This is a genomic window from Bradyrhizobium sp. AZCC 1678, assembly GCF_036924765.1.
GTDB classification, from domain to species: Bacteria; Pseudomonadota; Alphaproteobacteria; order Rhizobiales; family Xanthobacteraceae; genus Bradyrhizobium; species Bradyrhizobium algeriense.
The window spans coordinates 5,168,290-5,280,082 of sequence record NZ_JAZHSE010000001.1; the positions used below are offsets into that span (position 1 = coordinate 5,168,290).

Consider the following 111,793-nt stretch of genomic DNA (forward strand, 5'->3'; position numbering starts at 1 on the left):
CTCGTCGGTCCATTCCATGGCTGGAGTTTACAGGATTTCGTGGTTACGCGCAGCCGTTCCGCAACGCCGTCATTCCGGGGCGATGCGAAGCATCGAACTATGGTGCGCCCTTGCGCACCTGAGAATCTCGAGATTCCCCGATGCGCAATTGCGCATCAGAGGTTCGCTTCGCGCCCCGGAATGACAGCAAGAACGTCACGCGTTGAACCATCCCACCGCGTCGCCGGTGAAGGAGAAGTACAGCCCCGCCGCGGTTAGTGCGCAGGAAATCACCTCGATGCCGCTGTCGAACGCCAGGCCCTTTGCGCCGATCACCTGCACGAGCGAAATCACCGACAGCACCAGCGCTGCCGCCAGCACCCAGCGTGGCCAGTTCTTGCGGCGCTGGGCGGCGAGCCAGACGAAGTAGACCAGAAGCAGGATCAGGCCGGCCGCCATCAGGGTCGCCACGTTGACCATCTGCGCGGTCATGTCGGCCTTTGGCGTGCGGTCCTGAAACGCCACCGACACCGAGTCCAGCGTCAGCGACAAGTACAGCAGAGCCTCAAACCACACTACGTTCCGGGGTACGTTCATCGGGCTTGTTCTTCTTTATTGCTTGATCATTCCTTGGGGAATTCCAGCCCCATTTCCCGGTAGCGGTCGGGGTCGTCGCCCCAGTTCTCGCGCACCTTGACGAACAGGAACAGGTGCACGGGCACGCCCAGAATCTCGGCGATCTCCTTGCGCGAATCCGCACCGATCGACTTGATGGTGGCGCCGCCCTTGCCGAGCACGATCTTGCGCTGGCTCTCGCGCTCGACAAAGATGGTCTGCTCGATGCGAACCGACTTGTCGTTGCGCTCGGTCCAGCTATCGGTCTCGACGGTCGATTGATACGGCAGCTCCTGGTGGAGCTGGCGGTAGATCTTTTCGCGGGTGATTTCGGCTGCCAGATGCCGCAGCGGCGCATCCGACATCTGGTCTTCCGGGTAGTGGAAGGGTCCCGGCGGCACCATCTTCGCAAGCGTCTTGCGCAGGTCGTCGACGCCATCGCCCGACAGCGCCGAGATCATGAAGGTGCTTTCGAATTTCATGCGCTCATTGGCGGCCTGCGCCAGCGCCAAAAGCTTCTCGCGCGGGATCAGGTCGATCTTGTTCAGCACCAGGATTTTCGGGTGTTGAACCGACGCAAGCTTGTTCAGGATCGCGTCGGCCTCGTCGTCGATCCCGGCCTTGGCGTCGAGCAGCACGCAGACGAGGTCGGCATCATGGGCCCCGCTCCAGGCGGTGGACACCATGGCGCGGTCGAGCCTTCGTTTGGGCGAGAAGATGCCGGGCGTATCGACCAGGATGATCTGCGCATTGTCCTCGATCACGATGCCGCGGATCAGGGCGCGGGTCGTCTGCACCTTGCGCGAGACGATGGTGACCTTGGAGCCGACCAGCGCGTTGACCAGCGTGGACTTGCCGACATTGGGCGCGCCGATCAGCGCGACAAAGCCGCAAGCGGTCTCGGCGGGCGCGCCGGGTGTGGGTTCAACTGTCATTGCTGCCGCCGCCGACGCCTTCGCGTTCGATCATCACGGAGGCCGCGACCTTCTCGGCGGCGCGCTTGGAGCCGCCGACGCCTTCGGCGGGCACAAGGCCCGGCAGATCGACGGCGACGCGGAACTGCGGGTCGTGATGCGGCCCGGTGCGCTCGATCTCGCGATAGACCGGCGTCGGCAATCCCTTGCTCTGGGCCCATTCCTGCAACACCGTCTTGGGATCGCGCAGCGGCCGGCGCGGCTTGCGCATCCGCTCCAGCCAGTTGCGTTCGACGAATTGCGACGCCGCGGCATAGCCGCCGTCGAGATAGATCGCCCCGATCACGGCCTCGCAGATGTCGCCGAGCACGGATTTGCGCAGGCGCGCGCCCGCCCCTGCGCCTACCGCGCCGAGCTTGATGTCGTCGAGCAGCCCGAGCGATTTTGCGACGTCGGCGCAGCTTTCCTTGCGCACGAGATCGGCCAGCCGCTTCGACAATTCGCCCTCGTCGGCCCGCGGATAGGCGCGATACAGCATGTCGGAGATGATCAGCCCGAGCACATGATCGCCGAGGAATTCCAGCCGCTGATAGCTGTCGGCGCGATGGCGGGTCGCGGGCTTCAAGGCGGAGACGTGGGTAAAGGCGGTCGTCAGCAGCGCGGGATCGGAAAATTTGTAGCCGATGCGTCCCTCGATCGCGGCAGCGGCCGCCTTGGCCCCGGCCTTGCCGCGCCTCTTTTTCGGCGCAGCGACGCCGGCGGCTTCGGCCTGCTGGCCCGGCTCACCCGAGGTCGATGTGTCAGGAATGGTCGCTGTTTCGTCGATCATCGCACGATTGTGAATAGGCGATTCCAGCGCACGGCGGTCGGCCAGCGCCAGAACATCCAGGCATGTTCGCCCTCGGCAATGGAGAAGAAGATCATCTGCGCCCGGCCGACGATGTTCTCGAACGGCACATAACCCACCGCCGACAGCACGCGGCTGTCGGTCGAGTTGTCGCGGTTGTCGCCCATCATGAAGAAGTGGCCGGCGGGCACGGTGTAGACGTTGGTGTTGTCGTAGAAGCCGTTGTCGACGCAATCGAGCGATTCATAGCTGACGCCGTTCGGCAGCGTTTCCTTCCAGCGCTTGACGCGCGCGGTGGCATCCGAGCCGCAAGGGTCTTCGCCGATGAAATCGGACAAGCGCTCGCGCTTGATCGGCTTGTCGTTGATGTAGAGCAGGCCTTCCCGCATCTGTATGCGGTCACCCGGCAGGCCGATCACGCGCTTGATGTAATCGGTGGAGTCATCCTTCGGCAGGCGGAACACCACGATATCGCCACGGTTCGGCTCCGAGCCGAAGATGCGGCCCGAGAACAACGGCGGCGACAGGGGAATGGAGTAGTGGCTGTAGCCGTAGGAATATTTCGAGACGAACAGGTAATCGCCCACCAGCAGCGTCGCCTTCATCGATCCCGAGGGGATGTTGAACGGCTGGAACAGGAAGGTGCGGATCACGAGCGCGATCAGGAGAGCGTGGATGACGACGCGGATGGTTTCACCCAAGCCGCTTTCAGATTTTGTGCTGGAGGTCACGCTCATCGCTTTCCCAATTCCCGCGAGCCCTTGCCCGCACGGTGGCAGAACGTTTTCCGCACGCGAATCGCCTGATACGTTCGCGTCAGGAAAATGGTCTCGATACTGAAGTTGAGAGCCAATTCCGGCGCTAACCTGAATCGGCCCTGGCTCGAACACGTTGCTTGCCGCGTTTTAGACGGTTGTTCGTGGGCGCGCAATCAAGCGCCCCGTAAAAACTTCATAATCCATTGATAAATCAATGATTTTTAGTTTTATATTGAACCCCCGGCGCAAACGCCTGCGCGGTTCAAGATTTGCCGGGAACGACCGCCGAAATTATGACGAAGGCCTGCGCCAGCGGCCAGTCGTCGGTGATCGACAGATCGATCCGCGCCTCGAACCCCTCCGGCGTCAGCGCCTCGAGCCGGGCCAGCGCGCCGCCGGTCAGTTTCATGGTCGGACGGCCGCCCGGCAGGTTCACCACCCCCATGTCCCGCCACCAGACGCCGCGCCGGATCCCAGTGCCGAGCGCCTTGGAACAGGCCTCCTTGGCGGCGAATCGCTTGGCGTAGGTCGCGACCACCATCTTTTCGCTGTTGGCGCGCCGCGCCGCCTTGGCGCGCTCGGCGTCGGTGAAGATGCGGTCGAGGAAGCGGTCGCCATGGCGTTCGATCACCTTGGCAACCCTTGTGATGTCGATCAGGTCGGAGCCGATCCCGATGATCATGGCCGGCCTGCGATTTTCTGGCGGCCGCGGTCCATGGCGGCCCGCATCTGCCGCACGGTCTCGCCAAGGCCTATGAACAGCGCCTCCCCCATCATGAAATAGCCGATGTTGAGTTCGGCGATCTCGGGCAGTGCGGCGATCGTCTCGGCGGTCTGGTAGTCGAGGCCGTGGCCGGCATGGACCTCCAGCCCCGCCGCGCGCGCCAAGGCCGCGCCCGCCACGATCCGCTGCCATTCCGCCTCGGCCTTTGCGGTGTGGCCGTCGACCACGGCGTCGCACCAGCCGCCGGTATGGATCTCGATCACCGGCGCGTGCAACCTTGCCGCCATTTCGATCTGCTGCGGGTCGGCCGAGATGAACAGCGACACCCGGATGCCGGCATCGTTGAGCCGCGCGATGAAGGGGGCCAGCGCATTGTGCTGGCCGACTACGTCGAGCCCGCCCTCGGTGGTGAGTTCCTCGCGACGCTCCGGCACCAGGCACACGGCGTGGGGTTTTGTGGCGAGCGAGATCCGCAGCATGTCTTCGGTCGCCGCCATCTCGAAATTCAGCGGCTTCGATATCTCGGCCTTGAGCCGGGCCATGTCGCTGTCGCGGATGTGGCGGCGGTCCTCGCGCAGATGCGCGGTGATGCCGTCGGCGCCGGCCTCGATTGCAGCCAGCGCCGCGCGCACCGGATCCGGCCGCGCGCCGCCCCGCGCATTACGCAAGGTGGCGACGTGGTCGACATTGACGCCGAGGCGGAGCGGAGGAACGGGCATGACGGTCTCACAGACTGAATTGCAGCAGCAGAGATAGCACGGGTGTCATGCGCGGGCATAACCCGCGCGGCCGCAACGACGATACCGCCTATCCATTGACGCGCTCAACCTTGGCGACGACAGCTTTGGCGCGCAATTGAGCGATAATTGCACTGAGATGCTTGAGGTCGTAGACCTCGAGATCGATGGTCAGCTCGGTGAAGTCAGGCGAGCGGCGTGACATGCTGATATTGTCGATATTGCCGTCATGCTCGGCGATCACGGTGGCAACCTGGGCGAGGCTGCCGGGCTCATTGACGTTGTGGACCAGGATCCGCGCCGGGAAACGCTGCGGCATGGTCTCATCGATATCCCAGCGCACGTCGAGCCAGCGCTCCGGCTCCTCCTCGAAATCCTTCAGCGCCGGCGACTGGATGGGATAGATCGTGATCCCCTCGCCCGGTGTGACGATGCCGACGATGCGGTCGCCCGGCACCGCACCGCCGTTCGGCGCGAACTTCACCGGCAGATCGGAATTGATGCCGCGCACTGGAATGACGGAGGTGCTGCGCGCCGGATGCGGCGGCGATTTCAGCTTCAATTTCACCGCGAGGCTCTTCTTGGCCCCGTAGCGCACCATCCGCTCTTCCTTGTAGTCCGGATACATGGCGCGGGCGACGTCGGAGGCCTTGAGTTCGCCGCGCCCGACGGATGCCATCACATCCTCGATCGAGGCGCGCGCCAGCCGGGGCAGAGCGCCCTTCAGCTTGTCGTCGGCGTATTCGATCTTGGCGCGGGCAAACAGGCGATCGATGATGCGGCGGCCGAGGCCGGCATACTGGTCGCGCACCGCGGTGCGGGTCGCGCGGCGGATCGCGGCGCGGGCCTTGCCGGTGACCGCCAGCGATTCCCAGGCCGAGGGCGGCGCCGACTGAGCGACCGAGGTCAAAACCTCGACTTCGTCGCCGTTCTGCAGTTCCGACGACAAAGGCGCGAACTTGCCGTTGATCTTGCAACCGACGGCCGAGTTGCCGACATCGGTGTGCACGGCGTAGGCGAAGTCGATCACATTGGCCTGACGCGGCAGCGCGATCAGCTTGCCCTTCGGGGTGAAACAGAACACCTGGTCATGGAACAGCTCGAGCTTGGTGTGCTCCAGGAACTCTTCCGGATTGGCGCTCTCCGAGAGGATTCCGACGGTGTGGCGGAGCCAGGCAAAGGCGTTGGATTCGTGCTTGAGCCGCTCGGTCGGCGATCCCATGCCTTCCTTGTAGAACGCATGCGCTGCGATGCCGAATTCCGCGATCTGGTTCATTTCCTCAGTGCGGATCTGCAGTTCGACGCGCTGGTTGCCGGGACCGATCACGGTGGTGTGGAGCGAACGGTAGTCGTTCTGCTTCGGCGTGGAGATGTAATCCTTGAAGCGGCCGGGCACCACTGGCCAGGTGGTGTGCACGACGCCGAGCGCGCGGTAGCAGGCTTCGACATCCGGCATCACGACGCGGAAGCCGAAGATGTCGGACAGCTGTTCGAAGCCGACCGATTTACGCTCCATCTTGGTCCAGATCGAAAACGGCTGCTTGCGGCGGCCATAGACGCGCGCGGCGATGCCGTTCTTCTGCAGGTTCTTGGAAAGCTGGCTTTCGATCTCGCCGATCAAATTGCGGTTACGCTCGGCCAGCGCGTCCAGCCGCTGCATCACCACGGCATAGGCTTCCGGATCGAGCGTATGGAACGAGAGATCCTCGAGCTCCTCGCGCATCTCCTGCATGCCCATGCGGCCGGCGAGCGGCGCGTAGATGTCCAGCGTCTCCTCGGCGATGCGGCGGCGCGAGGCGTGCGGCACGAATTCCAGCGTGCGCATGTTGTGCAGGCGATCGGCGAGCTTGATCAGCAGCACACGAACGTCGTCGGCGATCGCCAGCAAAAGCTTGCGCAGGTTCTCGGCCTGCTTGGCTTCGCGCGAGACCAGCTCCAGCCGTTTCAGCTTGGTGAGCCCTTCGACCAACGCGCCGATCTCGTGGCCGAAGATGTTGTCGATCTCGGCGCGCGTCGCCTCGGTATCCTCGATGGTGTCGTGCAGCAGCGCGGCTACGATGGTGGCGTCATCGAGCTTGAGGTTGGTCAGGATCGCCGCGACCTCGAGCGGATGCGAGAAATAGGGATCGCCGGAAGCGCGGGTCTGCGTGCCGTGCGCTTTCATCGCGTAGACATAGGCCCGATTGAGCAGGTCTTCGTTGGTGTCCGGATTGTACGAGCGGACGCGCTCGACCAGATCGTATTGCCGCATCATGCGCGAGCGCGATTTCGGCTTCTCCGTCACAGGCGAGGTCGGCGCGACCGCGACCTGGCCGGTTGCGGCCTGCATTTGCCGGGAACTGCGGCGCCAATACGCCATCCAATTACTGCCCTCTTCCATCAGACCCGGACGGGTCCCGCTGGTTACGTATCTAATGCGTTTTCGAACGGCGATGCACGCCGCTCGGGCCGCGAAACGGTTCAATTTCGCTTGGGCCAGCGGCTATCCAACGCCCAACCCGGTGACCCGCCGGACAGGCTAAGTCAGCCGATTTCTGCCGCGCCGGCCAAGAACGCATTGTAACCGCAAAATTGTCAACAAAAGCAAAGGCCCGGATGGATGTCCGGGCCTTTGACAGATCGGGGAGTTTGGGACGGTCCGGGATGTTCCGGATCACTCGTCCTCTTCGGGCTGCTCTTCCGGCGGAGCCAGGCCTTCCAGGCCCTTGAGGAGCTCTTCCTCGGTCATGCGCTCGACCGCGACCTCGGTGTCGTCGGCATCGACGCTGGCGCCGGCCGAGCCGATCAAAGGCACGGTATCGGGCTCTGGCTCGTCGACCTCGACGAATTTCTGCAGGGAATGAACCAGTTCCTCGCGCAGGTCTTCCGGGGAAATAGTGGAATCGGCGATTTCCCGCAGCGAAACGACCGGGTTCTTGTCGTTATCCCGATCAACCGTTAGTTGTGACCCGGACGAGATCATACGGGCGCGATGTGCAGCCAGCAACACCAGGTCGAACCGGTTGTCGACCTTATCAATGCAATCTTCCACGGTGACGCGCGCCATAGACTGTCGCTCCGTTATTTGGGGCCAAATATGTCGGTATTGGGGGCTAGTTATAGTGGCGGAGGCCGTTTCGCAAGACTAAATTTGTGATTTGCCTTCCTAATGGGCTCTGATACCCCAGCTTCGGGGCCAGAATGGCCGGAGCGTCCAGACGCGGCGAGGTTGCCGTACAGGACAAGTAAATCTCTTCATTGCACTGTCAAAAGTCTAGGTTTTTCGCCCTCGCCTCACCATAATTGCAGTGGTGACTGTCGTGGGGCACGATTCACCGAACTTTAGGCAACAGACCTAGAAAGTGCGCGCGGTCGATAGCCGCTGCGCTAGAAAAGCTAACAACAACGTGAGAACCATTTGATGTCACCCGCTTCCAACAAGATTGCGCTCTTCATCGACGGCGCCAACCTTTATGCAACCGCCAAGACGCTCGGCTTCGACATCGATTACAAGCGCCTTCTCAAGGAATTTCAGAGCCGAGGGACGCTGTTGCGTGCGTTCTACTACACGGCGATCATCGAGGATCAGGAATACTCCTCGATCCGTCCGCTGATCGATTGGCTCGACTACAACGGCTACACCGTCGTCACCAAGGCGACCAAGGAATTCATCGACGCTTCCGGCCGGCGCAAGGTGAAGGGCAACATGGACATCGAACTCGCCGTCGATGCCATGGAACTCGCCGAGCATGTCGACCAGATCGTGCTGTTCTCGGGCGACGGCGATTTCCGTTCGCTGGTCGAAGCAGTGCAGCGTCGCGGTGTTCGCGTCACGGTCGTTTCGACCATTTCGAGCCAGCCACCGATGATCGCCGACGAACTGCGCCGCCAGGCCGACGTCTTCACCGACCTCGTCGAGCTGCAATCAAAACTGGGCCGCGATCCGTCCGAGCGCCCTGCCCCGCGCGAACCGCGTCATCACTCCCCGCAATTCCTGCAGCGCGCGACCACGGTGGCGCCGCGGGGCGGCGAGGACGAATTCGACGATTGAGAATGAGCCAGTACACTGCTAGAGCCTCGGTTCTGATTGAAACAGAACCGGGGCTTTTTGTTTTGATGCGCGTTCTTGACGCGAACCGGATCAGCTCCGGGGCCTGGTTTTCGCTCGAAGCGCTTTGAAACATGACTGGCCTACCAACTTCTGCCGAACCTGACCGCAACTGCCCGCTCTGCCCGCGGCTCGCCGAATTTCGCGCAGAGGCCCGCGCGAAGCAGCCGGATTGGCACAACTCACCGGTTGCTTCATTCGGCGATGCCAACGCGCAACTGTTGATTGTCGGACTGGCGCCGGGCCTGCAGGGCGCCAACCGCACCGGACGCCCGTTCACCGGTGACTACGCCGGCGACTTGCTGTATGCGACCTTGCTCGAATACGGCTTTGCCAAAGGCGTCTATCAGGCACGTCCGGATGACGGACTGAAGCTGGTCGGTTGCCGGATCAGCAACGCGGTGCGCTGCGTGCCGCCGCAGAACAAGCCGTTGCCTGCCGAGATCAACACCTGCCGGCAATTCCTGGTCGCGACGATCGCGACCATGCCGAAGCTTCGCGCGATCGTGGCGCTCGGGCGGATCGCCCATGAATCGACATTGAAGGCACTCGGCCTGCGCAATGGCGCCGCCCCCTTTGCGCATGGTGCCGTGCATGGCGTGGGCGCCGTCAGGCTCTACGACAGCTATCACTGCTCGCGCTACAACACCAACACGCGGGTGCTGACGCCGGAGATGTTTCGCAACGTATTTGCGAAAGTGCGGAAGGATCTGGATTCGTAGGGCGGGCAAAGCGCAGCGTGCCCACCATCGACGCCAACGATTTCGGAGAGGTGGTAGACACGCTTCGCTTTGCTAATCCGCCCTGCCGGCTATTGCCTTTGCCCCTGATAAAATCGAACCCGATAATCCTGCGGCAACACGTGTAGACGGCGGCGGAAAGCGCGCCGCAAGTGCTCTTCACTTTGAAATCCCGCGCGCGCCGCGATTTCCTTGATGCTGGCAACGGATTCTTCCAGCGCCCTGCGGGCGGCCTCGACGCGAAGCTCTTCCACCGCTTTGCCGGGCGTCCGGCCGGTCTTTTGCCGAAATACGCGCGCGAATGTGCGGGGGCTCATTCCTGCTCTTGCGGCCAGACTCTCCACGCGCAAATCACGGCCGAGATTATCCTGCATCCAGGTCGAGATATTTTCGAAAGCCCTGTCTTCGGACGACTGCAGTGACAGCGGCACGCTGAATTGGGCCTGCCCCCCGGGTCGCTTCAAAAACACCACCAAACGGCGCGCGATACGCATGGCTTCGCGGTGTCCGAGATCATCTTCCAGCAAGGTGAGCGCAAGATCGATACCTGCCGTCACCCCCGCAGACGTCCAAATTCCGCGGTCGTGAACGAAGACCGGATCGACCAACACCGAAACGTCGGGGTATTGGGCGCTGAGCAGCTCGCAGGAGCCCCAATGGGTGACAGCGCGTCGTCCATGCAGCAGGCCCGCTGCAGCCAAAACAAACGTACCGGTACAGACGGAGCAGACACGTCTTGTGTTCGGCGCAGCCAAGCGAAACCATTCGACAAGCGCGGCCTCCGCAGAAGCACGATGAACGCCGGGCCCGCCACCGACGATGAGCGTGTCGATGTTGACGCGGTCGCAGTCGGAGAGCGAGGTTGTCATCACCTCCAGGCCGGACGAGGTTCGAACCGGCCCGCCCTTCAACGAGCAGATCTGCCAGACATAGGGCGCACGGCCGGCCTCGGCGTTTTCGCAGGCAAGCTCAAATGCCTGCAGCGGCCCGGCGAAGTCGAGCAGCAGGCAATCCTCAAAGAGAACGAAGACCAGACGGCGGGCTTGGGAACGAGCCATGAGCGGGCTTTGTCAGAGCAAATCTTGGCAGGAAATGCGTGTATTATGACATTTCGGCAAACCCGCCGGCCTGTCAACCTGCCTTCGTTCAAAACGGAGGTGCACCATGTCCGGCAAGCCGATCGACATCGGAATTCTGTTCTTTCCGGGGATGACCCAACTGGATGTTACCGGACCTTTCGAAGTCTTTGCCCGCCTTCCGAACGTTCGCGTGCATTTGCTTTGGAAACGCATCGAACCTGTCATCAGCGACGTGGGCCTGCCGCTGCTGCCGACCACCATTTTCGCCGACTGCCCGGATCTGGACGTGTTCTGCATCGGCGGCGGCCCGGGGCTGGTCGACTTCCTGGGTGATGACGAGGTGATTGCGTTCGTTCGCGACAAGGGCGGATCGGCTCGCTACGTCACCTCGGTTTGTGCGGGCTGCCTGATCCTCGGCGCCGCCGGCCTGCTCGACGGATACAAGTCGGCCTGCCATTGGCTGATGAGTGAGCAGCTTGCCGCCTTTGGCGCCATCGCGGTCAACGAGCGCGTCGTGATCGACCGTAACCGCATTTCCGGGGGTGGTGTTACCGCCGGAATTGATTTTGGCTTTCAGCTCGCATCCAAGCTGTGCGGCGAAGACGTCGCGAAGAAACTCCAGCTTATGCTGGAATACCAACCGCAGCCGCCGTTCGATATCACGGTGCAGAATGCGCCGCCCGAACTGCTTTCCCAAATGCGCCTTGAGGCCGAACCCTGGCTTCGCAAGCGCGCCGCGGCGGTGCAGAAGGCTGCTCTAAAGCTCAAATCAAATGCGATGACGGTTGCTTGACCCGTTGGTTAGAGGGCCGGAAACGTGGCGCCACACCTGGAAAGATACCCGCATGATTTGGAACGGCCGCGCGCGAACCCGAGAAGGGCGATAATCAAGGTCGCTGCTCTTTTGATCTTTGGGGCACCAATCGGATCCTTCGCGGCCGCCTGCGCTGCCGAACTCTCCGGTGGCGTCGTCCGGATCGGCATCATCAATGACCAGACCGGGCCATTGTCCGACTTGAGCGGACCAGGGTCTATCGCTGCCGCCAGGATGGCGGCCGAGGATTTTCAGAAATTGGTGCCGTCGATCAAGGTCGAGATCGTCGCCGCGGACCATCAGAACAAACCGGATATCGGCGTAGGAATTGTCCGGAAATGGTTCGACGTCGATGGCGTCGACATGGTCGCCGACGTGTCCAACTCGGCCGTTGGCCTCGCCATCCAGTCACTGGCGCGCGACAAGAACAAGATTGCCGTCTATTCGGCCGTCGCGACCACCGAACTTAACGGCAAGCAATGCTCCCGAAACGGCCTGGCCTGGCTCCACGATTCCTACAATCTGGTGTCGGGACCGATCCGTACGCTGGTCTCGAAAGGCTACGATACGTGGTTCTTCATTGCGGCCGATTACGCGTTCGGGAAGAACATGGTGCTGGAGTCGCAGCGCGCGCTCGCGGCGACAGGAGGCAAGTCGCTCGGCGCCGTGTATCACCCGATCGGCACAGCGGATTATAGTTCGTTCATTCTGCAGGCCCAGGCGTCCGGCGCCAAGGCCATCGCCTTCGCCAATGCCGGCGAGCAGCTGGTGACCTTGATGAAACAATGGAACGAGTTCGGCATGAATACGGGCAGTCAAAAGCCTGTCGCCGAGCTGATGTTCATCACCGATGTTCATGCCATGGGCCCAAAAATTGCCAAGGGCCTGACGACCCTCACGGCGTGGTATTGGGCGTTGAACGACGAGACCAGGGCCTTCGCGCAGCGCTTCTACAAGCTTCGGGGCGCAATGCCCACGGCACCGCAAGCGGCGGTTTATTCGGGTGTCGGTCACTATCTGAAAGCCGTTGCAGAGGTTGGTACGGATGCAACGGATCCAGTGCTGGAAAAAATGCGTTCGATGCCCGTTGACGACTTCTACGCAAGGGGTGCGAAGGTCCGCGAGGATGGAAAGCTGGTGCACGACTTCTACCTTGTCCAGGTGAAGGATCCATCCGACGTCAAGGCCCCCTGGGAATACTATAACGTCCTCGAAAGAGTTCCGAGCGGCGACATTTACTCCGCGTTGGCTGATAGTGAATGCCCGTTGATCAAACGGGCCCATTGACACGCCTGGCGTAAAGCGGATCAGTTTGCCCGCCCACAAGACTAGGACACGCTTACGCCGGATTCTCCCTCAGCCACGCCAGCACATCGCCGGCATTCCGGTCCGGCGGAAACACCGGATAGAAGACGTGAGTGATACGGCCGTCGTCGACGATCAGCGCCAACCGCTTGATCAGCGTCAGTCCGGCCACCTGCATGGTCGGCAACTTCAGGGCGCGGCTCAGCACCAGCTTTTCGTCCGACAGGACCGGGAACGGCAGGTGCAGCCGTGACGCCATCTCGGTCTGGTAGACGTTGTCCTGCGTCGAGAGGCCGAACACGTGGTTCGCGCCGGCGGCCTTCAGCTCCGCAAACAGGTCACGGAACGAGCAGGTTTGCGGCGTGCAACCGCGTGCGCCGGGAACCATATCCCAGTCGTCGACGAGGCTGATCTTGCCGGGCTCGCCGGTGCGAGGATAGGCGAATACGACGGTGCGGCCGGCAAGCGCGGACAGCGTCACCGAACGGTCGTCGGTGGCGAGCAACGTGACCGGCGGAATCATCGTGCCGGCCAGATGCACCGCCGCGCCGTCGTCCTCCGGCGCCGGAATCTTGCTCCAGTCGACTTCAAGCAGGTTGGACTGTGCCATGCCTCTTCCCTCCAGTGGCGAACAGCGAATGGCGAACAGGGAGTAGCGAATGGATGGGCCCCCTATTCGCTACTCCTATTCGCTATTCGCCCGCTTCATCCTCTTGCCCGCATCAGGCGGCCTTTTTCCCGGCTCCAATCGCGTTTCTTTTCGGTCTCGCGCTTGTCGTGCAGCTTCTTGCCCTTGGCGATCGCCAGCAACAGCTTGGCGCGGCCGCGTTCGTTGAAATAGAGTTTGAGCGGAATAAGCGTCATGCCTTCGCGATCGACCGCGCCCATCAGCTTGTTGATCTGCTTTCGGTGCAGCAGCAGCTTGCGTGGCCGTTTCGGCTCATGGTTGAAGCGATTGGCCTGCAGATACTCCGGAATATTGGCGTTGATCAGCCAGATCTCGCCGTCCTTGGAATCCGCATAGGATTCGGCAATCGTTGTCTTGCCGTTGCGGATCGACTTCACTTCGGTGCCGGTCAGCGCGATGCCGGCCTCGATTGTGTCCTCGATCGCGTAGTTGAACCGGGCCTTGCGGTTTTCGGCGACAACCTTGATCGGGCGCTCGTTCTTCTCGGCCACGTTAGCCCTTCTTGAGGAGATCGCGGATCTCGGTCAGCAATTCTTCCTGCCTGGTCAGCTTCGGTGCGGGCACAGCTTCATCCTTGCGTTTAAGCTTGTTCATGGCGCGAATGACCACGAACAGCACGAACGCGATGATGAGGAAGTTCAGCGTCAGCGTGAGGAAACTGCCCCAAGCCAATACCGCGCCCTGCTTCTTAGCATCGGCAAGATTGTTGGCAGTCACCGCCTTCGACAGCGGCGTGAAATAGTTCGAGAAATCCAGACCGCCGGTGATCGCGCCGATGATCGGCATGATCACATCGCCGACCAAGGAGGTCACGATCGCGCCGAAGGCCGCGCCGATGATGACGCCGACGGCGAGGTCGACGACGTTACCCTTCATCGCGAATTCGCGGAATTCCTTCAGCATGTTGGCTTCCCCTCTTCGTTCACCGCGCGAGGTCAGCCGTTGGCCTAGTTGATCAGGCCGGCATGCACCATGGCGCTACGCACGGCGACCCGCGTCGGCTCGGACACCGGCACCATCGGCAGCCGCAGCTTCTCGTCGATCTTGCCGAGCAGCGACAGCGCGTATTTCACCGGCGCCGGATTGCTTTCGATGAAGAGGTTGTTGTGCAGCGGCATCAGCTTGTCATGCAGCTTGAGCGCGGTGGCGTGATCGCCCTTCTGCCATGCCGTGTGGAATTCAGAACAGAGCCGCGGCGCGACATTTGACGTGACCGAGATGCAGCCATGGCCGCCGTGCGCCATGTAGCCGAGGATGGTAGCGTCCTCGCCCGACAATTGGTTGAAGTCCTCGCCCATCGCCGCGCGCTGCTGCGACACCCGCACCATGCTGGCGGTGGCATCCTTTACGCCGGCGATGTTCTTCAGCTCGAACAGCCGCGTCATGGTGTCGACCGACATGTCGATCACCGAACGCCCGGGGATGTTGTAGATGATGATCGGAATCCCGATCGCATCGTTGATCGCCTTGAAGTGCTGGTACATGCCTTCCTGGGTCGGCTTGTTGTAATAGGGCGTCACCACCAGCACGGCATTCGCGCCTGCCTTCTCCGCGTGCTCGGCGAGCTCGACGGCCTCCTTGGTCGAATTGGAGCCCGCACCCGCGATGACGGGCGCCCGCCCCTTGGCCTCGTCGATGCACCATTCGACGACGCGCTTGTGCTCGTCATGGCTCAAGGTGGGGCTTTCGCCGGTCGTGCCGACGGGCACCAGGCCGTGGGTGCCCTCAGCGATCTGCCAGCTCACGAGGCCACGGAAGGCGGCCTCGTCGAGCGAGCCGTTCTTGAATGGCGTGACCAAGGCGGTGAACGAACCCCGGAATTTTGTCTTGGCTGCCATGGGCTTCCTCCAAACGCTTAAGAAACGGCACGACCGAAACTGGATTTCAATTCATATCGGGTCTGGCGATCAGGCGAAAGGGCTGTGCCGCACAGCGCTAGCGCTTTGTTTTGACGCCATTTCTCGACGCGGACCGGTGCCTGAATAGCTCGGAAGGCCTATAGCCGCGATTTTGCCGCGGTGATGGCGCAAACAGGACCGGTCGCGACGTTTTAGCATTTTTTCCACATATTCAATCAAATAGACCTGAGGCTGGAACGATTGAATGATTCGCCGCCGCAAAGGAACGCCGTGATCCCTTCCGCCCGCGCCGCCGCCGCCTTGCGATCGACCGCACTGGCCACGAGTGTGGTGCTGGCCGTCGGACTGGCTACGTTCCCGCTGGATGCCTGGGCCAAGCCCAAAGTTCCCCTGCCGAAGCCGCGGCCGATCGCCCGCAACGTTGTTCCCAAATCCACTGCACAGTCCGCGGCACAGACCAGCACGACCGCCGCCCACGCCCCGGCCGCGGCGGCCCCTGTGGCGGCACCGGCTGCGCCCGCTCCTGCGCCGCCTCTTCTCGCGCCTGCGACCCGCCAGCATGCCGCCTTGCCGCCCCCGCGCAAGCACGTGGCGCCGGCAGCGGTAGCTGCGACGTCCTCGACGTCGCAGGCCGACAAGGACGCTCTGGAAAGTGTCATCGAACTGGTGCGCAAGCAAAAGCCTGGGGACGCCACCCAGGCCCAGGCCGCGATATCGGATCCGGTCGCCCGCAAGCTCGCGGAATGGCTGATCCTGCGCAGCGACAACAATGGCGCCTCCGTGGAGCGCTATCGCGCCTTTGTCTCGGCCAATCCGAGCTGGCCGTCGCAAACCTTCCTGCGCCGGCGCATCGAGGCAGCGCTGTGGGACGACCGCCGCGACGACGCCGCGGTCTCGTCCTGGTTCGGAAACGAATCGCCGATCTCGGCCAAAGGCAAGTTCGCGCTGGCGAAGGCCATGCTCGCGCGCGGCGATCGCAGCAATGCGGAACGGCTGGTCCGCGAGGCCTGGCGCCATGATGGCATGTCGGAAGACACCGAGAGCGCGGCGCTCGATATGTTCGGCGCATTCCTGACGGCGGGCGACCACAAGACGCGGATGGACACGCTGCTTTACGGCACCGAGCAGGAAGCCGGCGGCATGCGCGCCGCCAAGCGGCTCGGTTCAGGCCATGTCGCGCTGGCCAAGGCGCGCATCGCGGCCAACAAGAAATCCTCCAACCTCAAGTCGCTGCTCGATGCGGTACCACAGGAGCTGCACAGCGATCCCGGCTATATGTTCGCCAGGATACAGTGGCTTCGCCGCGAAGAGAAATTCCACGAGGCCGCACGGCTCATGCTGGCGGTGCCGAAAGATCCGAACCGCCTGCACAATCTCAACGAATGGTGGATCGAGCGGCGCCTCCTGGCGCGCAAGATGCTGGACGTCGGCGAACATCGCACCGCCTATCTGATTGCGCGGGACGCCGCGCTTCCCTCCCGCGACATCTACAAGACCGAGCAGGAATTCACCGCCGGCTGGATTGCGCTGCGGTTTCTGAAAGATCCGGCAGTCGCCGCCCAGCATTTTGCGCGCATCGGTGTCGGCAGCGCGAACCCGACCGCACTGGCGCGCGCCGGCTACTGGCAGGGCCGCGCGGCGGAAGCGGCGGGCCGCGCACAGGAAGCCCGCGCCGCCTATGGCCGCGCCGCCGAGCAGTCGACCAGCTATTACGGCCAACTGGCGCGCGCCAAGCTCGGCCTGCCGCAGCTCCAGTTGAACGGCGTCCCGTCCGGTCGCGGCCGCGGGGTCGAGCGGCTGGAGATCGTCCGCGCCGTGCAATTGCTGTATGAGCTCGACGAGCGCGAGCTTGCGATCCCGATTTTCGCCGACGCGGGCGAGAATGCCGATCCCGATGCCCTGGTTGGCCTCGGCGAGCTCACCTCGCGCTACAGCGACGCCCGCGGCATGCTGCTGCTCGGCAAGGCTGCGCTCAACCGCGGCCTGCCGTTCGATCACTATGCCTACCCCGTCAACGGCATTCCGTCGTTCAAGCAGATCGGCCCCGAGGTGGAGCCCAGCGTCGTCTATTCGATCGCGCGGCAGGAAAGCGCCTTCAATCCGTCCGTGGTCTCGCCGGCCCAAGCCTACGGGCTGATGCAGGTGACGCCGGACGCCGGGCGTTATGTCTGCAAGCGGGCCGGCGTCAGCTTCGACCTCAACCGGATGAAGACCGACTCGGTCTACAACGCCACGCTTGGCGCCGCCGAGCTCGGCGGGTTGCTCGAGGACTACCGCGGCTCCTACATCCTGACCTTCGCCGGCTACAATGCCGGCCGCGGCAGCGTCAAAAAATGGATCGAGCGCTACGGCGATCCGCGCGATCCCAAGGTCGACGCGGTCGATTGGGTCGAACAGATCCCGTTCTCCGAGACGCGGAACTACGTGCAGCGGATCATGGAGAACCTGCAGGTCTATCGCGCGCGGTTCGGCGGCGGGACCAGGCTCCAGATCGAAGCCGACCTGCATCGCGGCGCCAGCGTCGAATAAGCGGGATCCCAAGGCTACGCTTCCGCCGGCCCTGACGGAGATTGCGGAGCGCGAACTCTCAAATGCTGGCCATATGCACGCTATGGGGAATTCGTCGCTCCAAGCGAATTCGCACGGACTGACGAACAGATTTCAAAGCTTCGGCGAGTATTCAGTTCAGGCCGCAACCAAATAAATTTGGGTGTTACCAATCCATCACGCCCCCCCGCCGGCTTGTGGCTTACTATCAAAGCCGTGACGAGTGATTCCGATTCCGAGATAGAAGCTGAATTGCGCATCCTGTTCGAGCAGAGAGCTGGGGACGTTGCATGGCCAAGATTCAATTCAACATCGGGAAATTCGGTTACGCAGCAGCGACTGCGGCGATCTTCCTTTGCCCTGTAGCCTCGTATGCCGATGAAGGCGGCATATCGTTTTGGGTGCCGGGTTTCTTTGGAAGCCTGGCAGCCACGCCGCTGCAGCCGGGTTGGTCGCTGGCGAATATCTACTACCATACCTCCGTATCCGCCGGCGCCGACGTCGCGCGTGCGCGCGAATTCACGCTCGGCAGGGTTCCGGCCAACCTTACAGTCAACGCAAATCTGAATTTGAATCTCAACGCCACCGGCAATCTGGGCTTTGTGATCCCGTCCTATACATTCGAGACGCCGGTGCTCGGCGGCCAAGCGTCGGTGCTGCTCATAGGAGCCTATGGCGTCGTCGGAACCAGCCTGGCGGGGACCTTGTCAGGCGTGCTCACGGGCCCGTTCGGCGGCACCGTCCCCTTCGCGCGGTCCGACACCATCAGCGACACGACATGGGGCTTTGGGGATCTGATACCGCAATTCAATTTGCGCTGGAATGCCGGCGTCCACAACTACATGACCTATGTCACGGGCGACATCCCGGTTGGCGCTTACCAATCCACGCGCCTGTCGAATATAGGCATCGGACACGGCGCGATCGACGCCGGCGGCGGTTACACCTATTTCAATCCCCAGACCGGCCATGAATTCTCCGGTGTGCTCGGCTTCACCTACAATTTCAAGAACACTGCGACGCAGTATCAGAACGGCGTCGACATGCACTTCGACTGGGGTGCATCGCAATTCCTGTCGAAGCAGGTCATGGTTGGCCTCGTGGGCTATGTCTACAAGGAGCTCGGCTGCGACAGCGGTTCAGGCGACCGTGTCGGCTGCTTCCAGTCCCAGGTGGTTGGCGTCGGTCCCCAGATCGGGTTCCTGTTTCCGGTTGGCGACATGCAGGGCTATCTCAATTTCAAGGCTTACGGAGAGTTCGCTGCGGAGAACCGGCCAGCCGGTTGGAATACCTGGGTGACCTTCTCTATCTCGCCGCCCGCGCCCGGAGCGCCTCCAACGACTAAACCCGTCGTCAGAAAATATTAGCATCGACCAGGCTGGCCAGTCGTCAGACGACACGCAAACCGCTCAGTCAACACCGGACCAAGGACGGATGTTGCGAATACGAGCACAAGCACGACATTGAGCATTCGATCGTCGAGCAGCCGTTGACCGGCCGCACCGAGCGTTTCATGCGCGACCAGCGTCGCGGCAAGCGTCGCGGCAAGCGTCGCGGCAACTTGTGGCAGCGTGAGCGACCAGACCGTGAGCTGTTCATTCCGGCTGTAGCCAAACGCGCGACCCACGCCCCAGGCGGCTATCCACTTGCCGATGAGCAGGGCACCGATGATGCTGGCAACGAGCAAGAAGTTGTCGAAAATCCCGTAAACAAAGGTGATCGGGTTGATCAGGAATCCGGTAACGACAAAGAAGATCGGAATGAACAGCGATTTAGCCAGAAACTCAAGTTTGACACTAGCAGGCGCGTGTTGTGCCGAGGCGTTGATGGCGAGTCCCGCAAGGAACGCACCCACGATGCCCGGCAGCTGGATCGCTTCCGCAAGCACGCCCGCGATGGCCATGATGCTTAGCATGAGCACAAAGTAAGCGTCCTCCTCGTCCTTGACGCGCTTGAGTACATAGGCGCCGAGGCGACTCAGGCCGAACAGGACCAGCAAGATATAGCCGGCGATCTCGGCCAACAGGAGCGCCAGACCAGACGGAGAAAAACCGGTCGTGTAAATCGAGACGCAAATAGCGAACACCACGAGCGACAGCGTGTCCGACATCACCGTGGCGCCAACCGCTACCGTCACCGGCTCCAGGCTGCCCAGACCGAGCCTGCTCACTATGCTTAGCCCCAGCAGTGTATGCGAAGCCAGCAGCGAACCGATCACGATCGCCGGAATCGCGGCGTAGCCGAATGAGAGCCCAACGATAGTGCCGAGCACCAGGGGAAACAGGGTCGTGGCGACGCCGAGGGCAATCGAGCGGTTTCGGGCGCGCCGAAACAGCTCAAGGTTGATTTCCAGGCCCGCAAAGAACATCAACAGCAGCTTGCCCAATTCCGCCAGGAAATCTGCGATAGGTCGGACCTTGCCAAAGATGTCCAGAACATACGGCCCAACTAAAACGCCGCTCAGCAGCAAACCTACAGGTACAGGAACATGCAATCGCCGGGAGAGTCGAGGGATGACGACAAGCATGACCATCCCCACCGCGAACTTCGCGAGCACCGGCATGGTGAAGAGGTGATCCCGGAGAAAGCTGATCGTGTCAGACAGCATATTCCGACAGTCCCTCCTCTCCCAGCGAGCACGTCCATGCGTGGAGCTCGGGTCAATCCACCATCACCTTGATCGAACTCGGACGTCAATCGAATGCAAAGATTCGTTTCCAGTCCTTCTTCATGTCGACCACGGTCCACTTGTTCACCGCCGCCGCGTCCAGCGCTACGTCGAGCTTGCCGAAATGCGAATGGCGATCGTAAGCATATTCGCGTTCCGCGTCGGTGTGGTGCACGATCAGGCCGAACCGCGCGCCACTGGCGCCGAGTGTCGCCCATTGCAGCATTTCGAGATCGCCGTCGGAGTTGCCGAAGGCCGCAATCGGACGGCGACCGATGTGTTCGTTGATACCGATCGGCTTTCCCGTCTTGTCGTCGATGAAGTTGATGTCGGGCAGCCGGAAGAGCGTTGGCGCGCCGTCCTTCATCTCAAATCGCGTCTTGATCGATGATCCGATTACCTGCTCCGGCGGAATTCCGTAGATCCGTTCGGTCCACGGCCGCATGAACTCGATGCCGCCACCCGACGCGATGAAGGTCTTGAAGCCGCTGGCGCGCAGGTAGGCCAGCAACTCCAGCATCGGCTGGTAGACCAGTTCAGTATAGGGACGCTTGAAGCGGTGATCACGCGCGGTCGCCAGCCAATCCGTGACGATCTTCTCGAACTCTGCCGTGGTCATGCCGGCATGCGTCACGGCGATGATTTCGACCAATCCTTTTTCGCCGGAAGCCATCACCGCCTTCAGGTCGCCGTCCAGCACCCCTGCGAAAGGCTGCTTGGTCTTCCAGTCCGGATGCATGGGCGCAAGCGCCTTCACCCGGTCAAGCGCAAAGGCCAATTGGATATACATCGGCTGCTCGATCCAGAGCGTACCGTCATTGTCGAAGGTCGCGATGCGCTGGTCGACCGGGACGAAGAAAGGCCCGCCTTGCGTCGTGACGCGGGCGACAAAGTCGAGGATCGAGGCCTTGGTCGCCCCCTCGTTCCAGGACGGAAGTGGATCGCGTGCCTGTGCCAGCGCGGAGGTAGAGCGGAACGAGGCAGAGAGCAAGGGGAGCATCGCCAGCGACGAGAGGAGGACGCGGCGGTCCACGAGCGGAAATCGCACGATCGGTTTCATGGTCGATCCCTTTTAGGTTCGTACACCAGCCAGTTTTCGATCATCAATGCTGCGCGCAAAGGCGCATGCATGGCTCGTGCAGTCCTCAGTAGCAGGGCGGATAGGGATAGTAGCCGCAGTAGGGATAGGCGGCATTTGCTGCCGCCGCACCCAGCGCGGCCCCACCCACCGCGGCGGCACCGACCGCTGCAGCACCGTAGCCTCCGCGATACCAGGCGCCGCGCGCGACGTAGGGACGACGCCAGGCGCCGGCTGCGCCGACACCCCCGACCCGCGCGTAGCCGCCGTGGAAGCCGGCAGCGTGGAAACCGCCCATGCCGCCCGCGTGGAAGCCGCCGCCGTGGAAGCCGCCGAAGCCGAAGCGGTCGATGAAGAGCGCCGCTGGCCCGTCGCCGCCGGAAAGATCGCCTTCGAGCACATCGACATCGAAGGTCAGCCGGTCGCCTTCGAGCTTCGCGGTCTTCAGCACCACGACGGCATCGCGGATTTTCGACCCGTCCGTGCTGAACACCGAGACGGTGGCGTTCGGCGGATCCTTGGTAAAGCTCTCATCGCTGGTATTGTTTGGCGACCATTCCTCCATCAGGTTGGTCGTGAGCGAATGCCCTGCCGCGCGCACCGGGCGATCCGCGAAAACGATCGAGTTGGGCGCTACGCCGGTGAGCGTCAATTTCCCGCCCTGCAGGCTGGCGCCGCGGGCGTTCATGACGATCAAGGACGGCACAATCTCCGGCTTGGCTTGGCCGATCGTCTTCTGCAGCGGCTCGTGCTGCGGCGTCGAAGGCGTGGTCTGGGCCAGCGCCGGTGTTGTCCCGCAGAGCAGGAGGGCGATGATCGTGCAGCCAACTCGACTCTTGGTGATCATGATAAAACTCCTTGCGTTTCGCTACTTGCGTTCAATCGGAGGCGTGCCGAATTCAATTGCTGGACGGCGGATTCCTTAGCTTTTCCATTGCCTGCTCGACGGAGAATGAACCCGGTCGTTGCCTCGGCGGAAATTGCTGGAAGCTCATGAGATGCTGCCCCACGACCGCCTGCGCGGGAACGAGCACAAAAGCATGCTCCACGAACCACCGGACGTAATCGCCGGCTTCATGCTGGGCTCGCTCGAACGGGTCGGATCGGAGGTTAAACAGCGACGGCAAACGAAGTTGAATCATCGGCTGCGCCCACACGTCAAACCCATGGGCCTTCTGTTCCATGAATACCGCCTTCCATTGGTCGTAACGAAGACCGGCAAGGTTGCCGTCGTCAGTCCAGTAGAAGAATTCGCGGCGCTTGTTGGCGCCCTTGCGGGCGAGAAGGTCACGCTGGTCGTACCCGTCGAGGTGAACCTTGAAGTTCTTGCCGGCGGCATCGTAGCCCACCAGCAGCTTTGTCTTGACGTCGGGCTCGCCCGCCGCCGCGACCAGCGTCGTCGCCCAGTCCTCCGCCGAAAAGACGTCGTTGATCTCGGTTCGCGGGGGCACCAGCCCGGGCCAGCGCACCATCGCCGGGACGCGATAGCCGCCCTCCCAGTTGGTGTTCTTCTCGCCCTTGAACGGCGTGGTTCCGCCGTCGGGCCATGAGAATGTCTCGGCGCCGTTATCGGTTGTGTAGATAACGATCGTGTTGTTGGCGATGCCGAGATCGTCGAGTTTTTTCAGTAATTGCCCGACTTGCCCGTCATGCTCCACCATGCCATCGGGATAGATACCAAGGCCGGTTTTTCCCTGGGACTCAGGCTTGAGGCGAGTCCAGATGTGCATGCGGCTCGAATTGAACCACACAAAGAAAGGCTTCTTGTCGCGATTCGCGCGGTCGATGAAGTCCACCGAGGCGTTGAGGAATTCCTCGTCGACTGTCTCCATGCGCTTCTTGGTGAGCGGTCCGGTATCCTCGCACTTCTGCTTGCCCCATGGGCCGAAGCGCGGATCGTCGCCCGGTGTGTCGACGGTGGTCGCCACGCATTTCATGACGCCACGCGGACCAAACTGCGCCCTGAATGCCGGATTTTTCGGATAGTCCGGGTGCTCCGGCTCGTCCTCCGCATTCAAATGATAGAGGTTGCCGAAGAACTCGTCGAAACCGTGCACCGTGGGCAGAAATTCGTTGCGGTCGCCGAGATGGTTCTTGCCGAACTGCCCGGTCGCATAGCCCTGCGGTTTGAGTAGATCGGCAATCGTCGGATCCTTTCCCGACAGGCCTTCCTTCGCGCCCGGCAGGCCCACCTTCAAGAGTCCCGTCCGCAATGGACTCTGGCCAGTGATGAACGCGGCGCGACCTGCGGTGCAGGATTGCTGTCCGTAATAGTCGGTGAAGATCGCGCCTTCGTTGGCGATGCGATCTATGTTGGGCGTGCGGTAGCCCATCATGCCGCGATTGTAGCCGCTGATGTTCCAGTAGCCGATGTCGTCGCCCATGATGACGAGGATGTTGGGCTTCTGTTGTTGTTGGGCGGAAAGGGGCGTGACCAGCGCCGTCGCGGCAGCGAGCGATGTGAGAAGACCGACACAAGCGTTCCTGACGATGCTCATGATAGGCAACCTCCCGATTCACTCAGCTCGTTTATCGCTAACCTGTCGTGTGCGGACGCCCGTGAGGGCGTCCGCCTAGTCGCATCATGCTCGTCTCACGCGGTTAGTCGCTGGCGTGGCGGCTGTTCTTGACCTGCTCGAGGACCTGACTGAGATTGTAGGTTTCCGGCGGCTGCAGCGGCGGGAACTTTTCGTAGGTCAACAAGTGCTCCAGCCACAGCCGCTGGCCGATTGGCAGCATGTTCCAGTCGTACTGGAAGGCGGTCGCCGGGGCGCCGAGTGCACCGCCCATGCTCATCGCCGACTTCTGGTCGATGCCGACGCTCTGCTCGAAGGGATCACGCTTGATGTTCTGAACCAAGGTGAAGTGGAAGGGGATCAGCGGCAGGATCCACCCGGCCGGCCCGGGCTGCGACATGGTGTAGTACATCTTCCAGTTCTTGTAGCGCACCGCCGACGGCGTTGAGCCTGAGAAATAGAAGAAGTAGTCCCGCGCCGAGTTGGCAGATTTGCCTTCCAGGAAGTCTCGCTGGTTGACGCCGTCCAGCGTCGTCTTGACGATGCCGGGATACCGGCCCGCCTCGATCTGCTGCTTCAGTTCGTCACCCTTGGGCCCGCCGCCGATGTCGGTCAGCGTGGGTACCCAGTCGAGAGCGGCGAACAACTGGTTGTGCACCGTGCCCGGTTTGATGACGCCCGGCCATTTGATCACCATCGGCGCGCGGTAGCCGCCTTCCCAGGCCTCGCCCTTCTGGCCCTTGAACGGGGTCACGCCGCCGTCCGGGAAGGAGATCGCCTCGGCACCATTGTCGGTGGTGAACACAACGATCGTGTTGTTGGCTTGGCCCATATCGTCCAGTTTCTTGAGGACGAGACCGATGTTGTCGTCCATCTGCTTCATGCCGGCTTCGTTGGTGCCCCAGTCCTTGCCGCCGCGCTCGCCCAGCATGGCCTCGTACTTCGGCGACAGAACGGTGACGACGTGCATGCGCGCCGGGTTGTACCAGACGAAGAATGGTTTGTTGGTCTTCTTCGGGTCGTTGCGGTCGAGGAACTCGATGACCTTCGTCGAGATCTCTTCGTCCACCGTCTTGGAGCGATCCAGCGTCAGCGGGCCCTCGTCAGCGCACATCTGGTTCTTGCTCGTGCCGTCCGAGGACTTGCACGACAGAACATTGCGAGGGGGCGTGAGGCACAGCGTGGTCTTGGGATCCACGGCACCGGGCACTTCCGGGATGCCGGGAATCGGCGTGTTCCGGCAAGGCGGCGCAACTGTCTGCTGGAGCGGCGTCTTGTTGATGTCGGGGAAGCTCACCCCCTGCATTGCGTCGAGGTGGTAGAGATAGCCCCAGTATTCCTGGAAGCCGTGCGCGGTCGGCAGGGAATCGGTGTGGTCGCCCAGATGGTTCTTGCCGAATTCGCCGGTGTTGTAGCCGAGATCGAGCATGAACTTTGCGATCGCCGGCGTGCCGGGCCGCAGGTAGGACGGGCTTCCGGGGAGCTGTGGCGGGATCATGCCCGTGCGCAGCGGATACATGCCGGTGAAGAAGGCGTTGCGGCCGGAGGTGCAGCTCTGCATGGCCACATAGTCCGTGAACATCGCACCTTCCTGCCCGATGCGATCGATGTTGGGCGTCTCGCCGACCATCAGGCCGCGATGGTAGATACTCGGCTGCATCCAGCCGATGTCATCGCCCATGATGAAAATGATGTTGGGTTTCTGCGCCGGTTGCTGAGCTGGCTGCGCCGGCTGCTGAGCCGGTTGCCGAGCCGGCTGCTGTGCGGTTGCCGGCGTGCCGGCCAGCGGCATCATCATCGTCGCGCTCAGCAGGACAGCGCATGAACGCTTAAGCAAACAACGCGTCTTGCGTGGCGGTGTTGCAATTAATGGTGGCTTGGCAGCGAATATGGTACTCAACATAGCTTCGCTCTCCCTTTTTTATGATGCATCAGAGGCTTCTCGCCTGATGCATCGAAAGCCAAGATGACTGGTGGAAGTATCGACCGGCTCTGCGTGTCGCGCAGCCGGCCGGTAGCGTCGGCAGTAGTTCGGCGCGCACAAATGCGAGCCGCCTTTGATGACCTTCTGTGGAATCTTCACGTTGGTCGTTCGGGGGTCGTAGCTGTTGTCCTCGCGCCCGCCGCGCGGGTTCTTTGGAATGCAGCAGGCCTTCGCCGCATCCGCCTGATGCTTTGGCGAATACCAGTCGGCAGTCCATTCCCAGACGTTGCCGATCATGTCGTGCAACCCATAGCCGTTGGGCGGGAATGCACTGACCGGCGAGGTGCGCTCGAAGCCATCGGCATTGGCATTCTGCCGAGGGAATTCTCCCTGCCAGGTGTTTGCCATGTGGCGGCCGGCCGGCGTGAATTCGTCGCCCCACGCGAATTCGGCGTCGTCGAGCCCACCGCGCGCTGCGAATTCCCATTCCGCTTCGGTTGGCAGATCCTTGCCAACCCATTTGGCGTAGGCGAGCGCATCGCTGAAGGCCACGTGCACGACCGGATGATCGTCCAGCCCACGGATGTTGCTTCCGGGTCCGTAGGGATGCCGCCATTGCGCGCCCTTGGCGAAGGTCCACCACTGGCTGAAGTCACGGAGGTTGACCGGGTGGTTGGGCGGCAAGAACATCAGCGAGCCCGCGTAGATCATATGCGGGAGCATTCCCGGATAATCCTTGGGGTCCGGTGTGATTTCGGCGACGGTGATGTGTTTGGTGGCCCTTACGAATTCCCTGAATTGCCGGTTCGTCACCGGATAGCGGTCCATCCAAAAACCGTCCACCGTGACACGGTGCGCTGGCGCTTCTTCGGGATAATGCTTGTCCGACCCCATGCGGAAAGTGCCACCGGGTATCCGGATCATCCCATCAGGCTGCGAGGAGAAGTCATCAACCGTGACATCAGCCTTAGCCGTGGAGGCAGAGAAGAGCGCCGTCATGTCACCCCCGGTGATCATCGCGGGATGCCGGCCAAGGGCTACTCCTGCGAGATGAGCGCTATTTCACCCGCTGGGAAACCGGCGATCTTGATCTAAATCAATACGTCTAATTGCGACCATCCTTTCAATGCGCAGCCGCCGCATAACGTTGGAGATCTGGCATCCCAATCTTCCGTACAATTACACCAGGTCCTGCTCAATCTCGTTATGAACGCGATGCATGCGATGACCCCTCAACGCGTGAAGCGTTGCGTAGCCTCTGTACCGGGGGGCGTCATTCCAGTTTTGTAGCGACCTCTGGCCGAACAACCACAGGCTTTAGACCTCGATACTGATTTGCTTGGCTTGGTGCTCGCGCGCTTTAGCGGACGACGCGTCTGCTACGCAGCCTGCGGCCGCTTCGCGCCGCGAGGCCATACGCCTCGCCAGCGCTCCGATCCATCGAGCTTGCGGCGGTCGCACCGCGCGGCGCGCATGCACGATCAACCGGCCGGTAGCAGACCAGCACGCGACAAAGAAAAACTCCCGGCAGTTGCCTGCCGGGAGTTCTCCGAGTGCTTCAAGTCTTTCGGGATCAGAAGTTACGCTGAGCGCGAAGCTGTAGCAGATACGTGTTCTGATCCTTGAACTCGTAGAGAGCCGTCGGCTTTGGAGCAGTCGCGGCGAACACGGAACTGCCCGACATCTTCTGGTCCAGGTGCAACCACTGCGCTTCGGCCGAGAACGTCAGGTTCTTGACCGGAGTCCAGCGCGTAAGAAGGCCAAGCTGCGAGACATTGAAATCGGGATTACAGGAATATGCGCCGGCGGCATTGCCGACCAACGCCTGGCCTGGATGGTTGGCCGCGAATGCCGCACAATAGGCGCCCTTGGCCGAGGTTGTTCCCGCACCCCCCAGGTTGTCGTTAGCTCCACCATCATATCGTACGCTGGAGTAGCCTCCAAACAAGCTGGTCGACCAGTATGGGTTCCAGTTGTGATTGAACGCACCACGGAAGCCCCAAGCCGTCGTGAGCTTGATGCCGTCCGTGCCGCCAGCGCCAGGAAGATAGACGCCGTCAGTGGTCGCACCGAATCCAACGCTCTGATAGGCGGATCCGCTGCTGCCGAACATCGCAAAGCTGGGCGAGGATCCGCTTACACCGAGCACATTCTTGGTGTCGCCCTTTGCATAGGACACATCGAACTTGATGTCGTCGCCAGCACCGGTCGGGAGGTTCTTGATCTGCAACGCGGCCATCACCGAACCGCCCCACTTTGATTCGGGGTGGCCAGAGATTTCCGAAAATTCGTTCGCCGCACCCAGGGTCAGCGAGTTGTACGAAGCGTTAACTTCATGCAGCGCGCCTGAAATCTGGAACAGACCCCAGGCCTGATCGACACGGATTCTGCCGACGACGTCGGGAGCATGCACGCCCGCATAGGCGTTGGTGCCGACTCCGTTCGCGTTAAGACTCGCGAGCGTAACAACGCCGGCAGCCGAGGTCGTGGCCAGGTTGAACACGTTGGTGCGGTTGAAGGAGAGCGGATCGTCCAGGCCGATGCTGGCCGACACGCCATTGCCGAACTCAGCGGTGTACTGGATGTTGTTCAGGCCGGTGTCGGTGTTGTTGCCGCCGAGCAGGCTCGCACTGAGGTTGCCCGGGTAACCGTTCCAAGGGGTCGAGTAGGCCGAAGAAGACTTACCGAAGGTGAATCCGGCGAATTGGATGAAGAGATATTCGGTGTTGATCTGCTGCCCGTTGCTTGTGGTTCCAACGTCCCTGACGCTGCCGCTCGGCGAGGTGAACGACCAATCCAACTGACCGAAGGTACGAACCACGCCATATTCGGTGGCGGTGCGGGTATCAACGGTGAACGCCATACGTGAACGGGAAGCGAAGGAGTCGCGATAGCGATTTCCCTGGCCCAGATCGCCATTCCAGGCCGGCTGGCCGTGCGGTCCGCCGTTGAACGTGGTGTCGACACGCAGGTAGCCACCCAGCTTGATGCAGGTATCCGTGCCGGGGATGTAGAAGAAACCAGCACCGTACAGCGAGCAGACCCTCACGTACTCGACCGCCTTTGCCTTGACCGGAAGATCGGCCGCCTGCGCCGTGCCGACGGCGAAAATACCAGCGACCGAGCCAAGGATAAGTTTTTTGAACGTTGTCACTTTGTTTGTTCTCCTTTTGCGTCTGCAGGCTTTTGGATGCAGCAGCATGTTTATATGGCCGAAGGAATACCGCCAAAATCTGAGTCGGAGCGTGACATGACCGTGAACAGCGCTGGTTTTTCCGTGGCTGTGCGTCTTGTGCAACACGTCGAGGCGTTCGGCGTGAGAATCCAATGCTGATGACGCGGATCACGCTGCGCAACGTCAAGCGCCGGGGCCCTCCGGTGCCGTGGCCATCGCTCTTTGCTCGCAAAGCCTCGTATTCCGCCCGGCGATCGGGGCGCTGCAACCGGAGCTCACGAATTCAGGGCCCCGGTGTCCTGGACGCGGTCGCACAACGAAAAATCCCCGGCAGTTTCCTGCCGGGGATTCTCCTAGAGAGTTGTCAGACGTTCGAGATCAGAAGTTACGCTGAGCGCGAATATTCAAGCTGACCGTATCCTGATCCTTGTACTGGTAGATGGCGGTCGGCTTCGGATTCGCCGGCGTCAGGATCTTGGAACCGGAGAACTTCTGGTCGAGGTGGAAATAGAGCACTTCGGCCGAGAACGTCAGGTTCTTGACGGGAGTCCAGCGGGTGATCAGACCAATCTGCGAGAGATTGAAGTCGGGGTTGCAGCTGAAATCCACAGACTGGGCGCCGGTGTTGCTCGCAGCGTAGGCTGCACAATAGCTGGCCTTCGCCGTGCCGTCATACCGAATGGCAGCGTAGCCGCCGAACAGGCTGGTCGACCAGTAAGGATCCCAGTTGTGGTTGAACGCACCACGGAAACCAAAACCTTCGGTCAGATGGATCGACCCGTCACCGCCGGCAGATGTCGGCAGATAGACGCCATCGGTTGCGTTAGCGAAGCCGATGCTCTGGTAAGTGCCAGCGGCGCCGTTGCTGTACATCTGGAAAGGCCGTACGCCTGCGCTGGTACCAACGATGTTCTTGATGTCGCCCTTGCCCCAGCTCACATCCATCTTGATGTCGTCGCCGGCACCGGTCGGGATGTTCTTGATCTGCAAGGCAGCCATCACCGAACCGCCCCATTTGCTCTCGGGGTGGCCGGAGATTTCCGACAGGTTGTTCGCTGCGCCCAACGTCAGGTTGTTGTACGAACCGTTAACCTCATGCAGTGCGCCTGAAATCTGGAACAGACCCCAAGCCTGGTCGACACGAATGTTACCGACGATGTCGGGAGTATGCACACCCGCATAAGCGTTAACGCCGGCTCCGTTGGCGTTAAGGGATGCGAGCGAAGCTCCGCCCGTAGCCAAGTTGTACACGCTGGTGCGGTTGAACGCGAGCGGGTCATCCAGACCGATGGTGCCCGACACGCCGTTGCCGAATTGCGCGGTGTACTGGATGTTGTTCGTGCCGGTGACGGTGTCATGACCGCCGACCAGGAACGAGGTGTTGTTGCCTGGATAACCATGCCAAGGCGTCGCATAGGCCGAAGCGGAGCGACCGAACGTGAATCCAGCGAACTGGATGAACAGCATTTCCGTCGCGATCTGCTGGCCGTTGTTCAGGCCGCCGGCCTGGCCTGCAAATCCCACTTCTCTGACGCTGCCGCTCGGCGAGGCGAACGACCAATCCAGCTGACCGAAGGTGCGAACCACACCGTATTCAGTGGCGGTACGGGTATCGACCGTCAGCGCCATACGGGAACGGGAAGCGAAGTAATCGCGATAGCGATTGCCTTGACCCTGATCACCGCTCCAAGCCGGCTCATCGTAGGGCGAGCCGTTGAACGTGGTGTCAACGCGCAGATAACCACCCAGCTTGATGCAGGTGTCGGTGCCCGGGATATAGAAGAAACCCGCGCCATACAGGGAGCAGATCCTCACGTACTCGACCGCTTTGGCCTTGACGGGAAGATCGGCCGCCTGAGCTCCGCTCATGGCGATCAGACCCGCCGCTGAGCCGAGAATAAGGCTCTTAACCATCTTCATGTTAAACCTCCAAGTTGCTCTGTAGGGAAGGTTCCGGATCCGCTGGGTGTAAACACCCTAAGGTTGGTTCCCTTGTCCCCTGAAACCCGCTTAGTCGCTTCGCGCCTTCGGACACTCCCGCATGAACGCGAGGGACTTAAGCGAACCACCTAAAACGGGACGACCTCGGGATGCCCCCCTCCGTCGCTCGATCACAATTACCGAGGACTTCTGCACACGCAACAAAGGAACCGCCTCGAACGGCCCGGCTCCGGCCCTTTTCCAAAGGGTGTTGCACAAATAACACGTGTTCGTGATCGAAGTTTCCCTGCAAGATGCTGTTTCTATTCGGTGTTTTCGAATAGTTCCAAATGACACCACGATTGTCGGTGTGGGCACTGCAACAGGCGGCTCGTGCCCGCCAGCGTGCCTCTCTCGCATCGAATCGAAGACGAGGTCGCCGAATCCGCAGCGGGCGATTTCGCACCTATTATAGAGTCAACGGACGAGGCTCATCGCATGCGGGCCTAGGCCGCGACGCGCGTCTCACGGTCGACGGGCCCTCAACCGGGGCAAAAACCGGCGGAAGACGATGGAAGCCTCGATATTTCTCGGGATCGGAAGGGATTTATATTTATAGAGTGCGGTAAAATCCGGCGCTTGCGCGCGGCGATCTGGAACCGGGATTGCGCGGAATCGAATCGGTCCGCCGGCGACATCGAATCAATTTCACGCGATTTCGACGCTGCGCGTGAGGCAAACAGACCGCGAAAACTCCCTGCGAAGGCCAGATCCCGCGTCGCGCACACCGTGCCGATAGCTGAGCCATCTGCGTGTCCCCGAGACCCACAGAGCCCGGAAACATGCGCCTAACCGCGCGATACGGGATATCGGCCGTTCGTGAGGAATGCGCGCGAAGCGCCGGCGCCTCTAAATGGCCTCGGCGTAATCTGAATCTGCCGCTTGCGGCTGGCCCTCGCCTCAGGCATATCCGCGCTGATGGAGCTGTGGCCGAGTGGCTGAAGGCGGCGGTTTGCTAAACCGTTATAGGGTTGTAAAGCCCTATCGAGGGTTCGAATCCCTCCGGCTCCGCCATCGCTCAGCCCCGGCGATATGGCCGCCGATGGCCGCATCATCACCAAGCAGCGTACACACCGTCGATCCCCGCCGTTTCTACGCTACAGCCTCCCCTTCGCTTCTGTTGGCGAATAGGCTTGAGCATGACCGAATTGGGGCCGTCTGGTTTCGGCCCCACCAATAGGATTGGCTGACAGGCGCGCAGTGAGACCGCGACATGCGCGGCCGCTTCTGTAGTGCGAGATGGAGTGCTTGTGCTCCACCGACGCACGCACACCCTCTCAAGCGTCGACTCGAACTGCGGGGCCGGGAGCCGCGCCCCGCAGCCACTTCAGTTCGTGACGAACTTCAGAAGGTCGCCGTTTAGCACGTCAGCATTCACCGTCAGCATCCCGTGCGAGAAACCAGGATAGGTCTTCAACGCGCCGTTCGGCAGCAGCTTGACCGCCTTCAAAGCCGAGGCGGCGATCGGAACGACCTGGTCGTCCTCACCGTGCAGCACCAGCGTCGGCACGGTGATCGCCTTGAGATCATCGGTCTGGTCGGTTTCCGAGAAGGCCTTGATGCCATCGTAGTGCGCCTTGGCGCTACCCATCATGCCCTGCCGCCACCAGTTCTGGATCACTCCTTCATGTACCGTCGCGCCCTCGCGGTTGAAGCCGTAGAACGGGCCTGACGGGACGTCGCGGAAGAACTGTGCACGATTACTGGCCAGTGCCGACCGAAAACCGTCGAAGACCTCCATGGGTGTTCCTTCGGGGTTGTCGTCGGTCTTCAGCATCAGCGGCGGAATGGCAGCGACGAGGACGGCCTTGGCCACCCGGCCAGCAGGTTCGCCATGTCGCGCCACGTACCGTGCCACTTCGCCACCACCGGTGGAATGGCCGATGTGAACCGCGTTTTTCAGATCCAGCGCCTTGGCGACGGCAAACGCGTCGGCCGCGTAGTGGTCAATGTCGTGACCATCGGCGACCTGCTCCGAGCGTCCATGGCCGCGCCGGTCATGCGCGACGACACGATAGCCCTTCGACAGGAAGAAAAGCATCTGCGCGTCCCAGTCGTCGGAGCTGAGCGGCCAGCCATGGTGAAAAACGATGGGCTGGGCGTCCTTGGGACCCCAATCCTTATAGAAAATCTGTACATCGTCGTCGGTCGTGACAAAGCCCATGGTGTGTTCTCCTTCTGGAACGTCGTGGGTGGCAGGCCCCGCAGCACGCGCGTTGCCCAGCGGAAAGGTGAAGCTTGCGGCGAGCGCCGAGGCCGAAATTAGGGCATCGCGCGGCAGACCGGCACGCCAAAGGCGGATGTGCGAGACATAGAAAAGCTCAGCGAGTTATTGGAAGGGACATCTAGTCGTTGTCGCCCCGTCAGCCATGATCTTATCCGGCACGGCTGGCACCTTCCTCGGGATCGAACATCGAGAGGCCGGCAACGCCTCCGCTTACCGACACCTCGTTCTGCAACACGTCCCAGTGTTCGACGAGTTTGCCACCCTCGACCCGGAAGATATCGACCACAACCTGAGGCTCGTCTGCCCAGCCGCGGATACGGCCGTGGATGGCGACCAGATCACCTTCGGCGATGATCAGGCCCGGCTCGTAGTGGACGGAAGGCGACAGGGTCTCGACGAGACCCTGCAACGCGTCCCGGCCTTGAGGAATGTTCGGATTGTGCTGGTCCGGATTAATCGAAATCAGGCATTCGCATCGGCAAGGGCGAGGCCCTCCCGGAAGCCCAAGAGAGGATGACGCTCATGAGTTGGAACCCGGCAATCGACCCCGGCTGCCCCGATGAGGTGGGCATCGACGCGATCGAAACTCTCATTGTTCCACGCGCTCGCGATCTCGGCGGCTTTGAGGTTCGGCGCGCCCTGCCGGCGCCGAAGCGGCAGATGGTCGGACCGTTCATCTTCTTCGATCAGGCTGGGCCGGCCGAACTCCTGATCGGACAGGGCGTTGACGTTCGGCCGCATCCGCATATCGGTCTCGGCACCGTTACCTATCTATATCGCGGCGACTTCCATCACCGGGACAGCACCGGGGCCGATCAGACGATCCGTCCGGGCGAGCTGAACTGGATGGTCGCCGGGCGCGGTGTCTCCCATTCCGAGCGCACATCAGCGGCTGCCCGAAGCGGTCCGAACAGCCTGTTCGGAATTCAGACCTGGCTGGCGCTGCCCGGGCGTCACGAGGATATGGCACCGATGTTCGAGCATCATGGCAAGGAGGCGCTGCCGGTTATCGAGGATAGCGGCGTCTCGGTCCGGCTCATCCTCGGGGACGCCTACGGCGAAAAGGCCCCTGCGACGATGTTCTCGGAAACATTCTACGCCGATGTGGCGCTCGAAGCAGGAAGCCGACTGCCGATGCCGGATGATCACGAAGACCGAGGCATCTACATCGTCGAAGGTTCGATCTCCATCGCCGGCCAGGAATACGAGGCATCTCAGATGATGGTCTTCCGCCCCGGCGACAGGATCACGGTGGCGGCTGGCGACAGAGGCGCGCGGCTGATGATCCTCGGCGGCGCGACCCTTTCGGGTCCCCGCTACATCTGGTGGAATTTCGTCGCCTCATCCAGGGAGCGCATCGAAGAGGCCAAGGCCGAATGGCGCGCTGAGAACTGGGGCAAGGGACGTTTCGATCTTCCCGTCAATGATCGGGATGAGCACATTCCACTTCCGGACTGACCGGTGCTGACGAGTCGATCGCCCATATGCTACCGGGCGATTGCAGAAGACACGAACGACTTCGCGTTCCGCGTGATAGCTGAAGGGAAGGCGCAGAAATGGCAAACTATTGGCCAAAGCTCGACTACCTCGGCTGGCGCGAAACCTGTTCCGCCCCGGTTGGGGGAGTTCCGATCAGCTTTGCAACACGCAGCGGAGCGCAACATGAAAAAGGAAGAACTCGAAGCGATCCTTGGCAGTGGCGAGAACACGCCTGATCTCGGCCCGATTGAAGACTACCTTCATGCCATCGCGACGGAACGGAAGCTGCCGGATTTAGCCGTCGGAATGTGCACGGCGAGAATCGAGGAGGCCGCGCCGAAATTGCGCGCCGTTCTGCTGCAGGCTGCGGACGGCGAGGTATTGTCGGACGACGAAAGCCTGCTGCTGTTCCGCGGCCTTCATATCCTGGGCGGTGCGCGTGACCGGGAAGCCTGCCAACCGCTCCTGCGCCTGCTGCGCCGGCCCCAAGAAGAACTCGACGACCTGCTCGGCGATGCCGTCACTGAAAGCCTGGCCAAAATCGTCACTGGCGTGTTCGATGATGATGCCGACGCCCTGTTCGCCTTGATCACCGATCGCTCGATTGATGGATACATCCGTGAAGCGTTGTTCGGCGCGGCGACTTTCCTGGCATGGGAGCGGCGCATCCAGCGCGATCAGTTTCGGGAATTTCTGGTCCGGTTCCATGAAGAGCGGCCGGCCGAAGATGGCGATCAGGCCTGGGCGGGCTGGCTGCAGGCAATCGCCTTGCTCGGTCTGCGCGACCTGGTGCCGCTCGTCGACGGTGCCTTTCGTGAAGACCGCATACCCGAAGAATGGATTGATCGTCCTCAGTTCGATGAGGACCTTGTCGCAGCCGAACACGCGCCCGACGACATCGATCGGTTCACGCAACTCAACCTCGGTTACATCGAGGACGTGCTGGTGTCGCTGGATTGGGCGCGGGACAGCGAAGACATCTTCGACGAGGACGGCGAGGAAGCCCCCTGGACCGATTTCGCGTACCCGAGCGAGCCGGTCAGGAATCCCTGGCGTCACGTCGGCCGTAACGATCCATGCCCCTGCGGGAGCGGCAAGAAGGCCAAGAAATGCTGCCTTGCCAATGGCGAGCCGCCGGCGTGAGACCGGCCGCCCGGAATCTCAATGCGCCGTCATCCAGGCGCGGGCTTCGCGCTGTGCGGTGGCGATTTCGGCATCCGACATCATCTCGGCGACCTCGCGGCGCATGGAGATGGCATCCGCGCGTCCCTTCAGGGCTGCAAGATTGAACCATTTGTGGGCCGCGACCAGATTGACCACGCCGGAACGACCGCTCGCCCAGCAGACACCGCGTTCGAACAGCACTTCCGGATCGCGCCCGATCCCAACAGGCGCCAGCGCCGGGGGCGTGCCGGATTCCTCGTTCACGAAGCCCTCTAACGGATCGTTTGACGGATTTGGACAATCGTCCTAGGCTACGATTAGGACAACTGCCCTAGGCCTTTACCAGATTGATCGAGGTCCCACAGTATCGCCGGTTTTTAACCCGGCCACCCGTGCCGCCGGGTAGTCTGCGCGCGCATTCGGACAGACAGGTTCGGTGGCGCGAGCGGGAGAAAAGGTGACTTCATGAGCGGCAAGACCACCCGCGATCATATCGTCGAGAAAGCCGATCAGCTTTTTTACCAGCGAGGTTACGAGCACACATCCTTTTCGGACATCGCCGAGACCATGCAAATCTCGCGCGGCAATTTCTATTACCATTTCAGGACCAAGGACGAGATACTGGATGCCGTCCTCGGTTATCGGCTGGCGAATACCCGAGCGATGCTGGATCGATGGGAGTCCGAGGGGGCTCATCCGGCGGATCGCATCCGCAGCTTCATCCATATCCTGATCATGAACAGGGTGAAGATCATGCTGTACGGCTGTCCGGTCGGCTCGCTTTGCAACGAGTTGGCGAAGCTGGATCACGGCGCGCAGGCACAGGCGAACGAGATTTTTACACTGCTTCGCGGCTGGCTGCGCCGACAGTTCGCCCTGCTCGGCCGCAAGGCGGACGCCGATGCGCTGGCAATGCATCTTCTTGCCCGCAGTCAGGGCGTCGCCACATTGGCAAATGCCTTTCGCGACGAGGGATTCATTCGGCGGGAAGCCGAACAGATGTGCAATTGGCTGGATGCGCAATGCACCGGCAAACGCCGCACGAAATGAGACGCCGTTCGATTCAAAGGAGACGCCGCACGATGTTTGTCATACTGCTCAGATTTTCCAACAAAGCCCGCGCTTCCCAATTCATGGAAGGGCACAACGCCTGGCTCAAGCGCGGCTTCGAGGACGGTATATTCCTGCTGGCCGGCAGCCTGCAGCCTAATTTGGGCGGCGGCATTCTCGCCCACAATGCGTCGCTCCCGGATCTTCAGGCACGGATCGACGAGGACCCGTTCGTCGCGGAGAACGTCGTCACCGCGGAAATCCTCCAGATCGCACCGGGCAGGACCGATCAACGGCTTGCTTTTCTGTCGGGCTGACAATCGACGGGCCGACGATACGGGCTGTGCAGCCCGTCAGCGCGCGTTCATTGGCTGGACGAAGCCGCCCCGGCGAAGTGGCGCATGAGCGGCCGTCTGCAAATCACAGACGGGGTATCCGCCTGAAACGGCGGGATCTCAATGCGCCGTCATCCAGGCGCGGGCTTCGCGCTGTGCGGTGGCGATTTCGGCATCCGACATCATCTCGGCGACCTCGCGGCGCATGGAGATGGCATCCGCGCGTCCCTTCAGGGCTGCAAGATTGAACCATTTGTGGGCCGCGACCAGATTGACCACGCCGGAACGACCGCTCGCCCAGTACAGGCCGCGCTCGAACAGCACGTCCGGGATCGCGGTGGCCTCCACCGGAATGGCCGCGTCCAGATCAAAGTGCCCCTGAAACATCCGTAGCTCCCCTTTTTATCGTTGCCGCCCTCCCCCGAGCGCGGCCCCTGTCCACTGTCAAAACACATCCCCAACGCCGTTTTCCGGTCTGTTGTTGGGATGATCATGACCCATCAAATTTGAAGGGCAGTTTAAGGTTCGCGATGAACGGGATGTAAACGCGCGCCTTGTGCGATCGAACATGAAATCGCAGAAATGCCTGCGGCACAGGGAGAAGTTACCAATCGTGAAGTTCGGTTTACCCTGCGGTTTCGTAGAACGATAACCATTGCTGCAAGGTCGGCATCATCATCATTCGTCACCGGGCCGGCCGCAACAGCCTGCACCATGACGGGTTCCAGCCAATGATGAGGCGTCGCGCAGTTGCTGCGACCATTCGGGAGTTCACGGCGCGGCGGATACCGAATTCGCAAGCGACGACGCGCCTGGAACAACAGGCGGAAGCGAAACAACCGACGCCTGCGAACGATCGATGATGAATCGGGGAAGACTTTGGCGCCAGACGGCTGATGCGTCGGCTATCGGAGAGCGCTCCGGCGAAAGCGGGCGTTCCGGGGGAACAAGGACGTTCCAGGGAACGAGGGGGTTCCGGGAACGATAGCGTTCCGGGAACGAGGGCGTCGGCGAACACGTCAGGACCAGATTTCATGCCGGGCTTTTGGCCCCACCGAAATTGCGGGTCGTAAGGATACCCGCACCGAACGAAGAAAAACTTATTTCTTCTGCCGGACCGGTTTTGAAAGAGCGAGCCTCTTTTGAAAGAACGCTCTTCCGAAATACGATCCAGCCGTTTGACCTGATGTCTCGCCGACACCCTCTTTTCGTCGACCAGAGCCTTCAGACTTTCATCCAGGGCTCTAATGACGTGCCGGCATCAAGTCGCCGGCAATCTTGGAGAAGCGAAGTTACTTCTTCTTCTTGGCGACCTTGCGGGTCTTCTTCGCAGTCTTCTTCACTGCGCTCTTCGCCTTCTTTGCCTTCTTAGCTTTCTTGGCCATGTTGCCCTCCTAATGTAAGTGAGATGGCTTAATCGCTGCGTGCACTCGGGAATCGAGATGCACTACATCCCGAATACACCAACACATTCAAAAAAACAGCGTCCCGCTTAAGGAAGTGTTGACGCAGCAATGTGAGAGCGCGCGAAGCACTTCATTCGACGGCACAACGACAAGCGCGCATGTCGATGCAAAAAGTGCCGCAACGACCGACATCGACGCTTGTCAATAGTGAAGGAAGCGCCTGTGCCGCAGGCATTTCTTGAATTCGCGCAAACGACGATCAACGTGCGCTCAATGCAGGCGCGACTCATTACTGCCGTCAAAAAGCCGCGTGCACGGACTCTGAGTCGCGAATTTTGGCAATAAAAAAATTTTCATGGTCACAGCGTTGGCGCCTCATCGGCGCTCGCCAAAACCGGTTCTCCGGACGAATCGCTGCGACCGATTCGCGTCCGCATTTCCGTGCGTCATGGTAAATTTCGGATCGCGATGAACGATCGAAGCGCGCTCGCGCGCATCTCTCGTGGCGTCATCGACGACAAGAGTCGTCCCGTTACGGGACGCTTCAGATGCCGAGCTTCGCCTTCAGCAGATCATTCACCGCCTGCGGATTGGCCTTGCCGCCGGACTGCTTCATCACCTGGCCGACGAACCAGCCGGCGAGTTGCGGCTTGGCTTTCGCCTGCGCGACCTTATCCGGATTGGCGGCGATGATGTCGTCGACGACCTTTTCGATCGCGCCCAGGTCCGTGACCTGCTTCATGCCGCGCGCTTCGACCAGCTCGCGCGGGTCGCCGCCTTCCGTCCAGACGATCTCGAACAGGTCTTTGGCGATCTTGCCGGAGATGGTGCCCTCGCCGATCAGGTCGACGATCGCAGCCAGTTGCGCCGCCGACACCGGTGATGCCGTAATATCGTGGCCTTCCTTGTTGAGACGCCCGAACAGCTCGTTGATCACCCAATTGGCCGCGAGTTTGCCGTCGCGCGTTTTGTCGGCAAGACCGGCCAGCACGGTTTCGTAGAACACCGCGCTCTCGCGTTCGGCCACCAGCACGCTGGCATCGTAGGGCGACAGGCCGAGGCTCTCGATGAAGCGCGCCTTCTTCTGATCCGGCAGTTCCGGCAGCTCCGCTTTCAGCGCGTCGACATAGCTCTGCGTGAACTCGAGCGGCAGCAGGTCGGGATCCGGGAAATAGCGATAGTCATGCGCTTCTTCCTTGGAGCGCATCGAGCGCGTCTCGCCCTTGTTCGGGTCGAACAGCCGCGTTTCCTGGTCGATCGTGCCGCCATCCTCGATGATCTCGATCTGGCGCCGCGCCTCGTACTCGATCGCCTGGCCGATGAAGTTGATCGAGTTCATGTTCTTGATCTCGCACCGGGTGCCGAGCGGCCCGCCCGGCTTACGCACGGAAACGTTCACGTCAGCGCGCAACGAGCCCTTCTCCATGTCGCCGTCGCAGGTGCCGAGATAGCGCAGGATCGAACGCAATTTTGTTACATAGGCCTTGGCCTGTTCGGCATCGCGGATGTCGGGTTTCGACACGATCTCCATTAGCGCCACGCCGCAGCGGTTGAGGTCGACATAGGACATGGTCGGCGACTGATCGTGCAGCAACTTGCCGGCATCCTGCTCCAGATGCAGCCGCTCGATGCCGATCGTCGCGGTCCTGCCGCCGTCCAGTTCGACCACGACCTCGCCCTCGCCGACGATCGGCGATTTGTACTGGCTGATCTGGTAACCCTGCGGCGAGTCGGCATAGAAATAGTTCTTGCGGTCGAACACCGAGCGCAGGTTGATCTGCGCATTCAATCCGAGGCCCGTCCTGACAGCCTGCCTGACGCATTCCTCGTTGATGACAGGCAGCATGCCCGGCATCGCCGCATCGACCAGCGAGACATGGCTGTTCGGCTCGCCGCCGAATTCGGTCGAGGCGCCCGAGAACAGCTTTGACTTCGAGGTGACCTGGGCGTGGATTTCCATCCCGATCACGACTTCCCAGTCGCCGGTCTGGCCCTTGATCAGTTTTCCCGGTTTGACTGACACGTTCATGCTTTTCCACTCCCGAGCAGCGCGGACACGATCCGCTCCCATTCGGCTTCCAGAGAATCCTTCGCCGCCGGCTGGCCTGCCTGGCGGTACCAGTAGCCGGCGTTGCCGAGATCACCTTCCACCCGGTGCAGATAGGCGTGCACCCAGGCTGAATTCGCGTCACTTTCGTCCTGCACGATCTTGTGCGCACGATCCCAGTCGCCCTTGGCGGCCCACCATAGTGCAGCCAGCGGTGGCTCCAGGCCCGGCGCTGGCCCAGCGTCCGTCAGGCTGGCGCGGAAATCTGCCATGTCACCACCAGCGCGGCGGCGTGAAGCGGCCGGCCGCCTGCTCCACGACTTCGCCGAGCGAGAACAGTGTCTCTTCGTCGAACGGACGACCGATCAGTTGCAGCCCGAGCGGCAGACCTTGCGCATCCTTGCCGGCCGGCACGGCGATGCCGGGCAGTCCGGCCATGTTCACCGTCACCGTAAAGATGTCGTTGAGATACATCTCGACCGGATCGGCGCCGCCCTTCTCGCCGACGCCGAAGGCCGCCGACGGCGTCGCCGGGGTCAGGATCGCGCTGACGCCCTTGGCAAAGCACTCCTCAAAATCCTTCTTGATCAGGGTGCGGACTTTTTGCGCGCGCAGATAATAGGCATCGTAATAGCCGGCCGACAACACATAGGTGCCGATCATGACGCGGCGGCGGACTTCGTCGCCAAAACCCTCGGCGCGGGTGTTCTCATAGAGTTCGCCGATCGAGCGGCCGGGCACGCGCAGGCCGTAACGCACGCCATCGTAGCGCGCGAGGTTGGACGAGGCTTCCGCGGGCGCCACGATGTAATAGGCCGGCAGCGCGTATTTGGTGTGCGGCAGGGACACATCGACCAGTTCGGCGCCGGCCGCCTTCAGCCACGCCGCGCCTTCGCTCCAGAGCTTTTCGATTTCCGCCGGCATGCCGTCGAGGCGGTACTCCTTGGGAATGCCGATCTTCATGCCCTTGACGGATTTTCCGATCGCGGCCTCGTAGTCCGGTACCGCGCGATCGACCGAGGTGGTGTCCTTGGGATCGTGCCCGGCCATCGAGTGCATCAGGATCGCGGCATCGCGGGTGGTGCGGGCGATCGGACCTGCCTGGTCGAGCGAGGACGCGAACGCCACGATGCCCCAGCGCGAACAACGCCCATAGGTTGGCTTGACGCCCACGGTCGCGGTGAACGCGGCGGGCTGACGGATCGAACCGCCGGTGTCGGTCGCGGTCGCGCCCATGCAGAGCAGCGCCGCCACGGCGGACGCCGATCCGCCGGATGAGCCGCCCGGCACCAGCGTGGTGTTGGAACCTTCGCGCCGCCACGGATTGACCACCGGGCCGAAGCACGACGTCTCGTTCGACGAGCCCATCGCGAATTCGTCGTTGTTGAGCTTGCCGAGCATCACGGCGCCATCGCGCCAGAGCTGCGAGGTCACGGTCGATTCGTAAGGCGGCACGAAATTGCCGAGAATCTTCGAGCACGCGGTGGTGCGCACATCTTTCGTTGCGAACAGGTCCTTGATGCCGAGCGGAATGCCGGCCAACGGCCCGCCCTCGCCCTTGGCGATCTTCGCGTCAATCGCGCGCGCCATGGCGCGGGCCTGATCCGGCGTCTCCAGGATGAAGGCATTGAGCGAACGCGCGGCTTCGATTGCGGCGAGATGCGCATCCGTCAGTTCGAGCGAGGTGAAAGACTTGTTCGCGAGGCCGGCCTTGGCCTCCGCGATCGTCATCGATGTCAGGTCGGTCATTTATTGATCGGGCTGCAGAAGAATGGAGAAAGCGTCTTGTCGTTGGCGGGGTCGTTGACGCGGGCCTTGTCGGCGGCCTCGAGCTGATCGAGGACGGCGTCCATCGCCTTGTCGGGATCGGCGGCCTTGCCCTGCCGCTCCATCGTGTCGAGGTAGTTCATATAGGCCTGATAGGCCTTTTCATCGTCGCAGAGCAGACACATCGGACTTCCGATCTTTAGGTAAGTTATTCGACGACCTTCGGCACCAGAAAGAAATGGTTTTGCGTCTCCGGCGCATTCCCAACGATGTCGTCGGGGATCTCGCCGTCATTGATCACGTCGGCACGCTTCTTCATTTCCATCGGGGTCACCGAGGTCATCGGTTCGACGCCGTCGACGTTCACCTCCGAAAGCTGCTCCACGAAAGCCAGCATGGCGTTCAGCTCGCCCTGCAGATGGGGAACCTCGGCCTCGGTGACCGCAATTCGCGCGAGCTGCGCGATGCGGCGGACGGTGGCGGCATCAACGGACATAAATATAGGCCTCGAATGGAGAATTCGCACCCGCCGTATAGCAGAGGCCGCTTTTGCGCCGCAACCACGGGAACAGGCGGAGCGGGGCCTTCGGACGCCGAATACCCGCTTTTGGAGGTCAGAAGTCGACCCCGCCCCGACGCACGGGATTTTGAGCGCCAAGCGCCCATTTCCTGCGCAAACCAGCCCTGACGAAACCATTTTTGCCGCCTTACGTAGTCGTCCTGAAACAGTCGGGGGATGTAGTCGCGGCCAGACATCGGAGGCCGTGTCATGTCCACCATCGAAAATGACAGCGCCGGATCGGAAAGCTGGGATCCTGCCCTCTGGTCCATCGGGACCGTGCTCGGCGTCGCGATCATCTACCTCGCCTGCTTAACCTGACCAACGGGAGGGAGAGCCATGTCCCAAGCTAAAATCCTGCAGGAGAAGGCGGAAATGTTCGAGCGCCGCGCGGAAAGCGCGACCGATCCGATCTCAAAGCAGCATTACAAGGAGATGGCGGCGCATTATCGGTCGCTGGCGGCTGAGCATCTTGAGGTCCACCACGACGAACCGGCACACTAGGAAGCCGCAAGCCAAGGCCCCGCGTCGCCCACAGGCGCCAATAAACCAACATGCCTCAGCTCGCGGACCTCAACAAATTTGAAATTCCTATTGTCTCCGGTATCTTGGACCTCGGATTTCGAGGCTGACCGGCCACTCGCTCTCCGTGACAAACAAGAAGATCAGAGAACGCGGGGGGCGAAGGATGGATTTCATTGAAGCCAATGGCGTCGGGCTACGCTGCGAGCTGAGTGGCAGCGGCGACCACACGCTGGTGCTGGTTCACGAAATGGGCGGCTCGCTCGAAAGCTGGGACGACGTTGCGCCAAGGTTCGCGAAATCGCGCCGTGTGCTGCGCTATGACACTCGCGGCGCTGGATTGTCGCAGAAGGTGCGCGGCGAGCTTACCCTCGATACGATGGCCGACGACATCGCAGCCCTGCTCGATCATTTTGGGATCGCCGGCAAGGTTGCGCTGGCGGGGGTGGCCGTCGGGGGTGCGATCGCATTGCACTTCGCGGCCCGATACAAGGAGCGCACCAGCGCCGTTGCGGTCGGCAGCCCGGCCACCGGCATCGCTGCGGAGCGCCGCGCGGCGGCATTGGAGCGCCTCGCACGGATCGAAGCCGCCGGCATGGCGTTGGCGGTCGAGGATTCCATGTTGAACGGCTATGCCCCGGAGCTTCGCGGTGACATCACCCGGTTCGAGCGTTTTCGGACGCGATGGCTCGGCAACGATCCCTCAAGTTACGCAACGATCTGGCGGATGCTGGCGGCGGCCGACATGCAGGACGACCTCGCCAGGCTTGCTTGTCCGGTCCTCGTGATCGGTGGCAGCCTCGATCGCGTGCGCCCAACGCCGTTGGCGGAAAGCGTGGCCAAAGCCATTCCCGGCGCCCGCTACGTCGAAATCCGCACCGGGCACTACATGGCGGTGCAGACGCCCGATCTACTGTCCGATTGCATCGACGAGTTCCTGCGATCCGTCGGCGCCTGACAGAACCTGACGATCCCTCAACAGCCCGAAGGTCTTCCCCATATGAATTCGCAACCAGTAGCGCAGATTCCAGGCGTCTATCATCGCAGGATCGGCGATATCGTCGTCACCACCATCAGCGACGGTTATCTCGACGGCACCCTCGAGGTGATGCGCAATGTCGATGTCGAGAAGGCGCGTCAGATACTGACGGATTCGTTCCGGCCGGCACGGCGAACCAGCGTCAACACCTTCCTGATCCATTCAAAGCGACGCATCGCGATCATCGACACCGGATCGGGCAACTATTTGCAGCCCACAGCCGGCTTCGTTCAGCGCAACCTCGCTTCCGCCGGCATCGATCCGAAGTCGATCGATACGGTGTTGCTGACCCACATGCACCCGGATCATTCCGCCGGCCTGACCGACATGTCGAATGGGCAGCTGCTGTTTCCGAACGCGGAACTTGTGATGCACGAGAACGAACTGGCGCACTGGTTCGACGATGGTGCGATGGCGAAAGCCGACGAGCGATCGGCAAAACTCTATTTTCTATCCGGCCGCGAACAGGTCGCGCCCTACAAGAACCGGACGCGATTGTTCCGGGAGGGTGAGGTGTTTCCCGGCGTAACCGCCGTGCCGAGCCTTGGGCATACGCCAGGCCACACCGCGTATCTCGTCGCATCGGGCAACGATCAGTTGATGATCTGGGGCGACACCGTGCACGTGCCGGAAGTGCAGACCGCGTTTCCCGAAGCCGGCATGGCCTTCGACACCGATCTCGCCGCAGCCGCCACCGCGCGCAAACGGATGTTCGACCGCGTCTCCGCCGACGGCATTCTCATTGCCGGGATGCACCTGCACTTCCCGGCATTCTCGCGGCTGGCACGGCGAGGCAACGCCTACGCGCTTTATCCCGAGGCTTGGGTCCACGCGCTATAGCGAGTTGGCCTTGGCGAGCGGCGAACGGTCGCGGGCGGAAGCTCCGTTCCCGCGCGGGAACTCTGCTCCCTAAATTCTAAATTGAGAGAATTTCCAGCCTAGTCCTTAGTCCGCCCGGAAGCGCCCCCCAGAAAAGTGAGAGCAGCTATAATGATGCCGCCCAACGCCTTCAACGCATCTGATTTTTCGGGCGTGGTCGGGCACACAGCTACGATGCAAAATCCGACGCTAGCTACCACCATAAGTAAGCCAGCGAAATAAATTGGAGCTTGTTCCTTCGAACCAAAAATCGAGCCGAGCCTTCCCAGTTCCTGCGAATGATGCTGAAGATCTGAATCTGTGATTTGCGAATTAGCCTTTGAGCGCGGCTTCTTGGGTGAAATCGCGGCCATTTACACGGCCTTCGCTTTAAAGATCGTATAGTAGAGCAGCAGTGTATACTGCTGTTCTTCACCGAAGGCGTTGATGGCAAAATTTGCCAAATACTCGTAAGCTTCATCTTCGGTCATTGCGACAGCCAACGGCTCCGTATTTGAAAAAAACTCGCCGGACTTAAATCGCTGCCGAAACAAAATTTTCACCCGCCTTTTCTCGGCTTCAATATCGACCAAATCGACCGATGGATCAGCGGTGTTGGAGAAGGCGACTGAAATCGCAATAGAATAGGCCCGGTCGTCCGCAAACGGACAAATAACTATCTCACCGCCCGAGCGAGACACAACGGAGCCCGATGCTACAATTTCCCTCCCATTGATTTCGCCATAAAAGCTAATATCGGCCGACGCATCTTTACCCTTCGGTGGCATCAAGCCCTCTCATGAAAATTGCGTTGCCAAGTATATGGTCGTCATTCGACGTTTACAACGCGCGCATGTTCTCGACGGCTGTTCGACGGAAAGCTCGTCAGCCGGCCATCCGGCCCAGCCGCGCCAGCGCGGCACCCGCGAGCGCACGCGTCAGTTCCGCCGCCGGCATCTCGCGGCCCATCCGCACCGCCTGCCCGGCCCAAAGATTGGTGAAATCGACCTTGCCGAGCTTTTCGGCCGCCGCCTTCAGCGGCCCGAGCGCCGTCGCGGCGTGTGGGAACGCCGGCGCATCCGGCGAGATCGGGCCGACCTCGCGCATGACGCGATTGGCGACGCCGCGCGCGGGGCGTCCTGTCATGACATTGGTGATGACGGTGGAATCGTCATGTGCCTGTGCCAGCGCGGTGCGCGCCGGTGCAGTCACCTTGGATTCCGGGCAGCGCAGATAGGCGCTGCCGATCTGCACGCCGGATGCGCCAAGGGCGAACGCTGCCGCGATGCCGCGCCCGTCGGCGATGCCGCCGGCTGCGATCACCGGTACCCTCACCGCATCGACCACCTGCGGCACCAGCGCAAACGTGCCGGGCTGCTGGGCGATATTGTCGGTCAGGAACATGCCGCGATGGCCGCCCGCCTCCGCGCCTTGCGCGATGATGACGTCGGCGCCGTTCTCCTCCAGCCAGATCGCTTCCTTCACGATGGTGGCCGACGACATCACGATGCAGCCCGCCGTCTTGACGCGCTTGACCAGCGCCGGGTCCGGCAGGCCGAAATGGAAGCTGACCACTTCCGGCTTCAGTTCTTCCACCACCGCGCACATCGCGTCATCGAACGGCGCGCGGTTGGCGGCGCTGAAGGGCGCGGCGGGATCAAGGCCCAACTCCTTGTAGTAGGACCCAAGCCGGGTCTTCCATCCCGCCTCGCGCGCGGGATCGGCATCAACGGGCGTGTGGCACATGAAGTTCATGTTGATGGGTGCCGTGACCCGCTGGCGGATGATGTTGACCTGCTCGCGCGTCTTCTCGGCTGAAAGCATCGCGCATGGCAGCGAGCCGAGCGCCCCGCCCTGCGCCGCCGCGATCACCAGCTCCGCATCCATGACGCCGGCCATCGGCGCCAGCACGATCGGAAATTCGGTCTTGAAGAGGTCGATGATCCGGCGATCTGGCCACATGGTTCTGCTCGCTTGAATGAATGGAAGAGACGTAAGGATCAGGCAGCGAAGGAGTTCCGTCGCCCGTTCAATATCTGGTCGGCCTCGGTGACGATCCTGTCAACGATTTCGGCCGCCGGCGGGATATCATGGATCAGCCCCACGGCTTCGCCCGCGATGACGGCGGCAATATCGAAATTACCCGCGGCCCTCGCTGTCGCATATTCGGCGGCGACCGCTTTGACATTTTGCATGAGTTCAACCTCGCGTCCCATCCAGCGCCGCGCATGATCGTTGATCAGGCAGCGGCCGGTGAACGGCGCCGGCCAGACATTGTTGCGCGAGAGATCGAAGATGATTCCGCGGACGCTGTTGCCGCTCGACGCCGCGCAGATGCGCCGTTTCGCTTCCTCGGCGCCATCGCATTCCTGACTGGCATAAAAGCGCGTGCCGAGCAGCACGCCGGAAGCGCCCAGCATCATCATCGCCGCGAGCCCGCGACCATCGCCGATGCCGCCGGCCGCCGCGACCGGTACCCGGCCGGCTGCAAGATCGACGATCGCCGGCACAATGTCGATCGTCGTCCGCGACGCGCCATGGCCGCCGGCCTCCGTTCCCTGCGCGATCAGAATGTCGGCGCCTGCATCGAGGGCCTGCCGCGCCATCGTCTCGTCCTGCACCTGACAGATCAGCAGTGCGCCCGACGACTTGATGCGCGGCGCGAAGGGCCTTGGGTCGCCGAACGAAAGCATGATCGCGCGCGGACCGGCTTCAAGCGCGATGTCGAGCAGCGCCGGCTGCGTTGCAAGGCTCCAGGTGATGAAGCCGATGCCGAAGGGATCAGAAACATCGGCGAGCCTGGCCGTCTCCTGCTCGAGCCATGCCCGGTCACCATAGCCGCCACCGAGAATACCAAACCCGCCTGCGGTGCTGACCGCCTTGGTGAGACGCGCGCCCGCGATGACGTCCATCGGCGCCGACAGGATCGGATGCCGGATGCCCAAACGAGCGGTCAACGGTGTCGATATCGGCATGTCCCTTCCCCGAAGTCGTGGACAGCCAGATTAGACCGAACTATCATTCTCTAAAAATGAATACTAGAGAATTCAGACATCTTTAAAATGAAACGGAACGTCCCATGGAGTTGAGCGATCTCCTGACCTTTTCGACCGTCGCACGCCTGGGCGGCATCACCCGCGCCGCCGAAGAACTCAACACCGTGCAGTCCAACGTCACCCAACGCGTGAAGGCGCTCGAAGCCGAGATCGGCACCGCGCTGTTCGAGCGGCACAGCCGCGGCATGACCCTGACCGGCGCCGGCCGCCGGCTGCTACCCTATGCGCAGCGGATGTCCGCGCTGTCTCGCGAGGCGCTGCTGGCCGCGCGCGACGATGGCGAGCCGAAGGGACCGCTCGCGATCGGGTCGATGGAGACGACGGCGGCGGTGCGCCTGCCCTCGCTGCTCGCCGAATTCCATCGCCGTTTCCCGGCGGTGCGGCTGAGTCTGCGGACCTCGACGACGGCCGAATTGGTGGCCGGTGTGCTCAATGGTACATTCGACGGCGCGTTCGTCGCAGGCCCGATCGATCATGCCGAACTCGATGCGACGGTTGCCTTCCGCGAAGAACTGGTGCTGGTCACGGCGCGGCGATGGCCGAGCCTCGCCGCCCTGCGCGCGGGCACGCCGGAATCGGGGCCGACCGCGCTGGTGTTCCGCACCGGCTGCACGTACCGCCAGCGGCTCGAGCAGATTTTTTCGGAATTCGGCTGGCCGTCTTCCGCGCGGTTCGAACTCGGTACGCTCGACGGCATGATCGGCTGCGTCGCCGCCGACATGGGCGTGACGATGCTGCCGCGCGCTGTGGTCGGGCGGAACGATACGGTCAGCATTCACACGCTGAACCCGGCGCAGTCCAAGGTCGAGACGCTCTTCATCACCCGCCGCGCTGCCCATCAATACAGCGCCCTGCAGGGCTTTGCTTCCTGCCTGAGCGGCAATGGCGAGGTTATTGCCGCCTGATACTCCAGCGCCGCGCCGCGACGCCGGCCCAGATCGCCTCGACCAGCCCGAACGGCCAGGCGCCCTGCAGAAATCCGTAAACTGAGCCGAGCCCGCAAGCTCCGGCGAAGGCGAGGATGTACCAGTGGCTGCGATCTTCCAGCGCGTAAGCCACCAGCATCGCGGTCACTGCGAACAGGCCGAACAGGCTAAGCGCATCCATCGTCTTCTCACTCCACTTTTCGTTCCGCCCTGCGAAACGACTCCGCCATATTTTCGCAACAAGCCGCTTTGCGCTGCGACGTTAGTATGAGGCGCTAGTTGCCAAAAACCATAACGTCAACATCTGGGAGGGACTGCGATGCGCCTTGCATTCGTATTGAGCTGTTCTGTTGCCTTGTTCGGTACGGTCGGAACGGCAAGCGCTCAGGATTGGACCAATTCGAAATGGGGACCGAACGACGAGATCGGCGCCGCCAATTACATGAAGCCTGAGCTCGTCGTGAAGGCGGTGGGTTTGGTCAAGACCGGCAAGACCTACCCGCTCGGCATTCCCGTCGACACCAAGACTCCGGCCTACCCTCCTCGAGCCTTCAAGATTACGGTGGTGCAGCCCGGTCAGGCCGGCATTCCCGGCCTGGGACCGAGTAAGACCACCTATAATGACGACATCATCGAGGGCTGGGTCGGCGTCGGCAGCCAGCTCGACGGCCTCGGCCATATCGGCGTCGAGCACGTTTATTACAACGGCAACAAGCTGCTCGATTTCGCCGATCCCACCGGATTGAAAAAGCTCGGTGTCGAAAAAATCCCGCCGATGGTGACGCGCGGCGTGCTGCTCGACATGGCGGCTCATTACGGTACCGACGTGGTCAAGGAAGGCACCGCCTTTAACACCAAGGAGATCGAGGAAGTTGCGAAGAAGCAGGGCGTCGAAATCCGCCAAGGCGACGTCGCGATCTTCCACACCGGCTGGCTGAGCCTGATCGGCAAGGACGACAAGCGCTTTGGCGCCGGCGAACCCGGGCTCGGCGTCGAAGGAGCCAAGTACCTCGCCGGCAAGGGCGTGGTTGCCATCGGCGCAGATACGTGGGGTCTCGAAGCGGTCCCGTTCGAGACCAAGAACATCTTCGAGGTGCACCAGATCCTATTGCCGATGAACGGGACCTACATCCTCGAAAACATGGAAACGGCCGAACTGGCCAAGGACAAGGGCCTATGAGTTCCTGTTCGTGCTCGGCCAGCCGCGGTTCAAAGGCGGCGTGCAGAGCATGATCAACCCGGTCGCGATCCGGTAACACCACATCTGCAGGCGGCGTGGCGTTCTCGCATGGACGCCACGCCGTGATCGGCTTTGCGCGCATGACGGGCCGGTGTTATGCGGGGTCATGCCCGCCCCCATCCTTCCCCTGATCGAAGCTGTCACGCATTGGCCCGAGCGCGGTGCCCTGATCGGCCTCGATCTCGGCACCAAGACCATCGGCGTCGCCGTGTCCGACCCCGACCGGCGGCTGGCGACCGGCGTCGAGACCATCAAGCGCAAGGCCTTCAAGGCCGATGCGGCGCGGCTCCTGGCGATATCGGGCGAACGCAACGCGGTCGGCTTCGTGCTTGGGCTACCCATCAACATGGACGGCAGCGAGGGGCCGCGTGCGCAATCGACCCGGGCCTTTGCCCGTAATTTTTCCAGCCTCACCGGTCTTGCCATCGCGCTGTGGGACGAGCGGCTCTCGACGGCTGCCGTCGAGCGTGAATTGATCGGCATGGACGTTTCCCGCGCCCGCCGCGCCGAGGTGATCGACGAGCATGCCGCGATCTTCATCCTGCAGGGTGCGCTGGACCGCCTGACAAAGCTGCGCAGGGACGCTTAAGCATGGCGGTCGTCAGCGCGGCGCTACTGCCGGTGTTTTTTCTCATCGTGCTCGGCTTCTTCCTGAAGCGGACCTTGATACGGCCTGAGGCGCAGTGGCATGGGCTGGAACGGCTGACCTACTACGTGCTGCTTCCGGTCCTGCTGATCCAGACGCTGGTGAAGGCCGACCTCACCAGGGTGCCGCTGGCCGGCGTCGGAGGCGCGCTGCTACTGTCGGCGCTCGCGATGTCACTGCTGTGTCTTGCGCTGCGTCCCCTGCTCGCCCGCGCCGCAGTCGATGGTCCCGCCTTTACCTCGATCTTCCAGGGCGCGACGCGCTGGCAGACCTATGTGGCGCTCGCCGTCTCCGGCAGTCTGTTCGGCGACCTCGGGCTGGCGCTGGCGTCCGTCGCGATGATCGCCATCATCCCGCTGGTCAACGTGCTCAGTGTCGCGGTGCTTGCCCATTACGCCTCGCCGGAAAAGCGCTCGGCCGGTTCGATTGTCGTGACGGTATTGAGCAATCCACTGATCTGGGCCTGCGCGATCGGGCTGGCGCTCAACGTCACGCATATTCCGCTGCCCAAACTCTGGCATGAGGTGGCGGACGCGCTCGGCCGCTCCTCGCTCGCCATCGGGCTGCTGGTGACCGGCGCCGGCCTGCATCTCGAAGGCCTGTTCAGGCCGAGCCTTGCCGCCGCCGTCGCGGTGTTCCTCAAGCTGGTGCTGATGCCGGCGATCACGGTCGCGTTGGCGTTGCAATTCGGACTTGCCGATTCCAACCTCGCCGTCGTGACGGTCTGTTCGGCGGTGCCCACGGCGTCAAGCGCCTACGTGTTGGCCCGGCAAATGGGCGGCGACGCGCCGCTATTGGCGCAGATCATCACCCTGCAGACCATTTTGGCGGCGGTGACGATGCCGATCGCGATTGCGCTCGCTGCGATGTGCTAGCCCGATCCCGCCAGCCAGAACGTCTGGATCGTCGCGGCCAGATTATTGATGCCGTGCAGGACGATCGTCAGCCAGGTGGAGTTCATGCGGTAGCGGAGATATCCCAGCAGCACGCCGATCGAAAACACCTCGCCGAAGAAGAACCAGTCGTACTGCAGATGCAGCGAGGTCCAGGCCAGCGACGACAGGAAGATGGCGCCGGCGACGCCGAGCTTTGATTCCGACCAGCCGCGGTAGAGAAACCCGCGCGAGAATATCTCTTCCCACATCGGCGCGGCGACGCAGAACGCAATCACCAGAAGCCACAGCGCGCCATCGGCCTGCGCGGATTTCAGCACCTCGCCCATGAAGCCCGGCGTCACCTCGCGTCCGAGCGCCCGCGACAGCAGGTCCCAGACGCCGACAAGGATGGCCAGGGCCGCGACGCCGATGAAGAAATTGCGCCATGAGGTCCGGCGCAGCGCCAGATAATCGGTAAAAGATATGCGCGTCGGACGGATCGCGATCCATGTCGCCAATAGCACGGCGGGCAATCCCAGGATGACCGAGAGCGAGATGGTCAGACCGCTGCCGACGACACGGATCGCTTCGGCGACATCGAACGACCCGCCCTGCCGCAGCACGAAGTAGACGATGACAGCGACCTGGCCGAGGAACATCGCGGCGAAGATGAACAGGCCCCACAGCGTCGTGCCCCAGAATTTCCAGACGCGTGGCGGCCGCTGATCGGGGATCGCGGGCGGAACTTCGATCGGGCTGGCGGAAGTGAGGGAGTCCATCAATCAACTTTCCAGGTGTCGTCATGGCGGGCATCCACGTCTCGCTTCCGCGCGGAAACAAAGGACGTGGATGGCCGGGGCCATGACGGATGATACGTATTCACGGCAGCGCGCGCTTCAGCAGGCCGCTTATGTCGTCATGGGCCAGATCCACCGCGCCGTACATGCCGGCGTGATTCCCGGCAAGGCGCGTGGCTGCGAACAAATGTGCATGCCGCGACGACACGGCATTGAGCGCGGCAGAAGCCGCCAGCAGCGCCAGCCTTTCGACCGCCAGCCGCGCCACACGCTCGCTGTCCGGCCGCCGGAACGCCTTGCCGATAAAGGTGATGACCTCACCCGCGCCCGGCAATCCGAGCGTCTCGCCGGTCAGTTCATGCACGATGCTGGACGCCACTTCCGGCTCACGCGACAGCGCACGGAGGACGTCGAGGCACATCACGTTGCCGGAGCCTTCCCAGATCGCATTGACCGGCGCCTCCCGGTAATGCCGCGCCAGAATGCCCTCCTCGACGTAACCATTGCCGCCGAGGCACTCCATCGCCTCATAGAGAAAGCCCGGCGCGCTCTTGCAAACCCAGTATTTGATGGCGGGCGTCAGCAGCCGCATATAGGCGGCCTCCTTGGCGTCAACGGGCGCGCGATCGAACGACCGGCACAGCCGCATCACCAGCGCGACCGTGGCCTCGACATGCAGCGCCATGTCCGACAGCACCGCCTGCATCAGCGGCTGATCGGCGAGATGCTTTTGGAACACGCTGCGATGCCGCGCGTGATGCAGCGCATGCGCGAGGCCCGATCGCATCAGGCCGGCGGACGCAATCGCGCAATCCTGCCGCGTCAACTGCACCATCTGGATGATGGTGCGGATGCCCTTGCCCTCGGCGCCGATGCGCTCGGCATAGGCGCCGTAAAACTCCACTTCCGAGGAGGCATTGGAGCGGTTGCCGAGCTTGTCCTTCAGGCGCTGGAACCGGATCGCGTTGATCGACCCATCCGGCGCAAAGCGCGGCATCAGGAAGCAGCTCAATCCCTCCTCGGCCTGCGCCAGCACCAGGAAGGCGTCGCACATCGGCGCCGACATGAACCATTTATGCCCGGTGATACGGTAGGCGCCGCCATCGCGCTCCGCGCGCGTCATGTTGGAGCGCACGTCAGTGCCGCCCTGCTTCTCGGTCATGCCCATGCCAAGCGTCATGCCGCGCTTGGTCCACCACGGCGCAAACGTCGGATCGTAGGATCGCGTGCCCAGCACCGGCATCACCTTGGCCAGCAGATCGGGCTGTTCCGCCAGCGCGGCGACGGAGGCCCGCGTCATGGTGACCGGGCAGAGATGCCCGGTCTCGACCTGCGAGGCGATATAAAATTTCGCCGCGCGTATCACCTCCGACGCCCCGCCGGCGGGCTTGCCGTCGGCCGTCCACGTCGAATTGTGCACGCCGGCATGTGCACTGTGCGCCATCAGCTGGTGATAGGCCGGGTGAAACTCGACCTCGTCGCGCCGGTTGCCGCGCGCGTCGAACGTCCGCAGTTTCGGCGTGTTCTCGTTGGCGACGCGGCCGCGTTCCGCCATCGCCGCCGAGCCCCAATGCTTGCCGAACTCCGATAGTTCGCCCTCGGCCGAAGCGCCGCCATTGGCGGCGACCGCCTCGACCAGCGGCCGGTCGACCGCATAGAGATCGATATCTTCGAACGGCGGCGACTGGTTGAAGACCTCGTGGGTCGCGAATGCTGCCTGGCTCATGGCTGGTCCTGGAACCCGTGAATTACTTCCGCTGGGTGATCGGGAAATCATAGGCCTGCCTGCCCGCCCCGGGCAGCGAAAAGTGCCACCACTCCTTCGAATAGTTTACAAATCCTCGCCGCGCCATCACCTGAACCAGCTTCTCCCGCCAGCGGCGCTGGGCTGCGGTGATGGATTTCGCCGCCGTGTGCGACTTGACGTCGGAACAATCATAGCCGGTGCCCATGTCGACGCTGCCGTCCGGCGCGCGAAGGTTCACGTTGGCGGTGCAGTCGCCATAGTCCTTGGTGGAATTGAAGGTGGCCGAATTGTCGGCTTTCAAATCGACCAGCGTAAGATCGAGCGCGGCGCCGGTGGAATGACCGGAGCGTTCGGCGATGTAGCCGAGCCGAAACAGGTCGGCCTTGCTGAACGACGGGTTGTAGCGTTTTCCGGCCACCGTCTCCTTGCCATCGCGCGACCAGGCCACCATGTCGGCAACCGCGCGCGTCGGCCGGTAGCAATCGAACATCTTCAGCGACAGGTTCTGCAGCGCGAGCTCGTCCTGAACGCTCTTCAGCAGCGCGCCAACCTCGCGCTTCACCACGCATTCGGGCGCCTCATAGCCCCTGAGCGGACGGCCGACGAAGTTGTTAGAGCCGGCGTAACGCAGATCCTGGATGATGGTCGGATCGACGTCGCGCAGATAGACGAAACCGGACGGCAACTTCTGCGCCTGCGCAGCGGTGCCCGTGAGACAGCTTGCCGCCAATATGGCCGTGAGCACTATGCGCGCTCTCACTTCCTTACTCGTGCGGATCACTGCACCCGCTCCGAACTGACCACCAGCTTCGTGATCGCGGTATCCATGTATCTGTTGCCGGCCAACGCGCTTCTCGGCCATGGCCGGCTGCTATCCCTGAGAGGCAGGCGATGGTACCCGCCAGCATCCGCGAAGCGATCCGGACGCATTGAATGAAATGCCGCACGTTTTGCCCAGCCCGATGCACCGTGCGCCATCCTAGCTGAATCGCTCGTCAGGGCCTACCGTCCGGCCGTCTGCCCTGCCGCCGAAGCGCTAGTGGATAAGTCCGGACGCCGGATTTGACGCTTGCCCTGCATGGCATCTCTGCCTATAGCAAGGCTTTAATGACCCCTGCATCGAAATCGACCTTCGTCCTCGGTCACCGGCATCTGCTGGGAATCGAGGGACTTTCCGCTGCCGATATTACCGGCCTGCTCGACCTTTCCGAGGAATATGTCGAGCTCAACCGCCAGGTGGACAAAAAGCGCACTTCCTTGCGCGGTCGCACCCAGGTGAACCTGTTTTTCGAGGCCTCGACCCGCACCCAATCCTCGTTCGAACTGGCGGGGAAACGGCTCGGCGCCGACGTCATGAACATGTCGGTATCCTCATCCTCGATCCGCAAGGGCGAGACGCTGATGGACACCGCGGTGACGCTCAACGCCATGCACCCGGATATCCTGGTAGTGCGGCACCACGCCTCCGGCGCGGTGGAACTTCTGGCGCGCAAGGTTGACGGTTCCGTGATCAATGCCGGCGACGGCGCCCACGAGCATCCGACCCAGGCGCTCTTGGACGCGCTGACCATCCGCCGGAATAAGGGCCGGCTGGAAGGGCTCGTAATCGCGATCTGCGGCGACGTGATGCATTCCCGCGTGGCGCGCTCCAATATCCTCTTGCTCAACACCATGGGCGCTCGCGTCCGCGTCGTCGCCCCCTCCACGCTGTTGCCGCGCGGCATCGAGCGGATGGGCGTCGAGGTCGCGCGCGACATGCGCGAGGGCCTCAATGGTGCCGATATCGTGATGATGCTGCGGCTGCAGCGCGAGCGCATGAACGGCTCCTTCGTGCCGTCGAGCCAGGAGTATTTCCATTATTTCGGTCTCGACCAGAAGAAACTGGCTTACGCCAAACCGGATGCGCTGGTGATGCATCCGGGGCCGATGAATCGCGGTGTGGAGATCGACTCGATCGTGGCGGACGGCGCGCAATCGCTGATCCGCGAACAGGTGGAAATGGGAGTGGCGGTGCGGATGGCGGTGCTCGAAGCGCTCGCCCGCAACCTGCCGAACGCGTGAGACCATGCTGACTGATCGACGCCCCATTCTGCTCGCCAATGCCCGCGTCGTCGATCCCTCCCGGGATTTCGACGGGCCCGGCGACGTCCTGATTGCCGACGGTACGATCCGCGACTCCAAGCGCGGCATCGGCGCGGCCGGCGTGCCCGAAGGCACCGACATCGTCAATTGCGCCGGCAAGATCGTCGCCCCCGGGCTGATCGACATGCGCGCCTTTGTCGGCGAGCCCGGCGCCAGCCACCGCGAAACCTTTGCCTCCGCCAGCCAGGCGGCTGCCGCCGGCGGCATCACCACCATCATCTGCCAGCCGGATACTTCGCCCGTCATCGACAATTCGGCGACGGTGGACTTCGTGCTGCGCCGTGCCCGTGACACCGCGATCGTCAACATCCACCCGATGGCCGCGCTGACAAAAGGCCTGGGCGGCCAGGAGATGACGGAGATCGGGCTGTTGAAGGCCGCCGGCGCGGTGGCCTTCACCGACGGCGACAGGAGCGTCACCAACGCGCAGGTGATGCGCCGGGCACTCACCTATGCCCGTGATTTCGACGCGCTGATCGTGCACCACACCGAGGATCCTGACCTGGTCGGCGAAGGCGTGATGAACGAGGGCGAGTTCGCCGCGAGGCTCGGCCTGGCCGGCATTCCCAATGCGGCCGAAGCGGTAATGCTGGAACGCGACATGCGCCTCGTGGCGCTGACCGGCGGGCGCTATCACGCCGCCTCGCTGTCCTCGCTGGAGTCGCTGGAAATCCTCAAGCGCGCGCGCGACGCCGGCCTCTACGTCAGCGCCTCCGTGTCGATCAACCATGTCACGCTGAACGAAAACGATATCGGTCCCTATCGGACCTTCCTGAAGCTGTCGCCGCCGCTGCGCACCGAGGAGGACCGCCTCGCGCTGGTCGCCGCCCTCGCCTCCGGCCTGGTCGACGTCGTGATGTCCGACCACAACCCGCAAGACGTCGAGGTCAAGCGGCTGCCGTTTGCCGAGGCCGCTGCCGGCGCGGTCGGGTTGCAGACCATGCTGCCGGCGGCGCTGCGGCTGATCCACAATGGCGAGATGGATTTCAAGACGCTGATCCGGGCGATGTCGACCCGGCCTGCGGAACTGCTCGGCCTGCCCGGCGGCTCGCTGCGCGCGGGTTCCCCGGCCGACGTCGTCGTGATCGATCCCGATACGCCATGGGTGCTCGATCCCGCCGACCTCAAATCGCAATGCAAGAACACGCCGTTCGATGAAGCCCGCTTCTCGGGGCGCGTCGTGCGTACTATCGTGGGCGGGCGGACGGTCTATGAACATGTCTGATTCGTGCGAAACGGGCCGCGGTGGGAGCTACCGCCATGTCTGACGCATTCCTCATCGTCGCCTTCCTGCTCGGCTATCTCTTCGGCTCAATCCCGTTCGGCATGGTGCTGACCAAGCTTGCCGGTACGCAGGATCTGCGCTCGATCGGAAGCGGCAATATCGGCGCCACCAACGTGCTGCGCACCGGCCGCAAGGGCCTCGCCGCGGCAACCCTGATCGGCGACATGCTCAAGGGCACGATCGCGGTCATCATCGCCGGCTATTACGGTGGCGCCAATGCGGCGATGCTGGCCGCGCTCGGCGCCTTCCTCGGCCACCTCTTCCCGGTCTGGCTCAAATTCAACGGCGGCAAGGGCGTCGCCACCTATATCGGCGTGCTGATCGGCCTGTTCTGGCCGGCAGCCCTGATGTTCTGCCTGATCTGGCTCGCCACCGCCGTCACCACGCGGTACTCCTCGCTCTCGGCGCTGGTCGCAGCCTTCGTCACGCCGCTGTTCCTGTGGTGGTTCGGCCACCCGGCGCTGGCGTCACTGTTCGTCGTGCTGACGCTGCTCTTGTTCTGGAAGCACAGCGAGAACATCAAGCGGCTGCAGGCTGGGACTGAGGGACGGATCGGGGCGAATTAGCGCCACTTCCGCCGCAGAGCCGCCTCCACAAACCGCGCCGCCGCCAGCGCTTCGGCATCGGCGCCGTATCGTGCAATCACCTGCACACCGACCGGCAAGCCACCGTCCGCGATGAGCGCGGGAACATTGACGCAGGGCACGCCCATCAGCGTCCATAGCCGGTTGTAACGGGCGTCGCCTGTCGAGCCCAAACCCTGTGGCGCAGCGCCGGGCGCCGACAAGGTCAGCAGCACGTCGACCTCTTCGAACACTTTTGCCAGTGCGCGTCTGGCGCGGCCCGCAACGCCCATGGCCTCGTCATAGGCGGCCGGTGCCGTCCCCTTGCTTTCGTCGAGCCGCGCGCGCAACAGCGGCGCCATCGCGTCGTAATTTTCGCGGTATTCCCAGGCGAGCGCCTGATGCGCCTCGAATTCCTGGATCACCGAATGCGCGTGCCACGCCTCCGCAACGATTTCGTGCAAATCAACCCCATGCACAGTAGCGCCGGCGCGTTCCGCCGCGCGCGCCGCAATCTGCAGAGCCTCCCCGCCCGACACCTCCGGCGCACCAGCGAAATCCTGCGTCACGATGCCGATGCGCGGCGTCGGAATGCTTGATGGCAGCAACAATTCAGGCCGGCCGGTCATAGCGGCAAGCCCGCGCGCCACGTCGTCGACGCCGGCAGCGAACAGGCCGACCGTATCGAGCGTCCACGAATAGCACTTCACGCCGACCGTCGGCAGCAAGCGGTACGACGGCTTGATCGCGGCGACGCCGCAGAACGAGGCCGGCCGGATCACCGAGCCGCCGGTCTGTGTTCCCAGCGCGAGCGGGATCATGCCGGCCGCCACCGCCGCCGCCGAACCCGATGACGATCCGCCGGGCGTATGACCATGATTGCGCGGATTGAGCGTCGGCGTCGGATCCACGGAGGCAAACGCCGTGGTCGTGGTCTTGCCCACGATGGTCGCACCTGCCTGTTTCAGCAGCATCACCACGGCGGCATCGCCGCGCGACCGATATCCCTGGTAGATCGGCGAGCCCATTTCAGTCGGGAAATCCGCCGTATCCATGATGTCCTTGATGCCGACCGCAATGCCGCGCAGCGGCCCGGCGCTTTGCGCGCGAGGACTTTCATCCCGGCAAACGAAGGCGCCGATGGACTTTTCATGCGCACTGGTTGCTGCGAGCGACTGCGCGATGGCGTCGTCGGGTGAAAGTTCGCCGGCATCGATGCGGCGCTGAAGTTCGGCGAGTGAGATCATGAAGGCATTCCTGTGATGAGGACGCAGGTTACGGAGGGCCTTGGCATGGAGCAAGCGTAACACCCATCACAATCAAACAGGTTGATCACAATCTCAGGTTGGGCAATGCTGCTACCCGCATGCATGACCGGACACAACTCACGCCCCACCTCACCGAGACCGACCGGATCGACCGGCTGCGGCTGATCCGCAGCGACAATGTCGGGCCGCGAACCTTTTATTCGCTCCTCAATCATTTCGGTAACGCGCGCGCGGCTCTGGAGCGGTTGCCCGATCTGGCGCGCCGTGGCGGTGCCGCGCGTTCAGGGCGCATCTGCAGCGAGGAGCAAGCGCGGGCCGAGATCGCCGCGGCGAAAAGGATCGGCGTCACGCTGGTCGCGCCCGGCGAAGCCGCCTATCCGCCGCGGCTGGCGACGCTTGAGGATGCGCCTCCTTTGCTCGGCGTGCGTGTGCGCGCTGCGCCCGACGTCCTGATCCGGCCGATAATCGCGATCGTCGGCTCGCGCAACGCTTCCGGGGCCGGGCTGAAATTCGCCGGCCAGTTGGCGCGCGAGCTTGGCGAGGCCGGCTTCGTCGTCATCTCAGGCCTGGCGCGCGGCATCGATCAGGCCGCGCATCGCGCGACGGTCGAAAGCGGTACAGTCGCGGTGTTGGCCGGCGGTCACGACCGGATCTATCCGCCGGAGCACGGCGACTTGCTCGCCGCCCTGCTCGATCAAGGCGGCGCGATTTCCGAAATGCCGCTCGGCCATGTGCCGCGCGCCCACGATTTCCCCCGGCGCAACCGCCTGATCTCGGGCGCGTCGCTCGGCGTCGTCGTGATCGAAGCCGCGCATCGCTCGGGATCGCTGATCACGGCGCGGATGGCCGCCGAACAGGGCCGCGAAGTGTTCGCGGTGCCCGGCTCACCGCTCGACCCGCGCGCCGCCGGCACCAATGATTTGATCAAGCAGGGTGCAACCCTGGTTACGGAAGCCAGTGACGTCATCAACGCGGTGGGGCCGATCATGGAGCGGCCGGTCGTGCTCGAGGCGCGCGAGGGCGATGACGAGCCGCTCGATTTCGACATCGATCCGGGCGTGCGCGCACGCATCGTGACGTTGCTCGGGCCGAGCCCGGTCAGCCTCGACGATCTGATCCGGATGTCGGGCCTCTCGCCCAGCATCGTGCGCACGGTGCTGCTGGAGCTCGAACTGGCCGGCCGGCTGGAGCGCCATGGCGGCGGGCTGGTGTCAATAGTCTGATCAAGCCTTGCTGTCGCGCGCGTCGAACTTGGTCCGCGCACGCTGGATCTCCGGCTGATGCTCGATGGCCCACTTGCCGAGCGCCTTCACTGGCGTGGACAAGCCGCGCCCGAGATCGGTCAATTCATAGTCTACCCGCGGCGGAATGGTCGGAAACACCGTTCGCGTCACGAGACCATCCCGTTCGAGTCCGCGCAGCGTCAGCGTCAGCATCCGCTGCGAGATGCCGCCGATCATGCGCTTGATCTCGTTGAAGCGCTTCGGGCCATCGCCGAGCATCATGATCACGAACACGCTCCATTTGTCGCCGACGCGCGCCAGGACGGAGGCCGCGCCGCGGCAGTCACTGTCGAGGTGAGGACCGGGTGGAAAGGCAGGCACAATCTTGTGCTCGGGTCTCATGGCTGTGCTCGGGTGTAAAAAATGTGCGTTCTTGCGGGGTTCTGCCACGGTCACTCATATAGCGCCAGTTACAAATCTATACCAAAGGGTGACACCAACCATGAAACTTCTGCACATCGACTCCAGCGTTCTCGGGCCCCACTCGGTCAGCCGCCAGGTTTCCGCCGCCATCGTCGAAAGGCTGCGCAAGGCCAATCCGGGCCTTGAGGTCAGCTATCGTGACCTCACGCTCACACCGCTGGCCCATCTGTCTGGCTCCCACCTCGCCGCCGGCCAAGGGGCGACGCCGCAGGCCGGCCTGCAGGCTGACATCGCCGCTGGCCAGATCGTGCTGGAAGAGTTTCTGGCGTCGGACACCGTCGTGATAGGCGCCCCCATGTACAACTTCACGATTCCAAGCCAGCTCAAGGCCTAGATCGACCGCATCCTGGTTGCGGGCAAGACGTTCAAGTACGGCGCGCAAGGCGTCGAAGGTCTGGCCGGCAACAAGCGCGTCATCGTCGCGATTTCGCGCGGCGGCTTCTATGGCCCGGGCACGCCGGCCGCGGTCGGCGAGCACCTGGAAACCTATTTGCGCTGGGTGTTCGGCTTCATCGGCATCAAGAATCCGGAATTCATTTCCGCCGACGGCATCCAGGTCGGTCCCGAACATCGCGAAAAGGCCGTGGCCGGCGCGCTGAAAGCCGCAGGCGATCTGAACGCCGCCTGAGTTGAGGCAATGGCGGCTGCCGTCGCCGCCCGACGGCAGCCGCTCAAATCAGAAGACGCCGTTCATGCGCAGCAGCACGATAATCAAGGAGACCAGGAGACCGACGCCGGAAAACAGCGCGATCGAAACAAATTGCGCGGTGTCCGAATTTTCCGCCGGGGTCGAGGAGATGCCAGTGGTTTTCGGCACGGTTGCACCCACCCGTTTTTGGTTGCGAGACTCCTGCCTCGAAATCTCCAACAGCCAAACCCATGGTTCAATGCGCGTTCTGGCTCAGCGCCAATCCGCCGCAGGGCATCGAAGCGGGCCAGCGACCGAGATCATCAGACAGCCGGCCGGCTTCGATATTGCCGGGATATGCCCTACCCCCGATAGATCGGCGCGCCGCTCGGCGAGGCCGTGGCGCCGCCGTCGACGAACAGTTCCTGCCCCTGCACATGCGCGGAATCGTCCGAAGCGAGGAACAGCACCGTCTTCGAGATATGATCGGGTTCCCCGATGCGGCCGAGCGGCGTGGTTGCGCCGATGCGCTTCTCGAATGCCTTCTCGGCTTCGGGCGTCGCCAGCGCAGCGCCCCAGATCGGAGTACGGATTGCCCCCGGCGAGACCACGTTGACGCGGATATTGCGTGGCGAGAGTTCGGACGCCATCACCCGCGCCATTGCGCGCACACCGGCCTTGCTCGCCGCATAGGCTGAATAGCCGGGATTCCCGAGCACCGAGATCACTGAACCGTTCAGGATGATGGAGGCGCCGTCGTTGAGATGCGGGACTGCGGCCTGCACGGTGAAGAACACGGCAGTGACGTTGGTCCGGATCACCTTCTCAAAGGTTTCGAGCGTAGCGGCACCAAGCGGCGTACCGCCCGCGATGCCGGCATTGGCAAAAATGACGTCGAGCTTGCCGAATTTCGCAACCGCCTGCTTGATTGCAGCTTCTGTCGCCGCGATGTCGGTGGCATCGGCGACGATGGCGAGCGCATTCGGCCCAAGTTCTTTCGCAGCCGCTTCCAGCGTCTCCTTGTTGCGCCCTGTTATGGCGACCCGCGCACCCTCCGCCACGAACAGTCTTGCGGTGGCGAGCCCGATGCCGCTGTTGCCCCCTGTGATCAACGCCGTCTTGTTCGCGAGCCTCATAGCCGCCTCCAATGGTTGCATTATTAAACTAGATTGCCTACCTAGGGCATCTGGTTTAATATTGCAACTGCACAAGACTGTGATCTACGCGCAGCGCGTTTTCGACGGAGCCGCCATGGTGAAACGGACCAGCTTTGAACACGATGACTGCCCAGTCGCGCGCGCGCTGGATGCGATCGGAGATTGGTGGTCGATTCTGATCATTCGCGAAGCGCTGTTCGGGGTCAGCCGCTTCAGCGAATTCCAGAAGAAGCTGGGCCTCGCCAAGAACATCCTCACGGTGCGGCTGCGCGCGCTGGTCGACCAGGGCATCCTGAAGACCGCGCCCGCCGCCGACGGCAGCGCGTACCAGGAATATCTGCTGACCCCGAAGGGGCGCGGCGTCTTCCCGATCCTGGTCGCCTTGCGGCAATGGAGCGAGGAGTTCGACGAGCGCCCGGAGGAGATCGCCACCATCCTCGTCGACAAGGAGAAGGGCCGGCTGGTTCGCAAGCTCGAACTCCATTCGCAGGACGGGCGGCTATTGGGTATGGACGATACCGCGCTGAAGCCGCGGCCGGCGGGCAAGCAAGGCAGGCGGGCTATAGCCTAATCGGATTCTTCTCCCTCTCCCCGTTCTGAACATTCTTACGGGGAGAGGGTTGGGGTGAGGGGCTGCCGCGAGCACCACCGCCAATTGATAGACCGGTACCCCCTCACCCGGATCGCCGATGGCGATCCGACCTCTCCCCGCAAGCGGGGCGAGGTAAACGAGGTGCGCGCTCACGACAGCTTGTGTTTGCTCCTTGTGCGCAGGCGCTCTTCCGCCTCGAGTTGCGCCATGCCAAGCAGATGACTGAGCACCTCCAGCCGATGGCGCTCCGCCAGCTTGACCAGTTCGGCAACGGTCTCCGCTATAAAGGCAACGGCCTCGTCGGGGCCGCCCTCCTCGCCTCGTTCATCGCTTCGTTCATCGGTTGGCGATTTCCGACGCTTGCCTGAAGCTTTTCGCTTCCGGCCGCCTGCAGCCTTGCTCAAAAAATTTGCATCCTAACGCGACACAAAGTATTGCCCAGAAATAACCCCTTTGATGGCGCAACTCTAGGGCGTATTTCGCAACTCCACAGATATAAGTCGACCCCAAAAGGTTCCCTGACGGCATTTGTAGATTTGACAGGGGCCGCCTCACCACCCATGTTCGGGTCCAATCGGTGGGCCGCGAGTCTCGCGGAACCCGCCTTTATCTTTTCCCGTAAGCCATTGGAATGACATGAATATCGTCATCGTGGAGTCGCCGGCGAAAGCCAAGACTATCAACAAGTATTTGGGCGCCTCCTACGAGGTTCTGGCCTCGTTCGGCCATGTCCGCGACCTCCCCGCTAAAAATGGTTCCGTCGATCCGGACGCGAATTTTCAGATGATCTGGGAGGTTGACCCGAAGGCGGCCGGCCGACTCAACGACATCGCCAAGGCGCTGAAGGGCGCCGACCGCCTGATTCTAGCAACCGACCCTGATCGCGAGGGCGAAGCGATCTCCTGGCACGTGCTGGAGGTGATGAAAGAAAAGCGCGCGCTGAAAGATCAAAAGATCGAGCGCGTGGTGTTCAACGCCATCACCAAGCAGGCCGTGACCGATGCGATGAGGGCGCCGCGCCAGATCGACGGCGCGCTGGTCGACGCCTATATGGCGCGCCGCGCGCTGGATTATCTGGTCGGCTTCACGCTCTCGCCGGTACTGTGGCGCAAGCTGCCGGGCGCGCGCTCGGCAGGCCGCGTGCAGTCGGTCGCGCTGCGGCTGGTCTGCGACCGCGAACTCGAGATCGAAAAATTCGTTCCGCGCGAATACTGGTCGCTGGTGGCGACGCTGACCACGCCGCGCGGCGACAGCTTTGAGGCGCGCCTCGTCGGCGCCGACGGCAAGAAGATCCAGCGTCTCGACATCGGTTCCGGAGCCGAAGCCGAGGACCTCAAGAAGGCCATTGAAGCCGCGAACTTCACGGTTTCGACCGTCGAAGCAAAGCCCGCGCGCCGCAATCCGCAGGCGCCCTTCACCACCTCGACGCTGCAGCAGGAAGCCAGCCGCAAACTCGGCTTCGCGCCCGCGCACACCATGCGGATCGCGCAGCGGCTCTATGAAGGTATCGATATCGGCGGCGAGACTACCGGCCTCATCACCTATATGCGAACCGACGGCGTGCAGATCGACGGCTCCGCGATCACGCAGGCCCGCAAGGTGATCGGCGAGGATTACGGCAACGCCTACGTGCCGGAGGCACCGCGCCAGTACCAGACCAAGGCCAAGAACGCGCAGGAAGCGCATGAAGCGATCCGCCCGACCGATCTGTCGCGACGGCCTGCCGAGATGCGCCGCCGCCTCGATACCGATCAGGCCAAGCTCTATGAGCTGATCTGGATCCGCACCATTGCGAGCCAGATGGAATCGGCCGAACTCGAACGCACCACCGTGGACATCGCCGCGAAGGCCGGCTCACGCGTGCTGGATCTGCGCGCCTCGGGCCAGGTCATCAAGTTCGACGGCTTCCTCGCGCTCTATCAGGAAGGCAAGGACGACGACGGCGAGGACGAGGATTCGCGCCGCTTGCCCGCCATGAGCGCGGGCGAAGCGCTAAAGCGCCAGGCGCTCGCCGTCACGCAACACTTCACCGAACCGCCGCCGCGCTTCTCCGAAGCATCGCTGGTCAAGCGGATGGAAGAGCTCGGTATCGGCCGTCCCTCGACCTACGCTTCGATCCTGCAGGTCTTGAAGGACCGCGGCTACGTCAAGCTCGAAAAGAAGCGGCTGCATGGCGAGGACAAGGGCCGCGTCGTGGTCGCGTTCCTCGAGAATTTCTTCGCGCGCTATGTCGAGTACGACTTCACGGCGGCGCTGGAAGAACAGCTCGACCGCATCTCCAACAACGAGATTTCCTGGCAGCAGGTGCTGCAGGATTTCTGGATCGGCTTCATCGGCGCGGTCAACGACATCAAGGATCTGCGCGTCGCCGAAGTGCTGGACGCACTCGATGACATGCTGGGACCGCACATCTACCCCGCCCGCGCCGATGGCGGCGACATCAGGCAGTGTCCGACCTGCGGCACCGGCAGGCTCAACCTCAAGGCCGGCAAGTTCGGCGCCTTCGTCGGCTGCTCGAACTATCCGGAATGCCGCTACACGCGTCCGCTCGCCGCCGACAGCGAAGCGAGCGCCGACCGCGTTCTCGGCAAGGACCCGGAGACCGATCTCGACGTGACGGTGAAGGCCGGACGTTTCGGGCCCTATATCCAGCTCGGCGAACAGAAGGACTATGCCGAGGGCGAAAAGCCCCGGCGCGCCGGCATCCCGAAGAACATGTCGCCCGGCGACATGGAATTGGAACTGGCGTTGAAGCTATTGTCGCTGCCACGTGAAATCGGAAAACATCCGGAAACCGGCGAGCCGATCACTGCCGGCATCGGCCGCTTTGGCCCGTTCGTGCGTCACGAAAAGACCTATGCGAGCCTGGAAGCCGGCGACGAGGTGTTCGACATCGGCCTCAATCGCGCGGTGACGCTGATTGCCGAGAAGATCGCAAAGGGCCCGAGCGGCCGCCGCTTCGGCGCCGATCCCGGCAAGCCGCTCGGCGAGCATCCGAGCCTTGGCGGTGTCGCTGTCAAGAACGGCCGCTATGGCGCCTACGTGACGGCCGGCGGCGTCAACGCCACGATCCCGAGCGACAAGACGCCGGACACTATTACGCTCGCTGAAGCCGTTGCGCTGATCGACGAGCGCGCCGCCAAGGACGGCGGCAAGCCGAAGCGCGGCGCCAAGAAGAAGGCCGCGCCAAAGAAGGCAGCAGCCAAAGCTGCCGATCCCGGCGCGCCAAAGCCGGCCAAGAAGGCGGCAGTGAAGAAAGCCGCGGCGAAGCCGAAATCGGAAGCCGTCAGCAAGGCGCGCGCCCCGGTCGCATCCGCCGCCAAGACATCGGCGGCAAAGCCCGCACCCAAGACGCCTGCGAAGAAGAGCGCGGGCAAGGCCCGGGGATAAGTGAAGAGAAAACACGACAATGGTTTTCCAGGCCGGGACGCCATCGTCGCCTTTATCCGTGCGAATCCAGGCAAGATCGGCACGCGGGAAATCGCCCGCGAGTTCGGCCTGAAGAATGCCGACCGTGCTGAGCTAAAGCGCATCCTGCGCGAACTCGCCGACGAAGGCGCCATCGCCAAGCGCGGCCGGAAAATCCACGAGACGGCTCTCCTGCCCCCGACGGTGATCGCCGACATCACCGGCCGCGACACCGATGGCGAATTGCTCGCCACTCCCACCGAATGGGACACCGAGGAAAACGGCCCCGCGCCGAAGATACGCATCCACGTCCCGCGCCGTCTGCAACCCGGCACCGCCGCGGGTGTCGGCGACCGGGCCCTGCTGCGGATCGAAAAGGCTGATGATGGGGAGGTCGCCCCCTATCGCGGGCGCATCATCAAGATCATCGATCAGGCCCGCACGCGCCTGCTCGGCATTTTCCGCGACCTGCCTGGCGGCGGCGGCCGGCTCGTACCTGTCGACAAGAAGCAGGCCGGACGCGAATTGAACATCGCGCCGTCGGACACCAGCGGCGCCGAGGATGGCGACCTCGTCAGCGTCGATCTCATTCGCGGGCGCGGCTATGGCCTCGCCTCCGGCAAGGTGAAGGAGCGGCTGGGCTCGCTGTCGAGCGAAAAAGCGATCAGCCTGATCGCGATCCACGCCCACGAAATCCCGCAAGCGTTCTCGCCGAGCGCGGTGCGGGAGGCCGAGGCCGCCGAGCCTGCGGCACTGAAAGGCCGCGAGGACTGGCGCGAGCTGCCGCTCGTCACCATCGATCCGCCCGACGCCAAGGATCATGACGACGCGGTGCATGCCGCGCTCGACCCCGATCCGAACAACAGAGGCGGCTACATCGTCCATGTCGCGATTGCCGACGTCGCCTTCTATGTGCGGCCGGGCTCAGCGCTCGATCGTGACGCGCTGACGCGCGGCAACTCGGTGTATTTCCCCGATCGCGTGGTGCCGATGCTGCCCGAGCGCATCTCCAACGATCTCTGCTCGCTGGTGCCGGGCCAGCCACGCGGCGCGCTCGCGGTGCGGATGGTGATCGGCCCCGATGGCCGCAAGCGTTCGCACAGCTTTCATCGCGTGCTGATGCGCTCAGCCGCCAAGCTGCACTATGCGCAGGCGCAGGCCGCCATCGATGGCCGTCCCGACGATACCACCGGCCCGCTGCTGGAACCGATCCTGAAGCCGCTCTACACAGCCTATGCGCTGGTAAAACTCGCGCGCGACGAGCGCGATCCGCTCGACCTCGATTTGCCTGAACGAAAAATCCTGCTCAAGGCTGACGGGTCAGTCGACCGCGTCATCGTACCGGAGCGGCTCGACGCGCACCGCTTGATCGAGGAATTCATGATCCTCGCCAACGTCGCCGCGGCCGAAATGCTTGAAAAGAAGGCGTTGCCGCTTATCTATCGGGTGCACGACGAGCCGACCCTGGAGAAGGTTCATAACCTCCAGGAATTCCTGAAGACGCTTGACCTGCCGTTCGCGAAGACGGGTGCGTTGCGCCCTTCCTTGTTCAATCGAGTGCTCGTTCAGGTTCGCGGCGAGGACTACGAACCGCTGGTCAACGAGGTGGTGCTGCGCTCGCAGGCGCAGGCGGAATATTCGGCGGAGAATTACGGCCATTTCGGCCTCAACCTTCGCCGCTACGCGCATTTCACCTCACCGATCAGGCGATACGCTGACCTGATCGTGCATCGCGCGCTGATCCGCGCGCTCGGCCTCGGCGAAGGCGCGTTGCCGGAAGCCGAAACGCTGGAGACGCTCAGCGAAGTCGCGGCGCAGATTTCCGTGACCGAGCGTCGTGCCATGAAAGCGGAACGCGAGACAGCGGATCGGCTGATCGCGCATTTCCTCGCCGACCGCATCGGCGCGACGTTTCAGGGCCGTATTTCCGGTGTGACCCGCGCCGGCCTGTTTGTGAAGCTTTCGGATACCGGCGCCGACGGGCTAATCCCGATCCGCACGCTCGGCACCGAGTACTACAATTACGACGAAACGCGTCATGCGCTCGTCGGCTCACGCAGCGGTGCCATGCACCGATTGGGTGACGTTGTCGACGTGCGTCTGGTAGAAGCAGCGCCAGTGGCCGGCGCGCTGCGGTTCGAGCTGCTGTCGGAAGGCCAGGTCATTCCGCGCGGCAGAAAACGCGACGGCTCGAAAGCGCCGTCGAAATCGCATCCGGGCCGTAGCCCGCGCGACAAGGTTCGCAAGCCCCACAAGGGCAAGTCCGGCAAAGCCAAGCCGGGCAAATCGAAGAAAGGCAAGTCATGGAAACGGTAAGTCCTACGACATGGACCCGGGATACCGGACACGCCGAGAAGCGCGATCTGTGGGCTGCGATGAAGCGCGGTTTTCGTTGCCGCTGCCCGCGCTGCGGCGAAGGCAAGATGTTTCGCGCTTTCCTGAAGACCGCCAACAATTGCTCGAAATGCGGGCTCGATTTCACCCCGCATCGGGCCGACGATTTGCCGGCCTATCTCGTGATCGTCGTCGTCGGCCACATCGTGGTACCGGCGGCGCTGTGGATCGAAACCAATTACTCGCCCGCGGTGTGGCTGCAACTGGCGATCTACCTGCCGCTCACCTTCATTTCATCGCTGCTATTGTTGCAGCCGATCAAGGGCGCGGTGGTCGGCTTCCAGTGGGCATTACGCATGCATGGCTTTGACGAGAATGCCCCTGGCGACATTCCGCCGGTCTAGCTAAAGCGGGCACAACAAGAGCACCAAAAATGGGGATGGGATGAACGACGCCGCGACCGCCGTACAAGAAGGAAAAGAAGCCGATCACCATCCCTATTTCCGGCCCAAGGATGCAGCCACGCTGATCCTGATCGATCGCTCCGGCGACAAGCCGAAGGTTCTGGTCGGCAAGCGCCACGACAAGGTGGTGTTCATGCCGGGCAAATATGTTTTTCCCGGCGGCCGCGTCGACAAGTCGGACAACCGCATTCCTGTTGCCGCGCCGATTTCCGGAGAACTCGAAACCAACCTGCTCAAGGGTAGCCCGAAGATCGCACCTTCCCGCGCGCGTGCGCTCGCGGTAGCCGCGATCCGCGAAGCCTGCGAGGAAACCGGTCTCTGCCTCGGCCGCAAGGTTGAAAAACCCGTAAAACTCGAAGGTGCCTGGAAGCCGTTCACGGAAGCGGGCCTGCTGCCCGATCCATCCGGCCTGTTTCTGATCGCGCGCGCCATCACCCCGCCCGGCCGCGTCCGCCGTTTCGACACGCGCTTCTTCACTGCTGATGCTTCGGCCATTGCCCATCGGGTCGAAGGCGTGATCCACGCCGATGCCGAACTCGTCGAACTGGTGTGGGTCGAGATCGGCTCGCAGCCGCTCGCCGATGCGCATGCCATGACCAAGAACGTGCTCGCCGAACTCGACCGCCGCCTCGCCACCGGTCCGCTGCGCCACGATGCACCGGTGCCGTTCTTTCATTTCTACGGCGGCAAGATGCAGAAGGACGTGCTGGGGGCGTAGCCTAGCCTTCGCTCCCTCCCCGTCATTGCGAGCGCAGCGAAGCAATCCATCTATCCCCGGGCGGAGGCATGGATTGCTTCGCTGCGCTCGCAATGACGGTTCTGGCGTCACGGCAAATATCCTCCCCCAGTCCCCTAAATTGCAAAATCCTTCTCACGCTGACTTGATGGCGCTGCCCTGATCGCCTCCCTATCTCTTCCCCAACAAAAACAGCTACGGATCGGGCAATGGCACAGCGGCAACTCAAGCTCGGCGCGTTCATGCGGCCGGTCTCCATCCACACCGGCGCGTGGCGCTATCCCGGCGCCTGGCCCGATGCCAACTTCAACTTCCCGCGCATCAAGCAACTGATCCAGAAGCTGGAGGCCGGCAAGTTCGACGCCTTCTTCATGGCGGACCATCTCGCGGTGCTGAACATGCCGGTCAATGCGCTCAAGCGCAGCCACACCGTGACCTCGTTCGAGCCGTTCACGCTGCTGTCGGCGCTGGCCGGCGCCACCGAACATATCGGCCTGATCGCGACGGGATCGACGACGTTCGACGAGCCCTATCACGTCGCCCGGCGTTTTGCTTCGCTCGACCACATCTCGGGCGGGCGTGCGGGTTGGAATATCGTCACCACCTCCAATCCGGACGCCGCGCTCAATTTCGGGCTCGACGACCATATGGAGCACGCCGAGCGCTACAAGCGGGCGCGCGAGTTCTACGACGTGGTCACCGGCCTCTGGGACTCCTTTGCCGACGACGCCTTCGTGCGCGACGTCGAGGCCGGACTTTATTTCGACCCGGCGAAAATGCACGTGCTCAATCACAAGGGAAAATATCTGTCCGTGCGCGGGCCGCTCAACATCGCCCGCCCTGTCCAGGGCTGGCCGCTGATCGTGCAGGCCGGCGCGTCCGAGGACGGCAGGCAACTCGCGGCGGAGACGGCGGAAGCCGTCTTCACCGGCGGAGGCCCTCTCGCCGACGGGCAAAAACTCTATGCCGATATCAAGGGCCGCATGGAGAAGATCGGCCGCAACCCCGAACACCTGAAGATCCTGCCCGGCGCCTTCGTGGTGGTCGGCGACAGCGTCGACGAAGCCAAAGAGAAAAGGGCAAAACTCGACAGCATGGTGCATTACGACAGCGCCATCGCCTCGCTCTCGGTGCAGCTCGGCACCGATGCTTCCGGCTTCGATCCCGACGGCCAGTTGCCGCCGATCCCCGAAACCAATGCGAGCAAGAGCGGCCGCCAGCGCCTGGTCGACGTCGCCGCGCGCGACAAGCTCACGGTGCGCCAGCTTGCCCAGCGCGTCGGCGGCTATGGCGGGCTGTCCTTTGTCGGCACGCCACAAACCATCGCCGACCAGATGGAGGAATGGCTGATGAGCCGCGGCAGCGACGGCTTCAACATCATGTTCCCGTTCCTCCCGGCAGGCCTCGACGATTTCGTCGACAAGGTGGTTCCGGAACTGCAAAGGCGCGGGATTTTCCGCACCGAGTATGAGGGCCGGACGTTGCGGGAGAATTTGGGGCTGCCGAGGCCGAAAAACCGGTTCTTTGAGGGTTAATCACCGCGAATCCGGCCGGTTTTTGCCCCGGAAACCTTGACTTTGGACGATCAGAAGCTAGGTTGCGCGCAAATGCAGGCCGATTTGGCCGGCGCCTGATATCCCCCTATTTGAGGTTCTGAACATGGCCAAAGCGGTCACCATCAAGGTCAAGCTCGTTTCCACGGCGGATACCGGCTTCTACTACGTCGCCAAGAAGAACTCGCGCACCATGACCGACAAGCTGGTCAAGAAGAAGTACGATCCCGTGGCGCGCAAGCACGTCGAGTTCAAGGAATCGAAGATCAAGTAATTCGTAGGCTCATCGCCGACGGATTTTGACGGGGCCCTTTCGGGCCCCGTTTTGATTCTTACGCCGTCTGCATCTGTGGCGGCCCGCTCGGCCGGATCAGCGCGAACGCGACCTGGATGATGCCGCCGGCCAGCCCGAGAGCTACGCCGATCCGCCACGCCATGGTGTAGGAGCCGAGCGCGTCGTACAGCACTCCGCCTCCGAAGGCGCCGAGGAAGCTGCCGACCTGGTGGCTCATGAAGGCGAGCCCCTGGATCATCGCCTGCCATTTCAGGCCGAACATCTCGGCGACCGCGCCCGCGACCAGCGGGCCGACGCCCATCCACAGAAAGCCCATGATGGCGCCGAACAACAGCGTGGTCGCCGGCGTCGGCGGCAGCGTGAAGTACCAGGCGAGCGCAATCGAGCGGAAGATGTAGATGCCGCCGAGCAACGCGAGCTTGTTCCAGCGCTCGCCGGCCCAGCCAAAGAAGATGCTGCCGAGCACGTTGAAGCCGCCGATCATGCCGAGCGTCTGCGCGCTCAGCATCGGGTCCATGCCGCAGATCGCCAGATATGACGGCAGATGCGTGGTGAGAAATACGAGCTGCATGCCGCAGACGAAATAGGCGCCGGTCATCACCACGAAGGAGACGTTGGAGAACGCTATCCTGGTGGCGACGCTGGCCGAAGAGTTGCCGATTTCGTCGTCAGCAGGCTTGGGCAGCGGAATCTTGTCCACCCTGCCCGCGTACCAGGCGGCCGGAATCATCAGGAGCGAGAGCACCACAAAGCCTGCGAGCCCCATTCGCCAGCCGTAGCCTTCATTGAGCATCTGCCCGATCGGCGCCGACAGCAGCGCGCCGAGCGATCCCGCGCCCGACACCAGGCCGAGCACCGTCGAGCGCACCGTCGCCGGCACGGTGCGGGCGGCTACCGACATCGCAATGGCCGCCGCGGTACAGGCGAGCGAGGTGCCGATCAAAATGCCGCCGCCGATCATGACGCTGAGAAAACCGTTCGCGCCCGCCATGAGCGCAAGGCCGGCGACATAGAGCAGCGCGCCTGCCACCATGATGGCGCGAAAACCGTAGCGCACCGTCAGCGCGCCGGCGAACGGCTGCAAAAATCCCCAGGCGAGATTTTGCACCGCGAGCGCCAGCGTGAAATCGGACACTGAAATCCGGATGTCCTGCGTCAGCGGCTGCATGAAAAGGCCGAGCGACTGGCGCAGGCCCATGCTGAGCGTGAGCATGACGGAGGCGCCGATCAGGATGGGAAGCGTGGGCCGCAGGACTTGCAGCAGGGCCATTGTTTTTATTCTCCCGATCGGCCGCGATTCGAATGCCGCGTCCCGCAATTGATATCTGAAATAGGTACACAGACCTGTGTACCTAGGCTATAAGGAGGCTCCGCTGTCAAGCTAAGGTGACCCGCGCATTCGCATGGCTACCCTGCCCGCCAAACCCGACATGAAGGACCGGATTCTGGAAACCGCGGATAGGCTGTTCTATCTGCAGGGAATTCGCGCGGTCGGCGTCGACACCATCGCCGCCGAAATCGGCATCAGCAAGCGCACGCTCTACAATCATTTTCCGTCCAAGGACGCGTTGATCGCGGCCTACCTGGCGCGGCGTTTCGTGGCCCCGCGGCCTTCCGACAAGTCGCCGGTCGAGCAGATTCTCGGCACTTTCGATTCGCTGGAGCGACGTTTTTCGGCGAAGGATTTTCGCGGCTGCCCCTTTGTTAATGCGGTTGCCGAACTCGGCGAAGACCGGTCGGTCCGCAAGGTTGCTGTTGCCTTCAAGGAGAGCCGCCGCCTCTGGTTTCGCGACCTGCTGGTGCAGCTCGGCGTCGCGTACGCGGATGCACTGGCGACGCAGCTCGCCTTGCTGGTCGACGGTTCGATCGCGCAGGACCTCGTCCGCAACGACCCGGCGATGGCGCGGGCGGCAAAGGAAGCCGCAACGGTACTCCTGAGGAATGCGGGGGTGAAGGTCGGTGAAAGCAGCGCCGCAACGAAGCCACAACGCTCGAAGAAGCGAGTTACTTGAGATCACCGCCCCGCCCGCTTCCTGAAGCCGTCTTTAGCTGTTAGCGTTGACCGCGAGTTCAATCCAAAAAGCGAAGTATTCCGTCCGGCGAGATGCCGGCTAAAGCCGTGCAAAATCTGGCTGCGGAAAAAGGGAGCGAAAATGGAAGACCTGAAAGTGAGCGCCAGCGGTTACGACTTCAAACCGGCACGCGCGGCCATGCAGCGCTATATCGACAACAATCTGCTGTCAGGCATTTCCTGGGCGGTCATGACCGTGCGCGATCTCGTCGACGTGAATTGCGTCGGCTGGGCCGACAAGGAAGCGCAGACGCCGCTCCGCACCGATCACATCTTTCGCGTTTTCTCCAACACCAAACTGATCACCTCTTGCGCCGTGCTGCTGCTGTTCGAGGAAGGCAAATTGGGGCTCGACGACGGAATCGAGAAATTTATTCCGCAGCTCGGAAATCGCAAGGTGCTGCGGCCCGGCGCTACCTCGCTTGATGACACCGAGCCCACCAAGAGCTCGATCACCATCCGCCAGTTGCTCAGCCACAGCTCCGGCCTGAGCTACGGCTTTTTCGATCCCGGCACTGCCATCTACAAGGCGCTTAACGAGCGTGGCGTCCACAATCCCATGACGACGCTGGCCGACATGGTGGACGTGCTGGCCGGCCTGCCGCTGATCTATCAGCCGGGCACCTCGTGGGAATATTCGCTTGCGACCGATGTGCTGGGGCGGCTGATCGAAGTCATCAGCGGCCAGAGTTTTGACAAGTTCATCAAGCTGCGGATTCTCGATCCGCTCGGCATGGTCGATACCGGCTTCGTCGTGCCGGAAAAGGATCAAGGACGGCTCGTTGCCTATTATGCCGGTGCGGACCTGATGGAGCCGATGAAACCGGGATTGACCCGAACCGACAACTCGCCCTTCCCCGGCGCCTATCTGCGCCCGATCGCGCGGCTCAGCGGCGGCGGTGGCCTGGTTTCGACGCTGCATGACATGGTGGCGCTGATCCGAAGCCTGCTGCCCGGCGGCCCGACGCTGCTCAAGCCGGAGACGATTGCGCAGATGATGACCAACCAGCTGCCCAAAGGGCAGTGGATCCGCTTTGCCACGATGGGAGAACAGCCCGGCAAGGCGTTTACCCTGGCCGGCGGCCTGATCGTGAAGCCGACGCCGTTCGATCATCCCGACGCGGCAGGCGAGCTCTATTGGGGCGGCGTCGCCGGCACCCAATGGTGGATCTCGCCGAAGCACAACCTGGCCGGCGTCATGATGGCGCAGCGCCAGATGGCGTTCGTGCATCCGTTCGCGTTCGAGTTCAAGCGGCTGGCGTATGAGGCGGTGAAGCAAGGCGCCGAGGTTGTGGCTTGAAACCTATCGATCGTCGTCCCTGCGAACGTTCGCAGGGACGACAATCACGCCGCCGTCGAAACCACCCTGTTCCGCCCGTCGTGCTTGGCCTGATACAGCGCCATGTCGGCGCGCTTGAGCACGTCGGCGACCGGCTCGCCCTTGTGGTCCAGCGTCGCCAGTCCGATTGAAATCGTGACGTCGATGCGCTTGGTGCCCTTGTTGACCGCAAAGGTTTCGCCGGCGATCGAGCGGCGCAGGCGCTCGGCGACCATGCCGGCGACGGTCAGGTCGGTTTCCGGCATCACGATCACGAACTCCTCGCCGCCATAGCGGCAGGCGAGATCGATGCCGCGGATCGATTTGCGGATGCGCACCGCGAATTCGCGCAGCACGTCGTCGCCGGCGTCGTGGCCATAAGTGTCGTTGATGGATTTGAAAAAGTCGATGTCGAGGATCATCAGCGCGAGCGGCTTGCCGCGGCTCGAGGCCTGCTCGGCCAGCGTCGCCAGATGAGTTTCCATATAGCGGCGGTTATGCAGGCCGGTCAGCGCGTCGGTGATCGCCATTTCGATCGAGTTCTGCACGTTGTCGCGCAGATGGTCGGTATAGCGCCGCTTGCGGATCTGGGTGCGCGCCCGCGCCAGCAATTCGTTCTTGTCGACGGGACGCAGGAGATAATCGTTGACGCCGATTTCGAGCCCGCGCAGCAGCCGCGCATTGTTGTCGGCATCGGAGATGGCGAGGATCGGCAACTGGCGGGTGCGCTCCAGCGAGCGCGCCTGGCTGCACAGCCGCAGGCCATCGTAATTTTCAAGGCCGAGCGAAACGATCAGCAAATCGTAATTACCCTCGGCGGCGTGAAACAGCGCTTCCGCCGGATTGATTTCGACGTCGACGGTGTGCTCGGCAGAAAGGATCGGCGCCAGCCGCTCATAGGACGATGGCCGGTCGTCGACCAGCAGGATCCGCCCGCCGACGCCCTTGTCGGCGATCGCGCTACGCTCGGGCGCCTCCATGCCGATCTCGAGCGAGGTGATGGCGCGCATCCGCAGTTCGTCGGTCATCATCTTCAGCCGCGTCAGCGACCGGACGCGCGCGATCAGGACGATGTCGGACACCGGCTTGGTGAGAAAATCGTCGGCGCCGGCTTCCAGCCCGCGCACGCGATCGGACGGACTGTCCAGCGCGGTGACGATCACGACGGGAATGTAATGGGTGGCCGGGTTGGACTTCAGCCGCCGGCAGACCTCAAAACCGTCCATGTCGGGCATCATGACGTCGAGCAGGATGATGTCGCATTCGGAACGCGAACAGAGATCGAGCGCCTCGGCACCATTGGATGCCGTCAACACGTCGAAATATTCGGCCGACAGACGGGCTTCCAGCAACTTGACGTTCGCTGGGACGTCATCGACGACGAGGATACGCGCAGACATCGAAACTCACTCCTACCCCTACCCGATAAAACGCCGCACGGTTTCGATAAACTTGCCGACGGAAATTGGCTTGGACAAATACGCCTCGCAGCCGCCCTCGCGGATGCGCTCTTCGTCGCCCTTCATCGCGAATGCCGTGACGGCAACCACCGGAATGGCGCGCAACTCCGGATCGTCCTTGATCCAGCGCGTCACTTCGAGGCCGGACACTTGGGGGAGCTGGATATCCATCAGGATCAGGTCGGGGCGCAGCTTGCGGACGAGATCGAGCGCCTCGAAACCGTTGCTGGTGCCCGAAGTCTGATAGCCGTGCGCTTCCAACAGGTCGCGAAAGAGCTTCATGTTGAGCTCGTTATCCTCCACGATCAGGACGGTTTTTGCCATCCCGTCCTCCCCTCGTCCCAGGAAACAGGTCCGGCCTTTCAGTACGATCCTGTACTGCCGCCGGGCTGTCGAAAAGTGAATTCAACTAGCGTCAGATTTCGCTCTAAGCCGTTAAATCGATGCCGTACTTTTGCGGTGTGGTTTCCACTTGCTTGAACACACTGCGCAGACTCGGGCATGATGGTTCCAAACTAGACACCATAAGTTAACGGAAAGGCAAACCCATCTGTTGAAAAAGCCTGTTCACAACCCTCGCGAAGTGGCTGAAATCGTTGCAGTTCAGGCGCTGAGTTTTATTGCTGGCGATCCCGAAAGGCTAGGCCTTTTCCTGGCCGAAAGCGGCATCGGTCCGGAGACGCTGCGCACGGCTGCTGCCGACCCGCAATTTCTGGCCGCGGTGCTGGATTTTGTGATGCGGGACGATGCAACCGTGAAGGCGTTTGCGAGCGCCTCGCAACTGCACCCGACCAATATCGCCGCCGCCCGCCAGGTGCTCGGCGACCCGCACTGGGAGCGCGACGTGCCGTGAGCGCGCCCGCGCCAGCCCTGGATGGTCCGCGCGCGTTCTGCCGGGATTGCCTCGGCGACCTCGATATCAAGGCCAGGCGGTGCGGCGAGTGCGGTTCCCCCCGCCTCGTCCGCCACCATGCTCTGCCCTCGCTGACGCTGGCGCATATCGATTGCGACGCGTTCTACGCTACCGTCGAGAAGCGCGACAATCCGGAGCTTGCCGACAAGCCCGTGATCATCGGTGGCGGCAAGCGCGGCGTGGTGTCGGCCGCCTGCTATGTCTCGCGGACCTATGGCGTGCGCTCGGCGATGCCCATGTTCAAGGCCCTGGCGCTGTGCCCCCAGGCTGCCGTAATCCCGCCCGATATGGCGAAATACGTCCGCGTCGGCCGCGAGGTGCGCCACGCCATGCAGACGCTGACGCCGCTGGTGGAACCGCTGTCGATCGACGAGGCGTTTCTCGATCTTTCCGGCACCCAGCGCGTTCACGGCATGATTCCGGCAAAAGTGCTGGCGCGCTTTGCCCGCGACGTCGAGCGCGACATCGGGATCACGGTGTCCGTCGGCCTGTCCTGCAACAAGTTTTTGGCCAAGATCGCCTCCGATCTCGACAAGCCGCGCGGCTTTGCCGCCCTCGACCAGATCGAGGCCCGCGAAATGCTGGCGGACAAGCCGGTCGGCTTCATCTATGGCGTCGGCCCCGCGACCCAGGAGAAGCTGGTGCAGCGGGGCTTTCGCACCATTGCGGACCTGCAGCGCGCCGACGAGGTCGAGCTGATGAAGCAGTTCGGCGGCGAAGGCCGCAGGCTGTGGCGGCTGGCGCGCGGCATCGACGACCGCAGCGTGGTAGCGGACCGCGGCGCCAAGACGATTTCCAACGAGACCACGTTCGAGAACGACATCAAGGATTTTGCAACGCTGGAAAAAGTGCTGTGGCGGCTGTCCGAAAAGGTGTCGTCGCGGCTGAAGAGCAGCGATCTGTCGGGCCTCACCATCACCTTGAAGCTGAAGACCGCGGATTTCAGGCAGCGCACCCGCTCGCAATCGATTCACGCACCGACGCAGCTCGCCGCGAAGATTTTTGCGGTGTCGCGCGAAATGCTGGCGAAAGAGATCGACGGCACCGCCTTCCGCCTGATCGGCACCGGCGTCAGCGCGCTGCGCGAGGGATCGCAGGCCGACGACACCGACATGCTCGACCGCCGCTCGGCCCATGCCGAGCGCGCGATGGATGATTTGCGCAAGAAGTTCGGCAATGCCGCTGTCATCAGGGGCATCGCGTACAAGGGGCCGGCGAAGGTGGAGGACGAGGAAGAGTAGACCGCTCTCTCCCCCGTCATTGCGAGCGCAGCGAAGCAATCCATCTCTCCGCTTGTGGCGCTATGGATTGCTTCGCTGCGCTCGCAATGACGGGAAGAGATCCGCCATGACGGAGTGATCAACCGATGACGGCCACGGCCTCAATCTCGATCAGCCATTCAGGCGCCGCGAGTGCCGTTACACCGACGAGCGTGCTTGCCGGTGGCTCCATGCCTTCAAAGAACGCCGAGCGCGCCTTGCCGATGATGGGGCGGAGTTCCGGCCTGTAGCCGACGACGAAGGTGGTGATCTTCACGATATTGGAATAGCTCGCACCGGCGGCTTTCAGCGCCAGGCCGATATTGTGCATCACTTGCGTCGTCTGTGCGGCCAGATCGCCCTCGCCGACCACCCGTCCCTCATCGTCGGTGGCCACCTGCCCCGCGATGTAGATCGTGCGCGCGCCCGACGCGACGACGACGTGGGAGTAAGCCGGATTGTGGTGAAGGCCGCTTGGCCGAAGATGTTCGAACTTGCTCATGTTTGCGCCTCCCTGACGTGCATGATTGGGCCGAAGCGTATCCGGGTCCGGCGCTCTCGACCATCCCTCAGGGAAAATACTCGGGCTGTGCGGTCTTGAACCGGCAAGGAACGATCAGACTTCTATCAAATCTCCAATTTGTATGGGGCCTATCGGTCCGGATGCGTTTCACGATCCTACGCAAAGGGAGCAAAGGATGGCCTTCTTGAAGCGGGAGTTGCATCGGCAGGTCAAAGGCCCGGAAGTCACGGAACTGGATTTCTGGAACCTGGTCTTCGACACCGACACCAAGCGCTTGTACGTCGAACACGAGTGGACCTACCTGGATTCGCGGATCCGCGGAGCGGCGGATTATCGAACCGACGTCATGGATATCGCGGCGTATCTGACGCAAGGCGGTCAAACCGCCGGCCACCGCGAACTCTGGCGGTTGCTGCGAGGGATATTTAAAGACCAGTTCGAGCCCGAGGCGTATGACCACGAGGTACCATTCTCGGGACAGGCCCCGGCTCGGGACATCGAGCAGCAGGCGCCAAATCGTCCTTGACGAGCGGCTGTCAGAGCATCTTCTCGACAACCTTGGTCATGTCCGCCGCCGAGAAGGCTCGCAACGACTCGGTGCGAACATTGCCCAGTGCGCCAAGACTCAAGCTAAGTGACATGGCGGAAAATTCGTCCGGCGCATCGAGGATTGTCACGACGTCATACCGTCCCTGCGTCCAGAACAGCTCCTTTACGGTCGCGCCGAAGGTCTCGGCGGTCTTCTTGAACGCCTCGGCCCGCTTCGGCGACTCCTTGGCATTGCGGATTCCCTGGTCGGTGAAATTGCCAAGCACGACATAAGTTACCATCGTGGCTCTCCCTGGTTGGCGGATTTAGCTGCACTTTCTAACCGTTTGCTCGGGGGCATCGATAGATCAGCGCTCCTGACCCGTCCGGTGGCAACCCGCGATTGGCTTGCCGCCGGCAACGAGCAAGCTCACGTTGCTTCGTTCCGCCGCCCGGGCAGATGGCCGAGCAAATCCATCGGCAGCGGAAAGACCACGGTCGATGATCGCTCGCCGGCAATGTCGTGCAGCGCCGCGAAGTAGCGCAACTGCATCGCCTGCGGCTCCCGCGCAAGCGTTCGGCCGGCCTCGACGAGCTTCTCGGCGGCTTGCTGCTCGCCCATCGCATTGATCACTTTGGCGCGCCGCAAGCGCTCCGCCTCGGCCTGCTTGGCAATCGCGCGCACCATGGTTTCATTGAGATCGATATCCTTGATCTCGACGGTGGTGACCTTGATGCCCCAGACGTCGGTCTGCTGATCGAGGATTTCCTGGACATCGGCATTAAGCCGGTCCCGTTCGGCAAGCATCTCATCCAGCTCGTGCTTGCCGAGCACCGAACGCAGCGTGGTCTGCGCCAGCTGGCTGGTCGCGGCCATGTAATCGCCGACCTTGATGATCGCCCGCTCGGGATCGATGATGCGGAAGTAGAGAACGGCATTGACCTTGACCGAAACGTTGTCGCGCGAAATCACGTCCTGCGGCGGCACGACCTGCACCATCACCCTGAGATCGGCCTTCACCATCTGCTGCACAACCGGGATCAGGATGATGAGGCCCGGGCCCTTCACGCCGGTGAAGCGGCCGAGCGTGAACACGACGCCGCGCTCGTATTCCCGCAGGATACGAATGGCCGAGGCTAGAAATAGGATTACGATCACCGCAAACGATGCATAGGTCAGATATTCAAGCATCATGACGTACCTCCTTGCCGGTCAGCGCCGGTCGGCGCCGTACCACCAGCGTCAAATCTATGATGTTGGCCACCTCGACTACCTCTCCCGGCTTGAAGGTCTCAGCGCCGCGCGCTTGCCAGCGTTCACCTTGCGCGAAGACGTGGCCCTCGTTCTCGGACCAGTCTATGACCTGGGCAGATAGGCCACGCATGGCTTGTGCACCGACCGGTACCGGACCCTTGCCGGCGCGCTGGAGCGATCTGAGTACGACGAGAACAAGACCAATAAACATTGCCGCCGTGATGCCGACAACCGGCCATGATAGCCGGTAGCCCGGCGCTTCGACGTCGAAGAGCATGATCGCCCCGAGCACAAAGGCGATGACGCCGCCGAGGCCGACAACCACGGTCGGGTTGAAGACTTCGATGGTCAGAAGCACGATCCCGAGCACCATCAAGGCGAGGCCGGCGTAGTTGATCGGGAGCAGGTTGAGGGCATAGAGGCCAAGCAGCAGGCAGATCGTGCCTACAACCCCGGGGGCGACTGCGCCGGGTGAAGTGAATTCGAAAATCAGACCGTAGACGCCGACCAGGAGCAAAATCAGCGCAACGTTAGGATTGGTGATGACCGCGAGGAATCGTGAGATCCACCCGGGATCGATTGCTTCATGCGCGGCCTCCCTGGTTGCCAGATGCCGCGTCTCGCCACCCGTAACCTCGACTACGCGACCATCGATTTGCCTGAGCAGTTCGGCCTGGTCGCGTGCGACGAGATCGATGACTTTGGCCTGCAAGGCAGCGTTGGCGGAAAGGCTTTCGGCCTCCCGCACTGCCTTCTCACCCCAATCGGCATTGCGGCCGCGCAGTTCGGCAAGACTGCGGATCAAGGCGACGGCGTCGTTCGTTGCCTTCGCCGTCATGGCGTCCTTCGTCTTCGGCTTCTGGTCGCTGCCGTTCTTCTTGTCCTTGTCGCTCTTGTCAGGGGTAGCGTCCGGCAGACCCGGCAGCGGGCCGCCAATCTGCACCGGCGTCGCCGCTCCGAGATTGGTGCCCGGCGCCATGGCCGCGATATGCGTGGCGTAGAGGATATAGGTTCCGGCGCTGGCCGCATGGGCTCCGGAGGGCGCGACGTAACCGACGACGGGAACGCGCGACGCCAGCACGTCTGCGATAATCTCGCGCATGCTGGTTGCGAGACCGCCCGGCGTATTCATGCGCAGAACGACGACCTCGGCGTGTCGTTCTTTTGCCTTGGTCAGGGCCTCCTTCACGTAACGGGCCGTTGCCGGCCCGATCGCTCCGTCGACCGAGATGGTCAGCGCAAGCCTGCTCTTGTTCTCCTCTGCTGAAGCGGCAAGAGGAGAAATAACCAGAGCTGCCGCTGCAGCGGCCGCAACAAGAGTCGCCCGTACGGTCTGCACAGCAAGGACTCCCTTATCAAAATGATATGGGGTATCCTCATCGAACCTCAATATGCCCGGGATTAGCGGCCCGCAGCATCCCTCGCTCAAGCCCGCAACCATGCCGGGCTGGATCTCAGCCAACTTCAAACTTGACGCCTTGGGCGAGCGGAAGATCTTTGCCGAAATTGATGGTGCTGGTGACCCGGCGCATGTACGCCTTCCACGCGTCGGAGCCGGCTTCGCGTCCGCCGCCGGTTTCCTTCTCGCCGCCAAATGCGCCCCCTATCTCCGCGCCCGACGGTCCAATATTGACGTTTGCGATGCCGCAATCCGAACCTGCCACGGAGAGGAATTTCTCGATCTCATGCACGTCGGTCGAAAAAATTGACGAGGAAAGGCCTTGCCGCACTGCATTATGCAGCGCCAGGGCTTCGTCAAAGTCGGAATACTTCATGACGTAGAGGATCGGCGCGAAAGTTTCCTGCAGTACCGGACCGATCTGTCCTGGCATCTCAACCAGCGCGGGCCTGACATAATGGGCGGCGGGATATGGCGCCGTCTCGAAACGGTCGCCGCCAACAACCTGTCCGCCAAGCTTTCGAGCCTCTGCCAGGACTTCCTGCATTCGATGAAAGGCTACTCCGTCGATCAGCGGGCCAACGAGAACAGTGCTACTCGTAAGCGGGTTGCCGATCTGCACCGTGGCATAGACCTGTTTCAATCTGTCGACGAGCGCATCATAAGTATCACGATGCACGAACAGCCGGCGCAACGACGTGCAGCGCTGGCCTGCCGTGCCAACCGCAGCGAAGGCAATCGCCCGAAGCGCAAGGTCTAGATCAGCCGACGGACACACGATCGAAGCGTTGTTGCCGCCCAACTCCAGGATGGCTCGCGCAAAGCGCCGCGCCAGCCGGCGACCCACGATCTGGCCCATGGCGGTGGAGCCGGTCGCCGAGACCAGCGGCACTCTCGGATCATCGACCAGCATCTCTCCGATCTCCCGTCCCCCGATCAGCACCGTCGACAGGCCCGCCGGTGCGCCGCCGAACCTCTCCACAGCACGCCGGACCAGCGCCTCCACCGCGAGTGCCGTCAGCGGAGTCTTCTCCGACGGCTTCCAGATCACCGGGTCGCCACACACCAGCGCAAGGGCGGCGTTCCACGACCAAACCGCAACGGGAAAATTGAATGCGGTGATGATTCCCACCGGTCCGAGCGGATGCCATTGCTCCATCATCCGATGGTGAGGACGTTCGCTGGCGATGGTGAGGCCATAGAGCTGACGAGAGAGACCGACCGCAAAGTCGCAGATGTCGATCATCTCCTGGACCTCGCCGTGCCCCTCGGACAGGATTTTCCCGGTTTCGATGGTGACGAGGCGGCCGAGCTCGGTCTTGGCCGCGCGCAACTCCTCGCCGAGAACCCGGACGAACTCGCCACGTCGGGGCGCCGGAAGCGACCGCCACGCGAGGAACGCTTTTTCCGACTGCCCGATTGCTTCGGTGACGCTATCCGGGCTCGCGTCCTCGACCTGGGCAATGGTCTCGCCGGTCAACGGCGATCGCACCAGGTGTTCACCGCCCCGATACCGGTCGCGGTAAACGCCGACGCCCTGGAGGATTGAATCAACGTCGGCCAAGAGTTTCATATGGATGCCCTCCGCACGGCTATCTTACGAAACCTGCTCAAGATCCGATTTGAGCGCTACCAGGAAGCGCGCGGCTTCGCCGCCCGTCACGACGCGATGGTCGAAGGTGAGCGACAACGGCAGCACGCGCCTCACGGCTGGCTGGCCCAAATGTGCAACCACCCTTTGGGCAATCCGGCCGGCGCCTATGATCGCCACTTGCGGCGGCACGACGATCAGGTTGGCGAACCGGCCTCCGATCATGCCGAAGTTCGACAGCGTAATGGTCGCGCCGCGCAGTTCGCCCGGAGGTATCGAGCGCGCGAGCGCGTCCGCCCGCATCCGGTCGAGCCCGGTTCGCAAATCCGATGCGTCCCGCTCTGCGACATTGCGCAAGACCGGAACGATCAGGCCGCCCCCGGTATCAACGGCGATGCCGAGGTCGACGCGTCCGATCAGACGCCGTTCTCCCGCGCCGGCATTGTACCAGGCATTGAGTGCAGGCTCCGCCTTGCAGGCGGCAGCGATCGCGCGCACCAGGCGGATGGTCGCGTCCTCGCCCTTTCGCCAGTCGTCGATATCGGCGTCATCGGTGACGCTGGCGGGGACGATCTCGGCATGAGACGCCGTCATGCGTTGGGCCATCGCGCGCCGCAAACCGCGCAGCGGCTCGGCGGGTCCGGTATGCGACAAGGTCTTGGCAGCTCGTTCCACATCCGCACGCGTGATGAAGCCGCCGGGTCCCGTGGCTTCGACGAGCTCGAGATCGACGTCGAGCTTGCGCGCGAGCGCGCGCACCGCCGGAAACACCTGGGCTTTCTGTCCGGCTGCGGGCCCGGGAAGTGTTGCTGCCACCGGCGGCGGCTCGCTGGTACCGAGTTCGCCGACAATTGTACCGGTGTCTTGCTCGGGGCCTTCGGCAAACTCGACCAGCGGCACGCCTACTTTCACCACATCCCCCTTGGCGCCAAACAGGTGCAGGATGCGTCCGCTTGACGGTGACGGCACCTCGACGACGGCTTTGTCAGTCTCGACGGAAACCAGCGGCTGATCGGTGACGACGTGATCGCCTTCATTGACGTGCCAGTTCACGATCTCCGCCTCTTCGAGGCCCTCTCCCAGATCCGGCAATACGAACTGGCGCATGGGACAAGTCCGCTGACAATCAATTGAACTGGCACGCTTTGCGAGCAGCCGCCACGATGCGGCCAACCGACGGCATGAACTTCTGCTCAAGACGCGCCATCGGAATGACCGTATCGTAGCCGGTGACGCGGGCCACGGGTGCGAGCAGAGAGGTCAGGCCGCGCTCGGCGATCAGCGCGGCGATCTCGGCTCCGAATCCGCCGGTCCGTGTCGCCTCGTGCACGATGACGCAGCGTCCGGTTTTTGCGATCGAACCGAGCACCGTGACTTCATCGTAGGGTTTGAGCGTGGCGAGATCGATGACCTCGGCGGCGATGCCCTCGGCAGCCAGCGCCTCGGCGGCCGCCATGGTTTCCTTCAGCATCGCGCCCCAGCTGATCAGGGTGACGTCGCGGCCTTCCCGCAGGATAAACGCGACATCCAGCGGCAAAGCCTCACCGTTGTCTTCCACCTCGCCTTTTGCCGCGCGGTAGATGCGGGTCGGCTCGAGAAACACCACCGGATCGGGATCGCGGATCGCGGCGAGAAGCAGTCCGTAGGCGCGTTCCGGCGACGACGGGATGACAACGCGCAAGCCGGGGATGTGGGCGAGCATCGCCTCGGTGCTTTCGGAATGGTGCTCGGGTGCGCGAATGCCGGCGCCATGCGGCGTGCGCAGAACCATTGGACAGGTGAGCCGTCCCTGGGTGCGGTTGCGGATTCGGGAGGCGTGGTTCACCAGTTGATCGATGCAGGGATACAGAAATCCCATAAACTGGATCTCGCCGACGGGCTTCAGCCCCTGCGCCGCCATCCCGACGCAGAGCCCGCTGATCAGGAGTTCGGCAAGCGGTGTATCAAGGACGCGCTCCGGACCGAAACGCGCTTGCAGCCCGACGGTCGCGCGGAAAACGCCGCCATTGATGCCGACATCTTCGCCAAGCACGACGACATCGGGATCATCCTCCATCGCGCGGGCGAGCGCCAGATTGACGGCTTCGACCAGCGTTACCTCAGCCATCGCCCTCTCCCGCGAGTTGGCGGCGCTGCGCGACATAAACCGCGGGCAGATCGGCATAGAGATGATCGAACATGGTTTCGGCCTCGCGCGGCTCGGCTGCCAAATAGCGCTCGACCGCCGCCTCGACGCGCTCATGGCACTCCGCAGCGAGCTGTTCCTCGTCTGCTTTGCTCCAGATCTTCTGCCTGGCAAGAAAGGCTCTCAAACGCGCGATCGGCTCTTCCTTCCAGCGAGCCTGGACTTCTTCTTCCGGACGATAGCGTGATGCGTCGTCAGAGGTGGTGTGATCGCCGAGCCGGTAGGTGAGCGCCTCGATGAAGCGCGGCCCCTGGCCGTCGCGGGCTGCGGCAATGGCGTCTTCGGCCGCGGCACGCACCGCCACGACGTCGCTGCCGTCCACCTGCTCGCCGATGAAACCGGCGGCGATGGCCTTCTGCGCCAGGGTTTCGGAAGCGGTCTGCAGCCGCAACGGTACGGATATGGCCCATTGATTGTTGGTGGCGACGAACACGACCGGCAATTTGTGTACACCGGCGAAATTCATCGCTTCGTAGACGTCACCCTTCGACGTGGCGCCGTCGCCGAACATGCATACGGCGACACGCGGCTGCTTGCGCAGCTTGAAGGCATAGGCAACGCCGGCGGCATGCGGCGCCTGCGATCCCACGGGTACGCAGAACGGGAAATCCTGGACCGGCCCGGAGAAGTGGTTGCCCCGCTCGTCCCCTCCCCAGAACAGCAGAATTTCCTCCAGCTTGACGCCACGCCAGATCAGCGCGCCATTATCCCGATAGGAGGGCAGCAGGACGTCTTCCTCCCGCATCGCACTGGCTATGCCGACGGACACCGCCTCCTGGCCGAGCGAAACGGCATAGGTCCCCAGCCGGCCGGTGCGCTGCAATGCAACAGCCTTTCGGTCAAAGTTGCGCAGCAGCACCATCGCCCGATAGAGCGAGGCGAGCAGGCTTGCATCGGAGGCGAACGCGGGGAGCGGCCTGTTTATCGAGCCGTCTGGCGCGAGGTAATTGCGGTGGCGCACCTCAAAGCGCGCGATCACCGGGAGCCCACCGTCTGCCATTTTCTTACTGGCCACGTCATCGCTCCCTGAGCGATTGTGCGTCCCACAGCTCGTAATTGGTGTTGGGCCGGAACAATGCAAGATGGGCGCGCCAATCGCATCGCCATTTGCTGCACCGCGGGTTCGCGGGATCAGCCTTCGCCATCGTGGAAACGGCGCCGCGTCAGTGGTATATCAAACCATGGCAAATGGTCAGGTTGTCCTCATCACAACTGAACCGTTGGGAGGCGGTTTGCCTGTTCGCTCGGTCTACTATGTGGCTGAGCAGGATCCGGCAAAGGCCGAGGCCATTATCGCCGCAATGATGGCCCCGAACGAAAGGGTCGAGGCCTTTGGGGCGCTTCCGGAGCCAGCCGTCAAAGCGCTCGGATTGAAGCCCGGTGACTTCACGCGCGGATGACGTTCGAGAAGCTCCAGCTCGACTGCACCCTCACTTGCACGGCTTGGAGTCCCTGACGTCGAACCGGCCCATCGCGCCCGCGATCACGAAATCGTTGTAGTCGAGCACCAGCGCGCGGGAGACGCCGTTCTCGAACAGCTCGAACGACATCGCGTAAACCGGCGTCTGCTCGCCTTCCTTGGTCTTGGCGTCGCGGTCGTAATAGCTGACGGTCACGGGCCAACGGGTCAGCGTCTTCATCTGGTCGTTGGCGGTCGAGGGATCGGGCGATGCGATGCTGCGGGTGCCCGGAATCGGCTGCCCGATCACCGACAGCGTGTTGTAGACCTTCTCGCCATTGTCGGAGCCATCATAGACCATCAGTTCCAGCACCGATTTGCCCTCGCGCGCGGCGGCGATGATGTGCTGGATCTGCTCGGTCGGGAACACGACCTTGCCGTCGAGTTCGAACGTCTTCGCAACCGGCTGTTTCAGCTTCACCGTGATCCGGTCACCGACCCGTTCAGCCACACCGTCGATCGGAGCGGAATCGGCATCGTTCATCCGCGTATCGATCTTGAAGCGGTAGCTCTTGCCACCAGCATCTTCCCAGGAATGCGAGCGCAGATCGCTCAGCGTCAGCTTGCCCTCGCCGCTGTCGAGTTCCGACACCTGGCGAAATTCGGACGTGTAGCCCTCGCAGGCGCTGCCCGAAAAATTGTAGAGAATGCGCCCGCGCGCACCCGATATCGCGTTGGTCCCGCGCGACTTGACCAGCTTCAATTCATACAGCGCCTGATGGGCGAGAAACGGCCCGCTGGCGCCGGCCAGCACCGGTCCGCTTGCGAAGCCGGATATCAGGGTCGCGGCAGCCGAGAACGCCAAAGCACGGACCGGAATCGGGAACGAGCTAGCCATGTCCAGTTTTTTCCTCGAGGGAGATTCGCTTACTTTAGTGATGGCTCCATTGCGTCGCAACTAGGGCGGCGTCACGAAAACGCAAGAATTAGATACCGAAGCGTCCTGTTTTTCGGCATTTTCGGCAGGATGGCGCTCGGTCACGGCAAGGGACGTCGAACCACCGTCGCTTGCAAGTGAAAGCGCGATGCGCGAAACAATGCGCGCCTGACTGCTGGTCGGGCTCGGTCACATCAAGCGGGGACGAAAAACATGGCGGGTACGGTCGAACAGAAGCTGGCGGCGCAAGGCATCGTGCTGAACGAGCCGCGCACGCCCATGGCGAACTATGTCGGCTTCGTGCGTACCGGCAATTTGCTGTTCGTTTCCGGTCAGGTCTGCGCCAATGCGGAAGGCAAGCTGATCGCCAAGGGCAAATTGGGCGCCGGCGTCACCATCGAACAGGGCTACGCCGCGGCACAGGGCTGCGGCGTCAACCTGCTGGCCCAGGTCAAGGCGGCGCTGGGCGATCTCGACAAGGTCGTCCGCGTGGTCAGGCTCGGCGGTTTCATCAATTCCGCGCCTGACTTCCTCGACGGATCCAAGGTGCTCAACGGCACCTCCGACCTGATGGTCACGGCGTTCGGCGACAAGGGCCGACATGCCCGCACCACCGTCGGCGTCGCCTCGCTGCCCTCGGATGCCGCCGTCGAGGTCGACGCCATCTTCGAGGTTTCCTGAGCGGAGTAACGCCCGTGCGTGCCCCGGACTGGCTGACGGCACGGCCGGTCGCCCATCGCGGCCTGCATGATATTGCGCGCGGCATCGTCGAGAACATGCCGGCGGCGGCGCAGGCCGCCGTCGATGGCAAGTTCGCCATCGAATGCGACATCCAGCTTTCGTCGGATGGCGAGGCGATGGTGCATCATGACAACGCGCTCGGCCGCCTCACCGAGGGTTCCGGCGCGCTGCTCGGCAAGACCGCGGCCGAACTGAAGGCGGTTGCGTTCAAGAATACGCCGGAGCGGATGATGACGCTCGGCGATCTCTGTGCGCTCGTCGCCGGCCGCGTGCCGCTGGTGATCGAGGTCAAGAGCCATTTCGATGGCGACCGCCGGCTGGTAAAGCGGATGGCGGACGTGCTCGCCTCGTATGACGGCCCTGCCGTCGGCATGTCCTTTGATCCGGACCAGGTGGTGGCGCTGCGCGAACTGATCCCCGGCCGCGCGCGCGGCATCGTGGCCGAGCGCGAATATACCGCCGAGGAATGGCCGGAAGCGTCAGCCGAACAGCGCCACGGCATGACGCATCTGCGCCACGCCTTCCGGAGCCGGCCGCATTTCGTCGCCTATTGGGTGGATGAGTTGCCGGCAGCCGGCCCATGGATCGCCCGCAACATTTTTGGGCTGCCGCTGCTTGCCTGGACCGTGCGCACGCCCGAGCAACGCGCTCGCGCCACGCGCAACGCCGACCAGATGATCTTCGAGGGGTTCCTGCCGGGAACCTGATGCGCGCCGTCCCACCTTGAACTCGTCCGCCCGATGCACGATCTTTGCATCGTTGGCCACCATGCGCGATGGCTGATCGCACGATGGGACCGGTCCGAATTTCTAGATGGCGTCATCCGAAATCACCCTCGAAGCCGTTCCCTCCGTCAGCGACATCAAGGCTGCGGATTGGGACGCCTGCGCCAATCCGAGGCCTGGTCCGGACAGTCTCGAAAATCTCGACACGCTGGCTGCAAGCGGGTCTCAAAGTGATCCGTGCAAGGGCGCCTATAACCCCTTCGTTTCGCACGCATTTTTCGCAGCCGCCGAAGCCTCCGGCTCGGCCTGCGCCCGCACCGGCTGGGGTCCGCGGCATCTTCTGGCACGGCTCGACGGCGAAATCGCCGGCATCGTGCCCTGCTATCTGAAATCGCATTCGCAAGGCGAATATGTCTTCGATCGCGGCTGGGCGGATGCCTATGAGCGTGCCGGCGGACGCTATTATCCAAAGCTGCAGGCCTCGGTGCCCTTTACCCCCGCCACCGGCCCGCGGCTGCTGATCCGCGACGGCGTCGATCGCGAGCGGATCGGAACCGCGCTGGCGAGCGGGCTGATGGCGCTCTGCAACGCGACCAACGCTTCCTCGGTGCATGTAACCTTCGCCCCGCAGACGGAAGCAAAGTTTTTGGGGACACATGGCTTCCTGCTGCGCAACGACCAGCAGTTTCACTGGCACAATGAGGGCTACGGGACTTTTGACGATTTCCTGACCTCGCTGAACTCGCGCCACCGCAAGGCGATCAAGCGCGAACGGCGCGAGGCCACCGCCGCCGGGATCACGATCCACCATCTGACCGGCAGCGACATCACCGAGGACGCCTGGGACGCGTTCTTCGCGTTCTATATGGAGACCGGCTCACGCAAATGGGGCCGGCCGTATCTGACCCGCAAATTCTTCTCGCTGATCGGCGAGAGCATGAGCCGCGACGTGCTGCTGGTGATGGCCAAGCGCAACGGCCGCTGGATCGCCGGCGCGATCAACTTCATCGGCTCGGACACGCTGTTCGGCCGCAACTGGGGCGCCGTCGAGCATCACCCGTTCCTGCATTTCGAGGTCTGCTACTATCAGGCGATCGATTTTGCGATCCAGCGCGGACTAAAAATCGTGGAAGCCGGCGCGCAGGGCGAACACAAGCTGGCGCGCGGCTACCTGCCGCAAACCACCTATTCCGCGCACTTCATCGCCGACCCCGACTTGCGCCGGGCGATTGCCGATTATTTGAAACGCGAGCGCGCCTATGTGGCGGCGGCCGGACGCGAGCTGACCGAAGCCGGCCCGTTCCGCAAGGCCGCCGACGAGGCTTGACCTCGCGCGGCGGCCGACATGAAATTGAAAATGAACCTCGAGGGAACAACCATGCCCGCCTATGACACCAACAACCCCTTCGCAAAAATCCTGCGCGGCGAGTTTCCCTGCCACAAGGTCTATGAAGACGACCACGTGCTGGCGTTCCTCGACATCATGCCGCGTTCGCCGGGCCATACGCTCGTGATACCGAAGGTCGCCGCCCGCAACATCCTCGACATCACGCCCGACGATTACGCCCACGTCGCGCGCGCCGTCCACAAGATCGCCGCCGCCGCCATGAAGGCCTTCAAGGCCGACGGCATCACCGTGCAGCAATTCAACGAGCCCGCCGGCGGGCAAGTCGTGTTCCACCTGCACATGCACGTGATGCCGCGCCATGACGGCGTTGCGCTATTGCCGCCCGCGAGCCGCAAGGAAGATGTGAAAGTGCTGGAGGACAATGCGACCAAGCTGATGGCGGCGCTGGGGTGATCTCATCCTCCCCTGGAGGGGTCCGAGACGAGCGGAGCTCGCTCGTGGATCGACGCGCGTGCAACGCGCGGCGAGGTGGGGTGACGGTCTCTCCACATGCACACTGTCGGACGTGGATGGACCGTCACCCCACCCCGCCGCTTCGCGGCGACCCGCCCCCTCGAGGGGCGGGTGAAGCTACTCCGTCTCGAAATCGCCTGCCTGCGGTTGCGCGAGCGGCGTGAATTCGCAGCGGTCGGGCTTGACGTCGAGCAGCGGCGTTTCGTCGAGGCAGTCGAGGCCGCGCACCAGGATGACGTTGCCCTCAATCTTGACGAACTTCACGATCGAGGTGCCGATCGGATTCGGCCGCACCGGCGAGCGCAGCGAGAAGGTGCCGCGGGTTTTCTGGTTGTTCTTCGGGCTCTGCAGCACCAGGTCGCGGCGCGACTGGTGCAGCCAGTAGATCACTTCGAGATTTTCATAGAAGTCGACGCCCTTGATGGCGGGCACCCAGGGCTCGAAAATCTCGAGCCGGCAGACCGGGCCGTCATGGCGGCCCTGCCGCGGCGTCTCCAGCCGCGATTTCCAGGGCGTGCGGATGCGACCGACAAACACCAGCCCGGCGTCGCGGGCCGGCGGCATGTCGACGGTGATTTCGCCCTCGCGGACTTCGCTTTCTCGCACCATGTCCTGATCCAGATATCCTAATCCAGTGAGATGTTGAGGGCTTTTATCACGCCCGCCCACCGCGCGCGATCGGTCGCCACGAATTTGTCGATCTCGGCCTGGCTCTGCGGCCGCAGCGGCGGGAAGCCGACCTTGTCGAGCGAAGCGCGGAACGCGTCATCGTTCAACGCCTTGTTCAGACTGGCGGTGAGTTTCTGCACGACGTCGTCAGGCAGTTTGGCCGGCGCGGAGACGCCATACCAGACGCTGACGCCGTAGTCCGGATAGCCGCTCTCGGCCATGGTCGGCACATCGGGCAGATCAGGGATACGCTTCGCGGAAGAGACCGCCAGCGCACGCAGCAATCCGCCCTTCACTGGCGGCAGCGCGGTGCCGAGCGTGTCGAACATCAACTGGATATTGCCAGATATCAGATCGGTCAGCGCCGGGCCTGCGCCCTTGTAGGCGACGTGGACCATGTCGACGCCGGCCATCTGCTTGAACATCTCGCCGGCGAGATGAATGGTGCCGCCGGTGCCGGCCGATCCGAAATTAAGCTTGCCGGGATTTTGCTTGGCGTAGGCCACGAACTCCGCGACCGTCTTGGCGGGCACGGAGGGATGAACCTCCATCACGACAGGCAGATCGGTGACGAGCGCCAGCAGGCGGAAGTCCCGCGTGGGATCATAGGGCAGCTTCTTGTAGAGCATCGGATTGAGCACGAAGATCGACGCCGCGGTGAAGAACAGCGTGTAGCCGTCGGGCTCAGAACGCGCCGCGGCTTCGGCGCCGATCGCGCCCTGCGCGCCGGCCTTGTTCTCGACCACGACAGGCTGTTTCAGGTCGCGGCCGAGATATTCGCCGACCATGCGCCCGAGCACATCGGTCGGGCCGCCCGCGGCATAGGGCACGATCAGCTTGATCGGACGCATCGGATATTCCGCCGCATGGGCCAGCGGCGCGGCGCAGACGAGAGCGCTCACCAGCGCCGACAATTTCAGCCAGTTCATTTCGTTTCCTCGGCGTTTCTTATGCGCCGGACAGTAGCGGATTATCCGCCGCCTGCAATCAACCGAGCCACCATTTCCCGGCCAGCAACACGATCTCGCCGCAGACCACGCCGGCAAAGATCGAGCGTCGCGTTAGCATGAAGATCGCAAAGCCCGCCGCAACCGCGCTGTAGCGCAGCCAGTCCGGCACGCCGGCCAGCGCGCCCGGCGGCTGCACCAGGATCTGGGCGATGACGCCGGCGAGGATCGCGGTCGCCACCGCCCTCACCCACACCAGAACTTCCGAGCCCTCGTCGACGCCGGCGCCGAACCACAGCCCGGCCATGCGCCAGACCTCGTTGGGCAGAAAACCCGCGAGCACCAGGATCAACAGCGCGTGCGGGCTGCCAAAAAACTCGCTCGCGCGCCCGCAAGCCGAGGGATGGATTGCTCCGTCGCTGGCGCTCCCTTGCGCAAACGCTTTGCATTTGTCGCAGTCAAAGGCGAGATCGAGTCTACTGTCTCTCGTACGTTTTGCCAAAAGCCATAATCCAGTCGCGCTGGTCATCGGTATCCGGCACCGTCAGGCCGCGCGCGGCTTTGATCCGCGCGAGCGCATCATTGGCCTCGATTCCTGAGCAGATCAGCGCACATGCCGCGATCATGGATGACCTGCCGATCCCTGCGCGACAATGAATCGCTACCGAGCGGCCGTTAGCAATGCCGCTGGCTATAGAACTCGCGATCTGCAACACGTCGGCCCCGTTTTCAGCCACGCCGCGGTCTGGAATCGGAAAGGACAGAAATTCGATCCCGCTCGATCGGCAAAGCTCGGCTTCGCGTTGCAATCCAAGCTCGGACACCTCATCACGTTCGAGAAGGCTTACGACCATATTCAGGCCGGAAGCCTTCCACTCGCCGATCTCCGTCTCCAGCCAATCATCGGCGCGGGGGCGAGCGGAAATCGCTATCCGCCCGGCCGCAGATAACTCAATCCAATGTAATCGGGACATCCTGAAAGCTTCGAACAGCGCAAATGACTTTGCAAGTCCCTGGTCCGGATGAGCACAGCGATATCCGGAATAACTCTAACGCTACCCCGGATATCGCTACGCTCATCCGGCTACGATCCTACGATCCCTCACCCCGGCACGCCCCTGTTGCGTAACACAAAGCATGCCCCGCCCGCCTTGCGGATGCGGTTGCAGAGATCATCCGCGGCCGGCCGTGTGTCGGCGCCGATCCGGACCTGGTAGAAGGCACGCGTGCCGCGGCTGCGCATCACCGATGAGAGCAGGCTCGGATCCTGGTCGCCGATCACGGCGTTGAGCCGCTTGATGGCGCGGGCGTACATCGCGAGCGCCTTGTCGCGGCTGAAGCCGGCGGCTAGCTGCACGCCCCACACTTTGGCGGCACCGAGCGTGATGCGGTTCTCGAGTTCGGTGATGAAGGGACTGGGCGCCTGCTTCAAGAGCGCCATCAAGTCGCGACAGCTCGACGTCGGTATCCGCTCCGGCGTCCTGCCGCCCTTCTGCGCACTTGCCCAATCCTCGACGGTGGAGCCCGTGATGGCGATAACGTAGCTGCGCGTCTCCTGCGGCATCCCACCGGTACCTGCGAGCCACTCCTGAACCCGGCGCGGGCCGGCGTTATACGCCGCGGCCGCCAATCCGAGATTGCCGAACTGGTCGCGCAGCTCGGCCAGGAACTCCGCCGATTTGGGCAGCGCCTGCACGGGACTGAACGGATCGAGCAGGCCGCGCTCGCTCGCGGTGCCCGGCATGAACTGCGCAATCCCCTGCGCGCGCTGGCCGCTGCGCGTCACCGGCCCGATCGCGTCGGAGCGGAAGCGGCTCTCCTGCCAGATCACGCGGGCGAAAAACTCCAGCGGCAGGTTCGAGGCTTTCGCGGCCGACTCGATCATCAGGCACATCGCCTCGCGCGTGTCGCTCTCCCGCGTTCCGTCAGCCGGCTTCGGGGCCGGTATCGCGCGCGGCTCGACGCTTGACTGGTTGGCCTCATCCGCGTCCTCGGCGCAGGCAGGCGCAACCGAGGACAAAAGCGACACCGTGCAGCACAGGGCGCGAAGAAATCGGGCTCTTTGCATGGCAGTTGCAATCCGAGAGCGCGCAGGGCGGTGAAAAACGTTAATCAAAACGATCACGGCTGGCAGGTGGATCCGCGGTTCCAGCGCAGCACGCGGCCTTTTTTGCGCTGCAATTGTCCCGAAATCGGCGCCATCGGAACCGCCGTTAATTTACGTTAATGCCGCATTTTGCGTCAGCCGGTCTTTTACGCGGCACAAAGCCGGGTAAAAGTCTTCCTCTTTGTTGGGAGACATTCAATGCGGGACCGGCGCGAGAGCGTGCGCGACAAGGTGATGTATGGCGGCGTCGCCGAGATCGGTGAACACGGCGCGACGCGCGAATGCATCGTCCGCAACATCTCCGACAACGGCGCGACCATCGAATTCAGCAATGATCTCCAATTGCCGAAAGAGCAGCTCTCGCTGCGCATCGCACGCAAGGGCCGCTCCTTCCTTGCCAAGGTGGTCTGGTGGCGCGACAATTTCGTCGGCGTCGCCTTCAGGGCGGAAAGCCCGGCCGAGCCGGTCTCCGATCTCGGGGAGCGGCTGCGCAGAAGCGAGATCAAGAAGCTGCAGCTGCAGCGCCAGATCGACGAATTGCTCGGCGAGCGCTGAGCGCCATGTCTTCAAAACCGCCAGATGGCCTGCCCGTCTATCGGCTCCTGACCGGCAAGGACGATGCTTCGTTCTGCCGACGTGTTTCGGAGGCAATTGAGCTCGGCTACGTGCTGTATGGCTCGCCTTCCCTGACATTCAACGGTGAATACGTCGTGGCCGGCCAAGCGCTGGTCTGGCCGGGCAGTTAGGCATCAAAAAGCCGGCGGTCTTGCGACACGCCGGCTCTTCGTTTTGGATTGCGGCCGCTTACACCTTGACCAGCGGGCCCTTTGAGGCCGGTCCCTTGGACCCGCCGCCGCCGTTGGGGCCGCCCGGTTTCGGCTTGCGCCTGCGGGCGCCGGGTAGCTTTTCCGGCTTCGGCGTGACCGGTCCCTCGACGAACTCGAAGCCGATCTTGTCCTTGGCTTCCGCGCTCGCCTCATCCTTGACCAGCACGACGCGGACGTGGCCGCCGCCCTTGAGGTGACCGAACAGCACCTCGTCGGCCAACGGCTTCTTGATGTGCTCCTGGATCACGCGCGCCATCGGACGCGCACCCATCTGCTCGTCGTAACCATGTTCGATCAGCCAGGCTTTGGCGGTCTCCGACAACTCGATGGTGACGTCGCGGTCGGCAAGCTGCGCCTCGAGCTGGAGGACGAACTTCTCCACCACCATGCCGATGACATCGGCATTGAGATGGGCGAACGAAACGATCGCATCCAGCCGGTTGCGGAATTCCGGTGCGAACTGGCGGTTGATCGCTTCGTGGTCGTCGCCTTCCCGCTTGTTGCGCGTGAAGCCGAAAGCCTGGCGCGCGAGGTCGGCGGCGCCCGCGTTCGTGGTCATGATCAGGATCACGTTGCGGAAATTGACCTGCTTGCCGTTATGGTCGGTGAGCCGGCCGTGATCCATGATCTGCAGCAGCACGTTGTAGAGATCCGGATGCGCCTTCTCGATTTCGTCGAGCAGCACCACGCAATGCGGGTGCTGGTCCACGCCGTCGGTCAGCAGGCCGCCCTGGTCGAAGCCGACATAGCCGGGAGGCGCGCCGATCAGGCGCGACACCGTGTGCCGCTCCATGTATTCGGACATGTCGAAGCGAAGCAGCTCGACGCCGAGCGAGGCCGCAAGCTGTTTGGCGACTTCGGTCTTGCCGACGCCGGTCGGACCGGAGAACAGATAGGAGCCGATCGGCTTCTCCGGCTCGCGCAAGCCGGCGCGCGCCAGTTTGATCGACGCCGACAGCGACTCGATCGCCTTGTCCTGACCGAACACCACGCGCTTGAGCGTCTGCTCGAGATGCTTCAGCACCTCGGCATCGTTCTTTGACACGCTCTTGGGCGGAATCCGCGCCATGGTCGCGATCGTGGTCTCGATCTCCTTGATGCCGATGGTCTTCTTGCGCTTGTTCTCGGCCACCAGCATCTGCGCCGCGCCGGACTCATCGATCACGTCGATCGCCTTGTCCGGCAGCTTGCGGTCGTGGATGTAGCGCGAGGAGAGCTGCACGGCCGCCTCGATCGCCTCATTGGTGTATCTCAGCCGGTGGTAATCCTCGAAATAGGGCTTCAGACCCTTCAGGATCGCGATCGCGTCTTCCACCGTCGGCTCGTTGATGTCGATCTTCTGGAACCGGCGCACCAGCGCGCGGTCCTTCTCGAAGTGCTGGCGGTATTCCTTGTACGTCGTCGAACCCATGCAGCGGATCGTGCCGGAGGCGAGCGCCGGCTTGAGCAAATTGGATGCGTCCATCGCGCCGCCGGAGGTGGCGCCGGCGCCGATCACGGTGTGGATTTCATCGATGAACAGGATGGCGTTCGGATGCGCCTCCAGCTCCTTCAGCACCTGCTTCAACCGCTCCTCGAAATCGCCGCGGTAGCGGGTGCCTGCGAGCAGCGTGCCCATGTCGAGCGAGAACACGGTGGCCGCCGCCAGCACTTCCGGCACTTCGGAATCGACGATGCGCTTGGCGAGCCCTTCCGCGATCGCAGTCTTGCCGACGCCGGCCTCGCCCACGAACAGCGGGTTGTTCTTCTGCCGGCGGCACAGCACCTGGATCGCGCGGTTGATCTCGGAATTGCGCCCGATCACCGGATCGATCTTGCCGTCACGCGCCTTCTTGTTGAGGTTGACGCAATAGGTCTCGAGCGCCTCGCCCTTCTTCTTGGCGTCCTCGGTGCCCTTGGTCTCGGTTTCCTCGTCGACGCCGCGCACGGGGCGCGCTTCGGAGACGCCCGGCCGCTTGGCGATGCCGTGGCTGATATAGTTGACCGCGTCGTACCGCGTCATGTCCTGCTCCTGCAGGAAGTAGGCGGCGTGACTTTCGCGCTCCGCGAAAATCGCGATCAGCACGTTGGCGCCCGTCACCTCTTCGCGTCCTGAGGACTGGACATGAATCACCGCGCGCTGGATCACGCGCTGGAAGCCCGCGGTCGGCTTGGCGTCGTCGGCGCCGTCGGTCACCAGATTTTCGAATTCGGTTTCGAGATAGTTGACGAGACTCGTGCGCAGCTTGTCGAGATCGACGCTGCAGGCGCGCATCACCGCCGCCGCATCCGAGTCATCGATCAGCGACAGCAGAAGGTGTTCGAGCGTCGCGTATTGATGATGCCGCTCGTTTGCAATCGCCAGCGCACGATGCAGGGATTGTTCAAGGCTTTGGGAAAAAGTTGGCATTCTCGTCCTCTGTGGCCCCAGGTCATCATGATCGCCATTACCCGGTCAGGCAACAACAACCTTCGTCTTCCCCTGTCATATAGTTACCTACGATCGTGGCGAAAGACCGGTTCCGCAAACGTGGTTTTCCTCTAAATTCGCGCCACCACGCCTCACGGCACGCAACCCTCCCCCGAAAATCTACCGGGAATACGATCGGCTTTCGTCAACGCCGATGATGCAAGACCCGTTCCTTCTCTCCGGCCGGATCGAGAGCCGTGCGCGGCTATTTCTTTTCCATCACGCATTGCAGGGGATGCTGGTGCTTGCGCGCAAAATCCATCACCTGCGTGACCTTGGTCTCGGCAATCTCGTAGGTGAACACGCCGCACTCGCCGATCCCGTGATGATGCACATGGAGCATGATCTTGGTGGCCGCTTCGGCGTCCTTCTGGAAGAATTTCTCCAGCACATGAACGACGAACTCCATCGGCGTGTAGTCGTCGTTCAGAATCAGGACACGATACAGGTTCGGACGCTTGGTCTTCGGCTTGACCTTGGTGATGACCGACGTCGACGGCCCACTGGTTCCGGGATTGCGGTTCTCGTCATTGCTCATTCGGGGAGCAGAAGCAGCTGACTTTGCCGGCACGGACGGACAAGCTTTGAAGGTTGATTGCAACATGGCCCAGGCGTTCGAAATAAAAAGGGGTGACCGGAGAGCGCATCCTGACCTGCCCCGCGATCGGCTCCGGCGTGAGCCATCGCAAAGCACCCAGCAATGCATTTTTTTCCAGATCGCCGCTCCCGGTCCGACCCATTGGCCGGATCGGCACCTGGAATATGGGTCTGCCGCCGGACCGCCGCAAGCATTCATGCTGCCCTGACGCGACCCGCGACCGGCCCGATTCCCGGCTCGGCTATCCGGACCAAGGTTAACCGTTTCTGCCGGATTTGACAAAGGACGGCGATCGGCCGTTTAGCCGCCGTTGAGGAAGGCGCTTTTGGCGGCCCGGCTTGGCGATGCACCGGCTTTGACCCGTCGTTGGCGGAACCGGTCTAATGCCCTCGCCTGTTTTGATTTTGCCGCTCTGAAGGCCAAGGCTAACTGAAGACCAAGGCTAACTCGCATGTCCCGAACGGCTGCGCCAACCAGCCGATCGGGATCGCCCGATTGTGGCAATCGCTTACCGCAGGCGTGCCGCTCAATGCACGGGCGGAGGACTCATTGGCGACGGCATCCGCGGACTCCGGCCCCACCCGCCACGGAATGATGATCCTCTGGTCGCTCGATGCCGATCATTCGAAATACGTTATGGCCACCCTGCGTTCGGGCCGGTTTTCAGCGCCTGCAAAAATTCCTTGGAAACGATGGCCTGCGCATAGCCCTCGCGCTGAACGGCAAGTTCATCCATGTCCATTGAATAGGAGACATCTATCACGAGTTCGACGTCAACGGACCGGGCGACGTCTTTGGCGTCGGCACATGACGCAGAGCGCCGAGCCGAAATCGCCAACGGTCGAAGGTCCATCGCCTACGGCGCCAGCAGCGCGCTTTCGCAATGAACTTGAGGATTACACGTCACGATACGTGGAGTGCGGGTTGCGGTGGACGCGATGGCGCCCGCGCGCGCGAGGCATTGCAGGGCAGCCTCAAGCTTGGTCTTGGGGCTGTGAGCGATCGATCCGCGCAGGACGAGCGGCGTTGTTGCGTACGGCAAAAGCGTGTGGTTCTGGCACCCGTGGCTGGTGTCAAATCGGCGGAGGTTTTCGCAAGCCCAACCGGGGTTCGCAAAACCGTCAATTCGCCGATGACGGAGGCAAGAGGAATTCGTCTCCGGGAAGAGCGCGCCATAAGCCGTCAAACCATTGCGCAGGGAAGGCCGGATGCTCTCCGCTGGACCCTGTATGCTCGTGTGCGCACTTCTTCGTGCACATTGCACACGAGACCGCGGGTGCAGCGCGCACCCGGTCTTCCCTGCGCCCTCTCACGATGGAGAGGGGTATGAAATCACCCACAGCTCGGGCGCTTCGCGCTGCGAGATCGAGGATTCATGTGCCCTGCTCTTCCAAGGATCGCGATGCAATGCCGCACGAAAAAACCCGGCCGTCGCGGCCGGGCTCATTCATTGTCGAAGTATCAGGTCGCGAACGAATTAGTGCGCGGCCGGGGTGAACTTCGCGACCAGGCCTTCGTAGGGCTTGAAGGTCTGCTTGGCGAGATCGGTATAGAGCCCCGCGATCTTCTGCGACTCCGCAACGAAGGTCTCGTAGGAAGAGCGCGCGAATTCGGTCTGCGCTTCGAGCGCCTTGTCCAACGACTTCACGCCGGAGAGCTTTTCAACGTACGACTTGGTGTCTTCGAACGACTTTTTGGCGTAGTCGCCATAGGCAGTCGCGATCGCCTGAACGCCGCTCTGCAGATTGCTCGCGGAAGCGGCAACCGATTCGAGATGCTCTTTGCCGTAGTTCTGAATGTCTTCAACTTTGACCATCATGGAGTCCTTTCCCAGACTGCAGGTATAAACCGGTTGCCGGGAGGTCCCGGCCCCCTGACGCCATCCCTATATGTGCACCGCACAATAAAGTCAAGAAATATTGTGCGACGCACAATTGCGGCGAATTAGCGCAAAAACCCGGGGTCTTAAGCAACGGTTAATTAATCTTTTGGAAACCCGCTCCGCCTAACCTGATTCCTGGACTTGTTCGTCTTCCGACAGGCCGCATGAAAGCTGTTTGTGAACAGCATCTTAGCTAGAACAGCGACCTGATCGGCCAAGCCGACCGCGCTTGATGGCCGGATCGGTACTTCGAACGGGGGAATATCAGCGGCTGTTGGGCACAATTTTGCCTCACGCGCCGGTGATCAAGACAGAAATTGGGACGGGGAAGTAAATGCTTCGTACAACCTTGGCTTCCTCGCGCGCTTTGCGCGTGTGCGCCCTCGGGCTCATTACCTTCACGACCGCGATCCTGATCTCGAGCGAGAGCGCCGAGGCCCGCCGCTACAAGCATCGCCGACACCACCACGTCGTGCGCGAAAGCTACAGCCCGCAGTTCTCCTCCATCATCGTCGACGGCAATTCCGGCGCGGTGCTCAGTTCCAACAATCCCGATGGTATCCGGCGCCCGGCGTCGCTGACCAAGATCATGACGCTTTATCTGCTGTTCGAGCGCCTCGACGCCGGCAAGATGAAGCTGGACACCGAGATGGAAGTCTCCGAGCACGCCTCCGAACAGGCGCCGACCAAGCTCGGTCTAAAGCCCGGCCAGACACTCAAGGTCGAGGACGCCATCAAGGGCCTGGTGACGCGTTCCGCCAACGACGCTGCCGTCGTGATCGCGGAAGCCATTGCCGGCGATGAAACCGAATTCGCCAGGCTGATGACGCGCAAGGCGCGGGCGCTCGGCATGAGCAAGACCACCTATCGCAACGCTTCCGGCCTGCCCAACGACGAACAGCTGACCACGGCGCGCGATCAGGCCACGCTCGGCCGCGCCATCCAGGACCGCTTCCCGCGCTACTACCGTTATTTCGCGACCACCGTGTTTGCCTATCGCGGCCAGTCGATCCGCAACCACAATCGCCTGCTCGGCAATGTCGAAGGCGTCGATGGCATCAAGACCGGCTACACCCGCGCCTCCGGCTTCAACCTCGTCAGCTCGATGCGCCGTGGCAACCGCCACCTCATCGGCGTGGTGCTGGGCGGCCGCAGCGGCGGTTCGCGTGACGCCACCATGCGCAACCTGCTGGCCGAGAACCTGGAGAAAGGCGCGACCAAGCGTACTGTTGCCGCCATCACCGAGCGCAATCCCGCCGACGGCACCGTCGATGTGGCTGAAGCCGAGACCGCTTCGCGTCCAGCCGAAACGGCTCAGTCCGGCAGTGCCCTCGCCGCCGAACCGGGGCTCGCAGCCATGCCCCTGACCCGCTCGATCGCGCCGGCGAAGCCGTCGCTGATGGCGGCGGCCGCCGCTGCCCTGCCCGCCAAGGTCGAGCAGAACAAATTCGAATCGCAAGCCAAGCCCGAACCCGCACCATTGACCAGCGGCGTCATTCAGTCCCAGTCGATATCGGCGATCCCGGGCTCGGCTGAGCCGATGAAGCCGGTCAAGGTCAAGACGGTTCAGGTCAAGGCCGGGCCGATGAAACTGGCAGCCGCCGGCCCCTCGCAGCCGGCAGCCCCGCCGATCACCAGCGCTATCCTTGCCCGCCCCGAAGTCGCCGAGACCTCCAGCGCTGTCGTAGCAAACGCCGCCGAGGCCAGGGCCGAAGCCGCCAGGGAAGCCCTCAGGGCTGCCATGCCGCCGCAGCCGGCCAACCACGGCACCGGAAACGGCGTGCTCGGGGTGCTGCCCGCTTCCGCCTTGGCGCATACGCCCTCGCAGGCTTCACACGCGCAGACGCTCGCCTATGCCGATCCGGCGCCCCGCGCCCAGCCGCAGACCGCACAACAGAACGAAGCCGTCAAGCCGGCCGCGCCGGCGGTGGTTCGCACCGGCTGGATCGTCCAGGTCGGCGCACTCGAAAGCGAAAGCGAAGCCAAGCAGCGGATCGACCTCGCCCGCACCAAGGCCAGCGCCCTGCTCAGCAAGGCCGATCCCTTCACCGAACCGGTCGTTTCCAAGGACCGCACGCTGTTCCGCGCCCGCTTCGCCGGTCTCGATCGCGATTCTGCCGAAGCGGTATGCCGCACGCTCAAGCGCGCCGACATTTCCTGCATGACCGTTCGCAACTGATCCGAAACTTCCCGTTGAAGCCCGCAAAGCCGGCGCCGCAAGCGCCGGCTTTGTTGTTTTCCAAACACAATCGCTGCGGCCCTCACGCGATTACGCCTGATGCGGCCGACGAAAACTTCTCGTCAAGAATTTGCGGTTAGGTTTCCCTGCAAGGGACGATCGACCACGCCGGACAACGGCGGGCGAGATGGGGCGTCAGTCAGAGACACGGAAGCAATTCTCGGTTTGTAGCGTCGGTGGCGTGAGCCGGAGTTAGCTAGAGATGCGTGCGAAGAAGAATATCCTTGGCTTCGTTTACCCGGGCAGCGAGGTACGTCGAGCCCCCCTGGTCGGGATGCAGTTTCTTCATCAGGGCGCGGTGCGCCCGGCTGATGTCGTCACGCCCCGCCCCCGGCTGCAGGCCAAGGATCTGATAGGCCTCCTCATCCGTCATTTTTCCAGTCGCCGCCGCGCGGCGCTGCCCCCCTGCCGTATCGCCTTGCGCGTTCTGACGCCAGGCGGGAAACCGGCGGTCAAGATAGCTTTCAAGTAAGGCGACGCTCTCGGCGTCGAAGGCCGGGATCATCGCAATCAACTGCGGCAGGTCGAATTCGCCGAGCGAGCGCCCGGTATTCGGTCCGTCCACGATCCGGCCCGACAATTCGCCGCTGTCGTGATCGAGGCTCATATCGAGAAACTGCGAGCGGACGCGCGAGGCCTGCCCCGAAGAGCGTTGCGCGCCGCCGCCGAAGATCCCGCCGATATTGCTGAAACTGCCCGGCCCGAATGGCGACCAGCCGAGCAGGCCCGCGCCGAAGATGCCGAGCGGGATGGCAACCGCGAGTTCGCCGCGCAGCCCGGTGAAGGCCGCGACAGCCAGCGCCACCACGCCGCCCACAATCTTGATCCCGCGCGCGAGCACGACTGGGTTGGCTGCACGAAACATCTGCAGCAGCAGGTATAGAAGGACAACGGCGACGACGCCGGCAATCAGGGTTGGCATGGCTCTAATATAGCGGCATCGGCGCCGAAAAGCATGGCGTTCGGCCCGGCGGCAACCAAAGTCGTAATCACTTGATCTGGCCGATCAGCGCGGCCGCCCCACTTGCGGTTTTCGACAGCGCCAGCAGCGCTTCGCGCCCGCCGGCGGCATAGGCTGCGACGGCGCGCAGGAGCTCGCGCAACTGCGCCGCGGCGCCGGGATCGAACCTGCACCATGCGCCGCCGGTGAGCCGCGCAATCTCGCGGAACGCCTGCTCGGCTGTGGCGTCGTGGCCTTCCTGGAACATGAAAACGGGGACCTTGAGCAGGCCGAGCTCGCCGGCCTTGGCGCAGAGATCATCGACCTCTTCCTCCATGGCGTCGCCGACGAACACCACGGCGCGCACGCCGGACGCCACCGCCTCGCGGCGCGCCTCCGACAGCACCTTGCCGATCTGGGTGTTGCCGCCCTGGCAATCGATCTTGCCCATCAACCTTGCCAGTCGCGCGGAATCGGAGATCCAGCCGGTGGCGCGGCATTCGTTGAAGCCGCGGTAATAGACCAGCCTGATATCGAGGCTGCCGAGCGAAGCCGCCTCGCGGAACATGTCGGCCTGCAGCGCGCAGGCCATGTCCCAGGTCGGCTGCCGGCTCATGGTGGCGTCGAGCGCAAACACCAGCCTGCCCCTGGCACCCGGTCGGTGCGGCGACATCGCGCGCGCTTTCGCCACGAAGGCTGCGATGTCTTCCGATGCCGACGGCTTGCTCTCCGGCAGCGAGCCGCCTTTACGCGCCTCGGCCTTTGCCGAAGCAACGTCGCCTGCCGATTTCGGCTTGATGGGTTCGCCGGCCATGAGCGCTCGCAGGGTAAGCAGCAAGCTCTATGTGGGACCGCGCCCGGCGGCGGTCAATGCGGCGGACGTCAATGTGCCGGACGATGCCGCAACGGCACGACAACCGTCGGTTGCCTGGTTTATGCGCCTAGTTCGTGACCGACTTGTTCTTTGGCGCCGGATTGCTGGCCAGCGGGACGGACAGCGGCACCGGTCCGGGGCTGCTGGTCAGGATGTCGGGCACCTTGGTCGGCACGGGCTTCAACGCGCCGCTCTTGTCGGATTCTTCGAGGAACTTGTCGAGCATCGACTCGATCGAAGATTTGGCGGCGTCAGGTCCGGTGTCCCGCATGTCGTTATGCTGGAAGCCGGTGTTCACGACCGTGATGCCGGCCTGCTCGCACTGCTCGTCATCAGGCACGACGCCGGGGTCCGGCTTGAAATGCGTGTCCTGGGAACGGAACGAGAGGATCTTGAACTTGCCTTCGGTCAGGAACGGCACGCGCAGATTATCCAGCGTCACGACCTTCTTGATCTCGTCGGGATACTGCTTGGCGAAATACATCGTGATGTCGCCGCCCATCGAATGGCCGACCATCGTCACCTTCTCATAGTCGGCGTTGGGCTGAGCCTTCTTCATTTCGTGGATGGCGAAATGGATGTTGGCGACGCCGCGCTGAATCTGCGGCAGACGGCCGACATAGAGCTCGCCGACCTTGGTCACCATCGGCGGGTCGGTCGGCAGATCGTGCTGCGGGCTGATCGCGAGGTAGCCGCGCCAGGCAAAGACGTTTGCAAGGAACGAATATTCGGTGTGCTTGACGGTATTGCCGTGGTTAAGGATCGCAACCGGCAGCTTGATCAAGCCGGCGTTGGCCTGCATTTCCTTGTCGCGGCGGACGGCGACATTGACGGCGACAAGACGATTGTCGCGATCGGGATCGTGGAATGCGATGGTCTCATGCCGGATCGCCCACTTGCTCGCGGTAAAATACGCGACAGCGACCAGCACGGAGAGTGAAAGCAGAACGAGAATTCCACGTTTCATATTCGTCTTCGTCCTCGCGCCCCGTTAAGGGCCATCCCTGTTTTGAGACTCTCTCGGTCCCTTGTTGATGATATATGTCACGATGGCGTGACATAAAGGCCAAATGTTGTGTGTTGACCGCCTGATCATTGTGCGATGCACCTATCCATTGTGCAAGCGGCTCAATCCCGACAAATTTGACCCGTTCTTCCTTACGACGTCTCCCATCAAGCTTTGGTTCGAGGGCTAGATAAAAGTCTAGTGAAAACGAGCTAATGCAGAACTGGTTCCCGGGAACAATCGCCCGCAGGTGCGACAATACCGGCAGCGTCTCAAAGATTTAGACCGTGGTGTAGATAACGAGCTTCAAGGCCGGGTCGTCATTGGCCTGGAAGCTCGCATACTCCAGTTTGAGCCGGCCCTTCTTGGGATGGGTCAAGGATTTCCGTCCTGCCGCGACGCCGCTGACGTCGTGGGCCTCCCACCAGCCTGCGAATTCGGGACAGCCTTCGCGCAGCCGCGCCAACAGGTCGCGGAAGGCGGGATCGCCGGCCCACAGGTCATGCGTCGCGCGAAACTGGGCGACGATGCGTCGGGCCTCATCCGTCCATGACGCGCCGAACAACCGCCGCGTCGCGGGGTTTGTCAGCACCGACAGCAGGCTGTTGCGATCGGCTTCCGCCAGCCGGCTGAACGCAAAGATTTCCTCCGCAGCCGCATTCCAGGCGAGAATGTCCCAGCGTCGTCCGGTGACATAGGCCGGCAAATTGAGCTGTTCGACCGTGCGCCGGATCGCCGGCGGAACAGTCTCGCGGACGAAGGGGCGCCGGTCGGCATTTTGCGTCAGCTCCGTCAGATGCCGGTGTTCGGCCTTGGTCAATCGCAATGCGCGCGCCAATGCGTCGATGGTCGCGGACGAAGGGCTGACGGATCGCCCCTGCTCGAGGCGGACGTACCAGTCGACGCCGATGCCGGCGAGTTCGGCCACCTCCTCCCGGCGCAGGCCGGGCGTGCGCCGCCGCCGGCCCACCGGCAGGCCGACCGCCTTCGGCATCAGCTTCTGCCGCCGCGACCGCAGGAAGTCGCCAAGTTCGCTTTGCCTCGAATTCGTGCCTGATGCCGCCATGCGCGCCGTGCCTCAAAAGGGGTCTAATAATCCTAGGATAATACCAGGTCTTGTTGGGTCCATGAAGGCTCGCGAGAATGCGGCTTCATCGAAATGAGGAGACCCCATGAAGGCTGCCGTGCTGAATGCGTTCGGATCGCCGCTTGCGATCGAGAACGTCCCCGACCCGCTTCTTGGCGCCGGCGAGGTCATTGTCGACGTCGTGGCGAGCCGCGTGTTGGCCTACGCCAATGAGGTTCTCAGCGGGGAGCGAAAATACCTCCTGGAACTGCCTGTGGTGCCCGGCCCCGGCGCGATCGGCCGCATCCGCGCCACCGGCCCCGATGCGACCCGGCTTCGTTCCGGCGATTGGGTCTATTGCGATCCGACGGTGCGCTCCCGTGACAATGCGCTATCGCCCGACATCGCCCTGCAGGGCCTCACCGCCGGCAGCGAGGGAGGCCTGCGCCTGCAACGGTATTTCCACGACGGCGCCTGGGCCGAACAAATGCGGCTGCCGACGGAAAACGCGGTTCCGATCGGCGACATCGACGAGAAGGATGCAGGCCGCTGGTGCGCGCTCGGCACGCTGCTCGTGCCCTATGGCGGGTTTCCTCGCCGTGCAACTGCAAGCCGGAGAGATCGCGCTGGTCAACGGCGCCACCGGCAGTTTCGGCAGCGCCGCGGTCGCCGTCGCACTTGCCATGGGCGCGCAATGCGTGATTGCGACCGGGCGGAACGAGCAGGCGCTGACCGAACTGACGCGGCGGTTCGGCGCCCGCGTCCGAACCGTGCCGATGCACGGCGATGAGGCCGACGATCGCGCCCGCATCCTGCAGGCGGCGCCCGGTCCGATCGACTGCGTGCTCGACATCCTCCCGCCCGTAGCCAGCGCCGTGCAGGTGCGGACCGCCGTGCTGGCGGTGCGGCCGCACGGACGGGTGGTGCTGATGGGCGGTGTCGGCATGCAAGGCGGCGCAGGCCTTGACCTGCCCTACCCGTGGATGATGCGAAACGGCATCACGCTCCGCGGGCAATGGATGTACCCGCCGCATGCGGCCACCCTGATGGCCGGCCTGATCCGCGCGGGCCTGGTCGACCTCGATCATTTCGAGATTGCGGCCTTCGGTCTCGACCTCGCCAACGAGGCGGTCGCGCATGCTGCCGCCCACAGCGGTCCGTTCAGGATGACGGTGATCCAGCCGCGATAAGGCCGGCAAGTGACAAGTAGACAGCTTGTTGGAGGTCAGGCGCTGATGATGTCGCCGATGATGTCATGGACTTCGAGCGGCTTGTCGACCTGGGTGAACCATTCGGCGCGGTTGGCGGCGCGGCGGCGGCCGCGCTCGTCGAGCGGCAGCTTCAACTGGCGCAACAGGCTGGTCACTTCTTCGCGCGCCGTGACATGGCCCATGCTGGGGCGCGTGCCGAGGGTGGCCTCGTCGATGTCGTCCAGCGCCGTCAGTCCGCGCGGGAAGAATTCGCGGTAGACCACCCGCTCGGCAAACCCGTCGATCGAACGGAAGCCGAGCCGCAGCGAAAGGTCCTTCAGGCTGTCGGCGACCAGCTGCTTGTTCCGCGAGCCGATCATCGACAGGCGGTTGCGCACCACGATCCAGTCGGTGGTGGCGCCGTCGATCTGGCGGCGCTTGCGCCTGACGTCGCGCACCATCTCCGCATAATGGCTCTCGCCGGTCACCGAATAGGTCGCGGGATCGACGGTACCGAGCACGTCGAAATCGAGAAAGCTGTCGTTGATGGGCGTCACCAGCGTGTCGGCCATCGAATGCGCCAGACGCATCAGATAGGAGTCGGAACCCGGCGTATCGATGACGATGAAATCGAAGGCACGCTCGATGGCGCTCACCGCCTCCATGAACTGCTGGAACTCGGAATTTTCATTGTCGGCGATCTGCATCGTCTCGCCGAGCTTGACGCAGTAGTGCACGGGAATTTCGAGATCGAGGCCGGTGCGGCGCGCCCACGCGCTCCGGTTGGCGATGTAGCGGGTAAAACTCCGCTGGCGGCAGTCGAGATCGATGGTGGCGACACGCTGTCCGGCCTTCAACAGGGCAACGGCAATATGCAGGGCAGAGGTGGATTTTCCCGACCCGCCCTTCTCGTTGCCGAGCACGACGACATGCGCCGAACCGAATTGACCCTGACTCGCCTGAACCAACATGATTCAACCCCCCGTCGATATCTTCAAGTCACGCGCGGCTGCGCGTCAAGTGAAATGCGCGACGACGCATTCAATTCACTCGCGGCGTGTCTTTAATGATGAATCCCGACGGTTGCGATGTCGCTTCCGGACTCGCGTTAGCTGCCGCAGGCGCGCCATACCCAAGCAAACTTGGCGGCAATGCTCTGGCCTTATAAGGTCGACGCGCCCGCCGAAAGGCTCGGGGCCTTCGGCCCCCTCACCCCATCAGAAGCTGCAAGAGATCGAGGCCAGATGTCGCGAAGTCCCATGGTCGTCCGTACCGTTCCCGCATTGCGCCGCGCCGTCGAGGCCTTGCGCACCCGAAAGGCCGCCGTCGCGCTGGTGCCGACCATGGGAGCGCTCCATGACGGCCATGTGTCGCTGGTGAGGCTCGCCAAGCGTCGCGCACAGAAAGTGGTCGTATCGATCTTCGTCAACCCGACGCAGTTCGCGCCGACGGAGGATTTCGGTTCGTACCCGCGCACCTGGAAGGCCGACCTCGCCAAGCTCACCGCCGAGAAGGTCGACCTGATCTGGAATCCGGACGTCAAGGCGATGTACCCGGACGGCTTCGCCACCCGTATCGTGCCGGAGGGTCCGGCCACCGCCGGCCTTGAGGATCGTTTCCGGCCACATTTCTTCGGCGGCGTCGCCACCGTGGTCGGCAAGCTGTTCACGCAAGTCCGGCCGGACGTGGCGATCTTCGGCGAGAAGGATTTTCAGCAATTGCGGGTGGTGACGCGGATGGCCGCCGATCTCGACCTCGGCGTCAAGGTGATCGGCTCGCGCACCGTGCGGGAACGCGACGGGCTGGCGATGTCTTCGCGCAACGTCTACCTCTCGCCGGAGGAACGGCGGACGGCGCCGACGCTCTATCGCGCCATGAAGGAAAGCGCCAAGCGGCTGAAGGCCGGCGAGGATCTAGCGGCCGCGATGG

111 protein-coding genes, 1 tRNA gene and 4 pseudogenes (2 of these 116 running past the window's edge) are annotated in these 111,793 nt (G+C 62.8%); 45 read left to right on the top strand and 71 right to left on the bottom strand.

Annotated elements, in window-relative coordinates; translation table 11 throughout:
* The 9 genes from recO to rpoZ all read right to left on the bottom strand — a co-directional run.
* Positions 1-18 carry the 5' end (the start) of a DNA repair protein RecO gene (gene recO / locus V1294_RS24655; protein ID WP_334500745.1) on the bottom strand. 735 nt of this gene lie to the left of the window's left edge, so the window shows 18 of its 753 coding nt (coding positions 1-18); it begins with the start codon at positions 16-18; its stop codon lies off the left edge, out of view.
* Positions 19-195: 177 nt separating this feature from the next.
* A complete protein-coding gene (locus V1294_RS24660; RefSeq protein WP_334479887.1) occupies positions 196-576 on the bottom strand; it encodes a hypothetical protein in 381 nt (126 codons plus the stop codon).
* Between the two features lie 26 nt (positions 577-602).
* Positions 603-1,529: a GTPase Era gene (gene era, locus V1294_RS24665; protein ID WP_334500747.1), complete on the bottom strand. Its 927-nt coding sequence runs from the start codon at positions 1,527-1,529 to the stop codon at positions 603-605.
* Positions 1,519-2,337 (bottom strand): ribonuclease III, encoded by an 819-nt coding sequence (gene rnc / locus V1294_RS24670; RefSeq protein ID WP_334479883.1) that lies wholly within the window; start codon positions 2,335-2,337, stop codon positions 1,519-1,521. Before rnc ends, era begins: the two co-directional genes overlap by 11 nt.
* Entirely contained in the window at positions 2,334-3,092 is a 759-nt protein-coding gene (gene lepB / locus V1294_RS24675; protein WP_108517686.1) for a signal peptidase I, read from the bottom strand. The genes rnc and lepB overlap by 4 nt, the downstream gene beginning before the upstream one ends.
* Before the next feature lie 283 nt (positions 3,093-3,375).
* On the bottom strand, positions 3,376-3,795 hold the full coding sequence (gene acpS / locus V1294_RS24680; RefSeq protein WP_334479881.1) for a holo-ACP synthase: 420 nt from the start codon (positions 3,793-3,795) through the stop codon (positions 3,376-3,378).
* Entirely contained in the window at positions 3,792-4,556 is a 765-nt protein-coding gene (locus V1294_RS24685) for a pyridoxine 5'-phosphate synthase (protein ID WP_334500749.1), read from the bottom strand. Before V1294_RS24685 ends, acpS begins: the two co-directional genes overlap by 4 nt.
* Positions 4,557-4,644: 88 nt before the next feature.
* Entirely contained in the window at positions 4,645-6,933 is a 2,289-nt protein-coding gene (locus V1294_RS24690) for a RelA/SpoT family protein (RefSeq protein WP_334500751.1), read from the bottom strand.
* 294 nt (positions 6,934-7,227) lie between these two features.
* On the bottom strand, positions 7,228-7,620 hold the full coding sequence (gene rpoZ, locus V1294_RS24695; RefSeq protein ID WP_024512695.1) for a DNA-directed RNA polymerase subunit omega: 393 nt from the start codon (positions 7,618-7,620) through the stop codon (positions 7,228-7,230).
* Between the two features lie 354 nt (positions 7,621-7,974).
* On the opposite strand from rpoZ, the gene V1294_RS24700 reads away from it, so the two are divergent.
* Together V1294_RS24700 and V1294_RS24705 are read left to right on the top strand one after the other, a co-directional pair.
* Complete coding sequence (locus V1294_RS24700; RefSeq protein ID WP_108517696.1) at positions 7,975-8,604, top strand: LabA-like NYN domain-containing protein; 630 nt, start codon at positions 7,975-7,977, stop codon at positions 8,602-8,604.
* Positions 8,605-8,735: 131 nt separating this feature from the next.
* The gene (locus V1294_RS24705) at positions 8,736-9,383 is read left to right on the top strand and encodes a uracil-DNA glycosylase (RefSeq protein ID WP_334500753.1); all 648 of its coding nucleotides are present in this window, start codon (positions 8,736-8,738) and stop codon (positions 9,381-9,383) included.
* A gap of 89 nt (positions 9,384-9,472) precedes the next feature.
* Here the strand turns inward: V1294_RS24705 and V1294_RS24710 are convergent, their stop codons facing one another.
* On the bottom strand, positions 9,473-10,459 hold the full coding sequence (locus tag V1294_RS24710; RefSeq protein ID WP_334500755.1) for a GlxA family transcriptional regulator: 987 nt from the start codon (positions 10,457-10,459) through the stop codon (positions 9,473-9,475).
* A gap of 106 nt (positions 10,460-10,565) precedes the next feature.
* Between V1294_RS24710 and V1294_RS24715 the strand changes: the two genes are divergently transcribed.
* Positions 10,566-11,273, top strand: coding sequence for a DJ-1/PfpI family protein (locus V1294_RS24715; RefSeq protein WP_334479873.1), 708 nt, complete (start codon positions 10,566-10,568; stop codon positions 11,271-11,273).
* Here V1294_RS24715 and V1294_RS24720 read toward each other — a convergent pair.
* On the bottom strand, positions 11,250-11,594 hold the full coding sequence (locus V1294_RS24720) for a hypothetical protein (protein WP_334505011.1): 345 nt from the start codon (positions 11,592-11,594) through the stop codon (positions 11,250-11,252). The two genes, V1294_RS24715 and V1294_RS24720, sit on opposite strands and share 24 nt — an antisense overlap.
* Here V1294_RS24720 and V1294_RS24725 point away from each other — a divergent pair.
* A complete protein-coding gene (locus V1294_RS24725; RefSeq protein WP_334504803.1) occupies positions 11,496-12,581 on the top strand; it encodes an ABC transporter substrate-binding protein in 1,086 nt (361 codons plus the stop codon). The genes V1294_RS24720 and V1294_RS24725 overlap by 99 nt on opposite strands.
* Before the next feature lie 52 nt (positions 12,582-12,633).
* On the opposite strand, the gene V1294_RS24730 is transcribed toward V1294_RS24725, so the two are convergent.
* The 4 genes from V1294_RS24730 to dapA form a co-directional block, all read right to left on the bottom strand.
* Positions 12,634-13,209: a peroxiredoxin gene (locus V1294_RS24730; protein ID WP_334500757.1), complete on the bottom strand. Its 576-nt coding sequence runs from the start codon at positions 13,207-13,209 to the stop codon at positions 12,634-12,636.
* A 95-nt stretch (positions 13,210-13,304) separates the two neighbouring features.
* A complete protein-coding gene (gene smpB / locus V1294_RS24735; protein ID WP_334500759.1) occupies positions 13,305-13,778 on the bottom strand; it encodes an SsrA-binding protein SmpB in 474 nt (157 codons plus the stop codon).
* A 1-nt stretch (position 13,779) separates the two neighbouring features.
* Positions 13,780-14,190 carry a large conductance mechanosensitive channel protein MscL gene (gene mscL, locus V1294_RS24740; protein WP_334479869.1) on the bottom strand — a complete coding sequence of 137 codons (411 nt, stop codon included), beginning with the start codon at positions 14,188-14,190 and terminating at the stop codon, positions 13,780-13,782.
* A gap of 44 nt (positions 14,191-14,234) precedes the next feature.
* Positions 14,235-15,125: a 4-hydroxy-tetrahydrodipicolinate synthase gene (dapA, locus tag V1294_RS24745; protein WP_334500761.1), complete on the bottom strand. Its 891-nt coding sequence runs from the start codon at positions 15,123-15,125 to the stop codon at positions 14,235-14,237.
* 294 nt (positions 15,126-15,419) lie between these two features.
* Here dapA and V1294_RS24750 point away from each other — a divergent pair, with 294 nt between their 5' ends.
* The gene (locus tag V1294_RS24750) at positions 15,420-17,675 is read left to right on the top strand and encodes a lytic transglycosylase domain-containing protein (protein WP_334504806.1); all 2,256 of its coding nucleotides are present in this window, start codon (positions 15,420-15,422) and stop codon (positions 17,673-17,675) included.
* 308 nt (positions 17,676-17,983) lie between these two features.
* Entirely contained in the window at positions 17,984-19,060 is a 1,077-nt protein-coding gene (locus tag V1294_RS24755) for a SphA family protein (RefSeq protein ID WP_334500764.1), read from the top strand.
* Here the strand turns inward: V1294_RS24755 and V1294_RS24760 are convergent.
* The 8 genes from V1294_RS24760 to V1294_RS24795 form a co-directional block, all read right to left on the bottom strand.
* Entirely contained in the window at positions 19,057-20,301 is a 1,245-nt protein-coding gene (locus tag V1294_RS24760; RefSeq protein WP_334500766.1) for a cation:proton antiporter, read from the bottom strand. The two genes, V1294_RS24755 and V1294_RS24760, sit on opposite strands and share 4 nt — an antisense overlap.
* An 85-nt stretch (positions 20,302-20,386) precedes the next feature.
* Entirely contained in the window at positions 20,387-21,361 is a 975-nt protein-coding gene (locus V1294_RS24765) for an HAD family hydrolase (RefSeq protein WP_334504808.1), read from the bottom strand.
* A 145-nt stretch (positions 21,362-21,506) separates the two neighbouring features.
* A complete protein-coding gene (locus V1294_RS24770; RefSeq protein WP_334500768.1) occupies positions 21,507-22,286 on the bottom strand; it encodes a hypothetical protein in 780 nt (259 codons plus the stop codon).
* A gap of 52 nt (positions 22,287-22,338) precedes the next feature.
* Positions 22,339-23,937 carry an arylsulfatase gene (locus tag V1294_RS24775; protein WP_334500770.1) on the bottom strand — a complete coding sequence of 533 codons (1,599 nt, stop codon included), beginning with the start codon at positions 23,935-23,937 and terminating at the stop codon, positions 22,339-22,341.
* 103 nt (positions 23,938-24,040) lie between these two features.
* The gene (locus tag V1294_RS24780) at positions 24,041-25,636 is read right to left on the bottom strand and encodes an arylsulfatase (protein ID WP_442895462.1); all 1,596 of its coding nucleotides are present in this window, start codon (positions 25,634-25,636) and stop codon (positions 24,041-24,043) included.
* A gap of 240 nt (positions 25,637-25,876) precedes the next feature.
* Positions 25,877-26,878, bottom strand: a complete 1,002-nt coding sequence (locus tag V1294_RS24785) for a formylglycine-generating enzyme family protein (RefSeq protein WP_334500774.1) — start codon at positions 26,876-26,878, stop codon at positions 25,877-25,879.
* A 574-nt stretch (positions 26,879-27,452) separates the two neighbouring features.
* Positions 27,453-29,033 carry a porin gene (locus V1294_RS24790; RefSeq protein WP_334479857.1) on the bottom strand — a complete coding sequence of 527 codons (1,581 nt, stop codon included), beginning with the start codon at positions 29,031-29,033 and terminating at the stop codon, positions 27,453-27,455.
* 399 nt (positions 29,034-29,432) lie between these two features.
* Positions 29,433-30,974 (bottom strand): porin, encoded by a 1,542-nt coding sequence (locus tag V1294_RS24795; protein WP_334500776.1) that lies wholly within the window; start codon positions 30,972-30,974, stop codon positions 29,433-29,435.
* Positions 30,975-31,954: 980 nt separating this feature from the next.
* On the opposite strand from V1294_RS24795, the gene V1294_RS24800 reads away from it, so the two are divergent.
* A tRNA-Ser gene (locus V1294_RS24800) sits at positions 31,955-32,048 on the top strand.
* 313 nt (positions 32,049-32,361) lie between these two features.
* Here the strand turns inward: V1294_RS24800 and V1294_RS24805 are convergent.
* Both V1294_RS24805 and V1294_RS24810 read right to left on the bottom strand, forming a co-directional pair.
* The gene (locus V1294_RS24805) at positions 32,362-33,198 is read right to left on the bottom strand and encodes an alpha/beta fold hydrolase (RefSeq protein ID WP_334500778.1); all 837 of its coding nucleotides are present in this window, start codon (positions 33,196-33,198) and stop codon (positions 32,362-32,364) included.
* A 211-nt stretch (positions 33,199-33,409) separates the two neighbouring features.
* Positions 33,410-33,727 (bottom strand): nuclear transport factor 2 family protein, encoded by a 318-nt coding sequence (locus V1294_RS24810; protein ID WP_334504810.1) that lies wholly within the window; start codon positions 33,725-33,727, stop codon positions 33,410-33,412.
* 56 nt (positions 33,728-33,783) lie between these two features.
* Between V1294_RS24810 and V1294_RS24815 the strand changes: the two genes are divergently transcribed.
* Together V1294_RS24815 and V1294_RS24820 are read left to right on the top strand one after the other, a co-directional pair.
* Entirely contained in the window at positions 33,784-34,719 is a 936-nt protein-coding gene (locus V1294_RS24815; RefSeq protein ID WP_334500780.1) for a pirin family protein, read from the top strand.
* Between the two features lie 204 nt (positions 34,720-34,923).
* Positions 34,924-35,883: a DUF1186 domain-containing protein gene (locus tag V1294_RS24820; RefSeq protein ID WP_334500782.1), complete on the top strand. Its 960-nt coding sequence runs from the start codon at positions 34,924-34,926 to the stop codon at positions 35,881-35,883.
* Positions 35,884-35,901: 18 nt separating this feature from the next.
* Here V1294_RS24820 and V1294_RS24825 read toward each other — a convergent pair whose 3' ends face one another.
* Entirely contained in the window at positions 35,902-36,168 is a 267-nt protein-coding gene (locus V1294_RS24825; protein WP_334500785.1) for a hypothetical protein, read from the bottom strand.
* Positions 36,169-36,369: 201 nt separating this feature from the next.
* Between V1294_RS24825 and V1294_RS24830 the strand changes: the two genes are divergently transcribed.
* Together V1294_RS24830 and V1294_RS24835 are read left to right on the top strand one after the other, a co-directional pair.
* Positions 36,370-36,954, top strand: a complete 585-nt coding sequence (locus tag V1294_RS24830; protein WP_334500788.1) for a TetR/AcrR family transcriptional regulator — start codon at positions 36,370-36,372, stop codon at positions 36,952-36,954.
* A gap of 32 nt (positions 36,955-36,986) precedes the next feature.
* Complete coding sequence (locus V1294_RS24835; RefSeq protein WP_334489635.1) at positions 36,987-37,271, top strand: YciI family protein; 285 nt, start codon at positions 36,987-36,989, stop codon at positions 37,269-37,271.
* A 138-nt stretch (positions 37,272-37,409) separates the two neighbouring features.
* On the opposite strand, the gene V1294_RS24840 is transcribed toward V1294_RS24835, so the two are convergent.
* From V1294_RS24840 to gatC, 6 genes are all read right to left on the bottom strand, one after another.
* Positions 37,410-37,676, bottom strand: coding sequence for a hypothetical protein (locus V1294_RS24840; protein WP_108517746.1), 267 nt, complete (start codon positions 37,674-37,676; stop codon positions 37,410-37,412).
* Positions 37,677-39,239: 1,563 nt separating this feature from the next.
* Positions 39,240-40,724, bottom strand: coding sequence for an Asp-tRNA(Asn)/Glu-tRNA(Gln) amidotransferase subunit GatB (gene gatB, locus V1294_RS24845; RefSeq protein ID WP_334500790.1), 1,485 nt, complete (start codon positions 40,722-40,724; stop codon positions 39,240-39,242).
* Positions 40,721-41,014, bottom strand: a complete 294-nt coding sequence (locus tag V1294_RS24850) for a hypothetical protein (protein WP_108517751.1) — start codon at positions 41,012-41,014, stop codon at positions 40,721-40,723. The genes gatB and V1294_RS24850 overlap by 4 nt, the downstream gene beginning before the upstream one ends.
* Position 41,015: 1 nt before the next feature.
* Positions 41,016-42,491: an Asp-tRNA(Asn)/Glu-tRNA(Gln) amidotransferase subunit GatA gene (gatA, locus tag V1294_RS24855; RefSeq protein WP_334500794.1), complete on the bottom strand. Its 1,476-nt coding sequence runs from the start codon at positions 42,489-42,491 to the stop codon at positions 41,016-41,018.
* Entirely contained in the window at positions 42,488-42,694 is a 207-nt protein-coding gene (locus V1294_RS24860) for a hypothetical protein (protein ID WP_334500796.1), read from the bottom strand. Before V1294_RS24860 ends, gatA begins: the two co-directional genes overlap by 4 nt.
* A 23-nt stretch (positions 42,695-42,717) precedes the next feature.
* The gene (gene gatC, locus V1294_RS24865; RefSeq protein ID WP_334479832.1) at positions 42,718-43,005 is read right to left on the bottom strand and encodes an Asp-tRNA(Asn)/Glu-tRNA(Gln) amidotransferase subunit GatC; all 288 of its coding nucleotides are present in this window, start codon (positions 43,003-43,005) and stop codon (positions 42,718-42,720) included.
* A 402-nt stretch (positions 43,006-43,407) separates the two neighbouring features.
* Between gatC and V1294_RS24870 the strand changes: the two genes are divergently transcribed.
* From V1294_RS24870 to V1294_RS24880, 3 genes are all read left to right on the top strand, one after another.
* Positions 43,408-43,572: a hypothetical protein gene (locus V1294_RS24870; protein WP_334500797.1), complete on the top strand. Its 165-nt coding sequence runs from the start codon at positions 43,408-43,410 to the stop codon at positions 43,570-43,572.
* 184 nt (positions 43,573-43,756) lie between these two features.
* Positions 43,757-44,548, top strand: a complete 792-nt coding sequence (locus V1294_RS24875) for an alpha/beta fold hydrolase (RefSeq protein WP_334500798.1) — start codon at positions 43,757-43,759, stop codon at positions 44,546-44,548.
* A gap of 42 nt (positions 44,549-44,590) precedes the next feature.
* Entirely contained in the window at positions 44,591-45,469 is an 879-nt protein-coding gene (locus V1294_RS24880) for an MBL fold metallo-hydrolase (RefSeq protein WP_334500800.1), read from the top strand.
* A gap of 98 nt (positions 45,470-45,567) precedes the next feature.
* Here V1294_RS24880 and V1294_RS24885 read toward each other — a convergent pair whose 3' ends face one another.
* The 4 genes from V1294_RS24885 to V1294_RS24900 all read right to left on the bottom strand — a co-directional run bounded on the left by V1294_RS24885 (position 45,568) and on the right by V1294_RS24900 (position 48,462).
* Positions 45,568-45,861 carry a hypothetical protein gene (locus tag V1294_RS24885; RefSeq protein ID WP_334500802.1) on the bottom strand — a complete coding sequence of 98 codons (294 nt, stop codon included), beginning with the start codon at positions 45,859-45,861 and terminating at the stop codon, positions 45,568-45,570.
* Positions 45,862-46,275 (bottom strand): hypothetical protein, encoded by a 414-nt coding sequence (locus tag V1294_RS24890; RefSeq protein ID WP_334500805.1) that lies wholly within the window; start codon positions 46,273-46,275, stop codon positions 45,862-45,864.
* A 97-nt stretch (positions 46,276-46,372) separates the two neighbouring features.
* Positions 46,373-47,449 carry an NAD(P)H-dependent flavin oxidoreductase gene (locus V1294_RS24895; RefSeq protein WP_334500807.1) on the bottom strand — a complete coding sequence of 359 codons (1,077 nt, stop codon included), beginning with the start codon at positions 47,447-47,449 and terminating at the stop codon, positions 46,373-46,375.
* Positions 47,450-47,487: 38 nt separating this feature from the next.
* Positions 47,488-48,462 carry an NAD(P)H-dependent flavin oxidoreductase gene (locus V1294_RS24900; RefSeq protein WP_334500809.1) on the bottom strand — a complete coding sequence of 325 codons (975 nt, stop codon included), beginning with the start codon at positions 48,460-48,462 and terminating at the stop codon, positions 47,488-47,490.
* 104 nt (positions 48,463-48,566) lie between these two features.
* Between V1294_RS24900 and V1294_RS24905 the strand changes: the two genes are divergently transcribed.
* The gene (locus V1294_RS24905) at positions 48,567-49,448 is read left to right on the top strand and encodes a LysR family transcriptional regulator (protein ID WP_334500811.1); all 882 of its coding nucleotides are present in this window, start codon (positions 48,567-48,569) and stop codon (positions 49,446-49,448) included.
* Here V1294_RS24905 and V1294_RS24910 read toward each other — a convergent pair.
* Entirely contained in the window at positions 49,435-49,650 is a 216-nt protein-coding gene (locus tag V1294_RS24910; RefSeq protein WP_334479817.1) for a hypothetical protein, read from the bottom strand. The genes V1294_RS24905 and V1294_RS24910 overlap by 14 nt on opposite strands.
* 138 nt (positions 49,651-49,788) lie before the next feature.
* Between V1294_RS24910 and V1294_RS24915 the strand changes: the two are divergent.
* The 3 genes and pseudogenes from V1294_RS24915 (at position 49,789) to V1294_RS24925 (ending at position 52,230) form a co-directional block, all read left to right on the top strand.
* Positions 49,789-50,725: pseudogene (locus V1294_RS24915) on the top strand (cyclase family protein).
* A 90-nt stretch (positions 50,726-50,815) separates the two neighbouring features.
* A complete protein-coding gene (gene ruvX / locus V1294_RS24920; protein ID WP_334500814.1) occupies positions 50,816-51,298 on the top strand; it encodes a Holliday junction resolvase RuvX in 483 nt (160 codons plus the stop codon).
* A gap of 2 nt (positions 51,299-51,300) precedes the next feature.
* Positions 51,301-52,230: an AEC family transporter gene (locus V1294_RS24925; RefSeq protein WP_334500816.1), complete on the top strand. Its 930-nt coding sequence runs from the start codon at positions 51,301-51,303 to the stop codon at positions 52,228-52,230.
* Here V1294_RS24925 and V1294_RS24930 read toward each other — a convergent pair.
* The 3 genes from V1294_RS24930 to V1294_RS24940 all read right to left on the bottom strand — a co-directional run bounded on the left by V1294_RS24930 (position 52,227) and on the right by V1294_RS24940 (position 55,534).
* Entirely contained in the window at positions 52,227-53,009 is a 783-nt protein-coding gene (locus V1294_RS24930) for a CPBP family intramembrane glutamic endopeptidase (protein WP_334500818.1), read from the bottom strand. The two genes, V1294_RS24925 and V1294_RS24930, sit on opposite strands and share 4 nt — an antisense overlap.
* 100 nt (positions 53,010-53,109) lie before the next feature.
* Positions 53,110-54,753: an acyl-CoA dehydrogenase family protein gene (locus V1294_RS24935; protein ID WP_334500820.1), complete on the bottom strand. Its 1,644-nt coding sequence runs from the start codon at positions 54,751-54,753 to the stop codon at positions 53,110-53,112.
* Positions 54,754-54,775: 22 nt separating this feature from the next.
* Complete coding sequence (locus V1294_RS24940) at positions 54,776-55,534, bottom strand: M15 family metallopeptidase (protein WP_334500823.1); 759 nt, start codon at positions 55,532-55,534, stop codon at positions 54,776-54,778.
* A gap of 347 nt (positions 55,535-55,881) precedes the next feature.
* Here V1294_RS24940 and V1294_RS24945 point away from each other — a divergent pair, with 347 nt between their 5' ends.
* From V1294_RS24945 to plsY, 3 genes are read left to right on the top strand one after another with little or no spacing between them, the layout of a single operon-like run.
* Complete coding sequence (locus V1294_RS24945) at positions 55,882-56,835, top strand: aspartate carbamoyltransferase catalytic subunit (protein WP_214493129.1); 954 nt, start codon at positions 55,882-55,884, stop codon at positions 56,833-56,835.
* 4 nt (positions 56,836-56,839) lie between these two features.
* The gene (locus tag V1294_RS24950) at positions 56,840-58,141 is read left to right on the top strand and encodes a dihydroorotase (RefSeq protein WP_334500825.1); all 1,302 of its coding nucleotides are present in this window, start codon (positions 56,840-56,842) and stop codon (positions 58,139-58,141) included.
* A gap of 35 nt (positions 58,142-58,176) precedes the next feature.
* Positions 58,177-58,767, top strand: a complete 591-nt coding sequence (gene plsY, locus V1294_RS24955) for a glycerol-3-phosphate 1-O-acyltransferase PlsY (protein WP_334500827.1) — start codon at positions 58,177-58,179, stop codon at positions 58,765-58,767.
* Here the strand turns inward: plsY and V1294_RS24960 are convergent.
* On the bottom strand, positions 58,764-60,011 hold the full coding sequence (locus tag V1294_RS24960; protein WP_334500829.1) for an amidase: 1,248 nt from the start codon (positions 60,009-60,011) through the stop codon (positions 58,764-58,766). The two genes, plsY and V1294_RS24960, sit on opposite strands and share 4 nt — an antisense overlap.
* A 119-nt stretch (positions 60,012-60,130) precedes the next feature.
* Here V1294_RS24960 and dprA point away from each other — a divergent pair, with 119 nt between their 5' ends.
* Positions 60,131-61,255: a DNA-processing protein DprA gene (gene dprA, locus V1294_RS24965; RefSeq protein WP_334479796.1), complete on the top strand. Its 1,125-nt coding sequence runs from the start codon at positions 60,131-60,133 to the stop codon at positions 61,253-61,255.
* Here the strand turns inward: dprA and V1294_RS24970 are convergent, their stop codons facing one another.
* A complete protein-coding gene (locus tag V1294_RS24970) occupies positions 61,256-61,657 on the bottom strand; it encodes a winged helix-turn-helix transcriptional regulator (RefSeq protein ID WP_334479794.1) in 402 nt (133 codons plus the stop codon).
* 100 nt (positions 61,658-61,757) lie between these two features.
* Between V1294_RS24970 and V1294_RS24975 the strand changes: the two are divergent.
* Positions 61,758-62,366 (top strand): annotated as a pseudogene (locus tag V1294_RS24975) (FMN-dependent NADH-azoreductase).
* A 48-nt stretch (positions 62,367-62,414) separates the two neighbouring features.
* Here the strand turns inward: V1294_RS24975 and V1294_RS24980 are convergent.
* Both V1294_RS24980 and V1294_RS24985 read right to left on the bottom strand, forming a co-directional pair.
* A complete protein-coding gene (locus V1294_RS24980; RefSeq protein WP_190241909.1) occupies positions 62,415-62,555 on the bottom strand; it encodes a hypothetical protein in 141 nt (46 codons plus the stop codon).
* A gap of 173 nt (positions 62,556-62,728) precedes the next feature.
* Positions 62,729-63,502 carry a glucose 1-dehydrogenase gene (locus tag V1294_RS24985; protein ID WP_108517809.1) on the bottom strand — a complete coding sequence of 258 codons (774 nt, stop codon included), beginning with the start codon at positions 63,500-63,502 and terminating at the stop codon, positions 62,729-62,731.
* 115 nt (positions 63,503-63,617) lie between these two features.
* Here V1294_RS24985 and V1294_RS24990 point away from each other — a divergent pair, with 115 nt between their 5' ends.
* Positions 63,618-64,094, top strand: a complete 477-nt coding sequence (locus V1294_RS24990; protein WP_334500832.1) for a winged helix-turn-helix transcriptional regulator — start codon at positions 63,618-63,620, stop codon at positions 64,092-64,094.
* 170 nt (positions 64,095-64,264) lie between these two features.
* On the opposite strand, the gene V1294_RS24995 is transcribed toward V1294_RS24990, so the two are convergent.
* Complete coding sequence (locus tag V1294_RS24995; RefSeq protein WP_108517813.1) at positions 64,265-64,519, bottom strand: hypothetical protein; 255 nt, start codon at positions 64,517-64,519, stop codon at positions 64,265-64,267.
* Positions 64,520-64,751: 232 nt separating this feature from the next.
* On the opposite strand from V1294_RS24995, the gene topA reads away from it, so the two are divergent.
* The 6 genes from topA to rpmG all read left to right on the top strand — a co-directional run bounded on the left by topA (position 64,752) and on the right by rpmG (position 72,884).
* Entirely contained in the window at positions 64,752-67,505 is a 2,754-nt protein-coding gene (gene topA, locus V1294_RS25000) for a type I DNA topoisomerase (protein ID WP_334500835.1), read from the top strand.
* Complete coding sequence (rnr, locus tag V1294_RS25005; protein ID WP_334500837.1) at positions 67,506-69,839, top strand: ribonuclease R; 2,334 nt, start codon at positions 67,506-67,508, stop codon at positions 69,837-69,839.
* Positions 69,827-70,261, top strand: a complete 435-nt coding sequence (locus tag V1294_RS25010; RefSeq protein ID WP_334500839.1) for a DUF983 domain-containing protein — start codon at positions 69,827-69,829, stop codon at positions 70,259-70,261. Before rnr ends, V1294_RS25010 begins: the two co-directional genes overlap by 13 nt.
* Before the next feature lie 40 nt (positions 70,262-70,301).
* Positions 70,302-71,039: an NUDIX hydrolase gene (locus tag V1294_RS25015; RefSeq protein ID WP_334479779.1), complete on the top strand. Its 738-nt coding sequence runs from the start codon at positions 70,302-70,304 to the stop codon at positions 71,037-71,039.
* A gap of 227 nt (positions 71,040-71,266) precedes the next feature.
* The gene (locus V1294_RS25020; protein ID WP_334500841.1) at positions 71,267-72,592 is read left to right on the top strand and encodes an LLM class flavin-dependent oxidoreductase; all 1,326 of its coding nucleotides are present in this window, start codon (positions 71,267-71,269) and stop codon (positions 72,590-72,592) included.
* Positions 72,593-72,716: 124 nt separating this feature from the next.
* Positions 72,717-72,884, top strand: coding sequence for a 50S ribosomal protein L33 (gene rpmG, locus V1294_RS25025; RefSeq protein WP_027537094.1), 168 nt, complete (start codon positions 72,717-72,719; stop codon positions 72,882-72,884).
* A gap of 58 nt (positions 72,885-72,942) precedes the next feature.
* On the opposite strand, the gene V1294_RS25030 is transcribed toward rpmG, so the two are convergent.
* Entirely contained in the window at positions 72,943-74,175 is a 1,233-nt protein-coding gene (locus V1294_RS25030) for an MFS transporter (RefSeq protein WP_334500844.1), read from the bottom strand.
* A gap of 133 nt (positions 74,176-74,308) precedes the next feature.
* Between V1294_RS25030 and V1294_RS25035 the strand changes: the two genes are divergently transcribed.
* Both V1294_RS25035 and V1294_RS25040 read left to right on the top strand, forming a co-directional pair.
* Entirely contained in the window at positions 74,309-74,917 is a 609-nt protein-coding gene (locus V1294_RS25035) for a TetR/AcrR family transcriptional regulator (protein ID WP_442895381.1), read from the top strand.
* A 141-nt stretch (positions 74,918-75,058) separates the two neighbouring features.
* Complete coding sequence (locus tag V1294_RS25040; protein WP_334500847.1) at positions 75,059-76,276, top strand: serine hydrolase domain-containing protein; 1,218 nt, start codon at positions 75,059-75,061, stop codon at positions 76,274-76,276.
* Positions 76,277-76,320: 44 nt separating this feature from the next.
* Here the strand turns inward: V1294_RS25040 and V1294_RS25045 are convergent, their stop codons facing one another.
* Both V1294_RS25045 and V1294_RS25050 read right to left on the bottom strand, forming a co-directional pair.
* Positions 76,321-77,694, bottom strand: a complete 1,374-nt coding sequence (locus V1294_RS25045) for a PleD family two-component system response regulator (RefSeq protein ID WP_108517832.1) — start codon at positions 77,692-77,694, stop codon at positions 76,321-76,323.
* Positions 77,695-77,712: 18 nt separating this feature from the next.
* Complete coding sequence (locus V1294_RS25050; RefSeq protein ID WP_027538546.1) at positions 77,713-78,078, bottom strand: response regulator; 366 nt, start codon at positions 78,076-78,078, stop codon at positions 77,713-77,715.
* A 229-nt stretch (positions 78,079-78,307) separates the two neighbouring features.
* Between V1294_RS25050 and V1294_RS25055 the strand changes: the two genes are divergently transcribed.
* Positions 78,308-78,607: a DUF3572 domain-containing protein gene (locus tag V1294_RS25055; RefSeq protein ID WP_334500850.1), complete on the top strand. Its 300-nt coding sequence runs from the start codon at positions 78,308-78,310 to the stop codon at positions 78,605-78,607.
* Positions 78,604-79,908: a DNA polymerase IV gene (locus V1294_RS25060; protein ID WP_334500852.1), complete on the top strand. Its 1,305-nt coding sequence runs from the start codon at positions 78,604-78,606 to the stop codon at positions 79,906-79,908. The genes V1294_RS25055 and V1294_RS25060 overlap by 4 nt, the downstream gene beginning before the upstream one ends.
* 118 nt (positions 79,909-80,026) lie before the next feature.
* On the opposite strand, the gene V1294_RS25065 is transcribed toward V1294_RS25060, so the two are convergent.
* A complete protein-coding gene (locus V1294_RS25065) occupies positions 80,027-80,428 on the bottom strand; it encodes a RidA family protein (RefSeq protein ID WP_334500855.1) in 402 nt (133 codons plus the stop codon).
* Positions 80,429-80,624: 196 nt separating this feature from the next.
* Between V1294_RS25065 and V1294_RS25070 the strand changes: the two genes are divergently transcribed.
* Entirely contained in the window at positions 80,625-80,975 is a 351-nt protein-coding gene (locus V1294_RS25070; RefSeq protein ID WP_334500857.1) for a hypothetical protein, read from the top strand.
* A gap of 10 nt (positions 80,976-80,985) precedes the next feature.
* Here V1294_RS25070 and V1294_RS25075 read toward each other — a convergent pair whose 3' ends face one another.
* The 7 genes from V1294_RS25075 to pdhA all read right to left on the bottom strand — a co-directional run bounded on the left by V1294_RS25075 (position 80,986) and on the right by pdhA (position 88,407).
* On the bottom strand, positions 80,986-81,279 hold the full coding sequence (locus V1294_RS25075; RefSeq protein WP_334500859.1) for a GYD domain-containing protein: 294 nt from the start codon (positions 81,277-81,279) through the stop codon (positions 80,986-80,988).
* Between the two features lie 128 nt (positions 81,280-81,407).
* Positions 81,408-82,172: a slipin family protein gene (locus tag V1294_RS25080; protein WP_334479762.1), complete on the bottom strand. Its 765-nt coding sequence runs from the start codon at positions 82,170-82,172 to the stop codon at positions 81,408-81,410.
* Positions 82,162-83,571 (bottom strand): NfeD family protein, encoded by a 1,410-nt coding sequence (locus V1294_RS25085; RefSeq protein ID WP_334479760.1) that lies wholly within the window; start codon positions 83,569-83,571, stop codon positions 82,162-82,164. Before V1294_RS25085 ends, V1294_RS25080 begins: the two co-directional genes overlap by 11 nt.
* Before the next feature lie 115 nt (positions 83,572-83,686).
* Entirely contained in the window at positions 83,687-85,204 is a 1,518-nt protein-coding gene (gene amaB / locus V1294_RS25090; protein WP_334500862.1) for an L-piperidine-6-carboxylate dehydrogenase, read from the bottom strand.
* Between the two features lie 24 nt (positions 85,205-85,228).
* A complete protein-coding gene (locus V1294_RS25095) occupies positions 85,229-86,329 on the bottom strand; it encodes a dihydrolipoamide acetyltransferase family protein (RefSeq protein WP_334500863.1) in 1,101 nt (366 codons plus the stop codon).
* A 19-nt stretch (positions 86,330-86,348) separates the two neighbouring features.
* Entirely contained in the window at positions 86,349-87,329 is a 981-nt protein-coding gene (locus V1294_RS25100; protein ID WP_334500864.1) for an alpha-ketoacid dehydrogenase subunit beta, read from the bottom strand.
* Positions 87,322-88,407 (bottom strand): pyruvate dehydrogenase (acetyl-transferring) E1 component subunit alpha, encoded by a 1,086-nt coding sequence (pdhA, locus tag V1294_RS25105; protein ID WP_442895463.1) that lies wholly within the window; start codon positions 88,405-88,407, stop codon positions 87,322-87,324. The genes V1294_RS25100 and pdhA overlap by 8 nt, the downstream gene beginning before the upstream one ends.
* Before the next feature lie 82 nt (positions 88,408-88,489).
* Between pdhA and V1294_RS25110 the strand changes: the two genes are divergently transcribed.
* Complete coding sequence (locus V1294_RS25110; RefSeq protein WP_334500866.1) at positions 88,490-88,807, top strand: hypothetical protein; 318 nt, start codon at positions 88,490-88,492, stop codon at positions 88,805-88,807.
* Between the two features lie 30 nt (positions 88,808-88,837).
* Here the strand turns inward: V1294_RS25110 and V1294_RS25115 are convergent, their stop codons facing one another.
* Positions 88,838-89,704, bottom strand: a complete 867-nt coding sequence (locus V1294_RS25115; RefSeq protein ID WP_334500868.1) for a cell envelope integrity EipB family protein — start codon at positions 89,702-89,704, stop codon at positions 88,838-88,840.
* A gap of 252 nt (positions 89,705-89,956) precedes the next feature.
* Between V1294_RS25115 and V1294_RS25120 the strand changes: the two genes are divergently transcribed.
* The 4 genes from V1294_RS25120 (at position 89,957) to V1294_RS25135 (ending at position 93,010) form a co-directional block, all read left to right on the top strand.
* Entirely contained in the window at positions 89,957-90,424 is a 468-nt protein-coding gene (locus V1294_RS25120; protein WP_334500871.1) for a RidA family protein, read from the top strand.
* 14 nt (positions 90,425-90,438) lie between these two features.
* A complete protein-coding gene (locus V1294_RS25125; protein ID WP_334500873.1) occupies positions 90,439-91,191 on the top strand; it encodes a glycerophosphodiester phosphodiesterase family protein in 753 nt (250 codons plus the stop codon).
* A 106-nt stretch (positions 91,192-91,297) separates the two neighbouring features.
* Positions 91,298-92,536, top strand: a complete 1,239-nt coding sequence (locus tag V1294_RS25130) for a GNAT family N-acetyltransferase (protein WP_334500875.1) — start codon at positions 91,298-91,300, stop codon at positions 92,534-92,536.
* 51 nt (positions 92,537-92,587) lie between these two features.
* Positions 92,588-93,010, top strand: a complete 423-nt coding sequence (locus V1294_RS25135; protein ID WP_334479753.1) for an HIT domain-containing protein — start codon at positions 92,588-92,590, stop codon at positions 93,008-93,010.
* Positions 93,011-93,187: 177 nt separating this feature from the next.
* Here V1294_RS25135 and tsaA read toward each other — a convergent pair whose 3' ends face one another.
* The 5 genes from tsaA to V1294_RS25160 all read right to left on the bottom strand — a co-directional run bounded on the left by tsaA (position 93,188) and on the right by V1294_RS25160 (position 96,754).
* Positions 93,188-93,679 carry a tRNA (N6-threonylcarbamoyladenosine(37)-N6)-methyltransferase TrmO gene (tsaA, locus tag V1294_RS25140; RefSeq protein WP_334479752.1) on the bottom strand — a complete coding sequence of 164 codons (492 nt, stop codon included), beginning with the start codon at positions 93,677-93,679 and terminating at the stop codon, positions 93,188-93,190.
* 17 nt (positions 93,680-93,696) lie between these two features.
* Complete coding sequence (locus tag V1294_RS25145) at positions 93,697-94,668, bottom strand: Bug family tripartite tricarboxylate transporter substrate binding protein (RefSeq protein WP_334500877.1); 972 nt, start codon at positions 94,666-94,668, stop codon at positions 93,697-93,699.
* Positions 94,669-94,726: 58 nt separating this feature from the next.
* Positions 94,727-95,035 (bottom strand): AzlD domain-containing protein, encoded by a 309-nt coding sequence (locus V1294_RS25150; protein WP_334504814.1) that lies wholly within the window; start codon positions 95,033-95,035, stop codon positions 94,727-94,729.
* A gap of 127 nt (positions 95,036-95,162) precedes the next feature.
* Positions 95,163-95,660 (bottom strand): protein-tyrosine phosphatase family protein, encoded by a 498-nt coding sequence (locus tag V1294_RS25155; protein ID WP_334500880.1) that lies wholly within the window; start codon positions 95,658-95,660, stop codon positions 95,163-95,165.
* Between the two features lie 128 nt (positions 95,661-95,788).
* Positions 95,789-96,754: a lytic transglycosylase domain-containing protein gene (locus tag V1294_RS25160; RefSeq protein WP_334500883.1), complete on the bottom strand. Its 966-nt coding sequence runs from the start codon at positions 96,752-96,754 to the stop codon at positions 95,789-95,791.
* Positions 96,755-96,991: 237 nt separating this feature from the next.
* Between V1294_RS25160 and V1294_RS25165 the strand changes: the two genes are divergently transcribed.
* Positions 96,992-97,348, top strand: a complete 357-nt coding sequence (locus tag V1294_RS25165; protein WP_334500886.1) for a PilZ domain-containing protein — start codon at positions 96,992-96,994, stop codon at positions 97,346-97,348.
* A gap of 5 nt (positions 97,349-97,353) precedes the next feature.
* Positions 97,354-97,539, top strand: a complete 186-nt coding sequence (locus V1294_RS25170; protein ID WP_417021131.1) for a DUF1737 domain-containing protein — start codon at positions 97,354-97,356, stop codon at positions 97,537-97,539.
* 58 nt (positions 97,540-97,597) lie between these two features.
* Here V1294_RS25170 and clpA read toward each other — a convergent pair whose 3' ends face one another.
* From clpA to V1294_RS25190, 4 genes and pseudogenes are all read right to left on the bottom strand, one after another.
* Complete coding sequence (clpA, locus tag V1294_RS25175) at positions 97,598-100,009, bottom strand: ATP-dependent Clp protease ATP-binding subunit ClpA (protein ID WP_334479744.1); 2,412 nt, start codon at positions 100,007-100,009, stop codon at positions 97,598-97,600.
* Positions 100,010-100,274: 265 nt separating this feature from the next.
* A complete protein-coding gene (clpS, locus tag V1294_RS25180) occupies positions 100,275-100,607 on the bottom strand; it encodes an ATP-dependent Clp protease adapter ClpS (RefSeq protein WP_108517882.1) in 333 nt (110 codons plus the stop codon).
* Between the two features lie 605 nt (positions 100,608-101,212).
* Positions 101,213-101,520: pseudogene (locus V1294_RS25185) on the bottom strand (DUF1194 domain-containing protein); the annotation flags it as partial.
* A 624-nt stretch (positions 101,521-102,144) separates the two neighbouring features.
* Positions 102,145-102,483: a phasin family protein gene (locus tag V1294_RS25190; RefSeq protein ID WP_108517955.1), complete on the bottom strand. Its 339-nt coding sequence runs from the start codon at positions 102,481-102,483 to the stop codon at positions 102,145-102,147.
* A gap of 400 nt (positions 102,484-102,883) precedes the next feature.
* Here V1294_RS25190 and V1294_RS25195 point away from each other — a divergent pair, with 400 nt between their 5' ends.
* Complete coding sequence (locus tag V1294_RS25195; protein WP_334500887.1) at positions 102,884-104,728, top strand: serine hydrolase; 1,845 nt, start codon at positions 102,884-102,886, stop codon at positions 104,726-104,728.
* Positions 104,729-104,984: 256 nt separating this feature from the next.
* Here the strand turns inward: V1294_RS25195 and V1294_RS25200 are convergent, their stop codons facing one another.
* The 4 genes from V1294_RS25200 to V1294_RS25215 form a co-directional block, all read right to left on the bottom strand.
* The gene (locus tag V1294_RS25200; protein WP_334479741.1) at positions 104,985-105,710 is read right to left on the bottom strand and encodes a DnaJ domain-containing protein; all 726 of its coding nucleotides are present in this window, start codon (positions 105,708-105,710) and stop codon (positions 104,985-104,987) included.
* A gap of 67 nt (positions 105,711-105,777) precedes the next feature.
* On the bottom strand, positions 105,778-106,542 hold the full coding sequence (locus V1294_RS25205; protein WP_334479740.1) for a VWA domain-containing protein: 765 nt from the start codon (positions 106,540-106,542) through the stop codon (positions 105,778-105,780).
* Between the two features lie 127 nt (positions 106,543-106,669).
* Entirely contained in the window at positions 106,670-107,569 is a 900-nt protein-coding gene (locus V1294_RS25210; RefSeq protein WP_334479738.1) for an alpha/beta fold hydrolase, read from the bottom strand.
* Between the two features lie 319 nt (positions 107,570-107,888).
* Entirely contained in the window at positions 107,889-108,674 is a 786-nt protein-coding gene (locus V1294_RS25215) for a helix-turn-helix transcriptional regulator (protein WP_334479737.1), read from the bottom strand.
* A gap of 106 nt (positions 108,675-108,780) precedes the next feature.
* Between V1294_RS25215 and V1294_RS25220 the strand changes: the two are divergent.
* Positions 108,781-109,864: pseudogene (locus V1294_RS25220) on the top strand (zinc-binding dehydrogenase).
* 35 nt (positions 109,865-109,899) lie between these two features.
* On the opposite strand, the gene V1294_RS25225 reads toward V1294_RS25220, so the two are convergent.
* Entirely contained in the window at positions 109,900-110,835 is a 936-nt protein-coding gene (locus tag V1294_RS25225; RefSeq protein ID WP_334479733.1) for a division plane positioning ATPase MipZ, read from the bottom strand.
* Positions 110,836-111,108: 273 nt separating this feature from the next.
* Here V1294_RS25225 and panC point away from each other — a divergent pair, with 273 nt between their 5' ends.
* Positions 111,109-111,793: the 5' portion of a pantoate--beta-alanine ligase gene (gene panC / locus V1294_RS25230; RefSeq protein ID WP_334500888.1), read on the top strand. It continues 167 nt past the right edge of the window; the window shows 685 of its 852 coding nt (coding positions 1-685); the start codon lies at positions 111,109-111,111; its stop codon lies off the right edge, out of view.

What these genes read in the sequence shown, in the direction of transcription:
- V1294_RS24660 (WP_334479887.1), bottom strand. Translation starts at nt 576, where the DNA reads ATGAACGTACCCCGGAACGTAGTGTGGTTTGAGGCTCTGCTGTACTTG.
- era (WP_334500747.1), bottom strand. Translation starts at nt 1,529, where the DNA reads ATGACAGTTGAACCCACACCCGGCGCGCCCGCCGAGACCGCTTGCGGC.
- rnc (WP_334479883.1), bottom strand. Translation starts at nt 2,337, where the DNA reads ATGATCGACGAAACAGCGACCATTCCTGACACATCGACCTCGGGTGAG.
- lepB (WP_108517686.1), bottom strand. Translation starts at nt 3,092, where the DNA reads ATGAGCGTGACCTCCAGCACAAAATCTGAAAGCGGCTTGGGTGAAACC.
- acpS (WP_334479881.1), bottom strand. Translation starts at nt 3,795, where the DNA reads ATGATCATCGGGATCGGCTCCGACCTGATCGACATCACAAGGGTTGCC.
- V1294_RS24685 (WP_334500749.1), bottom strand. Translation starts at nt 4,556, where the DNA reads ATGCCCGTTCCTCCGCTCCGCCTCGGCGTCAATGTCGACCACGTCGCC.
- V1294_RS24690 (WP_334500751.1), bottom strand. Translation starts at nt 6,933, where the DNA reads ATGGCGTATTGGCGCCGCAGTTCCCGGCAAATGCAGGCCGCAACCGGC.
- rpoZ (WP_024512695.1), bottom strand. Translation starts at nt 7,620, where the DNA reads ATGGCGCGCGTCACCGTGGAAGATTGCATTGATAAGGTCGACAACCGG.
- V1294_RS24700 (WP_108517696.1), top strand. Translation starts at nt 7,975, where the DNA reads ATGTCACCCGCTTCCAACAAGATTGCGCTCTTCATCGACGGCGCCAAC.
- V1294_RS24705 (WP_334500753.1), top strand. Translation starts at nt 8,736, where the DNA reads ATGACTGGCCTACCAACTTCTGCCGAACCTGACCGCAACTGCCCGCTC.
- V1294_RS24710 (WP_334500755.1), bottom strand. Translation starts at nt 10,459, where the DNA reads ATGGCTCGTTCCCAAGCCCGCCGTCTGGTCTTCGTTCTCTTTGAGGAT.
- V1294_RS24715 (WP_334479873.1), top strand. Translation starts at nt 10,566, where the DNA reads ATGTCCGGCAAGCCGATCGACATCGGAATTCTGTTCTTTCCGGGGATG.
- V1294_RS24720 (WP_334505011.1), bottom strand. Translation starts at nt 11,594, where the DNA reads ATGGTCCGCGGCGACGATCTCGACCTTGATCGACGGCACCAATTTCTG.
- V1294_RS24730 (WP_334500757.1), bottom strand. Translation starts at nt 13,209, where the DNA reads ATGGCACAGTCCAACCTGCTTGAAGTCGACTGGAGCAAGATTCCGGCG.
- mscL (WP_334479869.1), bottom strand. Translation starts at nt 14,190, where the DNA reads ATGCTGAAGGAATTCCGCGAATTCGCGATGAAGGGTAACGTCGTCGAC.
- dapA (WP_334500761.1), bottom strand. Translation starts at nt 15,125, where the DNA reads ATGGCAGCCAAGACAAAATTCCGGGGTTCGTTCACCGCCTTGGTCACG.
- V1294_RS24755 (WP_334500764.1), top strand. Translation starts at nt 17,984, where the DNA reads ATGGCCAAGATTCAATTCAACATCGGGAAATTCGGTTACGCAGCAGCG.
- V1294_RS24760 (WP_334500766.1), bottom strand. Translation starts at nt 20,301, where the DNA reads ATGCTGTCTGACACGATCAGCTTTCTCCGGGATCACCTCTTCACCATG.
- V1294_RS24765 (WP_334504808.1), bottom strand. Translation starts at nt 21,361, where the DNA reads ATGCTCCCCTTGCTCTCTGCCTCGTTCCGCTCTACCTCCGCGCTGGCA.
- V1294_RS24770 (WP_334500768.1), bottom strand. Translation starts at nt 22,286, where the DNA reads ATGATCACCAAGAGTCGAGTTGGCTGCACGATCATCGCCCTCCTGCTC.
- V1294_RS24775 (WP_334500770.1), bottom strand. Translation starts at nt 23,937, where the DNA reads ATGAGCATCGTCAGGAACGCTTGTGTCGGTCTTCTCACATCGCTCGCT.
- V1294_RS24780 (WP_442895462.1), bottom strand. Translation starts at nt 25,636, where the DNA reads ATGGGCGATGACATCGGCTGGATGCAGCCGAGTATCTACCATCGCGGC.
- V1294_RS24785 (WP_334500774.1), bottom strand. Translation starts at nt 26,878, where the DNA reads ATGACGGCGCTCTTCTCTGCCTCCACGGCTAAGGCTGATGTCACGGTT.
- V1294_RS24795 (WP_334500776.1), bottom strand. Translation starts at nt 30,974, where the DNA reads ATGAAGATGGTTAAGAGCCTTATTCTCGGCTCAGCGGCGGGTCTGATC.
- V1294_RS24805 (WP_334500778.1), bottom strand. Translation starts at nt 33,198, where the DNA reads ATGGGCTTTGTCACGACCGACGACGATGTACAGATTTTCTATAAGGAT.
- V1294_RS24815 (WP_334500780.1), top strand. Translation starts at nt 33,784, where the DNA reads ATGAGTTGGAACCCGGCAATCGACCCCGGCTGCCCCGATGAGGTGGGC.
- V1294_RS24820 (WP_334500782.1), top strand. Translation starts at nt 34,924, where the DNA reads ATGAAAAAGGAAGAACTCGAAGCGATCCTTGGCAGTGGCGAGAACACG.
- V1294_RS24830 (WP_334500788.1), top strand. Translation starts at nt 36,370, where the DNA reads ATGAGCGGCAAGACCACCCGCGATCATATCGTCGAGAAAGCCGATCAG.
- V1294_RS24835 (WP_334489635.1), top strand. Translation starts at nt 36,987, where the DNA reads ATGTTTGTCATACTGCTCAGATTTTCCAACAAAGCCCGCGCTTCCCAA.
- V1294_RS24840 (WP_108517746.1), bottom strand. Translation starts at nt 37,676, where the DNA reads ATGTTTCAGGGGCACTTTGATCTGGACGCGGCCATTCCGGTGGAGGCC.
- gatB (WP_334500790.1), bottom strand. Translation starts at nt 40,724, where the DNA reads ATGAACGTGTCAGTCAAACCGGGAAAACTGATCAAGGGCCAGACCGGC.
- V1294_RS24850 (WP_108517751.1), bottom strand. Translation starts at nt 41,014, where the DNA reads ATGGCAGATTTCCGCGCCAGCCTGACGGACGCTGGGCCAGCGCCGGGC.
- gatA (WP_334500794.1), bottom strand. Translation starts at nt 42,491, where the DNA reads ATGACCGACCTGACATCGATGACGATCGCGGAGGCCAAGGCCGGCCTC.
- V1294_RS24860 (WP_334500796.1), bottom strand. Translation starts at nt 42,694, where the DNA reads ATGTGTCTGCTCTGCGACGATGAAAAGGCCTATCAGGCCTATATGAAC.
- gatC (WP_334479832.1), bottom strand. Translation starts at nt 43,005, where the DNA reads ATGTCCGTTGATGCCGCCACCGTCCGCCGCATCGCGCAGCTCGCGCGA.
- V1294_RS24870 (WP_334500797.1), top strand. Translation starts at nt 43,408, where the DNA reads ATGTCCCAAGCTAAAATCCTGCAGGAGAAGGCGGAAATGTTCGAGCGC.
- V1294_RS24875 (WP_334500798.1), top strand. Translation starts at nt 43,757, where the DNA reads ATGGATTTCATTGAAGCCAATGGCGTCGGGCTACGCTGCGAGCTGAGT.
- V1294_RS24880 (WP_334500800.1), top strand. Translation starts at nt 44,591, where the DNA reads ATGAATTCGCAACCAGTAGCGCAGATTCCAGGCGTCTATCATCGCAGG.
- V1294_RS24885 (WP_334500802.1), bottom strand. Translation starts at nt 45,861, where the DNA reads ATGGCCGCGATTTCACCCAAGAAGCCGCGCTCAAAGGCTAATTCGCAA.
- V1294_RS24890 (WP_334500805.1), bottom strand. Translation starts at nt 46,275, where the DNA reads ATGCCACCGAAGGGTAAAGATGCGTCGGCCGATATTAGCTTTTATGGC.
- V1294_RS24895 (WP_334500807.1), bottom strand. Translation starts at nt 47,449, where the DNA reads ATGTGGCCAGATCGCCGGATCATCGACCTCTTCAAGACCGAATTTCCG.
- V1294_RS24900 (WP_334500809.1), bottom strand. Translation starts at nt 48,462, where the DNA reads ATGCCGATATCGACACCGTTGACCGCTCGTTTGGGCATCCGGCATCCG.
- V1294_RS24905 (WP_334500811.1), top strand. Translation starts at nt 48,567, where the DNA reads ATGGAGTTGAGCGATCTCCTGACCTTTTCGACCGTCGCACGCCTGGGC.
- V1294_RS24910 (WP_334479817.1), bottom strand. Translation starts at nt 49,650, where the DNA reads ATGGATGCGCTTAGCCTGTTCGGCCTGTTCGCAGTGACCGCGATGCTG.
- ruvX (WP_334500814.1), top strand. Translation starts at nt 50,816, where the DNA reads ATGCCCGCCCCCATCCTTCCCCTGATCGAAGCTGTCACGCATTGGCCC.
- V1294_RS24925 (WP_334500816.1), top strand. Translation starts at nt 51,301, where the DNA reads ATGGCGGTCGTCAGCGCGGCGCTACTGCCGGTGTTTTTTCTCATCGTG.
- V1294_RS24930 (WP_334500818.1), bottom strand. Translation starts at nt 53,009, where the DNA reads ATGGACTCCCTCACTTCCGCCAGCCCGATCGAAGTTCCGCCCGCGATC.
- V1294_RS24935 (WP_334500820.1), bottom strand. Translation starts at nt 54,753, where the DNA reads ATGAGCCAGGCAGCATTCGCGACCCACGAGGTCTTCAACCAGTCGCCG.
- V1294_RS24945 (WP_214493129.1), top strand. Translation starts at nt 55,882, where the DNA reads ATGACCCCTGCATCGAAATCGACCTTCGTCCTCGGTCACCGGCATCTG.
- V1294_RS24950 (WP_334500825.1), top strand. Translation starts at nt 56,840, where the DNA reads ATGCTGACTGATCGACGCCCCATTCTGCTCGCCAATGCCCGCGTCGTC.
- plsY (WP_334500827.1), top strand. Translation starts at nt 58,177, where the DNA reads ATGTCTGACGCATTCCTCATCGTCGCCTTCCTGCTCGGCTATCTCTTC.
- V1294_RS24960 (WP_334500829.1), bottom strand. Translation starts at nt 60,011, where the DNA reads ATGATCTCACTCGCCGAACTTCAGCGCCGCATCGATGCCGGCGAACTT.
- dprA (WP_334479796.1), top strand. Translation starts at nt 60,131, where the DNA reads ATGCATGACCGGACACAACTCACGCCCCACCTCACCGAGACCGACCGG.
- V1294_RS24970 (WP_334479794.1), bottom strand. Translation starts at nt 61,657, where the DNA reads ATGAGACCCGAGCACAAGATTGTGCCTGCCTTTCCACCCGGTCCTCAC.
- V1294_RS24985 (WP_108517809.1), bottom strand. Translation starts at nt 63,502, where the DNA reads ATGAGGCTCGCGAACAAGACGGCGTTGATCACAGGGGGCAACAGCGGC.
- V1294_RS24990 (WP_334500832.1), top strand. Translation starts at nt 63,618, where the DNA reads ATGGTGAAACGGACCAGCTTTGAACACGATGACTGCCCAGTCGCGCGC.
- topA (WP_334500835.1), top strand. Translation starts at nt 64,752, where the DNA reads ATGAATATCGTCATCGTGGAGTCGCCGGCGAAAGCCAAGACTATCAAC.
- V1294_RS25010 (WP_334500839.1), top strand. Translation starts at nt 69,827, where the DNA reads ATGGAAACGGTAAGTCCTACGACATGGACCCGGGATACCGGACACGCC.
- V1294_RS25015 (WP_334479779.1), top strand. Translation starts at nt 70,302, where the DNA reads ATGAACGACGCCGCGACCGCCGTACAAGAAGGAAAAGAAGCCGATCAC.
- V1294_RS25020 (WP_334500841.1), top strand. Translation starts at nt 71,267, where the DNA reads ATGGCACAGCGGCAACTCAAGCTCGGCGCGTTCATGCGGCCGGTCTCC.
- rpmG (WP_027537094.1), top strand. Translation starts at nt 72,717, where the DNA reads ATGGCCAAAGCGGTCACCATCAAGGTCAAGCTCGTTTCCACGGCGGAT.
- V1294_RS25030 (WP_334500844.1), bottom strand. Translation starts at nt 74,175, where the DNA reads ATGGCCCTGCTGCAAGTCCTGCGGCCCACGCTTCCCATCCTGATCGGC.
- V1294_RS25035 (WP_442895381.1), top strand. Translation starts at nt 74,309, where the DNA reads ATGGCTACCCTGCCCGCCAAACCCGACATGAAGGACCGGATTCTGGAA.
- V1294_RS25040 (WP_334500847.1), top strand. Translation starts at nt 75,059, where the DNA reads ATGGAAGACCTGAAAGTGAGCGCCAGCGGTTACGACTTCAAACCGGCA.
- V1294_RS25045 (WP_108517832.1), bottom strand. Translation starts at nt 77,694, where the DNA reads ATGTCTGCGCGTATCCTCGTCGTCGATGACGTCCCAGCGAACGTCAAG.
- V1294_RS25050 (WP_027538546.1), bottom strand. Translation starts at nt 78,078, where the DNA reads ATGGCAAAAACCGTCCTGATCGTGGAGGATAACGAGCTCAACATGAAG.
- V1294_RS25065 (WP_334500855.1), bottom strand. Translation starts at nt 80,428, where the DNA reads ATGAGCAAGTTCGAACATCTTCGGCCAAGCGGCCTTCACCACAATCCG.
- V1294_RS25070 (WP_334500857.1), top strand. Translation starts at nt 80,625, where the DNA reads ATGGCCTTCTTGAAGCGGGAGTTGCATCGGCAGGTCAAAGGCCCGGAA.
- V1294_RS25075 (WP_334500859.1), bottom strand. Translation starts at nt 81,279, where the DNA reads ATGGTAACTTATGTCGTGCTTGGCAATTTCACCGACCAGGGAATCCGC.
- V1294_RS25080 (WP_334479762.1), bottom strand. Translation starts at nt 82,172, where the DNA reads ATGATGCTTGAATATCTGACCTATGCATCGTTTGCGGTGATCGTAATC.
- amaB (WP_334500862.1), bottom strand. Translation starts at nt 85,204, where the DNA reads ATGAAACTCTTGGCCGACGTTGATTCAATCCTCCAGGGCGTCGGCGTT.
- V1294_RS25095 (WP_334500863.1), bottom strand. Translation starts at nt 86,329, where the DNA reads ATGCGCCAGTTCGTATTGCCGGATCTGGGAGAGGGCCTCGAAGAGGCG.
- V1294_RS25100 (WP_334500864.1), bottom strand. Translation starts at nt 87,329, where the DNA reads ATGGCTGAGGTAACGCTGGTCGAAGCCGTCAATCTGGCGCTCGCCCGC.
- pdhA (WP_442895463.1), bottom strand. Translation starts at nt 88,407, where the DNA reads ATGGCAGACGGTGGGCTCCCGGTGATCGCGCGCTTTGAGGTGCGCCAC.
- V1294_RS25110 (WP_334500866.1), top strand. Translation starts at nt 88,490, where the DNA reads ATGGGCGCGCCAATCGCATCGCCATTTGCTGCACCGCGGGTTCGCGGG.
- V1294_RS25115 (WP_334500868.1), bottom strand. Translation starts at nt 89,704, where the DNA reads ATGGCTAGCTCGTTCCCGATTCCGGTCCGTGCTTTGGCGTTCTCGGCT.
- V1294_RS25120 (WP_334500871.1), top strand. Translation starts at nt 89,957, where the DNA reads ATGGCGGGTACGGTCGAACAGAAGCTGGCGGCGCAAGGCATCGTGCTG.
- V1294_RS25130 (WP_334500875.1), top strand. Translation starts at nt 91,298, where the DNA reads ATGGCGTCATCCGAAATCACCCTCGAAGCCGTTCCCTCCGTCAGCGAC.
- V1294_RS25135 (WP_334479753.1), top strand. Translation starts at nt 92,588, where the DNA reads ATGCCCGCCTATGACACCAACAACCCCTTCGCAAAAATCCTGCGCGGC.
- tsaA (WP_334479752.1), bottom strand. Translation starts at nt 93,679, where the DNA reads ATGGTGCGAGAAAGCGAAGTCCGCGAGGGCGAAATCACCGTCGACATG.
- V1294_RS25145 (WP_334500877.1), bottom strand. Translation starts at nt 94,668, where the DNA reads ATGAACTGGCTGAAATTGTCGGCGCTGGTGAGCGCTCTCGTCTGCGCC.
- V1294_RS25155 (WP_334500880.1), bottom strand. Translation starts at nt 95,660, where the DNA reads ATGTCCCGATTACATTGGATTGAGTTATCTGCGGCCGGGCGGATAGCG.
- V1294_RS25160 (WP_334500883.1), bottom strand. Translation starts at nt 96,754, where the DNA reads ATGCAAAGAGCCCGATTTCTTCGCGCCCTGTGCTGCACGGTGTCGCTT.
- V1294_RS25165 (WP_334500886.1), top strand. Translation starts at nt 96,992, where the DNA reads ATGCGGGACCGGCGCGAGAGCGTGCGCGACAAGGTGATGTATGGCGGC.
- V1294_RS25170 (WP_417021131.1), top strand. Translation starts at nt 97,354, where the DNA reads ATGTCTTCAAAACCGCCAGATGGCCTGCCCGTCTATCGGCTCCTGACC.
- clpA (WP_334479744.1), bottom strand. Translation starts at nt 100,009, where the DNA reads ATGCCAACTTTTTCCCAAAGCCTTGAACAATCCCTGCATCGTGCGCTG.
- clpS (WP_108517882.1), bottom strand. Translation starts at nt 100,607, where the DNA reads ATGAGCAATGACGAGAACCGCAATCCCGGAACCAGTGGGCCGTCGACG.
- V1294_RS25190 (WP_108517955.1), bottom strand. Translation starts at nt 102,483, where the DNA reads ATGGTCAAAGTTGAAGACATTCAGAACTACGGCAAAGAGCATCTCGAA.
- V1294_RS25195 (WP_334500887.1), top strand. Translation starts at nt 102,884, where the DNA reads ATGCTTCGTACAACCTTGGCTTCCTCGCGCGCTTTGCGCGTGTGCGCC.
- V1294_RS25200 (WP_334479741.1), bottom strand. Translation starts at nt 105,710, where the DNA reads ATGCCAACCCTGATTGCCGGCGTCGTCGCCGTTGTCCTTCTATACCTG.
- V1294_RS25205 (WP_334479740.1), bottom strand. Translation starts at nt 106,542, where the DNA reads ATGGCCGGCGAACCCATCAAGCCGAAATCGGCAGGCGACGTTGCTTCG.
- V1294_RS25210 (WP_334479738.1), bottom strand. Translation starts at nt 107,569, where the DNA reads ATGAAACGTGGAATTCTCGTTCTGCTTTCACTCTCCGTGCTGGTCGCT.
- V1294_RS25215 (WP_334479737.1), bottom strand. Translation starts at nt 108,674, where the DNA reads ATGGCGGCATCAGGCACGAATTCGAGGCAAAGCGAACTTGGCGACTTC.
- V1294_RS25225 (WP_334479733.1), bottom strand. Translation starts at nt 110,835, where the DNA reads ATGTTGGTTCAGGCGAGTCAGGGTCAATTCGGTTCGGCGCATGTCGTC.